This window comes from Halalkalibacter flavus (assembly GCF_036663575.1).
Taxonomy (GTDB): domain Bacteria; phylum Bacillota; class Bacilli; order Bacillales; family Bacillaceae_D; genus Halalkalibacter; species Halalkalibacter flavus.
The window spans coordinates 1-115343 of record NZ_JAWRVK010000006.1 but is presented as its reverse complement, the minus strand read 5'-3'; the positions used below and the strand labels follow the sequence as shown (position 1 = coordinate 115343).

118 protein-coding genes, 1 pseudogene and 1 riboswitch (1 of these 120 running past the window's edge) are annotated in these 115343 nt (G+C 38.5%); of the genes and pseudogenes, 17 read left to right on the top strand and 102 right to left on the bottom strand.

All coding sequences use genetic code 11. The annotated features are described in order from the left end of the window. From SAY88_RS06135 to SAY88_RS06125, 3 genes are all read right to left on the bottom strand, one after another. Positions 1–723, bottom strand: partial view of a glutamate synthase subunit beta gene (locus SAY88_RS06135; RefSeq protein WP_332630221.1) — the beginning only. Its footprint begins 765 nt before the window's first position; only the first 723 of its 1488 coding nucleotides appear in the window; its start codon is at positions 721–723; its stop codon lies off the left edge, out of view. Positions 724–852: 129 nt separating this feature from the next. Then, positions 853–5448 carry a glutamate synthase large subunit gene (gltB, locus tag SAY88_RS06130; RefSeq protein ID WP_332630313.1) on the bottom strand — a complete coding sequence of 1532 codons (4596 nt, stop codon included), beginning with the start codon at positions 5446–5448 and terminating at the stop codon, positions 853–855. Between the two features lie 271 nt (positions 5449–5719). Beyond that, positions 5720–6484: an NRDE family protein gene (locus SAY88_RS06125; protein ID WP_332630219.1), complete on the bottom strand. Its 765-nt coding sequence runs from the start codon at positions 6482–6484 to the stop codon at positions 5720–5722. A 294-nt stretch (positions 6485–6778) separates the two neighbouring features. Here SAY88_RS06125 and SAY88_RS06120 point away from each other — a divergent pair, with 294 nt between their 5' ends. From SAY88_RS06120 to SAY88_RS06105, 4 genes are all read left to right on the top strand, one after another. Further along, complete coding sequence (locus SAY88_RS06120) at positions 6779–7783, top strand: toxic anion resistance protein (protein ID WP_250094911.1); 1005 nt, start codon at positions 6779–6781, stop codon at positions 7781–7783. Positions 7784–7813: 30 nt separating this feature from the next. Then, a complete protein-coding gene (locus SAY88_RS06115) occupies positions 7814–8713 on the top strand; it encodes a hypothetical protein (protein ID WP_332630217.1) in 900 nt (299 codons plus the stop codon). Positions 8714–8819: 106 nt separating this feature from the next. After that, the gene (locus tag SAY88_RS06110; protein WP_332630216.1) at positions 8820–9764 is read left to right on the top strand and encodes an MBL fold metallo-hydrolase; all 945 of its coding nucleotides are present in this window, start codon (positions 8820–8822) and stop codon (positions 9762–9764) included. Positions 9765–9880: 116 nt separating this feature from the next. Beyond that, positions 9881–10867 carry a DUF2777 family protein gene (locus SAY88_RS06105; RefSeq protein WP_332630214.1) on the top strand — a complete coding sequence of 329 codons (987 nt, stop codon included), beginning with the start codon at positions 9881–9883 and terminating at the stop codon, positions 10865–10867. Positions 10868–10922: 55 nt separating this feature from the next. On the opposite strand, the gene SAY88_RS06100 is transcribed toward SAY88_RS06105, so the two are convergent. From SAY88_RS06100 to SAY88_RS06085, 4 genes are read right to left on the bottom strand one after another with little or no spacing between them, the layout of a single operon-like run. Beyond that, positions 10923–12365: a PH domain-containing protein gene (locus SAY88_RS06100; protein WP_332630213.1), complete on the bottom strand. Its 1443-nt coding sequence runs from the start codon at positions 12363–12365 to the stop codon at positions 10923–10925. Further along, a complete protein-coding gene (locus SAY88_RS06095) occupies positions 12358–12834 on the bottom strand; it encodes a PH domain-containing protein (RefSeq protein ID WP_332630211.1) in 477 nt (158 codons plus the stop codon). Before SAY88_RS06095 ends, SAY88_RS06100 begins: the two co-directional genes overlap by 8 nt. 27 nt (positions 12835–12861) lie before the next feature. Continuing rightward, positions 12862–13080 carry a hypothetical protein gene (locus SAY88_RS06090; RefSeq protein WP_332630208.1) on the bottom strand — a complete coding sequence of 73 codons (219 nt, stop codon included), beginning with the start codon at positions 13078–13080 and terminating at the stop codon, positions 12862–12864. A gap of 11 nt (positions 13081–13091) precedes the next feature. Next, positions 13092–14219: a conserved virulence factor C family protein gene (locus SAY88_RS06085; RefSeq protein WP_332630206.1), complete on the bottom strand. Its 1128-nt coding sequence runs from the start codon at positions 14217–14219 to the stop codon at positions 13092–13094. 175 nt (positions 14220–14394) lie between these two features. On the opposite strand from SAY88_RS06085, the gene SAY88_RS06080 reads away from it, so the two are divergent. Beyond that, a complete protein-coding gene (locus SAY88_RS06080; RefSeq protein ID WP_332630204.1) occupies positions 14395–15117 on the top strand; it encodes a metallophosphoesterase family protein in 723 nt (240 codons plus the stop codon). A 12-nt stretch (positions 15118–15129) separates the two neighbouring features. On the opposite strand, the gene SAY88_RS06075 is transcribed toward SAY88_RS06080, so the two are convergent. From SAY88_RS06075 to ilvA, 8 genes are all read right to left on the bottom strand, one after another. After that, positions 15130–15552 carry a TlpA disulfide reductase family protein gene (locus SAY88_RS06075; RefSeq protein WP_332630203.1) on the bottom strand — a complete coding sequence of 141 codons (423 nt, stop codon included), beginning with the start codon at positions 15550–15552 and terminating at the stop codon, positions 15130–15132. A gap of 121 nt (positions 15553–15673) precedes the next feature. Continuing rightward, complete coding sequence (locus SAY88_RS06070) at positions 15674–16111, bottom strand: BrxA/BrxB family bacilliredoxin (RefSeq protein ID WP_250094901.1); 438 nt, start codon at positions 16109–16111, stop codon at positions 15674–15676. Positions 16112–16126: 15 nt separating this feature from the next. Continuing rightward, positions 16127–16471 (bottom strand): thioredoxin family protein, encoded by a 345-nt coding sequence (locus tag SAY88_RS06065; RefSeq protein ID WP_332630200.1) that lies wholly within the window; start codon positions 16469–16471, stop codon positions 16127–16129. 142 nt (positions 16472–16613) lie between these two features. After that, entirely contained in the window at positions 16614–16874 is a 261-nt protein-coding gene (locus SAY88_RS06060; protein ID WP_332630198.1) for a DUF2524 family protein, read from the bottom strand. A gap of 52 nt (positions 16875–16926) precedes the next feature. Next, a complete protein-coding gene (gene rnz, locus SAY88_RS06055) occupies positions 16927–17850 on the bottom strand; it encodes a ribonuclease Z (RefSeq protein WP_332630196.1) in 924 nt (307 codons plus the stop codon). A gap of 22 nt (positions 17851–17872) precedes the next feature. After that, entirely contained in the window at positions 17873–18394 is a 522-nt protein-coding gene (locus SAY88_RS06050) for a type 1 glutamine amidotransferase domain-containing protein (RefSeq protein WP_332630194.1), read from the bottom strand. 137 nt (positions 18395–18531) lie between these two features. Beyond that, a complete protein-coding gene (locus SAY88_RS06045; RefSeq protein WP_332630192.1) occupies positions 18532–19164 on the bottom strand; it encodes a YitT family protein in 633 nt (210 codons plus the stop codon). A gap of 349 nt (positions 19165–19513) precedes the next feature. Beyond that, a complete protein-coding gene (gene ilvA / locus SAY88_RS06040) occupies positions 19514–20761 on the bottom strand; it encodes a threonine ammonia-lyase IlvA (RefSeq protein ID WP_250094895.1) in 1248 nt (415 codons plus the stop codon). Positions 20762–21014: 253 nt separating this feature from the next. Here ilvA and SAY88_RS06035 point away from each other — a divergent pair, with 253 nt between their 5' ends. Together SAY88_RS06035 and SAY88_RS06030 are read left to right on the top strand one after the other, a co-directional pair. Further along, positions 21015–21212, top strand: coding sequence for a hypothetical protein (locus SAY88_RS06035; protein ID WP_332630191.1), 198 nt, complete (start codon positions 21015–21017; stop codon positions 21210–21212). A gap of 222 nt (positions 21213–21434) precedes the next feature. Beyond that, positions 21435–22061 (top strand): trimeric intracellular cation channel family protein, encoded by a 627-nt coding sequence (locus SAY88_RS06030; protein ID WP_332630189.1) that lies wholly within the window; start codon positions 21435–21437, stop codon positions 22059–22061. Between the two features lie 49 nt (positions 22062–22110). Here SAY88_RS06030 and SAY88_RS06025 read toward each other — a convergent pair whose 3' ends face one another. Further along, positions 22111–22485, bottom strand: coding sequence for a YppE family protein (locus SAY88_RS06025; protein ID WP_332630188.1), 375 nt, complete (start codon positions 22483–22485; stop codon positions 22111–22113). Positions 22486–22554: 69 nt separating this feature from the next. Next, positions 22555–23100: a chromosome-anchoring protein RacA gene (gene racA / locus SAY88_RS06020; RefSeq protein WP_332630186.1), complete on the bottom strand. Its 546-nt coding sequence runs from the start codon at positions 23098–23100 to the stop codon at positions 22555–22557. Between the two features lie 228 nt (positions 23101–23328). Here racA and SAY88_RS06015 point away from each other — a divergent pair, with 228 nt between their 5' ends. Next, positions 23329–23448: a spore protein gene (locus tag SAY88_RS06015; protein WP_250094890.1), complete on the top strand. Its 120-nt coding sequence runs from the start codon at positions 23329–23331 to the stop codon at positions 23446–23448. 98 nt (positions 23449–23546) lie between these two features. On the opposite strand, the gene SAY88_RS06010 is transcribed toward SAY88_RS06015, so the two are convergent. Further along, the gene (locus SAY88_RS06010) at positions 23547–24488 is read right to left on the bottom strand and encodes a DUF2515 family protein (RefSeq protein WP_332630185.1); all 942 of its coding nucleotides are present in this window, start codon (positions 24486–24488) and stop codon (positions 23547–23549) included. 156 nt (positions 24489–24644) lie between these two features. Here SAY88_RS06010 and recU point away from each other — a divergent pair, with 156 nt between their 5' ends. Both recU and SAY88_RS06000 read left to right on the top strand, forming a co-directional pair. After that, positions 24645–25253, top strand: coding sequence for a Holliday junction resolvase RecU (recU, locus tag SAY88_RS06005; protein WP_332630183.1), 609 nt, complete (start codon positions 24645–24647; stop codon positions 25251–25253). A 26-nt stretch (positions 25254–25279) separates the two neighbouring features. Further along, on the top strand, positions 25280–27880 hold the full coding sequence (locus SAY88_RS06000) for a PBP1A family penicillin-binding protein (RefSeq protein WP_332630181.1): 2601 nt from the start codon (positions 25280–25282) through the stop codon (positions 27878–27880). A gap of 42 nt (positions 27881–27922) precedes the next feature. Here the strand turns inward: SAY88_RS06000 and SAY88_RS05995 are convergent, their stop codons facing one another. From SAY88_RS05995 to SAY88_RS05960, 8 genes are all read right to left on the bottom strand, one after another. Beyond that, complete coding sequence (locus SAY88_RS05995; protein WP_332630180.1) at positions 27923–31507, bottom strand: dynamin family protein; 3585 nt, start codon at positions 31505–31507, stop codon at positions 27923–27925. A gap of 99 nt (positions 31508–31606) precedes the next feature. Then, complete coding sequence (locus SAY88_RS05990) at positions 31607–32122, bottom strand: YpoC family protein (RefSeq protein WP_332630178.1); 516 nt, start codon at positions 32120–32122, stop codon at positions 31607–31609. Then, positions 32119–32775 (bottom strand): endonuclease III, encoded by a 657-nt coding sequence (gene nth / locus SAY88_RS05985; protein WP_332630176.1) that lies wholly within the window; start codon positions 32773–32775, stop codon positions 32119–32121. Before nth ends, SAY88_RS05990 begins: the two co-directional genes overlap by 4 nt. A 26-nt stretch (positions 32776–32801) precedes the next feature. Beyond that, positions 32802–33506 (bottom strand): DnaD domain-containing protein, encoded by a 705-nt coding sequence (locus tag SAY88_RS05980; protein WP_332630174.1) that lies wholly within the window; start codon positions 33504–33506, stop codon positions 32802–32804. 161 nt (positions 33507–33667) lie between these two features. After that, positions 33668–34960: an asparagine--tRNA ligase gene (gene asnS, locus SAY88_RS05975; RefSeq protein ID WP_332630172.1), complete on the bottom strand. Its 1293-nt coding sequence runs from the start codon at positions 34958–34960 to the stop codon at positions 33668–33670. A gap of 303 nt (positions 34961–35263) precedes the next feature. Then, positions 35264–36448, bottom strand: a complete 1185-nt coding sequence (locus tag SAY88_RS05970; protein ID WP_332630170.1) for a pyridoxal phosphate-dependent aminotransferase — start codon at positions 36446–36448, stop codon at positions 35264–35266. A 72-nt stretch (positions 36449–36520) separates the two neighbouring features. Further along, positions 36521–37003, bottom strand: a complete 483-nt coding sequence (locus tag SAY88_RS05965) for a cell wall elongation regulator TseB-like domain-containing protein (RefSeq protein ID WP_332630169.1) — start codon at positions 37001–37003, stop codon at positions 36521–36523. A 12-nt stretch (positions 37004–37015) separates the two neighbouring features. Next, on the bottom strand, positions 37016–37186 hold the full coding sequence (locus tag SAY88_RS05960; protein WP_332630167.1) for a YpmA family protein: 171 nt from the start codon (positions 37184–37186) through the stop codon (positions 37016–37018). Positions 37187–37300: 114 nt separating this feature from the next. On the opposite strand from SAY88_RS05960, the gene SAY88_RS05955 reads away from it, so the two are divergent. Then, positions 37301–37456, top strand: a complete 156-nt coding sequence (locus tag SAY88_RS05955) for a hypothetical protein (protein WP_332630166.1) — start codon at positions 37301–37303, stop codon at positions 37454–37456. Between the two features lie 151 nt (positions 37457–37607). On the opposite strand, the gene SAY88_RS05950 is transcribed toward SAY88_RS05955, so the two are convergent. The 6 genes from SAY88_RS05950 to panB form a co-directional block, all read right to left on the bottom strand. After that, a complete protein-coding gene (locus tag SAY88_RS05950; RefSeq protein WP_332630164.1) occupies positions 37608–38465 on the bottom strand; it encodes a ComEC/Rec2 family competence protein in 858 nt (285 codons plus the stop codon). 41 nt (positions 38466–38506) lie between these two features. Then, the gene (dinG, locus tag SAY88_RS05945) at positions 38507–41326 is read right to left on the bottom strand and encodes an ATP-dependent DNA helicase DinG (RefSeq protein ID WP_332630162.1); all 2820 of its coding nucleotides are present in this window, start codon (positions 41324–41326) and stop codon (positions 38507–38509) included. 23 nt (positions 41327–41349) lie between these two features. After that, positions 41350–42333 carry a tetratricopeptide repeat protein gene (locus tag SAY88_RS05940; RefSeq protein ID WP_332630160.1) on the bottom strand — a complete coding sequence of 328 codons (984 nt, stop codon included), beginning with the start codon at positions 42331–42333 and terminating at the stop codon, positions 41350–41352. A 64-nt stretch (positions 42334–42397) separates the two neighbouring features. Further along, positions 42398–42781: an aspartate 1-decarboxylase gene (gene panD / locus SAY88_RS05935; protein ID WP_332630158.1), complete on the bottom strand. Its 384-nt coding sequence runs from the start codon at positions 42779–42781 to the stop codon at positions 42398–42400. Further along, positions 42782–43639: a pantoate--beta-alanine ligase gene (panC, locus tag SAY88_RS05930; protein ID WP_332630156.1), complete on the bottom strand. Its 858-nt coding sequence runs from the start codon at positions 43637–43639 to the stop codon at positions 42782–42784. Beyond that, entirely contained in the window at positions 43636–44475 is an 840-nt protein-coding gene (panB, locus tag SAY88_RS05925; protein ID WP_332630155.1) for a 3-methyl-2-oxobutanoate hydroxymethyltransferase, read from the bottom strand. Before panB ends, panC begins: the two co-directional genes overlap by 4 nt. 33 nt (positions 44476–44508) lie before the next feature. On the opposite strand from panB, the gene SAY88_RS05920 reads away from it, so the two are divergent. Further along, on the top strand, positions 44509–44646 hold the full coding sequence (locus SAY88_RS05920; protein WP_332630153.1) for a hypothetical protein: 138 nt from the start codon (positions 44509–44511) through the stop codon (positions 44644–44646). A 108-nt stretch (positions 44647–44754) separates the two neighbouring features. Here SAY88_RS05920 and SAY88_RS05915 read toward each other — a convergent pair whose 3' ends face one another. From SAY88_RS05915 to SAY88_RS05885, 7 genes are read right to left on the bottom strand one after another with little or no spacing between them, the layout of a single operon-like run. Next, the gene (locus SAY88_RS05915) at positions 44755–45735 is read right to left on the bottom strand and encodes a biotin--[acetyl-CoA-carboxylase] ligase (RefSeq protein WP_332630152.1); all 981 of its coding nucleotides are present in this window, start codon (positions 45733–45735) and stop codon (positions 44755–44757) included. Next, the gene (locus SAY88_RS05910) at positions 45732–46871 is read right to left on the bottom strand and encodes a CCA tRNA nucleotidyltransferase (RefSeq protein WP_332630150.1); all 1140 of its coding nucleotides are present in this window, start codon (positions 46869–46871) and stop codon (positions 45732–45734) included. Before SAY88_RS05910 ends, SAY88_RS05915 begins: the two co-directional genes overlap by 4 nt. A gap of 21 nt (positions 46872–46892) precedes the next feature. Further along, positions 46893–48023, bottom strand: a complete 1131-nt coding sequence (bshA, locus tag SAY88_RS05905) for an N-acetyl-alpha-D-glucosaminyl L-malate synthase BshA (RefSeq protein WP_332630148.1) — start codon at positions 48021–48023, stop codon at positions 46893–46895. Then, positions 48013–48738: a bacillithiol biosynthesis deacetylase BshB1 gene (bshB1, locus tag SAY88_RS05900; protein ID WP_332630147.1), complete on the bottom strand. Its 726-nt coding sequence runs from the start codon at positions 48736–48738 to the stop codon at positions 48013–48015. The genes bshA and bshB1 overlap by 11 nt, the downstream gene beginning before the upstream one ends. Then, on the bottom strand, positions 48731–49141 hold the full coding sequence (locus SAY88_RS05895) for a methylglyoxal synthase (protein WP_332630145.1): 411 nt from the start codon (positions 49139–49141) through the stop codon (positions 48731–48733). The genes bshB1 and SAY88_RS05895 overlap by 8 nt, the downstream gene beginning before the upstream one ends. Positions 49142–49173: 32 nt before the next feature. Continuing rightward, entirely contained in the window at positions 49174–49974 is an 801-nt protein-coding gene (dapB, locus tag SAY88_RS05890; protein ID WP_332630143.1) for a 4-hydroxy-tetrahydrodipicolinate reductase, read from the bottom strand. Beyond that, entirely contained in the window at positions 49967–50299 is a 333-nt protein-coding gene (locus SAY88_RS05885; protein WP_431308843.1) for a nucleotide pyrophosphohydrolase, read from the bottom strand. The genes dapB and SAY88_RS05885 overlap by 8 nt, the downstream gene beginning before the upstream one ends. Positions 50300–50546: 247 nt before the next feature. On the opposite strand from SAY88_RS05885, the gene SAY88_RS05880 reads away from it, so the two are divergent. Further along, on the top strand, positions 50547–51419 hold the full coding sequence (locus SAY88_RS05880) for a YitT family protein (RefSeq protein WP_332630139.1): 873 nt from the start codon (positions 50547–50549) through the stop codon (positions 51417–51419). A 205-nt stretch (positions 51420–51624) separates the two neighbouring features. Here SAY88_RS05880 and SAY88_RS05875 read toward each other — a convergent pair whose 3' ends face one another. The 39 genes and pseudogenes from SAY88_RS05875 to SAY88_RS05685 form a co-directional block, all read right to left on the bottom strand. Continuing rightward, on the bottom strand, positions 51625–52302 hold the full coding sequence (locus tag SAY88_RS05875) for a zinc metallopeptidase (RefSeq protein ID WP_332630137.1): 678 nt from the start codon (positions 52300–52302) through the stop codon (positions 51625–51627). Between the two features lie 121 nt (positions 52303–52423). Beyond that, entirely contained in the window at positions 52424–53212 is a 789-nt protein-coding gene (gene ypjB, locus SAY88_RS05870; protein WP_332630135.1) for a sporulation protein YpjB, read from the bottom strand. A gap of 74 nt (positions 53213–53286) precedes the next feature. Beyond that, positions 53287–53886: a lipoprotein heptaprenylglyceryl N-acetyltransferase LhaT gene (gene lhaT / locus SAY88_RS05865; protein WP_332630133.1), complete on the bottom strand. Its 600-nt coding sequence runs from the start codon at positions 53884–53886 to the stop codon at positions 53287–53289. Positions 53887–53953: 67 nt separating this feature from the next. Next, on the bottom strand, positions 53954–54736 hold the full coding sequence (locus SAY88_RS05860) for a menaquinol-cytochrome c reductase cytochrome b/c subunit (RefSeq protein WP_332630131.1): 783 nt from the start codon (positions 54734–54736) through the stop codon (positions 53954–53956). A 57-nt stretch (positions 54737–54793) separates the two neighbouring features. Next, entirely contained in the window at positions 54794–55465 is a 672-nt protein-coding gene (gene qcrB, locus SAY88_RS05855) for a menaquinol-cytochrome c reductase cytochrome b subunit (protein WP_034628475.1), read from the bottom strand. Between the two features lie 15 nt (positions 55466–55480). After that, complete coding sequence (locus tag SAY88_RS05850) at positions 55481–55975, bottom strand: Rieske (2Fe-2S) protein (RefSeq protein WP_332630128.1); 495 nt, start codon at positions 55973–55975, stop codon at positions 55481–55483. Between the two features lie 301 nt (positions 55976–56276). Then, positions 56277–56738: a YpiF family protein gene (locus SAY88_RS05845; protein WP_332630126.1), complete on the bottom strand. Its 462-nt coding sequence runs from the start codon at positions 56736–56738 to the stop codon at positions 56277–56279. 284 nt (positions 56739–57022) lie between these two features. After that, positions 57023–57568 carry a ReoY family proteolytic degradation factor gene (locus tag SAY88_RS05840; protein WP_332630125.1) on the bottom strand — a complete coding sequence of 182 codons (546 nt, stop codon included), beginning with the start codon at positions 57566–57568 and terminating at the stop codon, positions 57023–57025. 107 nt (positions 57569–57675) lie between these two features. Further along, the gene (locus tag SAY88_RS05835; protein WP_332630124.1) at positions 57676–58926 is read right to left on the bottom strand and encodes a tetratricopeptide repeat protein; all 1251 of its coding nucleotides are present in this window, start codon (positions 58924–58926) and stop codon (positions 57676–57678) included. A gap of 125 nt (positions 58927–59051) precedes the next feature. Beyond that, positions 59052–60005 carry a hypothetical protein gene (locus SAY88_RS05830; RefSeq protein WP_332630122.1) on the bottom strand — a complete coding sequence of 318 codons (954 nt, stop codon included), beginning with the start codon at positions 60003–60005 and terminating at the stop codon, positions 59052–59054. A 466-nt stretch (positions 60006–60471) separates the two neighbouring features. Next, the gene (gene aroA, locus SAY88_RS05825) at positions 60472–61767 is read right to left on the bottom strand and encodes a 3-phosphoshikimate 1-carboxyvinyltransferase (protein ID WP_332630120.1); all 1296 of its coding nucleotides are present in this window, start codon (positions 61765–61767) and stop codon (positions 60472–60474) included. Positions 61768–61803: 36 nt separating this feature from the next. Further along, on the bottom strand, positions 61804–62901 hold the full coding sequence (locus SAY88_RS05820) for a prephenate dehydrogenase (RefSeq protein WP_332630118.1): 1098 nt from the start codon (positions 62899–62901) through the stop codon (positions 61804–61806). A gap of 259 nt (positions 62902–63160) precedes the next feature. Next, on the bottom strand, positions 63161–64261 hold the full coding sequence (gene hisC / locus SAY88_RS05815; RefSeq protein ID WP_332630116.1) for a histidinol-phosphate transaminase: 1101 nt from the start codon (positions 64259–64261) through the stop codon (positions 63161–63163). Between the two features lie 42 nt (positions 64262–64303). Continuing rightward, positions 64304–65107: a tryptophan synthase subunit alpha gene (gene trpA / locus SAY88_RS05810; RefSeq protein ID WP_332630114.1), complete on the bottom strand. Its 804-nt coding sequence runs from the start codon at positions 65105–65107 to the stop codon at positions 64304–64306. Further along, the gene (gene trpB / locus SAY88_RS05805; protein WP_332630112.1) at positions 65097–66299 is read right to left on the bottom strand and encodes a tryptophan synthase subunit beta; all 1203 of its coding nucleotides are present in this window, start codon (positions 66297–66299) and stop codon (positions 65097–65099) included. Before trpB ends, trpA begins: the two co-directional genes overlap by 11 nt. Then, the gene (locus tag SAY88_RS05800) at positions 66277–66936 is read right to left on the bottom strand and encodes a phosphoribosylanthranilate isomerase (protein ID WP_332630110.1); all 660 of its coding nucleotides are present in this window, start codon (positions 66934–66936) and stop codon (positions 66277–66279) included. The genes trpB and SAY88_RS05800 overlap by 23 nt, the downstream gene beginning before the upstream one ends. After that, positions 66920–67693: an indole-3-glycerol phosphate synthase TrpC gene (gene trpC, locus SAY88_RS05795; protein WP_332630109.1), complete on the bottom strand. Its 774-nt coding sequence runs from the start codon at positions 67691–67693 to the stop codon at positions 66920–66922. The genes SAY88_RS05800 and trpC overlap by 17 nt, the downstream gene beginning before the upstream one ends. Then, positions 67686–68705 (bottom strand): anthranilate phosphoribosyltransferase, encoded by a 1020-nt coding sequence (trpD, locus tag SAY88_RS05790; protein WP_332630107.1) that lies wholly within the window; start codon positions 68703–68705, stop codon positions 67686–67688. Before trpD ends, trpC begins: the two co-directional genes overlap by 8 nt. Next, entirely contained in the window at positions 68698–70209 is a 1512-nt protein-coding gene (gene trpE, locus SAY88_RS05785; protein WP_332630105.1) for an anthranilate synthase component I, read from the bottom strand. The genes trpD and trpE overlap by 8 nt, the downstream gene beginning before the upstream one ends. A gap of 296 nt (positions 70210–70505) precedes the next feature. After that, positions 70506–70877, bottom strand: a complete 372-nt coding sequence (gene aroH, locus SAY88_RS05780) for a chorismate mutase (protein WP_332630104.1) — start codon at positions 70875–70877, stop codon at positions 70506–70508. Further along, a complete protein-coding gene (aroB, locus tag SAY88_RS05775; RefSeq protein ID WP_332630102.1) occupies positions 70870–71967 on the bottom strand; it encodes a 3-dehydroquinate synthase in 1098 nt (365 codons plus the stop codon). The genes aroH and aroB overlap by 8 nt, the downstream gene beginning before the upstream one ends. After that, positions 71967–73139 (bottom strand): chorismate synthase, encoded by a 1173-nt coding sequence (gene aroC, locus SAY88_RS05770; RefSeq protein ID WP_332630100.1) that lies wholly within the window; start codon positions 73137–73139, stop codon positions 71967–71969. Before aroC ends, aroB begins: the two co-directional genes overlap by 1 nt. Before the next feature lie 174 nt (positions 73140–73313). Further along, positions 73314–73818: pseudogene (locus tag SAY88_RS05765) on the bottom strand (CheR family methyltransferase). 204 nt (positions 73819–74022) lie between these two features. Next, on the bottom strand, positions 74023–74466 hold the full coding sequence (ndk, locus tag SAY88_RS05760) for a nucleoside-diphosphate kinase (protein WP_332630098.1): 444 nt from the start codon (positions 74464–74466) through the stop codon (positions 74023–74025). A gap of 384 nt (positions 74467–74850) precedes the next feature. Continuing rightward, positions 74851–75822 carry a heptaprenyl diphosphate synthase component II gene (gene hepT / locus SAY88_RS05755; protein WP_332630096.1) on the bottom strand — a complete coding sequence of 324 codons (972 nt, stop codon included), beginning with the start codon at positions 75820–75822 and terminating at the stop codon, positions 74851–74853. 56 nt (positions 75823–75878) lie between these two features. Continuing rightward, positions 75879–76727, bottom strand: coding sequence for a menaquinone biosynthesis protein (locus tag SAY88_RS05750; RefSeq protein ID WP_332630094.1), 849 nt, complete (start codon positions 76725–76727; stop codon positions 75879–75881). Next, positions 76724–77332, bottom strand: coding sequence for a UbiX family flavin prenyltransferase (locus tag SAY88_RS05745; protein ID WP_332630093.1), 609 nt, complete (start codon positions 77330–77332; stop codon positions 76724–76726). The genes SAY88_RS05750 and SAY88_RS05745 overlap by 4 nt, the downstream gene beginning before the upstream one ends. Further along, positions 77329–78192 carry a UbiA-like polyprenyltransferase gene (locus tag SAY88_RS05740; protein WP_332630091.1) on the bottom strand — a complete coding sequence of 288 codons (864 nt, stop codon included), beginning with the start codon at positions 78190–78192 and terminating at the stop codon, positions 77329–77331. Before SAY88_RS05740 ends, SAY88_RS05745 begins: the two co-directional genes overlap by 4 nt. Before the next feature lie 21 nt (positions 78193–78213). Continuing rightward, complete coding sequence (menG, locus tag SAY88_RS05735; protein ID WP_332630312.1) at positions 78214–78927, bottom strand: demethylmenaquinone methyltransferase; 714 nt, start codon at positions 78925–78927, stop codon at positions 78214–78216. A gap of 5 nt (positions 78928–78932) precedes the next feature. Next, a complete protein-coding gene (locus SAY88_RS05730; RefSeq protein ID WP_332630090.1) occupies positions 78933–79718 on the bottom strand; it encodes a heptaprenyl diphosphate synthase component 1 in 786 nt (261 codons plus the stop codon). Between the two features lie 101 nt (positions 79719–79819). Next, on the bottom strand, positions 79820–80038 hold the full coding sequence (mtrB, locus tag SAY88_RS05725) for a trp RNA-binding attenuation protein MtrB (protein WP_034628532.1): 219 nt from the start codon (positions 80036–80038) through the stop codon (positions 79820–79822). A 315-nt stretch (positions 80039–80353) separates the two neighbouring features. Then, a complete protein-coding gene (gene spoIVA / locus SAY88_RS05720) occupies positions 80354–81832 on the bottom strand; it encodes a stage IV sporulation protein A (RefSeq protein ID WP_250094835.1) in 1479 nt (492 codons plus the stop codon). Positions 81833–82109: 277 nt separating this feature from the next. Further along, entirely contained in the window at positions 82110–82829 is a 720-nt protein-coding gene (locus tag SAY88_RS05715) for a hypothetical protein (protein WP_332630088.1), read from the bottom strand. 21 nt (positions 82830–82850) lie between these two features. Beyond that, the gene (locus tag SAY88_RS05710; RefSeq protein WP_250094833.1) at positions 82851–83054 is read right to left on the bottom strand and encodes a DUF2768 domain-containing protein; all 204 of its coding nucleotides are present in this window, start codon (positions 83052–83054) and stop codon (positions 82851–82853) included. Between the two features lie 252 nt (positions 83055–83306). Continuing rightward, entirely contained in the window at positions 83307–83573 is a 267-nt protein-coding gene (locus SAY88_RS05705) for a stage VI sporulation protein F (RefSeq protein WP_332630085.1), read from the bottom strand. 178 nt (positions 83574–83751) lie between these two features. Then, the gene (locus tag SAY88_RS05700) at positions 83752–84777 is read right to left on the bottom strand and encodes an NAD(P)H-dependent glycerol-3-phosphate dehydrogenase (RefSeq protein ID WP_332630084.1); all 1026 of its coding nucleotides are present in this window, start codon (positions 84775–84777) and stop codon (positions 83752–83754) included. Between the two features lie 16 nt (positions 84778–84793). After that, positions 84794–85411, bottom strand: a complete 618-nt coding sequence (gene plsY, locus SAY88_RS05695) for a glycerol-3-phosphate 1-O-acyltransferase PlsY (protein ID WP_332630082.1) — start codon at positions 85409–85411, stop codon at positions 84794–84796. A 136-nt stretch (positions 85412–85547) separates the two neighbouring features. Then, complete coding sequence (gene der / locus SAY88_RS05690) at positions 85548–86861, bottom strand: ribosome biogenesis GTPase Der (RefSeq protein ID WP_250094829.1); 1314 nt, start codon at positions 86859–86861, stop codon at positions 85548–85550. 98 nt (positions 86862–86959) lie between these two features. Continuing rightward, positions 86960–87574 (bottom strand): YphA family membrane protein, encoded by a 615-nt coding sequence (locus SAY88_RS05685; RefSeq protein ID WP_332630080.1) that lies wholly within the window; start codon positions 87572–87574, stop codon positions 86960–86962. A 125-nt stretch (positions 87575–87699) separates the two neighbouring features. Here SAY88_RS05685 and SAY88_RS05680 point away from each other — a divergent pair, with 125 nt between their 5' ends. Next, positions 87700–87834 carry a YpzI family protein gene (locus tag SAY88_RS05680; RefSeq protein WP_250094827.1) on the top strand — a complete coding sequence of 45 codons (135 nt, stop codon included), beginning with the start codon at positions 87700–87702 and terminating at the stop codon, positions 87832–87834. A gap of 97 nt (positions 87835–87931) precedes the next feature. Here the strand turns inward: SAY88_RS05680 and rpsA are convergent, their stop codons facing one another. The 12 genes from rpsA to prsW form a co-directional block, all read right to left on the bottom strand. Then, positions 87932–89089 (bottom strand): 30S ribosomal protein S1, encoded by a 1158-nt coding sequence (gene rpsA / locus SAY88_RS05675; RefSeq protein ID WP_332630078.1) that lies wholly within the window; start codon positions 89087–89089, stop codon positions 87932–87934. 91 nt (positions 89090–89180) lie between these two features. Further along, the gene (locus SAY88_RS05670) at positions 89181–89771 is read right to left on the bottom strand and encodes a lysophospholipid acyltransferase family protein (protein WP_332630077.1); all 591 of its coding nucleotides are present in this window, start codon (positions 89769–89771) and stop codon (positions 89181–89183) included. A gap of 1 nt (position 89772) precedes the next feature. Beyond that, positions 89773–90447 carry a (d)CMP kinase gene (gene cmk / locus SAY88_RS05665; RefSeq protein ID WP_332630075.1) on the bottom strand — a complete coding sequence of 225 codons (675 nt, stop codon included), beginning with the start codon at positions 90445–90447 and terminating at the stop codon, positions 89773–89775. A 187-nt stretch (positions 90448–90634) separates the two neighbouring features. Next, positions 90635–91102, bottom strand: coding sequence for a flagellar brake protein (locus SAY88_RS05660; RefSeq protein WP_332630073.1), 468 nt, complete (start codon positions 91100–91102; stop codon positions 90635–90637). After that, positions 91089–91313 (bottom strand): flagellar brake domain-containing protein, encoded by a 225-nt coding sequence (locus SAY88_RS05655; protein ID WP_332630072.1) that lies wholly within the window; start codon positions 91311–91313, stop codon positions 91089–91091. Before SAY88_RS05655 ends, SAY88_RS05660 begins: the two co-directional genes overlap by 14 nt. A gap of 101 nt (positions 91314–91414) precedes the next feature. After that, positions 91415–92764, bottom strand: a complete 1350-nt coding sequence (ypeB, locus tag SAY88_RS05650; protein ID WP_332630070.1) for a germination protein YpeB — start codon at positions 92762–92764, stop codon at positions 91415–91417. A 19-nt stretch (positions 92765–92783) separates the two neighbouring features. Then, entirely contained in the window at positions 92784–93821 is a 1038-nt protein-coding gene (gene sleB / locus SAY88_RS05645; RefSeq protein ID WP_431308842.1) for a spore cortex-lytic enzyme, read from the bottom strand. Between the two features lie 228 nt (positions 93822–94049). Continuing rightward, positions 94050–97502: a methionine synthase gene (metH, locus tag SAY88_RS05640; protein WP_332630068.1), complete on the bottom strand. Its 3453-nt coding sequence runs from the start codon at positions 97500–97502 to the stop codon at positions 94050–94052. A 34-nt stretch (positions 97503–97536) separates the two neighbouring features. Further along, positions 97537–99375 (bottom strand): bifunctional homocysteine S-methyltransferase/methylenetetrahydrofolate reductase, encoded by a 1839-nt coding sequence (locus tag SAY88_RS05635; protein ID WP_332630066.1) that lies wholly within the window; start codon positions 99373–99375, stop codon positions 97537–97539. Further along, on the bottom strand, positions 99372–100490 hold the full coding sequence (locus tag SAY88_RS05630) for a methionine biosynthesis PLP-dependent protein (RefSeq protein ID WP_332630065.1): 1119 nt from the start codon (positions 100488–100490) through the stop codon (positions 99372–99374). Before SAY88_RS05630 ends, SAY88_RS05635 begins: the two co-directional genes overlap by 4 nt. Positions 100491–100584: 94 nt before the next feature. Continuing rightward, positions 100585–100688, bottom strand: a riboswitch (SAM riboswitch). Positions 100689–100829: 141 nt separating this feature from the next. Beyond that, a complete protein-coding gene (locus SAY88_RS05625) occupies positions 100830–100991 on the bottom strand; it encodes a hypothetical protein (RefSeq protein WP_250094818.1) in 162 nt (53 codons plus the stop codon). Positions 100992–101025: 34 nt separating this feature from the next. Further along, complete coding sequence (gene prsW / locus SAY88_RS05620; protein ID WP_332630062.1) at positions 101026–101673, bottom strand: glutamic-type intramembrane protease PrsW; 648 nt, start codon at positions 101671–101673, stop codon at positions 101026–101028. Positions 101674–101777: 104 nt separating this feature from the next. Between prsW and SAY88_RS05615 the strand changes: the two genes are divergently transcribed. After that, positions 101778–102746, top strand: coding sequence for an asparaginase (locus tag SAY88_RS05615; RefSeq protein ID WP_332630061.1), 969 nt, complete (start codon positions 101778–101780; stop codon positions 102744–102746). A gap of 127 nt (positions 102747–102873) precedes the next feature. On the opposite strand, the gene SAY88_RS05610 is transcribed toward SAY88_RS05615, so the two are convergent. The 7 genes from SAY88_RS05610 to SAY88_RS05580 form a co-directional block, all read right to left on the bottom strand. Continuing rightward, positions 102874–103842: a YpdA family putative bacillithiol disulfide reductase gene (locus tag SAY88_RS05610; protein WP_332630060.1), complete on the bottom strand. Its 969-nt coding sequence runs from the start codon at positions 103840–103842 to the stop codon at positions 102874–102876. A 111-nt stretch (positions 103843–103953) separates the two neighbouring features. Beyond that, a complete protein-coding gene (locus tag SAY88_RS05605) occupies positions 103954–105216 on the bottom strand; it encodes a Glu/Leu/Phe/Val family dehydrogenase (RefSeq protein ID WP_332630059.1) in 1263 nt (420 codons plus the stop codon). A 168-nt stretch (positions 105217–105384) separates the two neighbouring features. Then, entirely contained in the window at positions 105385–105984 is a 600-nt protein-coding gene (locus SAY88_RS05600) for a genetic competence negative regulator (protein ID WP_332630057.1), read from the bottom strand. 119 nt (positions 105985–106103) lie between these two features. Continuing rightward, positions 106104–107006, bottom strand: coding sequence for a MerR family transcriptional regulator (locus SAY88_RS05595; protein WP_332630055.1), 903 nt, complete (start codon positions 107004–107006; stop codon positions 106104–106106). A gap of 170 nt (positions 107007–107176) precedes the next feature. Then, positions 107177–107944, bottom strand: coding sequence for a metallophosphoesterase (locus tag SAY88_RS05590; RefSeq protein WP_332630308.1), 768 nt, complete (start codon positions 107942–107944; stop codon positions 107177–107179). 35 nt (positions 107945–107979) lie between these two features. Next, a complete protein-coding gene (locus SAY88_RS05585) occupies positions 107980–108363 on the bottom strand; it encodes a hypothetical protein (protein WP_332630054.1) in 384 nt (127 codons plus the stop codon). A gap of 275 nt (positions 108364–108638) precedes the next feature. Beyond that, complete coding sequence (locus tag SAY88_RS05580; protein WP_332630053.1) at positions 108639–109850, bottom strand: M20 family metallopeptidase; 1212 nt, start codon at positions 109848–109850, stop codon at positions 108639–108641. 602 nt (positions 109851–110452) lie between these two features. Here SAY88_RS05580 and SAY88_RS05575 point away from each other — a divergent pair. After that, entirely contained in the window at positions 110453–110683 is a 231-nt protein-coding gene (locus SAY88_RS05575) for a hypothetical protein (protein WP_250094810.1), read from the top strand. Between the two features lie 128 nt (positions 110684–110811). On the opposite strand, the gene SAY88_RS05570 is transcribed toward SAY88_RS05575, so the two are convergent. The 5 genes from SAY88_RS05570 to SAY88_RS05550 all read right to left on the bottom strand — a co-directional run bounded on the left by SAY88_RS05570 (position 110812) and on the right by SAY88_RS05550 (position 114748). After that, positions 110812–111270, bottom strand: coding sequence for a DUF2663 family protein (locus SAY88_RS05570; RefSeq protein ID WP_332630051.1), 459 nt, complete (start codon positions 111268–111270; stop codon positions 110812–110814). 91 nt (positions 111271–111361) lie between these two features. Continuing rightward, entirely contained in the window at positions 111362–111598 is a 237-nt protein-coding gene (locus tag SAY88_RS05565; RefSeq protein ID WP_332630050.1) for a hypothetical protein, read from the bottom strand. After that, positions 111591–112190 (bottom strand): CPBP family intramembrane glutamic endopeptidase, encoded by a 600-nt coding sequence (locus SAY88_RS05560; protein ID WP_332630049.1) that lies wholly within the window; start codon positions 112188–112190, stop codon positions 111591–111593. The genes SAY88_RS05565 and SAY88_RS05560 overlap by 8 nt, the downstream gene beginning before the upstream one ends. Then, positions 112174–113697 (bottom strand): RecQ family ATP-dependent DNA helicase, encoded by a 1524-nt coding sequence (locus tag SAY88_RS05555; RefSeq protein ID WP_332630048.1) that lies wholly within the window; start codon positions 113695–113697, stop codon positions 112174–112176. Before SAY88_RS05555 ends, SAY88_RS05560 begins: the two co-directional genes overlap by 17 nt. Then, positions 113687–114748 (bottom strand): YpbB family protein, encoded by a 1062-nt coding sequence (locus SAY88_RS05550; RefSeq protein ID WP_332630046.1) that lies wholly within the window; start codon positions 114746–114748, stop codon positions 113687–113689. The genes SAY88_RS05555 and SAY88_RS05550 overlap by 11 nt, the downstream gene beginning before the upstream one ends. A gap of 235 nt (positions 114749–114983) precedes the next feature. Between SAY88_RS05550 and SAY88_RS05545 the strand changes: the two genes are divergently transcribed. Then, entirely contained in the window at positions 114984–115232 is a 249-nt protein-coding gene (locus SAY88_RS05545; RefSeq protein ID WP_250094804.1) for a ferredoxin, read from the top strand. Positions 115233–115343 lie beyond the last annotated feature (111 nt).

Here is a 115343-nt window from a genome sequence, read left to right as displayed (position 1 = left end):
AGAATCGAAGTCCTTTTTTAATTGTGCTGCTGAGATATCTTTTCCGATCTCTACATTTGTCTTAAATGTGATTCCTTCTTCTTCAAGAATTTTCACACGGCGTTCAACGATATGGTTGGCAAGTTTCACATCAGGAATTCCGTATGTTAAAAGCCCACCGATACGGTCTTCACGCTCAAACACCGTCACAGAATGACCTGCTTTGTTCAACTGAGCTGCAGCTGAAAGACCAGCAGGACCAGATCCTACAACAGCAACTTTCTTGCCCGTTCTTTTTGAAGGGGGCTGTGGTACGATCCAGCCTTCTTGAAATCCACGCTCAACAATATGATACTCAATGCTCTTAATAGAAACAGCATCATCACTAATGGCTACTGTACAAGACCCTTCACAAGGGGCAGGACATACTCGACCTGTAAATTCAGGGAAGTTATTTGTTTTGTGCAGTCTTTCAAGTGCTTCCTTCCATTTACCACGATATACTAAATCATTCCATTCTGGAATTAAATTGTATACAGGACACCCAATTTCTCCAGACCCGTCCATAGTTGTTCCAGTTTGACAAAAAGGAACGCCACAATCCATACAGCGAGCTCCTTGTTGGCGTAAAGCTGGTTCAGGCATTAAAATTTGAAATTCTTTCCAACTTTTTGTCCGTTCAAATGGATCTCGTTTCGTTGGATTCTCTCTTCTATATTCAATAAATCCAGTTGGCTTCCCCATCGCATTCACTCCAATCTCTTCTATCTCTACAAAAATTAGAAGGAAAGATGAACTCAGAAGGACGGCCTGATCTTAAGTTAACGATCCGTCAACTTAAGATCGATAATGCCGCCCATTGAGACACCTTAACTATTTTCCACTTACACGAGACTTATCACTCTTATTTTCATCAAAAGCAACCATCACAGCATCACTATCTGTAAGCCCTTCTTGCTTCACTCGATTAATAGCTTCAAGCATTCTCTTATAATCTTTCGGAATCACTTTGACAAACTTCGCTAATGATTCGTTCCAGTTTGCAAGAACAGCAGCTGCTTTTGTACTCTTCGTATAAGCAGAATGTTTTTCAAGTAGTGTACGTAATAGATCCATATCTTCTTGTACTGTTATATCTTCTAAATGCACCATTTCTTTGTTGCATTTAGAAGAGAATGTTCCATCTTCATCAAGTACAAACGCTATACCGCCAGACATACCAGCAGCAAAGTTTTTCCCAACTGAGCCAAGGTTCACTACAACTCCGCCAGTCATGTACTCAAGACCATGGTCACCAACACCTTCAACAACAACACTCACACCGGAGTTACGAACAGCGAAACGCTCCCCAGCAATACCATTAATATATGCCTCTCCGCTTGTTGCACCATAGAAAGAAGTATTCCCGATTAGGATATTTTCTTCAGCTTTAAATGAAGACCCTACCGGAGGATGAACGATAATTTTTCCACCTGATAATCCTTTACCAGTATAATCATTCGCGTCACCTTCAAGGCGTAAGGTCATTCCTTTTGGAATAAAGGCACCAAAGCTTTGACCAGCTGAACCTTTAAAGTCAAACGTAATCGTATCTTCAGGTAATCCTTCAGCCCCGTAACGTTTACTAATTTCGCTTCCGACAATCGTACCAACAACACGGTCAATGTTTTTAATAGTAAATGTACCTTGAACTTTATCACCATTTTCTAGAGCTGGCTTACTAGCTGCTAAAAGTTCTCTTGCATCTAGTGACAACTCAAGCTGATGATCCTGGCTCTTTGTACAGTAGTTACTCTCATGATCTTCTGGATTCGGTTGGTAAAGCAAGTTTGATAAATCAATGTGCTCAGCCTTCCAGTTATCTACCTCTTTATTTGGTTCAAGAAGATCTGTACGACCGATTAATTCATCCAACTTCTTAAATCCTAGTTCAGCCATAAGCTCACGGATCTCTTGTGCCACAAAGTGCATGAAGTTTTCAACGTGTTCAGCTTGACCCATATACTTTTTGCGAAGTTCAGGGTTTTGCGTAGCAATACCGACAGGACAAGTATCTAAGTGACATACACGCATGATGATACAGCCTAAAACAACAAGTGGTGCTGTTGAGAAAGCAAACTCTTCAGCTCCAAGTAATGCAGCAACAACGACATCACGGCCCGTCATTAACTTACCATCTGTCTCAAGTGTTACACGGTTACGTAAGTTGTTTAGTAGAAGTGTTTGGTGAGTTTCTGCTAGACCAATTTCCCACGGTAAACCAGTGTGTTTGATACTTGTTCTAGCTGCAGCTCCAGTACCACCATCATAACCACTAATGATAATTCCGTCTGCACGGCCTTTTGCAACCCCAGCTGCAATTGTACCAACACCTGTTCCAGCAACAAGCTTCACGCTCACTTTTGCTGTCGGATTCGCATTCTTCAGGTCATGAATAAGCTCAGCTAAATCTTCAATTGAATAAATATCATGGTGTGGCGGTGGTGAGATAAGACCTACACCTGGTGTAGAACCACGAACTTCTGCAACCCAAGGATAAACCTTGTTTCCAGGTAATTGACCACCTTCACCTGGTTTTGCCCCTTGTGCTACTTTAATTTGGATCTCATCCGCATTTACAAGGTAATGACTTGTAACCCCAAACCTACCTGAAGCTACTTGTTTAATAGCACTTCTACGTAAATCTCCATTTTCATCAGGAGTAAAACGAGCTGGATCTTCTCCACCTTCTCCTGTATTACTCTTTCCACCAATACGGTTCATAGCAATCGCAAGTGTTTCATGTGCTTCTTTTGAGATCGAACCAAATGACATAGCACCAGTACGGAAACGTTTGAAGATTTCTTCTACCGGTTCAACTTCCTCTAGCGGAATAGATTTACGGCCATTCTTAAACGCAAGCAATCCACGTAACGTTGTTTGCTCTTTTGTCTGTTCATTGATTGCATTGGAATACTTCTTAAATAAGTCATAATTGTTATTCCGACATGCATTTTGCAACATGTGAATCGTATGAGGATTGTATTGATGCGGATCCCCATTACGACGCCATTGAAGGTCATCACCTGGATCTAACGCCTTATCTACACCTTCTTGTTTTGAATAAGCACGATTATGACGTGTACGTACTTCTTTTTCAATTATTTCTAGATTCACTCCACCAATTCTAGTTGTTGTCCACGTAAAGTAGCGATCTACGACCGATTCATGTACACCCACAGCTTCAAAAATTTGTGCACCTCGATAACTTTGAATTGTTGAAATACCCATTTTTGATAAAACTTTCATAATTCCTTTTGCCGCAGCTTTAACATATTTGTTTACTGCTTCAAGATAAGAAATCTCTTCAAGTAATCCATCTTGAATGAGTCCATCAATCGAATCAAATACAAGATAAGGATTAATTGCTTCAGCACCGTAGCCTAACAAACATGCAAAGTGATGAACTTCTCTAGGCTCACCAGATTCAACTAGCAAGCTTACTTTTGTTCTCGTCCCTTGACGGATTAAGTGATGATGTAAGCCTGAAACTGCTAGCAGTGCAGGAATCGCTGCTTGTGTCTCGTTCATTCCACGGTCACTTAAAATGATTAGCGTGTGGCCGCATTTAATCGCAGCGTCAGCACGAGCAAATAGCGAATTTAGTGCATCTTCTATTTGACTATCTTCCTTTGAAACATCAAACAAGATTGGTAACGTAATAGATTTGAAACCTTCCATTTTATTATGGCGAAGCTTCGCTAACTCTTCATTGTCCAAAATTGGATAAGGAAGATGAATGTGACGACAGCTTAATGGTTCTGGATTCAGCAAGTTACGTTCTGCTCCAATAGTCGTACCAGTAGCCGTAACCACTTCTTCGCGAATCGCATCAATAGCTGGATTCGTTACTTGAGCGAATAGCTGTTTGAAATAGTTGTACAAAAGTTGAGGTCTCTTAGATAAGACAGCGAGTGGTGAATCATACCCCATTGAACCAACAGGATCGACTCCATCTTTTACCATTGGCTGGATGACCTTTGACAACTCTTCATACGTATAGCCAAAAGCAAGTTGGCGTGTACCAAGGTTTTTAAAGTCCGTATTTTCAACATGAGCAGTCTCAAGGACGTCTTCAAGGTTGATTAAGTGCTCGTTTACCCAATCTTCGTATGGATGTTCACTAGCAATCTGGTGCTTAATTTCTTCATCAGGAATAATACGGCCTTCTTCCGTATCAACTAAAAGCATATGTCCTGGGTGAAGACGTTCCTTATAAAGGACGTTTTCAGGATCAATATCAAGAACCCCAACTTCAGATGACATAACGATATAATCATCTTTTGTTACATAATAGCGAGACGGACGTAATCCATTTCGATCTAAACATGCTCCAATTTGCTTTCCATCTGTAAATACAATTGCTGTAGGGCCATCCCAAGGCTCCATTAACGTGCTATGGAACTGATAGAATGCTTTCTTTTCAGCACTCATTTGCTCATCATTTTGCCATGGTTCTGGGATCATCATCATTGCTGAATGAGCCATCGATCGGCCTGCTAATGATAAGAATTCAATCGTATTATCAAACATCGATGAGTCCGATCCACTACTATCAACAATTGGAGAGATTTTCTCAATGTCCTCACCAAACGCATCTGTTTTAAACATAGCTTCACGCGCATGCATCCAGTTAACATTTCCTTTTACTGTGTTAATCTCACCGTTATGGATCATATAACGGTTTGGATGTGCCCGCTCCCAGCTCGGGAATGTATTTGTACTAAATCTTGAGTGAACAAGTGCAATCGCTGTTTCAAAATCAGCATCAGGAATATCTAAGAAAAACTGATCAACTTGTTCTGTTGTTAACATCCCTTTGTAGACAATTGTACGACTGGAAAAACTTGCAAAATAAAATGATTCATCTGGTGGAACAAGATCAGCAAGTTCGTGTTCAGCACGTTTGCGAATCACGTAAAGCTTACGTTCAAAATCTAATTCCGTTTTAAGTTCTGAGTTGCGCTTAATAAATAATTGACGAATAAATGGCATTGCTGCTTTTGCCGCATTACCAAGCATGGAATCATCAACAGGAACATCGCGCCAGCCTAGAAGTTCCAAGTTTTCTGTTTCTATAATGGATTCTAGCCCTTTTTCGCAGTTTTCCCGTGCTTCTTCATCCTGTGGCAAAAATAGCATCCCTACTCCGTAGTCGCCTGCTTCAGGAAGAGCTATACTATCTGCTAAACAGACTTTTTCAAAGAAACGATGAGGAATTTGTAACAGGATCCCTGCACCATCTCCTGTATTTACTTCGTCACCTTGCCCACCACGATGTTCTAAATTTCGTAGAATTTGAAGTGCATCTTCAACTACTTGATGCGACTTCTTCCCTTTCATATGGGCTAAAAAGCCGATACCGCAATTATCATGCTCAAATTGTGGATCATATAGGCCTTGTTTTTTCGGTAATTGTGCGTACCGCATTGGCATCAACCCTTTCTCCAAAAAAGTAAAAATCAATCAACTCTCCCCAAAAAGCTATGAGCTAATATACAGGATCATATCATTTTTCTGACATTTCGGCAAATTGAAATTTGCTGAAATGTGTAATGAAAGCGCTTTATGTATGGTATTTCCTCAAAAAATTTTTATTAATTGTTCAAATCGACTAATTATTATTCCGTATAAAAATTCCATTTCATTGTATAAAAATTCATCACTTTTGTTCATTTAATTATTTTTTATAAAAATTATTTTAGGTTTCAAACAACATGTCAACTTTGTCTAAGCTCTCTCCATTAGGCCCATATCCTTGCTCAATCAAACGAATGGTTCCTTTTTTAGAAAACAGAATGACCGTAGAAGCGCGAGTACCGTAATAAGAACCCTTAATAAAAATCGGCGAAAGCATACGTTCAATCTCAATAGGAACACCTGTACTAGGGAGCTGGTCATCGCGAAATAATGTTTCATCCTTTAGAATATCCATGCATCGTTCAATCAGACACTCTTCATTCATAGACTCTAAGAAAACGTCTGAAAGTTTTTCTTTCAGTTTTCTAGCCTTTGGCCAGTCTGTATTTAACTGGGCATTGCTAACTACATGTAACCCACTTTCTAATCTTTCACTATTTGCCCTGTTAGAACTATAAAGCCATTGATCACCTTCACCTGTAATCAGGTTAAAGCCTTGATATAGATCTTTTTCTTGCAACACTTTCCTTACATATGCTTCTGGTTCATCGTTATGAAGTAAGAAGTCGGTAACTAATGCTCCTCGTGATTTCATGTCTTCAACGCTTCGCTGTTCCCTCACATTCGTCACTGCTGCAAGCCTTCCACTCTTGGTCACCCCTAACCAGGTGCCACCCTTATCAAGATCTCTTCCTGCTACTACAGCGGTATCACCCGTCCATAAATGTGCTCGTTCTGTTGCACGATTAAAAAACTCGTCTCTATTGCTGACTAATACTACGTCATATTCTGAATGTACATGTAACCCTATAGCAAGCAGACACATATAATCACACCTTTCACACAAGCTTTATGTCAAAAATGATAAAAGAAAATTTTTCATCTTACCATTGATACAGCTTCCCTCTTCCATGTTTAACATACTTATTTAATTCACTACATCTATCTAGAGGATGATTGTATTAATCCCTAAAATCCATCATAATATTACATAGCTTGAAACTGGATGAGTATTCATTACGTAAGATAAAATAAGGAAAGAGATAAAAAATTGCTAAAAGATCGACCTTATCCTTTTAGCAGCAACCACACCATTGACAATAGAGGAGGAATGATTCCTATGAGTAAGGCTAGCAATCAAACAAATAATGTATTAGACCAATACAAGCAAGACGAAGACCTATCAAAACTCCTAAACTCATTAGATTCTTTAGGAGAAGACGAACAACGTGAAGCCGGAGAATCTTTAGAAGCATTAAAGCGCCCCGTAAAAGAAATGATGCAAGATCAATCAAATCAATTACCTACTCAGCTACATCAATTAAAGGAAACAGTCAGTCAGTTAGAACCAACTTATTTGAAGGAAAGTCAGACAAAAAAATGGATTAACAAACTTTTGCGACGTAACCCGATTGAACAATATGCTCGTAAATATCAAACGGTCGAAGCACAGGTCGATGATATTGTTGAGGGGCTTTTAAGTGGAAAAGATAAGTTACAAGAAGATACACTCATGCTTCATCAACTAAAAAGTGTCGCTAAGGAGCGGATTGCTAATTTAAATGAACAAATTGATTTAGGCAATCAACTAAATAAGATGCTTGAAGATGAAATGGTAAAAGAACAATGGGCTGATAACCCAAATGAATTAAAAAAAGGCCAGTTGAAAGTCATTTCTCGTGTGAAAAACATGTCTCAGGCAGTTATGGTATTACAGCAATCATTGGCTTCTGTTGATTTAATTGTTGAAAATAACGACAAGCTTGAAGAAGCGATCTTTAACGCAATTACAATGACGAAAAACGTGATTACGGTATCGGCTTCGATCCAATTAGCGTTGTCAAATCAGCAGAAGGTCATTAAAGCAGTCAAACATGTTAATGAGGCAACTGAATCGATGTTATTGTCTAACTCTGAACTGTTAAAACAAAACACAGAAGAAACATTAAAAACTCTTGAAGAGCCTGCTATTGCGATTGAATCGTTTCGCAAAGCATACAACAATGTTTTTGAAGCCATTGAATTAACAGAGAAATCAAATGAACGGATTGTGCAGACAGGTCAAGAATTTATTCAAGAGCTTGACTCATTAAATAAGGAAATGAGAACAAAATTATTAAAGTAATGGGCGAGTTATGTAGAAAGGCGGGGTTTGATGGAGTGGGTAGATAAAATGAAGTTGATGTTTACACCGGCTCATAAAAAGCCGGTCGAGGATCACATTATTAGAGATACCGCGACAAGAAGTATGCTAGAGGATGCAGAAGACTTGCTTGTTAGAATGGCCGAAAACGCCCCTTCTTCTAATCAAAAGAAATCCATCCGTCGCAAACAAAAAGAATGGCTGATTAAAGTAAAAATAAATCATAAATATATTTCTGTCGCAATGCTGGATCAAAAACACTCATCTTCCCCTATTAAAAAACGGATCGTCATCGTTTGTTTTCGTAAATATATGAAAGCTAAAAATGGAATTGGCATATGTAAAGAAGCTTCGATTCGCTACATTAAGGATGGACGAGCGCACATTCGCTCCGTTCGTGAACCATCCTTATTTCAAAGTCTTTTTTACCGTATTCACCATCTTGATTTAGCCTATTCAAATGATGCGGTGACGATTCAACAATCAGCTAAAGATTTATTAACAAATCAGCAACATTTGTTACAAGAAACAAAAACAAATGATTTATCGATGTTACTTGAAGAAGCGAAGCGTTATGTCCGAACAGTAAATCAGTTTTCCGTTGATCCACTCATTGAAATTAAAATGCAGAGACTTATACAACAAGGAGAGAAACTACAAACTGATTTTACATTGTTAGATTTCGAGGAACGTCATACAGTAAGGCGTATGTTTAAAGAAGACGTCCCCTCCATTATTCATACTTATTTATCGCTTTCATTAAAACATCAGTTAGATCATAAAGAAGAGCTTTATGTTGCTTTATCTAAAATGGAATTAACATTAATTCGTTTTGTCGAGCGTTTGGAACAACTTCGTGTGGAACGGATGAATCATTTATTAAAATTACAGTCTGTAAGGTATGATAAATAAAATCTCAAAAATAGACTATGCCATTTGTAATTATTTTCCTTGTCACCTTTCATTTCATTGCTTACACTTAATGTAAGTGTTTTCGATTGATTGGAGGCTATATTACATGTCTACTATTATAAAACTGTCACCGTCTATCTCCCTAATAGACGGCTATGACTCAAACCTTCCCTTCAGAACAGGTACATACGTTTTACATGAGGAAAAAACAACGTTAATAGAAAGCGGTCCGTCCCCTTCTGTCTCACATGTATTAAAGGGCCTTAAAGCACTTGATATTAATCCCTTAAATGTGGCTTATCTTATTGTAACTCACATCCACCTAGACCATGCAGGTGGAGCGGGGCTTTTACTTGAACACTGTCCAAATGCAAAACTCATCGTCCACCCTAGAGGGGCAAGACATATGATTAATCCCTCTCGCCTAATAGACGGTGCAAGAGCTGTGTATAGGGATAAATTTGAGAGTTTCTTTGATCCAATCGTACCTGTTTCAAAAGAGCGTGTTATTGAAAAAAATGATGGTGAATCATTGCAGATCGGGCAGGATTCGATACTTACTTTTTATGACACACCTGGTCACTCTGCCCATCACTTTAGTATTTATGACTCAAAATCGAAAGGAATCTTTACTGGGGATACATTAGGTGTACATTATGAACTCTTGCAAAAAGAAGGATATCACTTTGTCCTCCCTTCAACGTCCCCAAGCCAATTTGATCCAAAAGCTATGTTAGAGTCGTTGAAAAGGATTGAAGATCTTAACGTAGAAGTAATCTATTTTGGTCATTTTAGCGCATCGTATGAACCAAGTTTGGTTTCTAGTCAAATTAGAAAATGGCTCCCTCTTTTTGTTTCTGAAGGTCAATCTATTTACGACAAAAAAGAAAGTGAAGAGAAACTTGCTAAAACGTTACTTGCAATGATTCAAGAAGAACTTGACCTACAACAGATTCCGAGAAATCACCCTGTTTATGACCATATACAACTTGACTTACATATTTGTTCAATGGGGATTTTTCATTACCTTCAAAAAAAAGAGATACAGTAAGTACTTCGTCATGAGACTGGATAAATCGGCCTACTTGCGTAAAGTAGGCCCACCTTATTATAATGTGAATACCATTTTTATGATTAGATACAATCACCGATGAAGTGAGGGGTTTTATGGACCGGAAACAAGCACAATTAAACATTGGCAATGTCGTGAGAATAGATGAAGGTGATTCAGGTACGTATTACGGGATACTAGAGAAAGTAATTGCTGAACCTAGAAAACCATGGCGAGGAATAGTGGTTATCCAAGGCGTTTTTGACCTACCTAATTTAGTAGATGTAGATAAGGAAAATCACTCAGAAATCCCGCCACTTCTATATAAACAAGGAGAAACACGTGAATTTGAAGGAATAAAATTATCGGTAGTATTGGATGACGATCTTCCAGAAACATTTGAGATGAGTGTTAATAAAGCTGTAAGGATCCGACATTTTGAATGGCAAAGGGAAATTGAAAGTCTTAAAACAAAACAAGATATGTTATTGCACTATCTTTCTACTTCTAATGTAAATCTAGACAACTTCCAATCAAACAAACACTCTGACGTAATCACCTATACGTTTCATCATGACGGCGATCGTTTTATTTTAATTGACGAGAACGAAGAACGTCTTGATTTAGAAGACTGTCCTTTTACGATGAAGTGGGAAGCGCAAAATGAAAAAATGATTGGTACATATGATCGAAATGGTATATTTGTTTCAGAGCATGGATATCGATATAGCCCAAAAGAAGGCGATCTCTTTATGATCGATCGTGAGCAATTTGATCCTTATGTCATTCTACGGAATGAACTAGAACCAGCTGCTCTATCATCGCTTGAAAAAAACTTGGAACATTTCCAACTTTCTCACGAAGATTTGGTAGATTGTCATAACTCACTATTAACTCAACTACTAAATACAAAAGATCAAAGAACGTTTCGCGGTGCTAATTTTTTACTTTATAAAGGCCCTGAAGGTATGATCCTCGTGCAGCATCATTATGAACGAACCCTTCATCATGACAAAAATGATCGAATTTACGATCGGTTTGAATTTACGACTGATCAAGGCAAACGAGCAATCGCCACATATACAAATGAATATTCTATATAATGGCAAAGGGGGTGTCTCAAAAGGTCAAAAATAGACCTTTGAGACCCCCCCTTTTTTATTCGTCTATTTTGTTTGTTCGGCCTAAATACCATTCAAGCAACTGATCAGCTGTCTTTCTATCAAGATCTATGACGGTAAATGATTTTCCGATAACACTTGATAATATCGAAAAGCGAAAGCTAGCTAATTGTTTTCGCCTTTGAAAAAAGGATGTCTGAATTTCAGCTGCTTGTATTTTAGGCTTTTCTGAGACAACGAGCATTTGACTTATTTTCCGATAACGAATCCATACATGTGTTTGATTGATTCCTGCCCCAGCATCTCGGTATTGCCAAAATCCAAAAACAAGGCAAATGGCAACAACAATAAACCCATAATAACCCGCGGGATGGATGAACCAGCCAATAATGATTGTAGCTAGCAAAGGGACTGCAGTTGAACGGATGAAAAAACGAATGAGTGATCGTCTAGGAGCAGGCGTTATTTCAAATTGTTCGGCATACTTCGGTAAAATTTTTGATAACACCTTGATCATCTCTTCATCTTTAGTGATAGGAAAAAGGACGGTTGATAATTGTTCATCATTTGTCCCTCCACCAGCACTCTCAACATATACAGAGCCGAAACCAAAGGGCTGGCGAAATAAATTTCGAACAACACGTACAGCCGTCACTTTATGCGTGTGTATCGTTAGTTGCCTCCGCTCAAGCAACCCTCTAGAAATGACCAACTCATTGTCGAACTTCTCAATTTTGAACCGACCATATTTTAAAAGTGTCCCCAAAAACGAAATACACCAAGATATAAATACAACAAAAACGATAATCATGAGAATGGTGGCCACTCCTGAACCTGACAAAAAACCAAATACTTGTTCATAAATCGCTTCGGGTAGAAATTGTTCAACTTGAGTAAATAATGCAGCCACTGCAGAGATCGTTAATCCTAACCCACTAGATGTCAACCCGGCAATGACTAAACGATTTGAAGAAAGATGCCAAATAAAATCTGCTTGTTCTTTCTTTTGCTCCTCTTCATCGATAGAGGCTTCCACTTGTTTTTTTAGAAGTTCAGAACGAATTTCCTCCGCTTCTTCACGACTTATAGCAATTAAGCTCACCTCTGGCTCCGCTCCCCCTCCAGCAGTTTCGATTTTCACTTTTACTAAACCAAATAATCGTTGAAACACCCCTGCCGTTATATCAATACTTTGGACACGCTTCTGTTGAATATAGCGCTTTTTTTTGATAAGGAGTCCTTTTTGAATGTAAAGTTCTCCTTCCACAATTCGATATTTGAACGTAAACCAATGAGCAATACCGCTCAAAATGACAAAAATAAGTATCCCTAGCCAAATGTACTCAAACCGAAAAAAACCTACTTGCTCACTTGTACTACCTAAAAAGAAAGTTAAAATAAATGGAAGTAAAAAACTTCGTAAGGTAGTTAGGAAAGAAACAAAGATAGCAGCAACATGTAGTCGCTTAAGCTCACTCATCCTCAGCCACCGCCGCTAGCTCAGCGATTCTATCCCGTAATTCATCTGCAACTTCCATTGTTAAAGAAGGAATTTGATGAACGGTAGCAGCAGTAGATATTGACACCGCCGCTAATTTATACCTTCTTAATAGAGGGCCTTGCTCTGTGTCAACATGTTGGACACGAGTCATAGGAATTAACGTACGTTTGACGATAAATACACCGCGTTGTAAGTCAATTTCATCTGCCAATACTTCATACCGCCATTTCTTCCATTGTAACGGCGGAATAACAAAAACCGTAATAATAAAATAGATAATAAATCCACTTAGTAATATCCAAAAGATCCATAAGGGAATAGAAAAGAAATATACAAGAACACCATAACCAATTGGAATGAGCGCAACAAACAGACTCTCAAAACATGCGCGAAGCCTCCAAACTGGCAATGCTTTTTTAGATAAGAATTGGGATGGTTCGTGGCGCAAAGCACAACCTCCTAATATCAAAATAATCTACGAGCCTTCTTCTTCATCTGTTACATAAATAATTTGTACACCTAAATCTTTCAATACATTTAGTAAGGCGCTGTTTAGTTCCTTGTCATAAACTAAGCCAATGGATTCCACTAGCTCTAATTCCTCAAGATAACCTGCTTCTGCATCTTCAATCAGCTCTACCATATCATCCATCTCACGGCTTTTCAGCTCATTTAGCACCGCTTCTTTTGTCATCCTTGCCACCTCTATTCATTATTTTTTCGCGATTCGGTCATTTGCTTCCAAACAGACCCTTTCGCTTCCTCTCCACCTTCAATTCGCGCAAGCGCCATTTTCACTTGTAAGGCAACTTCAAACTCAGGATCTGATTCAGCTTTTCTTAATGCCTCAATTGCCTGATCGTCTCCAACTTCATATAAAAACATCGCAGCTCTCCAACGAACCAGTTTGTTTTTATCTTTTAATGCTTCGATCATAAATGGAATGGCTTCTTCCATACCTAAATCTGATAAACAGTCTCCAGCTGTACGACGAACAGTAACGGATGCATCCTTTAATGCTTGATATAAATAAGGCAATACTTCTTTTGTTTCAATCATCCCAAAATAGACAGTAGCTAAACGTCTAATTGATGCTTTCTCATCTTGTAATGCTTTAGCTAATACAGGAATATCTTTTTCCTTTGGATTCATTCTCTCGAGTACAGCATAACGATCACGCCAATCTTCTTGATCAAGCATTTCTAAAGTAACATCAATAAATCGTTCCCTCTTTGCAGCTTGGATATCCTCTTTCCCATTTGCCATCGCCACGAGTCCATTTAAGCGATCTTGAGAATATGCCGCTGATATTTCTTCAGCAACGTCTTTTGCAATTTCATCTAATTCACCATAGCGCACGCCTTTTTCAACCCATTTTCGTTCCATAACAACATTGTCGTCCTCTTTTTGAGCCTTAGCAATCGCAAGAGCAAAACGTTCTGGCAATCCTTCTCGTTTTTCCTGTTCCCCATCTGATAGTTTGATTTGCATCGGTATCCCTTTAAAAGTTTGGACAAATACATTCACTTCACCAAAATGCTCATTTACTTCGCTATTCTCTGATTGTGACTCAACATCCTCTCCAAATACAGCACGTACATGTGGGAGGATGTTTTTCCAATCTACCTTTGGATGTCGATCAATCGCAATGAAGTCTGCTACATGGTATACACCTTTTACCCCCTCAATGTTAAATAATGATTGTATGTATACTGGGGCTTCGTTCTTATTTTTCTCCGTGTAACTGTTTCTCGCACTTTCACCAAGACTCTCACTTAACGTCAATTTCATCGTATTAGGACTTGGTGTTGGTTCAATTGATGTTATTTTCATAATGAAAAACCTCCACAGCTTTAGATATCTTCTCCCTTTGATCTTATCATAGCACCAATTTTCGTGCCAATCAGATGAATCTCACCTTGGATCCAACAAGTTGTAAAAAATTTCATCAGAAACAGGAAAAATAGAGCTAGTCTGTTATAATAGAACAAAAGGGAGGGTTTTTTCAATGAGAATAGCTTTTTTATCTGATATTCACGGAAATGCTACTGCTTTAGAAGCGGTATTGCGCGATGTACAATCTCAACGTGTTGATAAGATTTGTTTCCTTGGTGACTTATGTTTCCGCGGCCCTGAGCCAAAGCGCGTTCTAGACATTGTTCGCAGTTTGGATGCGGATGTCATTAAAGGAAATGCCGATGAATGGCTTGTTCGTGGAATAAACGAAGGAGAAGTCCCTGAAAGCGCTCTTACTATTATGAAACAGGAACGAGAGTGGACATTACAGCGCCTTAGCGATGAAGACCTTACATATTTGAAGGGACTTCCAACTGAATTAGTATTGGAAGATGGGTTAGATTCAATTGTTCATGCGTTTCATGCGACACCTAACAGCTTGTTTGACGTCGTACTACCTGATCAAACCTCAGAAATTGAAAATACGCTTATGCAAAGAGACGACGCTGACCTTTATGTATATGGACATATTCACCATCCATATATCCGTTCGCTTCATGGAAAAAATGTTGTAAATACAGGAAGTGTTGGTATGCCATTTGACGGACACCCACTTGCTTCTTATTTAGTAGCTGAAATTGAGGAGGGACGCCATCGCCTCCATTTAAATCGCGTTCCATACAACAGAGAACATGTTGTTGAAATTTATAAGCAGGGTGGGTATCCTAACATTGAAACAATGGGACGAGTTATTTTCTATGGTGTTAGACCGTAATTGATACCGGAACTATGCCTCAAGTATTGATGCAACACCTTTCATAATTTCCATTATGGTTGCCTTATCATGATATATGAAGGCAACCTCTTTTTTTTCATTTAACAGAACAGTTGTTGGTACCCCCATACACTGGTATAAATCATACACTTTCGTTCCATTGTCTTTTAACACTGGGAACGTATAGCCATTCTTTTCAAGAAATACATTGACGTCCACTTTTGGGTCACGCCCTGTCACATGAATCATATACATATCAATTTGATCCGTTTCCATTGACTGGTAAAGCATCTGTTTTGCTTGTAAATCTCTTTGTGAATCTGGACACCATGAAGTCCAAAATGAAATCATCGTGACTTTTTTATTAGCTTCTTCAAGTGACCATTCCATATCTTTCCTTGCCATAGGCAATGTAAAGCCAGGTGCTTGTTTCATCTCACTTCATCCTTTTTTATAAATAATATGGTGAACTTAAGGAGGGCACTAAAAAAGGAGGGTTTTCCTTTTTCAGTGCCCTCGATCCAACCTTAGTTTGAGTCACTAATCTTCTCTATATTTATTTACTACAATGATCATTGTAAGCAAGTGCTAAGTTACGAATAATATCTTCAGGAGCCGCTCCCTCGATTTGTTCACGTGGAATAAAGTGAACAACCTCCTTCCCTTTTAAGATGGCCATTGATGGCGAAGAAGGTGGAATATCCGCAAAATAAGAACGCATTTGCGCAGTTGCTTCTTTATCTTGACCCGCAAATACAGTTACAAGATTTTCAGGCGTATTGTCATGTTGAAGAGAGGTTACAGCAGCTGGACGAGCTAATCCCGCAGCACAACCACATACGGAGTTAATGACAACTAATGTCGTACCTTCTGCTTGCTCCATATATTGATCAACTTCCTCAGCTGTTGTTAATTCTTTAAAGCCATTCTCTGTTAATTCTGCCCTCATCGGTAAAACTACTTGACGCATGTATTCTTCGTAAGCCATTGACATGTTTATTATCCCCTTTCAGTCTGTTCTTTTTTCTAGCAAAACCCGAGCCGCCGCATAAGGCTTCAGTACATCATGAATGAATCCAATCGATTGAAATGCATAAATGCGCTCTACTCCTAGTCCTTTTTGAAACAAAAGTAAACATGGTACGCTTTTGATCTTCCACTTTTGTGCAAATGCAGGCGAGTGGTTAATATTTAATGAATAAATAGGCAATGACTCTAAGGTGGAATCAACAACCGCTACCATTTTTTCTGCTAACTTACATGTTCCACATAATGGTGTATAAACGAAAACAACCGTTATTGGTTCTCGATTTGCCAGCATTTTTTCCAAGGTACTATGTGAAATTTCCTCCATCTCATTCCCTCATTTCTTCATTCCCTATTTTAGCAGAAAAAGAACAATTATGTATAGAAGAAAGCTGCAAACCATATCAGTGCCCTTTTCATAAGAAAGAGGTTGTCGTAAATACGACAACCCCAAAGACAATCGTTACTAACTAACGCTTCAGTATAAAATGATTTTGTAGTTGGTTTACTTGAATTTGCGTACGGTGCAATTGATCGCGTTGCTCAGGAGTGGCTGCATGCATAAGAGTTCCAAGCTCATCATTTAAATCTTGCAAATTCCTTTGTGCTTGGATATACTCCCCGTAGTCTCCTTCTTGTACACGCTGTGAGTCTTCAAAGGTCTTTTGTGCTGCTTCAAGTGTTGTTTCCGCTTTTTCTAGAAAATGTTCAAGATGAGTGCGCTCTGCCATGATCATTCCTCCTAATAATCTGTGATGCATGATCTTACTTTGCGCAACTAAATCAAACGTTATTCATCAACTTGTATACCATTAAATCATGAGCGACAATCGTCCCATCTAAAACCGAGCGAACTTCTTCTTCCAACTCATTCTCCGCACCAGCATACCTTGAACTAATATGGGTCAAAATTAACTGATCAACGTTCGCTCGTTTTGCAATTGATGCAACTTCAGTAATCGTCGAATGGCCAAATTGTTCAGCGTGACTTTTTTTATCTTCCCGAAATGTACCTTCGTGAATTAACAAATTAGCTGATTCACTAAAAGAAATCATTTGTTTTAACGGTCTTGTGTCACCTGCGATAACGACCTTTCTTCCCTTCTTTTTTTCATGGAGAAACTCATTCCCATCAATGATTCGACCATCAGGAAGCTCAATCGTTTCTCCTTGTTTGATCCGTTGATATATTGGGCCAGGTTTAATTCCTAGTTCTAGCAGTTTTTCAACTTTCAGCGCCCCTTGTTGGTCGGCTTCTGTTAGTTTAAAGGCAAAACTTGGCATAACATGATCTAACCCCATCACTTCTACCTTGATTGAATCGTCCTCATATATAATGCCCTCATCAATCGTAATGAAATGGATGTCATACGAAAGGTATGATTTAGAAATGGTTAGTGCTGTTTTCACGAATGTTTCTACACCGTCTGGTCCATAAATCGCTAACGGCGTTTTGGCACCTTGGGCCGATCTGGAACAAAGCAAGCCAGGCAGGCCAAACAAATGATCACCATGTAAATGACTTATAAAAATACGATCGATTTTTGTTAACGTAATTGGACTTTTCAAGATTTGGTGCTGTGTCGCCTCTCCACAATCAAATAACCATTGCGTGCTTTTCTTCTGCAAGAAGCGCACAACTAAGCCGCTCACATTTCGACTTGTCGAAGGAACTCCTGAACCTGTTCCTAAAAAATGAAACTCCATATACCTCACCTATTCTTTTCTATTACTGAGCTAATGCATCCGCAAACGCCTTTGCATAAGGAGGCAAATCTGGAGGTCTACGACTTGAAATAATATGGCCATCAACAACAACTGCCTCATCAAACCATTCTGCTCCCGCATTTTCCATGTCATCACGAATGCCAGGTGTGCTTGTTACTTTTCTTCCGTTCAAAATTTTCGCTGAAATCAAGACCCAGCCAGCATGACAAATCTGACCTATTGGTTTCTCGTCTTTATCCATTTCTTTGACAAAAGTTAATACTTCTGGATAGCGTCGTAATTTATCTGGTGCCCAACCACCCGGGACAAGAATTCCATCATAATCTTTAGATGATACTTCTTCATAACTATAATCAGAAGTAGCCGGCACTCCATATTTTCCGATATATGTCTTATCCTTTTCGCTTCCGACAAAATGAACAGTGGCCCCTTCTTCACGCAACCGCATAACAGGGTACCAGAGTTCCAAATCTTCAAACTCCTCATCTATAATAGCCATTACTTTTTTTCCTTCTAATCGCACTGCTATCACTCCTTTTCACTTATGTACATTGTAAGTATAGCATGACTAAATCTTTAGCAAAAATAATAACGTCTACAAAGAAGGGGTTATCCCTAAAAGGCTTTGACCTTTTGGGATAACCCCGAAGCATACTTACATTATGATTCATTAATTGTTTGAGAATGAGCCTTTTCATATACAGGTTGCTCAGCTGGCGCTTTAATCGGTGATTTTTTGTAACGACCTATGATCGTACTTGCTACAAAAATTACAAATACAGAAAGCAATGCATTACCCCATCCAACTAAAAGACCTGCAAAGATAATAATTAATAAATCACAAATAAAAATCGACAACCCGCGATTGACCTTCCACTTCTGATCCAGGTAAAGTGCCAAAATGTGGATTCCTCCAAGTGAGGATCCATTATTTAAAACTAATGTAACTCCAAACCCTATGCATAACCCAGCTAAGGTGGTTGAAAGCCACATCGGGACCGAAAAGAATGGCAAAAGATCTAACCCGTCACGAACGATCGAGATCCCAATGATCGACATAAAACTAGAAATGGTAAACCACTTACCTAACTTATTATATGACATCAAGAAAAACGGTAAGTTTACTAAGAAAAACAGCACACCCCACGACCATGGGCTCACAAACGTTAATACTGTCGCAAGTCCTGCTGTTCCTCCAAAGGTAAGCTCATGCAAAGCTAAAAACTTTAAGCCGATTGATGTAAGGAATAAACCTAAAATAACTAAAGACACCATTTTTAATCTTGCTATCACTAGTTCTCACCTCCACTTCCTCTACTATACTATCTACCTTACGAGAAAAAAGTAGATCGGTCAATGTATACATCTGAATTTTTATTCATCAGAATTATCAGACAATTACTATTACCAAGAGATTCCGAAAGTGCACAACAAAAAATATGCAACTTTTTATACATTTTAAACATAAAAAAACGAGAACAATCATAGGTGTAACGTTATATACTTTGTTCATTTCAAACAACAAAATATATAAAAGATACCTATCGTTCTCGTTTTTTTTCTTAATAAAAACCAACTGATCAATCGTTTCAATTAAATTTCTAGCTTACTGTCCGACCCAGAGTTTTCACGTGATTTAACCTCAAATCAGTAAGTGAAATAAACTCTCATCTTTATTAATTTCCTGGTAATCAAAGCCTTTTTTCAAAAGTCGATCTATGAGGCCTGGATAGTCATCACGGCATTTCAACTCAATCCCAAGTAAGACAGGTCCATTTGATTTATTGTTTTTCTTTGTATATTCAAACCGTGTAATATCATCATCAGGTCCTAGAACCTCTTGAATAAATTCTCGTAGTGCTCCGGCACGCTGAGGAAATTGAACGATAAAATAATATTGAAGTCCTTCATAAATTAAAGATCGCTCTCTCATTTCCTGCATTCTCCCAATATCGTTGTTTCCTCCGCTTACAACACATACAACTGTTTTGCCTTTAATTTCTTCTTTATAAAAGTCAAGAGCCGTAATTGACATTGCTCCAGCTGGCTCAGCGACAATCGCATTTTGATTATATAATTCTAGAATTGTTGTGCAAATTTTCCCTTCAGGAACTAATACAATATCATCTAAAACATTTTGGCAAATTTCAAATGGAATTTGTCCGACTTTCTTCACAGCTGCCCCATCTACAAATTTATCGATTTTTTCAAGTTCGAGTACTTGACCCTTCTTAAGCGATTCTTTCATAGCAGGAGCGCCTGCAGGCTCACAGCCAATGATTTTCGTGTGTGGACTAATGCTTTTAATATAAGTTCCAACTCCACTTATTAATCCCCCTCCACCAATCGAGGAGAATAAGTAATCAATATTTTCGTCAATATCGTTCATGATCTCCATACCCACCGTACCTTGACCAGCAACAATTTTTTCTTGATCAAATGGGTGTATAAATGCCATTTCATGTTCATTACAATATTCCATTGCTTCATTAAATGAGTCATCAAAAGTATCCCCAGACAACACAACGTCAACATATTCTTTACCAAAAAATTTCACTTGATCAACTTTTTGACGTGGTGTCGTTGAAGGCATAAAGATTCTTCCTTTAATTTTCAGCGTTCGACAAGAGTAAGCGACTCCTTGAGCATGGTTTCCTGCACTTGCACAAACAACACCATTATTTAACTCTTCTCTCGAAAGACTAGAAATTTGATGAAACGCACCTCTAATCTTAAATGACCGAACTACTTGCAGGTCTTCTCGTTTTAAATACACGTTACATTGATAACGCTCTGATAATACTTCATTCTTTTGTAACGGAGTATGTGTCACTACATCCTTTAAGCGTTGGTTTGCAATGATAATATCTTCAATATGTACGGTTCCCATAATCGTAATCCTTTCACTTTAAAAACTGTCTCTACTTTTACAATACGTTTATCTTATCATACCGGCTATCATTGCGTAACCCCTCTGTATCGTAATACGTGAAAAGAGCAAATGATGACGCTTACACCCAATTCGCTTTTTGATGATTGATTATTTAATCATTCGTAACTATAATAAAGAGGGTACATTGTAATTTATAACAAATACATATGTCATTTGAAACATTGTTTGTTTTATTCAAGGAGGGTTGACCATGGGAAAGAAGATTTCAGTATTAACAGCAATTATGTTTGTGTTGTTTCTTTTGCCAGCACAAGTACTAGGTGCAGGTGGCGGAACTGAAGAAGCAGCAAGCAGTGAACCTTCAGGTATGCTTGTCTTGGCTCTTACAATTATGTCAATATTAACACTTGTTACTATGATTTTTTATTCATTTCGCGATAATGGTTAATGACACTGTTTAACCAAGAAAAAGAGGAGGCAATGGCTCCGCACGTTGCACGCCTTCTATGAGGAAACCACTCATAGAAGGCTTTTTAAGTGAGAGACACTTCTCTCTCCTAAGGCAACGGCACCGCACATTGCTTCGAGGGTACTGAAAAAACCTTTTTTAGTACCCTCGTTAAGGACACCTCCTTTTTCATGCTTACGATATTAATAGGAGGTGACCAACATGTGGGAAGTACTAACTATTATCGGAACGATTGCTTTTGCTTTAAGTGGAGCCATTGTTGCGATGGAAGAAAAATATGATTTAATGGGTGTGTATATTCTAGGTCTTGTTACTGCATTCGGGGGAGGAGCTGTACGAAACCTTTTAATTGGAGTTCCGGTTTCAGCTCTATGGGAACAAGGTTCTTTATTTATTTTTGCTATCGTTGTTATGACGATCGCCTTCCTGTTTCCTGTTATATTGCATCAACAATGGATTAAATTTGGTCTTTTGTTTGATGCGATTGGCCTCTCCGCTTTTGCCATTCAAGGTGCGATGTATGCAACGGACATGGGACACCCATTGTCTGCTGTTATTGTAGCTGCTGCCTTAACCGGAACAGGTGGTGGGATGATACGAGATGTTCTTGCTGGAAGGAAGCCATTATTCTTGCAACAAGAAATTTACATTGTTTGGACAATGGTAGCTGGTGCACTTATTGGTCTGCATGTTGTCACGACTCCTATGGGCTATATCGTCTTATTTGTTTCTGTCATTATTCTTAGGATGTTATCGGTTCATTACAAATGGCAGCTTCCAAGACGTGAGTTAAAGAGCTTTCCCGAAAAAACAAATACGAGCCTCTAATAAAAATAGCTGACACATCTAATATGAGTTGTGTCAGCTATTTTTATTTTTATTGTTGTAATGCATCGATCAGTTGTTTCAAAACGTATTCAACAGACTTATATGTTTCCATTTGCCGTTTTCTCCCTGTTTCTTTATAAAAAGTCTTAATCGCGACAATTTCTAGGTTTTCTTCAGTTTGTTGTAATTGACTAGGATGTAAATGCATTGGCTTCTCATTTTGAACGAAATTTTTTGCCAATGGCAACCATTCACTCCTCACACGATCTACACTTTCGGCAAAAGGTTTAACGACTCCGTAAAAATCAGGTTTATAATCTTCATCTGCTCTTACGGTCTCAACATACATTTTTTCAGCTTCTTTATTTAAACGACGTAACTCTTCAGTTAATGTAATTAATTGGGAACGGTTTACTTCATTCATTTCAGCTCAGCACCTCCGCTCCCAATCTTAGCAGAAAGGCCCTTCTAATTAAAAGAAAGTCATCAAATCTTATAATGAAAATAGCTGCATAAAAGAGCGCCATTTTTTCGGTTTAACGTTTCCTCCAACAACCATTGGCAAGTCATCATTGTCTGATAATGCCCTTACTGGCTGATGAACTTTACTTTCCATCTCGCTCAGGCGTTCTTCAAGACTTTTAATCATTTTCATCATATCCTCTAATTCCGTACGATGCTTTAACAACTGATAGCTAACAACATCATCTGCTTTTTGAGAGATTTTTTCATCTAATTCATTCACCCGACTCATAACAGCTTCCAGTTTTACTTCGTACGCCGAAGTTTCTACAAAATGCTTTTTCACTTCAACAGCCTTCACATTGTTACCCTCTATTTGAATGTCTCTCATCCGTTTTCCTTCTTTAAGTTGATCTTGCACGTTTCGCATAATCGCCACATGTTCATCTGTAAATAAATAATGTCCATGTTCATTTGTTTCACACACTAAACCAAAATATTTCGCCCACCGTTGTACGGTTGTTGGATTCACACCTAACTGCTCAGATACCTCTTTTGTTTTCATAGTCATTTCCATTAGACGTACCTCCCTAATTTTTGGTCTTGTACAACGAATTCTCCCTAGCGTATGAAATCCCTCCAAGCCTGACAAAACTAGAACTGATTCGGCAAAGAAAGTGAGAATAACCCTTTCTCAAACAAACACATTCGGATTTTGACAAAACTTGTTATTTTTTTGTTCGCACTCGTTATGAATGTCGAAGACTGTGGATTCACATACTAAAAATGAAAGGAGGCGTCCGATATGAATAAAGAGCGTAAACGTAATAGCGAAATGAATACTGCCGATAAAACAAAAGAACAAAGAAAAGAAGGGTACACAGGCGACAAGAAGCTAGGTGGGCCAAACCGTCCGGCTGAATAATGTATGAAAAGGGTACTGAAGCAATCAAAGCTACTGATTCAGTACCCTCAAATTATATCTTTTCGTGTGTTTAATTTAGAGTTCACTCCTTCTCCAATTCAAAGAGATCCTTTTACCTTTTGCATTAAATAAATTTCAATCCATTTTTTTTGTAACCATTTCGTTCGATCAACAGGCCGTATTTTTCTTAGATTTAAGAAATAGCACTCTGTTTTCTTTACCGATTGTGACCAATCAATCTTCTCCTTCCAATGATGAGCGAATATAGGATATGTTTCTCTAAGCTTTGGGCTCGTATTACCAGTGGACCACATGAAGTATTGTTCATAGTCATTTCTTGAACCTGTTGGAACTGTAGCTAAGCAAAATTGGAAAATAGAATCGTGGATCTCCGGGTGAAATAAAAGAGATTGTAACTGCCTCCCTAACCAAATCCTCGACTTAACCTTTTTAAAATTACGGACGTACAGACCATATATTTTTTTCTCCATGCTCGGAAAAATGACATAGCTCATATGTGCATGTTCTTCTAAGAAATAAAAGAGAGATGAAAAAACTTTCTTTCGATAAAGAGGGTGTTTCATAACGGGTTCCTCAATTGTAAATTGTTCATTGATAATTAATGATGTACAAAGTCTTTCTTCATCTCCAAAATCCCAAAACCACTTCCATTCCTTTTGCATAAATTCCGACACTTCTAGTTGTTTTAGTATTGAAAAATCCGCATGCTTTTGTTTTTTAGAAAATTCATACCATAGTAGTTGTGGGTATGCATCAGCGAAAATCGTCCAATTTGCCCTTTCAAATGTTTGGAACAACAAGTCACTAAAAGGACCCGTAATTAATTGTTGAAACCATTTACTTTTTAAATCCGTCATATTCCAGCCAGCATTCCTTGATACCAATCCTGCTAATAAAGCCCATTTTATTTCAGGATTTTTTTTATAGAAGTCTTCATACATTACGGTACGTGAAATATTATCAATGTTTCCGTTCTCGGTTTTTCTTTTGATTTCATTAATAATTTTTGATTGCTTCATATTTTGACTTCTCCTCGGTAGTTTTACAAGAAAATCTATACCAGTTACTTGACTTATTATGGTAAGATTACTTGATGGAGTCTACTTTTACTGTTTCTAGTTTTCAGTAGTTCCATTCATATAAACGATTTCGTTTTTGAAAGGTTTGTGAAAAGAATGGCGATACGTTATCCAAATGGACGGCGTTTTAACGAGCAAAAGTCCCCTACAAAAAAAGTTCAAAAAAAAGAGTTGACGTATAGCAATCGTGGAATGACGTTAGAAGATGATTTAAACGAAACGAATCAATATTACCTAGAAAAATCAATTGCTGTTATTCATAAAAAGCCGACACCTGTACAAATAGTCCAAGTTGACTATCCAAAACGTAGTGCAGCAGTGATTAAAGAAGCCTATTTTAAACAAGCATCAACAACCGATTATAATGGAGTTTACAAGGGACATTATCTAGATTTTGAAGCAAAGGAAACAAAAAACAAGACTTCTTTCCCATTGCAAAATTTTCACAAGCATCAGATTGAGCATATGAAACAAGTACAACAACAAAATGGAATTGCTTTTGTCATTTTGCGCTTTTCACTTACTGATGAAATTTACTTGCTTGATGCGGAACATTTAATACAATTTTATGAACAAAAAGAAACTTCTAGAAAATCAATTCGTAAGTTAGATATTGAAAAATTGGGTTTTTTGATTAAAATAGGATATCATCCACGTATTGATTACTTACAAGTAATCGACACAGTTTATTTACAAGATAAATGAACTTAGAGAGAAAGGGAGAAATTACGATGTCGAATGAAAATAATACAAGGCAAGGGCGTCGTCAAGCCCGTGAGCAGTCGAAAAAGAAAACAAAGACAAGTAAAAAAGGAATTTGGAAAAAAATACTGGTAGCGATTGTCGCATTATCTGCTATTGCTGTTATTGCTGGAGGGATTACCGTCTTTGCAATGATTCAAGGCGCTCCTCCTCTTGACGAAGAGAAGCTTATGCTGACACAAGGCTCACAGTTTTATGATCAAGATGACGTGTTTGTCTCACAATTAGAATCATCTGAACGCAGACAAAATGTCAGTATTCATGATGTGCCACAAGTTGTGGAAGATGCATTTATCTCCGTTGAAGATATTCGATTCAGAGATCACTTTGGAATTGATATTAGACGACTTTTCGGTGCTGTTCGAGCAAATATTAGAGAAGGATTTGGAGCTGAAGGAGCCAGTACAATTACGCAACAGCTCGTTAAAAACTTATTTTTAAATGAACAAAAGCAATTAACGAGAAAAGTTCAAGAGCAATATTTAGCTATTAAATTAGAACAACAATATTCTAAAGACCAAATTCTTGAAATGTATTTAAATCAAATTTATCTTGGTTCTGGTGTATACGGTGTGGAATTAGCATCACGTACGTACTTTAACAAATCTGTTGAAGAACTTAGTTTAGCAGATGCTGCATTACTTGCAGGAATCCCTCGTCGTCCGAGCTTCTATGACCCAACGAAAAACCCTGAAGCCGCGGAAAGTAGACGGAATCTTGTTCTATCGTTAATGGAGCACCACGGTAAAATTACAAGTGAGCAAGCTCAAGAAGCAATGGCTATCCCTCTTGCGGATCAACTAGTGTTAACTGAACGTGAATCCTATCCGTATGAAGCTTTTTATAATCAAGTTCTAGCTGAGCTTGAAGCAATGGAAGGAATCACAATTAACGATATTTATAATGCAGGTCTGAAAATTTATACAACGCTTGATGTTAGTGCACAGGAGCACGTCGAGAGAGTACTTCAAACTGATGAATTTGTGAACGTCTATCCTGACAATGAAGATTTCACGGCAGCTGTTACCCTACTCGATACGAAAACAGGACAAATTAAGGCGCTCGGAAGCGGTCGTGAAGATACAGGCTACCAACGAGGGTATAACCTTGCAACTGATGACCGCAGACAGCCAGGATCAACGATTAAGCCGATTCTAGATTACGGTCCAGCGATTGAATATTTACAATGGTCAACCGCTCATCGAATCGTTGATGAAGCCCATTCTTATTCTGACGGAACACCGATTAATAACTTTGACCGTCAATTCCAAGGGCCAATGTCCATGCGTACAGCTTTAGCACGTTCTAGGAATGTCCCAGCCGTAAAAGCATTACAAGAAGTTGGCCTAAGTCGTGCCCAATCATTTGGTGAAGGTTTAGGGCTTACATTTGAATTACCAGAAGGCCAAACGCAGATAGATGAAGCATATTCATTAGGAGGCTTTCACACTGGTGTGACAACAAAAGAACTTGCTGGAGCGTATGCTGCATTTGGAAACAATGGGATGTTTACAGAACCATACACGGTTCGTAAAGTCGAATTTCCTGATGGTCGTATTATTAATATGCAGCCTGAATCAAGCCAGGCGATGAGTGATTACACAGCTTATATGATTACAGATATGCTAAAAACGGCAGTTACAAATGGAACTGGTGGCGTAGCCAATATACCTAACCTTCCAATGGCTGGAAAAACAGGTACGACAAACTTTGCTCGTGAAACTCGTGAAGCCCGGGGTTATCCTGAAGGCGCTGTTCCCGACATTTGGTTTTCTGGCTATACAACCAACTACACACTATCTGTTTGGACAGGGTTCTCACGTCAACCAGAGGATATAAGTAATAACTACTTCCCTAGTGGTGCAAATTCACGTCAAGCCGCTCAGCAAATCTTTAAAGCCATTATGCAAAATATCTCTGCTGATATTGAAACAGAGGATTTCACGATGCCAAACTCCGTTGTACGTGTTGGAGTTGAACGCTCTACCGGCTTACTTCCTAGTGATTTCACACCACAAAGTGAAATCATTTATGAGTTATTCGTTCGTGGGAATGAGCCAACTCGAGTATCTGAACAATTTAAACGTCTTGATGCTCCTACAAATTTAATGGCAAACTACGAAGAAAGCGCAAATCAAATTATTGTCACTTGGGATTACCCAGAAGAGCATGCCGATAATGTAACATTTGAAATACAAGTAGCTATTGATGGTGGCAGTGCTCAAACGCTTGAGCGTAAGAAAGAGATGCAATATATTTTCGGAGACCCGCAACCAGGTTCAAGTTATGTCTTTCGTGTCATAGCTATTTCAGATGAAGATAGTAGTCTACGCAGTGACCCAGCTTCTGTTGAAGTAAAAATTGAAGAAGAAGAAGTTGAAGAGGAAGTTGAAGAGGAAATCGAGGAAGAAGTTGAAGAAGAAGAAGAAGAGGAAGAAGTTGAAGAGGAAGTGACGATTCCTAATCCTCTTGATGAACTCGAAGATGATGAGCCAGAAGAAGATGATGATCGAGATGATGATGGTGACACAGCAACAAATGAAGAAGAAGAAGAAGCTGCTACTGAATAATAACAAATAAGCCCCGCATTGCGGGGCTTATTGTATATTCAACTATTCTTTAATTGCCTGTAATAGTTCTAGCTCTTCTCTTAATGACTGCGCGTGCTTCGGATCAGAGAGTGAATCAAATCGATCTAATTCACGCTTCAAGGCTGCTTGCATTGATTGTTTAGCTGCATGAACTAATTTTTCAAAATTTCGTTGTAATTTTTCTTTTGTATCACCTTCAAGATCTCTTAACAGATCACTTGTTTTTTTCGCGCCTTCTTGAACTAGATCTTCTTTAAGCTGTTTCACCTTTCCTTGTTCAAAGAACGCCTTTAATGATTGGAAATAGTTTCTGTATGGCTCTACCTCAACCGGGATATACCTCTTGATTTCTGATGGGCTGAAGTCAGCCTTTTCTATTTCATGAGTCATAGAAAACGCATGAAAGTCTTTACGTATTTCCTGAATGGTCTCTTCTATCCATTCTTCTAAGGCTTGGTAAAGTGCTAATTCGATCCGTATAAACGTTGCCTCGAGCTCTTGCTTGATAAAATGTTCCCCTTCACTTCTCCATTCCTTCAATGACGAAAGCAACGCCTGTTGTTGAGCTCGTTTGCTATTCCCAACAACAGTAGAAACATTAATAGACTCAGCAAATTGATCACCTAATACGTACCGAACCCTGTCACGTAAATACAAGAATAGCTGGCTTACTTCACGTGTACTCAGTTGCTCTGCAGTTAGAGGCTTATACGATTCAATTTTCTCATTCCAAACTGAAATGGTATCCTCAATTTCCTGTCTTCTTGAGGTTTTTGTTGCCTCTTCCCCATTTGCATATTCGAGCCCTTTTTCTAAAATAGCTTTATATCTTCTAGACTCTTCTTTCACTAACTCAAAGCTTAACCGTTTTAATTCAGTAATGGTATTTTGATAAAAAGATTTCTCAAATATAGCGAACATATCATCAGAAGACCGACCATCCCGTTTAGCTGCAAGCCCCTGCTTACTAGAAAGTGGATAAAGCCTAGGTTGGTGCACCCCATTTTGAATGAGTTGATCGTATACATGTTTTTTTACACCATTTAATTCATACGGACTACTAGCTAAATCTGCTGCATTTAAAATAAAATAAAGTTTATCTGCTCGGAATCCTTCGTTCACTTTTGCCATTTGTTGTAAAAATTGCTGATCAGCCTTCGAAAAGGCATGATTATAATATGTTAAATAAAAGATAGCATCTGAATCTCGTAATTGTTTAAAAGCAACATTCGTATGTCTGCCATGTATCGAATTTACTCCCGGTGTATCTACTAGTACAATCCCCTTTTCTGTTAATGGACAGTCAAAGTACAAGATCACTTTTTCAATAAGACAGGCATCATGTTCATTTGCAACAAACGGTTGTAGTTCTTCTAACGTCACTTCAAAAGAACTCCCTAACTCCCACTTCCCATCTGCGATACTATTTTTTAAGGTTGTTAAGTAGGACTGGTATGTTTTTTGCCAACTTGTTGTTGCGTTCGTGTCTTCTTTCCACGTATGAATCGTTTCTAAACGTACATTTCTATCTAATTGAGACGCAACAGATTCGATTTCTTTGTTTAATTGTTCCTTTGACTTTACTTTCACAACGGCCGTTCTAGAACGGTGTCCTTCTTCTGATCGTTTTACAACATTAACTGTTGCTGTCGTTGGATGTGGCGATACTGGCAATACCGTTTCGCCGAGTAATGCATTGGCAAAACTTGACTTCCCAGCACTAAACGCTCCAAATAGTGAAATTGTAAACGATTGGTCTCGGTATCGTTCTAATCTATTGATCAATACCGATCGTTCATAGTTCATTCGTTCATCTTCCCGATAATCATCTAGGACGGATTCCACTTGCTTCGTCCACATTCCCGCTTTTTCTTCATCAAAGTCAATCTGTTCGTTCGCTTGCTCTGGCTCCCAGTCTGTATCAATGACTGTCTCCTCAGGCAAAGTAATTGATTCAAAGGACGAGATTTTAGGGAAATCTGGTACCGGTTTATCCATCGTCGCAACAAGCATGTTTTCATAAGCACCAGCATCTTGATATTGATTTACTTTTTCTTTTTGTACGCTTATACACTCTGTAAAACGATCATTAATATTTGTTAGCTGCATTACATAAGCATCTAATTCATGTAATCCCTCTAGCTCTTTCTCTAACTCAATTCGTTCTTCATCCCAATGCCTTTCCATCCCTTTAGACATAAGGTCAAGAACTGTTGCTGCTTTTTGGCGAAGTTGCTTAATGACAGCTGCAGTCCGTTCCTTTGTAAAAGTGTAGACATATTCCCTATTTTTAGGACCGACTTGAACGGCCTGTTGGAAAAAGTTACGGTCAACCGTTGCATGTAATTGTTTGAGCTCTTGTTCAACAATTTCTCGATTCGATAGCTTCGTAAAATCATACGATTGAAAGATCTGATGAAGATGAAACTCTAATTGACTCTTTACTTTATCTTGTGTTTCTTCAATAAGCTCCTTTAACCTTGCCTCTTGTTCTTCTTCTGTTTTCTTCTTTGAAAATAAGAATCCTACTTTAAAGCCAGGTTGGATGCTCTCTAGCCAATTACGAACTAATTCAGTTGTTGTATATGGAAAAATCGTAACATCCTTTACAAGCTCTTGCCATTTTTTTTCAAAATCTTGTTCAAATCGTTTCTTAGCATGAAAGGTTTCATCGTACTTGGCAGCGACTTCATGCCTTCTTTCTAATTGTTCAACCGAGTAACCTTCCTCCTTCATCCTCTCTTTTACTTGTTCCAATTCATCTTCTTTCTCCTCTTCAAGCCGATGAATGATGCTTAAATAAAAGCCTTGTTGCAGACGCTGCTTCGCATAAGGGAAGAGCTTCCCACCATGAAATAAAATCGCTTTCATGTCATGCTCAAATTGAGTAAGTTGATTCAGTGGATGACTGCGAGCTTTCATACTCATATAAGAAAGTTTAATCATATTAATTCCCCACACTGCAAATGTGTCGCGTACGGACTTATCAAACTGTTCAAATGACAGCTCAGATTCATCGTGCTTATCGATTTGGTTAACAATTAAATAGAGAGGCTTCTTCTCATCTGATAACTGCTTTAAGAACGTTAAATTCGTTTCAGATTGAACATGATTATAATCCATAACATACACAATAAAATCGGTTGTATATAACGCCTCTAATGTCACAGCTTGATGAGTTGGATCAGTTGAATCCACTCCTGGTGTATCATATATTACACTGTTCTCGCCTAAAAACGGTAAAGGTGCCTCAATCGTTAATGAAGAAATCTCTCCGCCATTCATCCCCCATTCTCTTACTCTTTGCCAAGGGATTTCCCCTGTCCATTCCTTTTTCTCGCCATTTAATGAATGAACCGTAAGCCCTAATTCTCCATTTTTTATTCCAATAATATTGGCACTCGTTGGAATTGGACTTGTTGGCAGCATTTCTGCTCCAAGTAAATAATTTAAGATCGTTGATTTTCCGGCAGAAAAATGTCCACAAAATGATACTTGAAACTTACCGCTGTCTTTTTTTTCATCTACTAATCGTTGACGTTCACGTTCTTTCTCTGTTACGTCAATAACCTTAATTGGTGTTTCTATACCTAGTGCTTTGCTCATCTGATCACCTGCTCCTACAAAATCTATCTATGTATTCTGAAAATAAATAAGAAAAAATAATTAATTTTGAAAACGAAGAAAGGGAATAGTCTCCCTTTTTTAGTTTTCTAGCTTGCTTTTATTTGTCTCTATCACTTTTGATTTTGCATAAATTTTTCTAAGCTCCATAAACAATGCTTTAAGCTGAACGTACGTATGATAACGAATGGGCCCATTAAGAATAAATTCAAGCCTCTCTTCACAATTTACTGGCTTATATTCTAGTGACTTTACCTCTTTAGTTACCGTTTTTATTCCTTGAACTTTCCTTTCATTCATCCAAAACAATGCATCGATAAAAACGGCTGTCATGATAATCATTTTTCTTTTTGCTGCATTTGGATTTCGATTAGCATAGAAATACTCAAGTCCAGGCTCTTCATCTTTCCACCACTCGAGGAGCAGAGGAACATACACATGCTTTTTTTCCCAAGGCTTTTTTTCCATCGTTATATCATAATAGAATGGAGCAGCTTGACATATGTCTTTTAAGGACGAAAGTGTATCGTCCTTACTAACATATGATTCGTTATAAAAAGGTGGAACCTGAAAAGTTAGCGGGATGTCTATGTTCATATTCTCTCTCTTGCTTTCATTCGTTTTTGTCCTTCACGACACATTTGCAGCAATGGGCATATGTCACATTGAGGAGATTGCGCTTTGCAGTGATATCGACCAAAAAAGATCAGTTGATGATGGGAATCTGACCAGCGTTCGATCGGGATTTTCTTCATTAACGTGTCTTCAACTTGGCGAACATTATCCTTCCAACGGCAGATGGCAAGTCGTTTTGAAACGCGTTCAACATGGGTATCGACAGCGATTGCTGGTACTCCAAAAGCTACTGAGGCAACAACATTGGCCGTTTTTCTTCCAACACCCGCCAACTTAACAAGTTCATCTCGTTCTTTTGGTACTTCCCCATTGTAATCTTCAAGTAATGCTTGTGTGAGTTTTTTTATATTTTTAGCTTTACTACGAAATAATCCAATTGAACGTATATCCTGCTCAAGCTCTTCTAATGGAACCTTAAGGTAATCCTCAGGCTTTTTATATTTAGCAAAAAGGTGAGGAGTCACTTTATTTACTAGTGCATCTGTACATTGAGCAGATAGTAAAACAGCGATCACTAATTCAAAAGGATTAGAATGAGTTAATTCACACTCAGCATCGGGATACATATCCGCAATTACATCAAGTGCTTCGATTGTTTGTTTCTTTGATAACATGAACCTCATCCTCTCCTTAAAACGACTTACGATTGATCGAGCCAGCTAAAACCAGGATATGATTCAGCGTTTGCTCTTTTTTGTTCTTGTTTAGGCGAATGCTGATATTTGCGAAATTTTTCCCCATGTGCGCGAGCCTGTTCAATGGTTTTCACACCATTTCGCTTCCATTCAAAAAGAATTCGGTCAATATAACGAAAATTTAATTTGCCGGACACTACCGCTTCTCGTAATGCTGCAGTAATTAGCTCCGTTGTATGTCTATCTTGATCTAACCACATCCCAAGTGTTTCTGCTTCAATTGGTGACAGTGGTCTGCAAAATTCTTCTTCAAAACGTTTATATAAAAGGCCTTCTTCACTTTCTTTTTGTTGTTCTTCGGAATTTACTTGTACTCCTTTTAACAACTGGATTAAGCGAACCCATAACGGTTCAAGTGTATAATATTCAAATAGGATTCCTTGCTCATCCCATTTTTTATCTAACGTTAAAAAACCTTTTCGTATTAATTGACCTAACATATCTGCACAATCATTCATCGACAACGTCATACGCTCACTAAGAAGCTCGGGCGTCGGGAAGCCATCTCCATCCTCAATAAAAGATTGGACATGTAACAAAGCCACTAGTTCACTTTCTTTTAGACCTAATTCGGAATAATGCTTAAGCAGCAAAGTGGGAATGGATAGCTGTCTTTGGGTTGTCCATTTCAAAAGTAAATTATGATCCATTTCAAAACACCTCATCCATTATTATAACATGATAGTATCAGCTAGTCGTTTCCTTTTCCTTACACAATAAAAACCGCGATTAGGCAAATCAGGGGTTATCCCAAAAGGTATAATATTGACCTTTTGGGATAACCCCCTACATACATTTACTCCATTAAGGATTACGGATACAAACGATTTAACAATCTAGGGAAAGGAATGGTTTCACGCACATGTTCTACTCCTGAAATCCATGCAACCGTTCTCTCAAGTCCTAATCCAAACCCTGAATGTGGTACGGAACCATATTTACGTAAATCAAGGTACCATTGATACGCATCCAGTGAAAGATTATGAGCTTCCAGATTACGTTTTAATAAGTCATAATCATGAATACGCTCAGAACCCCCAATAATTTCACCATACCCTTCTGGTGCAATTAAGTCAGCACATAACACAACATCATCTCTATTTGGATCAGGCTGCATATAGAATGGTTTTAACGATGTTGGGTAATGAGTAATGAAAACTGGTTTCTCGTAATGCTCTGCAATCGCTGTTTCATGTGGTGAACCGAAATCATCTCCCCACTTTATATCATCGAAGCCTTTCTCTTGCAAAAACGTAATCGCTTCATCATAAGTAATACGTGGAAACGGAGCTTTAATCGCTTCAAGTTTAGATATATCGCGACCGAGGGTTTTCAGTTCCAACAGACACGACTTTAAAACAGATTGAACAACGTACGCTACGTATTGTTCCTGAATTTCTAGGTTTTCATGAAATTCAACAAATGCCATCTCAGGCTCAATCATCCAAAATTCAATTAGATGACGACGTGTTTTTGATTTTTCGGCACGGAATGTTGGTCCAAATGAAAATACACGTCCCATTGCCATTGCAGCAGCTTCCATATAAAGCTGTCCACTTTGAGAAAGATAAGCATCTTCATCGAAATACTTTGTTGCAAACAACTCAGATGTTCCCTCAGGAGCACTTCCAGTCAAAATTGGAGGATCTATTTTTACAAAATCATTCTCATTGAAGAATTCATATGTTGAACGAATGATTTCGTTTCTAATTTTCATTACGGCATGCTGACGCTTAGAGCGTAACCATAGATGACGATGATTCATCAAAAACTCAGTTCCATGTTCTTTTGGTGTAATTGGATAATCTGTCGCTTCATGCAATACTTCTATTTTTGTTACAGTTAATTCATATCCGGATGGAGCTCGATCGTCTGCACGCACAACTCCAGTAACATATAATGAACTTTCTTGCGTTAGGTTCTTTGCTTTTTGGAATATTTCTTCCTCTACGTCCGCTTTTACAACGACTCCTTGAATGAAGCCAGTCCCATCACGCAACTGTAAAAAAGCAATTTTACCACTTGAACGCTTGCTAGCAAGCCAAGCGCCAATTGTAACTTCTTGCTCGACAAATTGACCGACTTTTGCAATTGTTGTTTTCACATTCATACCTCCTACTATGTATACCAATCTTCATTATACCCTTGTCTAAAATTTCAAGTCAACGATCCATGAATGAAACGTGCGAAAAACAAAAATTCAAATTATTCGCTGAAAACATAAGAAAACTGCCTTTTATAAAAGCTATTTACCTCCCCGCGGGAAAGCGAGTGGCTGGAGCGCAATGGAACGAACATGTGGAGAACACGTACCCCATAAAAACAACAAAGTATACGAAAACAGCCTTTATTAAATAAGACAGAAAGCATAATCAAAATAAGAAAAAGCCGCATGCGCGGCTTTTTCTTATTTTGTATGATTACGTACAAATCGCTCGATACGTGCCAATGCTTCTTCTAATAAATCAAAAGATGTTGCATAAGATAAACGAACATTTTCTGGTGCACCAAAACCTGAACCAGGTACTAGTGCTACTTTTTCTTCCTCTAAGATCGCCTCAACCCACGAATCAACATCAGCAAAACCATTCAATTTAACAGCTTCACTTACGTTAGGAAAAAGATAAAATGCTCCTTTTGGTTTAACGCAAGACACACCTGGGATTGCGACTAGCTTTTCAAACACTCCATTTAAACGTTCTTCAAACGCTTGTCTCATGGTCTCAACTGAACCGTCATCCTCTGTGTACGCAGCAATCGTACCATACTGTGCATTTGTTGTTGGATTTGACGTACTATGGCTAGCTAGGTTGGTCATTGCTTTAATAACTTCAGCGTTTCCTGCAGCATAACCAATTCTCCAACCAGTCATTGAGTGAGACTTAGATACTCCATTAACTACAATCGTCTGTTCTTTTAATTCATTTGAAAGCTGAGCAATAGATGTATGTGTTGCCTCATCATATACAAGTTTCTCATAAATTTCATCAGAAACAATTAATACATTATGTTTTACACAAACGTCTCCAAGCTCACGAAGCTCATCCTCTGAATACATAGAACCCGTTGGATTACTTGGTGAATTTAAAATGAATGCCTTTGTTTTCTCTGTAATTGCTTGATCTAGTTGTTCTGCCGTGACTTTAAATTCATTACTTTCAAGTCCTTCAATATATACCGGGCTTCCTCCAGCAAGCTTTACTTGTTCAGGGTAGCTCACCCAATAAGGTGTGGGGATAATAACTTCATCCCCATCATCTAAAATCGCTTGAAATAATGTGTAAAGTACATGTTTTGCACCAGAACCAACGAGGATTTCTGCTGGCTTATACGAGATTTGTTGATCCTGCTCAAATTTACCAATGATTGCTTCTTTTAGCTTTGGTAGCCCTGCAGAAGGAGTATACTTAGTATGGCCCTCCTCCATAGAACGAACAGCAGCATCAATTATGTATTGAGGTGTATTAAAATCTGGTTCGCCTGCTCCTAGCCCAATGACGTCATGCCCTTGTTCTTTTAATTCCTTTGCTTTTGCTGTAATCGCTAACGTTGATGAAGGTGTTAATGTCGAAACTCTTTTCGCTAATCTCATATGTATGTCCCTCCCAAGTAATATACTATACACTATAAATTGTCCAGAGCCATCATTCAAGTACGAAATTGTTTATTCTGTTCGTAATAAATATCTTTTTATGAACGTTCCATTTTCAAACGTCACATAATAATAGCCTTTTCGGTTCTCATCATTGATGTACGTAATTTCGTATACAGGTAACCCTCTTTCATATCCTAACTTAGCCGTTTGGATACGTGACACTTCTTCATTTCGATCTACAATGGCAACAGCCTCTTCTCTTGTTATGCCGTCACTTGCTTTTTCTACATGATGAAAGTCATATTCAGCAGACACCCATACAATTGTTTCTTCATCCTCTTCATCTAATCCGGTAAAGACATAAAAGGCATCCGTTCCATGGTAGTAAGTGACAGTCAATACAGTTTTGAGTAACGATTGTCCCACGACATAATTTTCTGCTTGTGCATAATTATGACGAAGAGGTTCGCGAATCGTTTGATATGCGTAAACACTTAGTCCAGTTAATGTTAAGACAATAATAATAGCAAGAAAAATCATCCATTTTTTCATATATATCTCCTGTTACGTACGATAAATCGAAAATACCATTGTGTCGTTATCTTTATCATCAAGTGCTAAGCCGAATAATAAGTCCTGTTCTTTTAATGTACGATTTAACGCATTAACAATTTTATACGTATCTTGTGCTTTTTTTACTCGGGTCGTTGATAAAACAACCATTTTCTGTTTCATGTTTTCTCCTCCAAAAAAATATTAGTTCCTTCCTTGATGCACAAGTTTTGCTAAACATAGTAATAAGGGTTAAGGTGATACTAAAAGTACGCCAAGCAAAGGGGGGCGTAACTATTGTCTAACCATGAGCAATCGATGGCATCACGTTTTCAAAAAGAAAAGGAAGAAGTAGCTCTGCTTAGTCGAAAAGGCTTGAAATGGCATCAAGTTTTTCCGATTTCAATCAGACAAACGTTATTTCCTTCAATATTTCAGAAGGATCATAATTAAAATGTAATACAACCAAATAACTGCCTGCTCACACCTCAAAATGTTCTGCACAAATGCCTCGTGCAGAACATTTCACTTTTCCCTTAACAAATAATTCCTCTGACGAAATCATTATACCATTAGCAATAAGCCTCGAAAACCATTGCTTCAGTCACCCTTTAAAATGAACGGTTACAAGCTCATAATCATCCTGATTTACCTTTATAATAACAGCTCCATTTTGTATCACTCGATACGTATCGATCCACGTTTCCTGCAAACGTTCTAACAACTGTGCACTTACTTCTCGATTTTCTCTCGTAAACAAAACAGCTACTTGTGGGTCTATTTCATTTAGAAACCGCTGGCTCGTTCCATCATTCATTCCAAATTCGGCAACTTTTAATACTGAAACAGGAGACAACTCATCATTCATCCATACTCTTTCTATGTCTTCGTTTGCTTCAGATGAAAAGAAAAATTGATGTTTTTCATGAATAGTAACAATAAACGAAAGCGTAGGCATGATTGTAGAGGGGCTCGGTAAAACCTTAACGGTAACATGTTCGGCAAGTTCCTTTGATGTATCGTCGGACCAACCGACAATCCGAACATCGAGTTTCTCATATTGCGTATTTGCTTGGTCCAAACCTTCTTCAGGTACGACTAACGTTTTCGTCCCCAAACGTGTTACTATTTCTTCTACATTCCCACTATATTCTTTTTCAAACCTCGGCAAGATAATGGTGTCAATGGAAGTTACATTTAACTTCTTCAGCCGGAAAAATAATGATTCTGCAGAGTCTTGTTCACCTGTGCCAATGAGAACTGATTCCTCATTTGGTAATTCTAAATATGTTGACTCCCCATTTGGAAGATCCAAAAATACAAAGCCAACATCCTTTTCTTCTAGCTGTAGATCTAGCTCCATTTCTTCTTGTCCATCTGAATTACTAACCATCCGAACTTCCAATCCTAATAAACCAGCTAATATGCCCATACAAAGAAGCCCGATAAGAATTTTACGCATCTCGCCTTAAACCCTCCATTAATTTTTAATCGATGGCAGCCTTACATATAATCTTGAAATTGTTCAAGTAAATCTTCTAGCTTCCCTTCGTGTACGGGTACATTTGGCAAGGATCGAATAAATTGTTTTCCATATCGTGTCGTAGAAATGCGCCGATCTAATATAAACACACAACCACGATCTTGTGTCGTTCTTATTAATCTGCCAAACCCTTGTTTAAACCGAATAATTGCTTGAGGCAAAGAAATTTCCATGAAAGGATTTCTTCCTTCTTCTTTTGCTTTTTCATATTGGGCCTGAAGCAATGGCTGGTCAGGGGGGGAAAATGGCAATCGAACAATGACTAAATTTCGAAGCTCATCTCCTGGTAAATCAATCCCTTCCCAGAAGCTACTTGTGCCAAAGAGAATAGCTTGATTTGTTTGCTTGAACATCTTCATCAGCTTTGCTCTACTCCCACTTGTCACTCCTTGACCTATTAACTGAAATGTAGAAAACTCATTAAACTTCTTCACATGATAATATACTTGTTTTAGCATCTCATAGGACGTAAAAAGGACTAACATTTTTCCACTTGATGCTTCCATCATTCTCCATAATTTAATGGACACTTCTATGGCGAAATCTTCATCCGATACTTCTTTAATTGCAGGTATATCACTAGGTAAAAGCACTCTAACTTGATCCATATAAGAAAAAGGAGACGGGATGACACATTGTGCTACACCAAAATCCGTTAACCCTAATCTCTTTTCTTGGTAGTCAAATGAACCATTTATAGAAAGTGTCGCTGAAGTCATAACTACACTTTTTTTCTTAGCAAAGAAACGATCCGCTAAAATTTCTGACACATCAATAGGTTTGCTATATAAAAAAGTCGCATTTTTAGCCCCTCTTGGCTCTACCTCAAGCCAGTACACCATGTTCGGATCGTATTCGAGCAGTAATTCGTATAGCGTTTGTTCTTCCTCATACACCTGATCTATTAATCCTTCGACATCAGCAATAAGACTGCGGTCTTTGTAAGTCATATCATCCTTTTTATCAGAGAATGGTTTAACCCAATTTTGAAATGCAGCTATGCAATCCTTTGTCTGCATATGAACACGCATTGCACACTCAAGAATCGCTTGCCATGTTGAACTAGATTCCAAATAGCTCGCGTAACGATAACGTAGTCGACCTACATCTGTTGCACTTGCTTGGTTTTTTGATAAGACATAGCCATGCAACATACGAAATAATTCATCTACTTCATCCTTTAATTTTTGGACTAATTCTAAACTTGTATCAGATGTACCGACAACCTGAATTTGGTATTCATGGATAAGGCGATGTAGCTGTTCTAGCATGCCATCTTCTTGACTTAACCCTAATCGCTGAAATAGGTAAGAAAACGACACAAAGTCTGCTTTTGCGCCTAAATGGTCACTTGCTGTTTCTTCTAAGTGATGCGCCTCATCTAAAATCGCATATGAATATGTTGGCAGCAATCGTTGTTCATGGACCAGATCTGTACATAAAAGGGCATGATTCGTTATCACGATGTCTGAAGATTGAGCACGTTTTCTCGCTCGATGATAAAAGCAACGCGAGAACCACGGGCTATAGCGGCCAAGGTCTGAAGCTGCATCACTTTGTACTTCATACCAGAAGCCTTTCCCTCCTGAAGGAAGGTTTAATTCTTCCATATCGCCATGCGCTGTCTCTGTTAACCAAATTAAAAGCAACGCCTTTGTCAAAAGCACATCATAACTGTCTTCATGAGTATGCAATAACGATTGCTCAAATTTACGCAAGCATAAATAATGACTTCTTCCTTTCAGCAATGAAACACGTACTGAAAACGGAAGAAGATGATTAAGTAAAGGTAAGTCTCTTGATAGTAACTGCTCTTGTAGTGGGATCGTTTGAGTACTTACAATAACAGGCTCATTTTTTGTATAGGAAAAAAAAGCTGCTGGAAGTAAGTACCCTAATGACTTACCTGTCCCCGTTCCCGCTTCGATCATTTTATGTTCATTATGTTGAAATGCCTCATCTACTTCCATCATCATTTGTTTTTGTCCAGGTCTTAACTCGTAATTTGTAAAAGCCGTTTGCATCTTTCCATCTTCATCATATAACGTTTGCAAATAATCATTGAATGAAGGCTGAATCCCTTTTTCTTTCAATTCAGGTTCGTCCTTAATTTTCTTTAAAGCGATTTGACGATAACAATCATATTGCTCATCATCCGTTACCCCTTGAGCCAACTTCTGGTGAATGATTGATTGTAGCATCGGTTCTAAATCACTTTTAAATCTTCTCGAAAGTGGTGCCAATTGTTGTAGTGTTAACACTGGCAGTCGGTTTAATTTATGTAATAATGACAAAAAAAGAGTCGATGTTACTTCTGCATCACTATCTGCTTGATGTGGCCTGTCATGAGAGAAACCAAGGTGCTCAGCTAGTTGACCTAATTTGTAGCTTTCCTGCTTTGGTAGTAATACTCTCGCTAATTCAACTGTATCGAAAACAGGCATATCTGGGAGTTGATAGCCTTCTAATTCCATTTGATTCTTAAGAAAAGCTTGGTCAAAATCAACATTGTGGGCAACAAAGCTGCTTTTTGTAAATAACGGAAGTAACTCAGGAATAATTTCTCGAAAAGAAGGGGCATTTTCTACTAAATCATCAGAAATGCCCGTTAATTCTTCAATAAATGGGGGGATAGTTTGCCCTGGGTTAACAAAAGAGGCAAATGTTTCAACAATTTCACCCTCTTCTATAACTACCGCCCCAATTTGAATAATCCGGTCCCCTTTTCCTACAGAGTGGCCCGTCGTTTCAACATCAACCACAACATAACGTTCGTTCATAGTACACCTCGTTCTATAAAACCCTAATCAACAAGTTGCAGTTCCGAAATTTCGGGCCAACTTTTTTGCAGCCAATTAAGCGAGTAAGTAATGTTTTTATTATTTGGGTCTACACGCATTGCTTCGTGGAATGTTCTTATTGCATTGGTTTTATCGTCTAATAATGCATAATTCCATGCTAGACCATGTAAAACGTTTACTGAACCTAAATGCTTTTCTTGCACCCGTTTGTAGCAATGGATAGCAGCTTGATGATAGCCATGCCATTCACAAACGTATGCAAGAGCAAGTAAGGACTCTTCAGAATCCAAAAGTGAAATGCTCGTTGTCCAAGACGTCCAGGCTTCATCTAGGCTCCCATCTTGCCACTGACAACACCCTAAAAAAAAGAATGCTTCTCCATCATCAGGAACTTGTTTAATATAGGATAAGAAATATTGTTTTGCTATATGAAATACTTCATTATAAAAGTAACAGATACCTAAATTATACACGACATCAAGAGATGAAGTAAGGTCATTTGCTTTCTCAAATGATACGATGGCATCATCTAGACGTTCTTCCCTCGTTTGAACGCAACCTAATCCTACATGTGCAAAGTGCTTAAGAGCAGGGTAAATACTCACTTGTATTATATATATAAATGCTTCTTTTGCTTCTTCTAGTTGCTCTGAAAATAAGTATGCAAACCCTAAATAAAGCCGTCGCAACTCATCATTTGGTCCATTTACTGACTCTTTTTTTAACGTACGGGCTGCTTGCTCAAACATCTCCAGTTCATAAAATGTTGTGCCTTTTGAAGTATAAGAAAAGGACGGCTCTCTTTCCTTTTTAGGATCTTTTAACTCATTTATCTTTTCATCAAGTTCTGTCCATTTATCTAAAAGCGTTCCTGCTGCTTCTTCTAAATATTTTAATTGATTTTCTTGTTCTGCTTCAGACATGAATGTCCATTTTTTTTCTATGTTTTCATATATGGCATTCCAGGATGTAATCCAATCATTCAAAAAAAACCCCTCCTCTCGATGGTTATACTTAAAGTGTTTATCGAAGAGGAGGGGAATATTCGAATTATAAGACGGTAGAAGCTGGCTCCTTGTCTAACATTTGAACAATTTGATTGTTCTCATTCATAATTGCTACTTTTGGCTCGTGGTCTTTTACTTTCTCTTCTGCCACTTGTGCATAAGAAATGACAATAATGACATCTCCTTCATGAACAAGTCTTGCAGCAGCACCATTTAAACAAAACACATTGCTGCCTCGTGGACCTTTGATCACATACGTTTCAAATCTTTGCCCATTGTTATTATTTACAATTTGCACTTTTTCATTTTCTAAAATATCAACTGCATCCATGATGTCTTCATCAATCGTAATACTGCCTACATAATTTAAGTTTGATTCCGTTACACGTGCACGGTGAATTTTTGACTTCATCATCGTACGATACATTTACTTTTCCCCCTCCTGTATATCTACTATATAATTATCAATTAACCGCGCGTTCTTATAGAAGTAAGCAACGGCAAGGATTACTTTGCCACTAAGTTGTTCCGATTGTTCTAGACTTGGGTAATGAAGGATATCTACATAATCAATCCTGCCAGATCCTGTTTCAAGGCGCTTCTCTAGCTCAGCTCGAATGAAAGAATGACTTGTTTCACCAGAGCGGACCAAATTGGCTCCTGCCTTTAAAGCTTCATAAAGAAACGGCGCTTCAGCTCTTTCCTCTTTCGTTAAATAAACATTTCTTGAACTCTTTGCTAAACCATCCTCTTCACGAACCGTTGGACATCCACGGATGTTTACAGGTACATTAAATGCTTCAACCATGTTCATAATAATAGCTAGTTGCTGCGCATCTTTTTGTCCAAAATAAGCCTCGTTCGGTTGTACAATTTGTAGTAACTTCATAACAACCGTTGCGACACCGTCAAAATGACCAGGTCGACTCGCGCCACAAAGAACATCTACACCACTTGTAACATGAATCGACATTGGCATATTTGTAGGATACATTTCGTGAACAGAAGGATAAAAAATAACATCTACGTCGGCTTTTTGGGCGATTTTCTCATCCCTTTGAAAATCCCTTGGATACCGATCCAAATCTTCATTTGGTCCAAACTGAAGTGGGTTTACAAAAATACTCAAAACAACAAAATCATGGTCTTTCCTTGCTGCTTCAATTAAACTCACATGACCTTCATGTAAGTAACCCATAGTTGGAACAAATCCGATTGATAAGCCAGTTTGTTTTGCAGCTATTACTTCATCTCGTACAGCATCAATTGTCTGAACTACTTTCACTTGCTCACGCCTCCGTACAAACCTGATAGCGCCTCTTCACTCATTGTGAATGAATGTTCTTTAGCAGGAAATTTCTGTTCTTTAACTTCTTGCACATATGACCTTAATGCCTGCTCAATTATTGGTGATACATTCGCATAGTTCTTAACAAACTTAGGTACGTGAACATCCCCATACCCAAGAATATCATGGTAAACAAGAACTTGGCCATCCGTATCAACACCGGCCCCGATCCCAATAATTGGAATATTGCACTTTTCCGACAACATCTCACCTACTTGCTCAGGGACACATTCAACGACAATAGCAAAAGCACCAGCCTCTTCTAACGCTTTAGCATCTGCTAGCAGTTTTCTTGCTGATTCAGGGTCTTTCCCTTGCACTCGATATCCACCTAATACACCTACCGATTGGGGAGTCAATCCTAAATGGCCCATTACAGGAACGCCTGCTTCTGTCAGTTTCGCAACTGTTTCAATGACTGGCCCTGCACCCTCAAGTTTAACGGCACTCGCACCACCTTCTTGGAGTAACCGTTTCGCATGGGTAAATGTATCCTGTAAACTAGCGTGATACGTCAAAAATGGCATATCTGTAACGATGAATGTATTTTGTGCTCCTCGTCTTGCTGCCTTCGTGTGAAGGACCATGTCGTCAATTGTTACTGGTACAGTTGAATCATAACCAAGAACGACCATTCCAAGAGAATCCCCAACAAGGATCATATCCATTCCTGATTGTTCTACAAGACGTGCAGCTGGTGCATCATAGGCAGTCATCATCGTAATTTTTTCTTTCATTTGTTTCATCTTCATAAAACTAGCTGTTGTTTTCATATTGTTTTCCTCCTTTTTTACGAGGAGGGCTTCATGACGTCAAATAAAAAAAGAGCTGATCCTCCAATCAAATACACAGTTATGTGTCAATCGACAGGAGGGCAGACCCTTTTTACACGCATTCTAAAACAATTTGCATGGCACAAACTGTTTGCTGACGTTATGTTATGAACCCCTCTGTCCTAGTCCTTATGGATCAAGGCAGACCCGCTATCATTGTACTTTATCGGTGCAGTTCCTATTGGATACCGCCCATTCCTAAAAAAGTATAACAGATTTTTATTCTTGTTGGGAAGCAATTTCAATATCAGCTGAATAAATTTTATGTTCTTGACCTTGTTCGTCTTCTAGAAGAAGAACACCGTCATTCGTTATTCCTTTGGCATAACCATAAATAACCTCACGCATCGTCCGGGCGTAAATATAGGTGCCTATACTGAGCGAATAAGCTTCCCACAGCGATCTTATTGTTGTAAATCCCTCTTTCAGATACAAATCATAAAGTTGCTCAAATTCATTTAGAACCGCTGAAATAACTAGAGCGCGATCGACTGATTCGTCTTTCTCAATCGCTAAAGATGTCGCAAGCTCTCGTACCGCTGGATCGAAGTCAGCTGACCGTTGATTAACATTCATGCCAATGCCAATAATGACCGAATGTACCCGATCAGGGTCTGCTTGCATTTCAGTTAATATCCCAACGAGCTTTCTCCCTTTTAAAAGGATATCGTTAGGCCACTTTATATCACACTGAATCCCCGTTATGTTTTTAATCGCTCGAACAACGGCAACAGCTGTTAACAAAGTAAGCTGCGGAGTTTTTTGCGGAGGTAAATCCGGACGCAGGATTATACTCATAGATACACTCGTGCCCTTTCTCGAATACCAATCACGACCAAGTCTCCCTTTTCCAGCTGTTTGTTCATTAGCAATAACAACATGGCCTTCGGGAGCACCTTCCTGTGCTAATTTATGGGCTGTATATTGAGTTGAGTTTGTCGTATCAAAATAGGTTAGTTCTTGCCCTAATCGTGTTGTGGATAACCCCACTTTAATTTCATGAGGATGGATTCCATCGCCTTTACTAACTAATCGATATCCTTTTCTAGGAGCTGATTCAAGTTGATAACCGTTCTTTCTAAGTTCATCAATATGTTTCCATATCGCCGTTCGTGAACAGCCTAATTGCTGACTAATCATTTCGCCAGAAACAAACTCTCCTTGATGCTCGGCAAATATTTTAAGAAGTTTTTCCTTCAAAGCTTATCCCTCCTCTCGAGTAAAGTGTTCAAAAGATCTTCCTTGTTATTACGATATTGACCAGTAACAACTAACTGTTCTGCTAGCGTAAGAGCTTCTTTCACCCAAGGTCCTTGTGGCTTTTCTAATGAATGGATAACATCTATTCCAGATATCGCAAGCTCTGATTTATGGCGAATCGGTAGTGCTTCCCACAGTTCTTGCAATTGATCAATAGACTGACTCTCTTTGTTTCCTAAAAGCCGTAACGTTTCAACATCACATGCTACTTGGATTGAAGCATAATAAAGATCAAGCCGACCCCATTGCTGATGGTTTCGTTTTTCATAATAAGTTAGTCGTTCACGTATCTTTTTTGATTGTTCGTTTGACAATGCAAGGTTTCTCAAAAATGGTTCATCAACCTTATCTAAACAAAGACAGAATGCCGTTAGACAAAGTGTGTCTGAGGAATGTGTTAACGATCGAAAATGAGCTAATTGCTCTAATGCATGTTCTGTAAGCATTAGTCCTGGAATTGACTTGAACAACTGTGTCGTCTTTATCATTCGTAGAGCTTGATTACGATGTTTCCCTTTTAATAACTTAATCCATTCCTTCATAACTCGTTCAACAGCAACCTTTTTCAACAAGTCATGTTGAGCCGTAATGACAGTCATTAGTTCAAGATCTACATCAAACCCTAGCTCACTTACAAAACGAAAGACACGCAGCATTCTAAGTGGGTCTTCGGTCATGCGATCATATGGTTCAATTGACCTTAGAACATTATGTACTAAATCATTCTGTCCACTGACGAAATCAATCAGTTTGCCTTCATAGTCCATAGCCAAGCTATTTATCGTAAGGTCTCGGCACTTTACATCTTCGACTAATTTCTTTCCTCTAATCGTAGTCACTTCATAATGTTCGCCTCTATATTTGACGATCACTGTTTCGTGCAGATTGTTCATTCTATAGGTTTTCAAAAAACACTTAGACACCTCATAAGGAGTGGCTGTCGTAACAATATCAATATCAGCTAATTTACGATCTAATAGTAAATCACGGACCGCACCGCCGACAATATAGGAGTCAAACCCTTTACCTTTTAATATATGTAGAACTTCTCGTGCTTTCTTCCATTCACTTGCCAAAGCGAATTCCTCATTTCCGAATTACTCATTTAGCAATAATTGTTGATAAAGCTTCTCATACCTTGAGACAATGATTCGAGAATGAAAAATGGTTTTCACTCTTTCTATCCCACGTAAAGAAAATGCTTCATAGCTTGCAGCATCTTGTAAAAGCGAAATAGCTTTCTCAGCTACACAATCTGTATCAGCAATCTCGCAAAGATATCCTGTTTCACCATCAACTACTACTTCCGGGATTCCTCCTGTTCTTGTCCCTATAACAGGGACGCCACAAGCCATTGCTTCTAATGCAACCAGTCCAAAACTCTCCTTCTCACTTAACAGAAGCATAAGGTCACTCATCGAAAGAAGCTCGGCAATATGCTTTTGATTTCCTAAAAACAACACTTTCTCTTCTATTTGTAATTGTTTTGTTAACTGTCTAGCAACGGCAAGTTCAGGGCCGTTCCCTATTAACAACAGCTTTGATTTTACTTTAGCAGATATTTTTGCAAAACTTTTAATCACATCTGACACTCGTTTAACTGGTCGAAAATTAGAAATATGAATTAAGATCTTTTCATCCTCTTGCAGTCGGTAATGCTCCTTTAAGTCAGCAACCTCTTGTTTCATATAGACACGTTCATCGATAAAATTATAAACGGTCTCAATCGGTTTATCCGTTGAAACAAGTTCACGGGTCTGCTGCACTAAATCATCAGACACAGCTGTAACTAGATCTGATTTTTCAATCCCTAACTTTATAATGTCTTTTAAAGATGGATCGTACCCAAGTACAGTTATATCCGTGCCATGTAGAGTTGTCATAATCTTCACATCATGATCAACCATTTGCTTTGCTAAAATCGCACAGATCGCATGCGGTACTGCATAATGGACGTGGATAATATCTAGTTTTTGTCGTTTTACTACTTCGGCCATTTTGCTAGCAAGTGTTAAATCATACGGTGGATATTGGAAAACAGAGTATTGATTCACTTCGACTTCATGATAGTAAATGTTTGGATAAACACGATCTAAGCGAAACGGAACACTAGAAGTAATGAAATGAACTTCATGACCTCGTTCTGCGAGTAGTTTTCCGAGTTCAGTTGCAATAACCCCAGACCCACCAACCGTTGGGTAACAACTGATTCCTATTTTAAGACTCATAAATGCCGTTCCTTCCTTCAAGTAAGTTCGATATGACTATTGGTTTAGTTGTTTTAAACCCTTCTGCATAAGTAACCCCAGCTTCTTTTCCGAATAAACGGTCTCTTGCTTCAACAACAGGTATGTATCCATTCGTTAACGGAGTTTCTACAGAATCTGACATTTTGATAAATTGACTTTTATATGCTTGTAGCGCTTGCATTTTTGTTTCGAAAAATTGAGAGACATCTACGACAAAATCAGGATGCTCATATCCATTAATAAAATAAAAATACACATCATCAGGACGAAAGGCTTCTAATTTATCCTTACACTTATATCGCTTTATTCCAGCATTAAAGACAGCCTCTTTTACAATCTCCGTACAGGCACCATGGTCTGGATGGCGATCCACATGATAAGGTGTAAACACAATTGACGGCCTATACTTACGGATGACAGAAACAATATCGGAAAGTTGGTCTTCGCTAACGTTTCTCAAACCTCGATCGCTAAGAGTAAGTTGTATGCGGCTAGTAAGGTTTAAAATTTTCGCTGCAGCCTTTGCCTCTTCTTGCCTTTGTTCAACCGTCCCATTTGATGAATACTCGGCCTTTGTTAAGTCACAAATACCTACTTTATAGCCCTCTCTTGCATATTTAGCTAAAGTTGCACCCATCCCGATTTCAACATCATCGGGATGGGCACCAAAGGCAAGAATGTCTAGCCTATCCATTATATTCATCCTTATCAGCTTCACGCCAAGCAAAGTCACCACGGTCTAAACCTTTAATAAGTACTTCAGCTGTACCGATATTGGTTGCAAGCGGAACATTTCGAACATCACATAAGCGAATTAATGCCGTTACATCAGGCTCATGGGGCTGTGCTGTTAATGGATCGCGGAAAAACAAAATCAAATCAAACTTATTCTCTGCTACGAGAGCTCCTATTTGCTGGTCTCCTCCAAGAGGCCCTGATTTAAAACGTGTGACAAATAATTCAGTTGCTTCCATAATACGAGTCCCCGTTGTACCTGTTCCAAACAATTCATGTTTAGCTAAAATGTGCTCATATGCAGTTGCAAATTGAACCATTTCTTCTTTTTTCTTGTCATGGGCTATAAGTGCAATTCTCATCCGTATTTCTCCCCTTTTACGTAATTAGATTGTTATTCAACAATATGTTCTAATCCATAGACTAACGTATCAATTTGAAGGACAGCATCAACAGCTAATTTTACTCCAGGCATAAATGATGCACGGTCAATGGAGTCATGACGAATGGTTAACGTTTGACCGACACCCCCAAAGATCACTTCTTGATGAGCGACAAGCCCAGGCAAACGGACACTATGAATTCTCATTCCCTCAAAATCTGCCCCGCGTGCACCAGCCAATTCTTCTGTTTCATCTGGATGACCTTGAGCTTTTTGCTCCCTCGCTTCTGAAATAAGTTGAGCTGTTTTGACAGCAGTTCCTGAAGGAGCATCTAATTTACGGTCATGATGACGTTCTATGATTTCTACATCTGGCAAATATTTTGCTGCCATTTGTGAAAATTTCATCATTAAAATCGCGCCAATTGCAAAATTAGGTGCAATGATAGCACCGATTCCCTTTTCTTCAGCAGTCGTTCTAAGCTCAGTTATGTCCTCTTCTGTAAAACCTGTTGTTCCTACTACAGGGCGGACACCATTTTCAAAAGCAATTTGCATATGTTTTTTCCCAAACGTAGGCGCAGTTAAATCAATGAGGACATCTATGTCATTTTCCTCAAAGCATTGCTGCATATCTGTGTAGATAGGTACGTCAATCCCGTGAAACCCATCTAATTCACTTAGCTTCATTCCATCGTGTTTTGAATCTACAGCAGCAATAAGTGTAAATGCTTCTGTATTTGTAACCATTTTGACTGCTTCTTTTCCCATGTTTCCCCGCGGCCCCGCGACGACAATCTTAACTTCACTCATCTGAAACACCTTCTTCTTCTATTCTTGTCCAACGATCTTTATCACGTGATTCAAATTTATTCATCACGATATCAAAAGCTTCTTCTAAATCAATATGTAATGAATTAGCAAAACAGATTAAGACAAACAGAATATCACCCATTTCTTGTTCCATAGTTCGGTCTTCTTCCGTTGCCTTTTTCGGTTTTTCTCCGTAGTAATGATTCACTTCTCTTGCTAATTCCCCTACTTCTTCACTCATTCTAGCTAGCATAGCTAAAGGACTAAAATATCCTTCTTTAAATTGCCCTATGTACTGATCAACTTCGTCTTGCATTTGCTTCATTGACTTTTCATTCAACTAGACTTCACCTCACATCCTATCAATCCATGTTAGCGAATTGTTCCCAATTTGACAAATAAAAAACAATGATTTGCCGATAAATGCCAATTTTTATATAATATTCGTATTGTTCGGAGACGGCTGCCTTCAGCAAAATGTCGATTATGTAAAACAGTACCCTCTTTTTTGGGCAACCTAAACAGAAGAAGACCTTACTCCAACAATTGTATTTTATCATAAGGAGGACAAAATGGCTTATAAGGTTCATATCAAAAATATACTTTTTATTTTATTAGGTTCAGCTATCCTGTCTTTTGGTCTCGTTTATTTTAATATGGAAAACAATTTAGCTGATGGTGGGTTTACCGGGATTACACTAATCCTCTACTTTATGTTTCTCGTTAATCCAGCCATATCAAACCTTGTTCTGAACATTCCTCTCTTTTTCATAGGTTGGAAAATCCTTGGAAAGGTAACCTTTGTTTATACGATTATCGGAACTGTAGGTGTTTCAATCTTTCTTGAAATCTTCCAACGTTACACTTTGATCAATATCCCATTGCATGATGATATGACACTTGCCGCTTTATTTGCCGGTGTCTTTATCGGTGTTGGCCTTGGTATTGTTTTTAAGTATGGAGGTACGACGGGTGGAGTTGATATTATTGCAAAATTAGGATTCAAATATGTGGGCTGGAGTATGGGAAAAACGATGTTTATGTTTGACGCACTCGTTATTGCTACGTCTTTGATTTATTTAAATTATCGTGAAGCTATGTATACACTGTTAGCTGTTTTCGTTGCAGCAAAAGTGATCGATTTTATCCAACAGGGTGCTTACTCTGCAAAAGCTTCCCATATTATATCTGATAAGGTTCCAGACATTGCTCAAGCGATAATGAATGAGATGGACCGTGGGGCGACGATCCTGAAAGGGAAAGGAAGTTTCACGGGAACAGACAAAGAGATTCTCTATTGTGTTGTTGGTAGGAACGAGTTAATTCGCCTGAAAACCTTAGTCGAACGAATTGACCCACATGCATTTGTTACAGTTAATGATGTTCAAGACGTCATTGGAGAAGGGTTTACACTTGATGAAAATAAGAAACCACTACATCTATAGAAAAAGGGACTGTCCCAAAAGTCCGGAACAGAGGAGGCAATGGCTCCGTTCGCTACGTGCCGTGAGTGTGTAACCCACTCCTCTCAAGGCTTTTAAAAGATGTAGCGACTTCGCTCATTGCTTCGGGGGTGTCTCAAAAGGTCAAAAACAGATCTTTTGAGACACCCCCTATAGAAAAAAGCTTGGAGCACATGCTCCAAGCTTTTTAATCATCATTATTCATACCAATGTACATTAAGATGAATCGAACAAGTTCAAGTAATGCTACTAGAGCTCCGGCAACATATGTTAATGCTGCAGCATTTAATACTTTGCGTGTATCACGCTCTTCGTCATTACGAATTACTCCGGTTGAGACAATCTGATCCATCGCGCGGCTTGAAGCATTGAATTCAACTGGCAATGTAACTAATTGGAATAACACAGCCGCAGCCATTGCAAAGATACCTAGCAGAATAAAGTTAGAAGCACCTAACAAGATCCCTGCCAAAATTAAAAAGAACGATGCATTTGAACCAAAACTAGCTACAGGAACGAGGGCGTGACGAAAACGTAAAAACGCATAGTTTTCTGCATCTTGAATTGCGTGGCCGACTTCGTGAGCCGCTACTGCCGCACCTGCAACAGATGTTCCAAAATAGTTGTCAGTAGATAAGCGCACTACTTTTGAACGAGGGTCGTAATGATCCGTTAACATCCCTTTTGTTTCTTCTACACGAACGTCATACAAACCGTTATCATCCAAAATTTTTCTTGCGACTTGCGCTCCTGTCATACCAGAAGAAGCATGAACTTGTGAGTACTTTTTGTACGCACCCTTCACTCTCATTTGTGCCCAAATTGGGATAATGAGAAGAAGAATAAAATAAACGATAAAACCCATCGAATGTACCACCTCTGTTGTAAGATCTTATCTAATATTTTAAATTGAACATCAAACAAAGTCAAACAAAAACCCTATCATTACAGTGTTTTCAAGCAGTTCTCACAATTTTGTCACAACCTTATTCTTTCACACGAACTTTTTGTTTCTCTGCTTTGTATTTTTTATAACCTACATATGATAGGGACATTGTAATCATCCCGCCAATGGTGAACATAACCCACCATAGGGACGGGTCTGCACTATCTTCTTTCACTCTATTATACAGATTCGTCCACTCCGCTTCCATTACTTCAATATGAGAGACCACTTTATCTTTATCCAGACTTTCCGATCTCATACGTTCGAGAAACGTTACTTGAGAATCAATTTTTTGCAACTCTTGCGGTTCAATACTTATGAATAAAGCTGGGCGAATCATATCGTAATGACGTAAAAATTCATTGAAACGGTGTTGATATGCTTGGTTATCTCCGTCTTTAGCCGTTTCTTTCATAGTAGCTAACGATTGCATAACCGACTTTTCAGTGTGCAGCCAAAGTGGATGGTGCTCACTTGACAAAGCATCAACAGCTAGACGAAAGGCTGTTACTCTATAGATTCGTTGATCTATAGACATATTTGTAGCTGTAACAGCTTCAACTGCTCCCTCAAACGAGCCTGTAACTGTTCGTAACGCAGTCATCGTTATTCCTTCCTGTTGAAAGTCAACGTCTAAGAAAGTGACTGAAAAATAATCCAACAATTGCTTAGCTTCTTCAAATTGTTCTCGTTTGACTAACTGAAGGATTTGGTCTGATGTGTGATTTAGCTCTTTCCATGTATGTAGCGATGTCGATTCATCTGCTTCAATACTCATCGGAAAACTTAAAACGAGTGCGGCAACCATTGCCATGATTACTTGACGCATGTTTGTCCCTCCTTCTTCTCATAACATCCTATGAAAGAATGGACAAGAGTAGACCAAGAAAGAGAGACAAACCCTCATTGAATTTCTAATTTTAATCGATTATTTCTGACGCTTAGTAAGTAAACAACCGCAATTGAAAAGATACTAAGCCAAAAGGTAAAGTACCCAATCAAGTCGATGTCAGGCATGAGCCGAGCTGACACCCATGGGTGCATCATAAAGACATAATCGATGATATCGTTATGTAGTGTCCATAAAGCTGCGATAACAAGGTGAAGTGGCTTGATCCTAAAATAAGGAGCATATAATACTGCTTGTAACGCCATCCCCGCATGAGAAAATATCAACATATAATTTTTCCAATCAAGCGTATCCCCTGCCCATCCTGCGGCAACATTCATAACAACCGCCCAAATGCCATATTTAATAAGTGTTACCGCAGCTAACGCTTCAATAACCGGCCAATTTCTTCCCATTAAAAACGCCATTAAAACAAATACAAAAAATAAACTTGCCGTTGGACTATCAGGAACAAACAACAAAAAATGTGATGGCGTCATTGCTAGTTGACCTTGATACCATATATAACCGTAAATCGTTCCAGGAACATTAATAAGCAACAACAATATGATCACCCATTTTTGACCAAATCGTTCAAGCAATTGTTTTCCCATAGCGTTCCTACCTTTTTATGTAAATTTTGATATAAGAAAAGCTGACTGTTACAGTCAGCTTTTTCTTTTATTCATCTTCAGGTTGACCGTGAGCTGCAATGTATTCAGCAAGAATTTCAAGCTCTTCGTCTGTTCCTTCGAATAATCCAGCAGGCATCGCGCCAATACCGTTAGTAATAACTTCCATTACTTCTTCAGGAGATTTTTCTGTATCTAGAAGTGATGGGCCACCAGCTCCACCAGTCATCGTATCGCCGTGACAGCCAATACAAGAAGCATGTGCAGAGTAAATAGCATAACCTTCTGCGTCTGTATTGATGTCCGCTTCTTCTACGATTGCACCTTGCTCAGCAGCAGCTTCCCAGTCATGCTGGTCAACTGACTCCCAAGTTAAGTAAAATACAGAAATAAAACCAAGTATCATCATACTTGATGCAATCGGGCGTCTAAACGGGCGACGCTCTTTCCCTGTATCTAACCAAGGAGCAAGTAAAAGTGCACCGAATGCAAGTCCTGGAAATACGATTGTACCAATGACATTAAAGTCACCTGATGCATATTGATATTTAAGTAACTGATACAAGAATAAGAAGTACCAGTCAGGTAATGGAATATATCCAGCGTCAGTAGGGTCAGCCATACGCTCAAGCGGTGCTGGGTGAGCAACCGTAATGAGAAGGTAACCCATTAAAAATACCGCACCAACCATCCACTCTTTCAGTAGGAAGTTCGGCCAGAACGCTTCTGTCTTACCTGGATATTCCGAGTAATCCTTTGGAATATTGGGTTTGCGATTGTTTGCCTTGACACGAGAGTCACCGACAAACTTCATCCCTTTACCACGTTCCATCTCGTTCCCTCCTTTTCAATTGTCAGCTTTTTAAGCATAGTAGTAAGTTAGTAAATCTTACAAAGGTCCAGAAATACCTTGTTTACGGATCATATAGAAGTGAGCCGCAAGTAAACCAAGCAATGCTGCTGGTAAGAAGAAGACATGGATTGCAAAGAAACGAGCAAGTGTAGCAGCACCAATAATTTCACCGCCGGCAAGCAACGTTTTTGTAAATCCACCAACAATCGGTACACTTTCAGCAATTTGAAGTACAACCGCTGTTGCGAAGTATGCCTTCATATCCCAAGGTAATAAGTAACCCGTTACTCCTAATGCAAGCATAACAAAGAAAATAAGGACACCAACTACCCAGTTTAATTCACGAGGCTTCTTGTACGATCCCGTAAAGAAGACACGCAATGTGTGTAGAAACATCATAACAATAACTAAACTTGCGCCCCAGTGGTGCATACCACGAACAATCACACCGAAAGCGACTTCATTTTGTAAGTATGCTACTGATTGATAAGCGTTGACAATATCTGGTACGTAATACATTGTTAAGAACATTCCAGACAAAATCTGAATGACTGTAATAAAGAATGTTAATCCTCCGAAACAGTACACGAACGCAGAGAAGTGGTGAGCCGGGTTAACATGCTCTGGTACTTCATGATCGGCAATATCGCGCCACATTGGCGTAATATCGAGACGCTCATCAACGTAGTCGTAAATTTTTTGAAGCATCGATTACGCCCCTCCTTATGTTCGCTGATTAATTTGACCTAAGTATACTTTTCCATCTTCCACTACGACATCATAAGCGTCTAGCGGACGTTGTGGAGGTGTACCTGGAAGGTTAATCCCATCTGAGTCAAATCTTCCGAAATGACATGGACAATAGAATTCATCCGGCTCTTGCGTTCCATACGCTACCGTACAACCTAAATGCGTACATGTCGGTGATAAAGCTGTTACTGTGTTATCACGAATGTAGATGTACGCTTCACGAGTTACTTCAGATTCATACCATGCATCAACTTGCTCAAATGAGAATCTGAATTTTTGTGGCTCTTCAGTTAGTTCGTCCACATCACATACATAAATCAGATCTGACTCCGCACCAGCCTTTAGCGCAGGATCAAGCGCAAATCGAGCCATTGGCATTAACATTCCTGCTGCCATGAAGCCACCAACACCTGTAAGTGTGTATGTTAAAAATTGTCTTCGTGAAACTCTGTGGTCTTTTTCACTCACTCGTTTTCCCCCCTTACACAATAAGGTAAACCCAAAAATGGGCACAAATTAAGCACATATTATACTAGGACATACCCATGATAATACAACATGAATGAATACGCAACATTTTCCGCATTCTGGCACAAATTCGGCATAATTTTATGGGTATATGTGTGAAAAGCATCATTGACTATCATAGCAGATTATGATTTTTTATCAAAACTTGTCTATAAAAAAATCAAAAAAAGGTTATCCAAAGGTAGATTTAACCTTTTGGATAACCCCGAACCATTGTTACATAAAGACGAAAGAAATTAGCTTACTTATTTTGCCACTGATTCGTTAAAATCGGAATAAGTTGCTTCATTTGATCACTAATAACATCTTTCTTATAAGTCACATCCATATGTTCAAGAGGAATCGTTGGCATCCACAATAACATCCCATCTAATTCTCCTTCGACCGTTTTCCACTCACCGTCGGAAGTCAAGTATACAATATGGTTGATCCCTCCCGCTCGCAATTCTTCTTGCCACTCAAATAGTCTCTCAAGACGTTTGTCAAACTTCTCTGATTTCAAATAAGTAAATGATGGGAATTGAACAACTCTGCCATGAAATTGCTTTTCTACTTCACCTGTGATAATGGAAATAAACTCGCCCATCGCTACCGTTTGTTTTACTTCTTTTTGCCAGGATAACGGTATAAGCGGAATAATCGCTGTATCAACGTATTCTTTTGCTTGTAAATATGTATCCATTTCAGTTGCTTGCCATTTCATATGTACACACCTTCCACGCTCAACACACAATTTGTTAAGTTTACTTTTTTACATTCTACAGTATATAGTACCTTACTGTATGCGAAAATTAAAGTTATTAAAAGGCACGGATTTTGGTCGTTTTAAACCTTTTTAGTGCCCTCTAGGCAACGTGTGGAACCGATCCCTTTAATGCGAGAAGTGTCTCTCACCTAAAAAGTCTTCTATGAGAGGGTTTCTCATAGAAGACACGTAACGTGCGGAGTCAGTTCTACTAAAACGTAGCCACTAAAAAAGATCTTTGTTTAGCTTTCTTCTAATTGCTTAAGTTCCAGCACTAAATGTTTAAATCGTTCCTGATCCTGTTCATCGAGTGCACGGTCAATGTCTGATAATAATCGTTCCTTTTTAAAAGACTTTAATGCACGGTCTAATATCCATTCCGTCTCTTTCTGAAAAGCGACTGCAAGTTCTAAATTTTCGGGAATATGCGGGTTGTCTTCTAAAACAACTAGGTACGGTGGGTATTGTCTAGCTCCAGTAAAGTGAAGTTCGATATAAATGTCCTCCGTTTGATTTAAACGAATATCATGGAACGCTTTTTCTGCATCAGTTGTAACGTGCTTTTCTTTATGAAAAGAGAACGGGATACTGTCTACTCCTTTTGCTGAGATTATCAACGCTTTTGGAGTATGCGCAGCCTGTTCAACAAAATGCACTCTTTCCATTAACTCATCATCACTCATTAAATAATTCAGCAGCCATGCACATTCACGCCTTTTTAATTCAAACTGTTGCAAAAAGGTCTTTAGAAATTCCTTCTTATCTACAACTGGAATGATGTTGCCCACGCTTCACCCCTCCTTACATCCTTCTCACTCATCACTATTCATTTGATGGATTGTATGATGTTAGTATTCGCTAAATTCTTTGAATTTCCTTTCAGAAATCGAAATTCCTATAAATTTTCAAGTAATTCACTAATATCTTCTCTTTCGGGTTGATATTCAATTACCTTTTTGAAATTTGAAATCGCTTGATCTCTCATTCCAAATTCAAGTAAGAAATACCCGTATTCCTCTAAGAAGTCTACATCGTCTTTGTATACTTCCTCAATTTCTCGGTACCTTTCATTTGCCTTCTCATAATCATCTTGTTCTTTTAAAGCTGTTGCTTCATACCAAGTGTAGAGTGAGTCTTCTTCACCATATTCGCGCATATGCTCCATGAGTTCAAGTAATTCCTCATATGATTCTGTATGCTTAAGATAGGCAGCGAGTGTTTGGACGGCTTCTACATTTGATGGATTAAGAGCAATCACTTTTCGTAAGAGAGTTTCACCTTCAACAGGGTTCTGTTTCTTGAAGCTCAATTTTCCTGCATGGATATAAAGTGATTCATTAAATTCATCAATCTTCATACCACGCTCTAATGTTTCAAATGCATCATCAAGCCTCCCTTCGGCTTCATACGCTTTTGCCAAGTACGGATATAGGCTTGAGTAATCAGGATCAAGAGCCATCAGTGCTTCCAATTGTTCGATAGCTAAAATCATATCCCCTACCTGAAAAGCCGTAAATCCGTAGCCAAAAAGAGCATTAGGATCAAGATGATTTTTCAACCCTCTTTCGTAATATTTTAACGCATCCTCAAATTGACCGCTAGCACTGTATGCATCTGCTAATAGTAGTTCAACATGGACATTCGGTAATCGTTCGCTTCCGTGCACTGCTTTCTTTAAATAAGGAATGCTTTTTATGTAGTCCCCACGTTCTAAATAAAATTCCCCAAGCCCATAAGAAATAATCGTCTCATTAGGAGCGGCCTGTGCTGCTAAAAGTAACTTCTGTTCTGCCACTTCATCAAGAGATTGCATTTGATATAAATCAGCTAATAATAGCTGTGCTTGCAAAAAAGCCGGATCCTCTTGTTTAATTTCTAACAACATTTCAATGGCTTCGTCTTCCTCGTCCATATCAATTAATAGTTCCGCTGCAAATGCATAAAGACTTCCTTCATCAGGATATAACATTAACAACTCATCAATTATTTTTTTCGCTTTCTCCACGTGTCCTAATTCGTGATACAATTCAGCAATATCATGCTTTAATTGATGATCAGCATTTTTCTCAAGTTTTGCTAATTGCTCTAAACCGAGCTCTACACTTCCACTTTCAATCGCACTTATTGCCTTTTCAAATACATTCATTTTATATCCCCCATTATAATTACCAGCTTACGTACATACTTTCGACATTTATAATTTATACCCTTTTAAAAAAGAAGAAACCATCATCCAAAGAATGACGGTAATGTAAATCACTAAAGAATTTTTCATGAATAATTTTCTTGTTGATATACATCAGCTGATACATCTTGCAATGACATGAACCTTCCTGGCCGAATCACTTCAATGAGACGCCCGTAGCCTGGTTTTAGTGAAATTGTTTCATACGTTTTAACAATTTCACCTTTTAAAACAACTACAACAGGTTCTTTTTTATAATAAACAATCCCGTCTCCTTGCGCAACTTTTTGGTCGATGGAATGAACCTGACCTTCTCTTTCATCAATAAATAATAGATAATCAGCATCACTGCCTTGAAGCATTGTACCTTTGTTTGGATACAGCCCAACTTTTTGCAACAACGGCTTCTTCCAACATGCAAGCACTTCTAATGGATCTGTTGTGTGAATTTGAAAGTCCGAACAATAAACCATCCATTCCTTTAACAATGCGGCTTCTAATCGATCTGATGAAGGAGCTATAACCGGAATAAGCACAGTTGGATAGGTTAACAATGTCTGGGATATATGTGTCCAAGGTATGGTTGTTAACTGTTGAAATGACTGAAATTCCACTCTTACAAATGGAATTCGGAACTGTTGAAACACTCGAAGGACTGCTGGACGCAATAATGAAATGGGAATAGTCATGCCAACAACATAGTCTAATGTGCTACTTGCCATTGCGTGTTTGGCTCGTTTAAAAACCGCTTCAATCTCTCGTTCATATTGTACACTAGGAGCAACAGCCACTCCCGTGCATCCTTTTTTAATAAGATAGCTCTGTCTATCTTGAAACCCTTGGAAATCTTTGGAGGCAAGAAGTTCGTCATCATACATAATACGACCATTTGTCATCAAAATCCCTGACATGGATACCCTTTTTTTGTTCCATTTATCAAAAGAAGATGTGACATAATTAATTTGGCCGTCTTCTATTAAATAAGACCGTATTTGATTTCGTTCTTCATCAATTTTTGTAACCTTGTCTAATAAATACATCACCATACCTCCTACAACGACTAGTTATAGACAAGCTATGACGGAAAATGAAAAAAGAGAACTGCAACAGTTCTTTTTTCTTTTATATTTGAATGTCAGAATTTTTTAATTTTGTATTGACATTGATTTATTTCTGTATATAATAAATAGTAAGCGTATGGTTTCTCTCCACTCCTATCCATACAATTTTTAGCATCTTGCTAAGACCTCATTTTGAAAACGCTTACGTTTTCGGATGAGGATTTTTTTTGCTTTTTTGAAGCCTTGTACTTCGATATATTTTAATGATGCACTTTTCCTTGCTCTTCTCATGCTGTTTTGTCTTTCACCTCTCTTTTGACTCACTTTTCCTCGCTCTTCTCCTGTCTTTCTACAACCTCTTCTAAACCAGAAAACATGAATCAACATAAAATGGCGTATGGTGGGACCATACGCCATTCGATCGTTATACTAAATTAAGGCCTAACTACTTACCTTGCTGAAGATGTTTAATATGATCAAAAAAGTTCGGGTACGAAACGGCGATTGAATCACTACGATTTATTTCAACATCTCCATCGGTGATAAGACCTGCAACAGCTAAAGCCATTCCAATTCGGTGATCACCGAAACTACTTACGGATGCACCGTTCAATGAGCTTGGACCTTCGATAATCATTCCATCATCAGTCGCCTGAATCTTTGCGCCTAACTTTGTTAGTTCACTAACGACCGTGTCGATTCGATTGGTTTCTTTTACTTTTAACTCTTCCGCATCACGGATCACTGTTTTCCCTTCTGCTTGGGTTGCTAATACAGCAATAACAGGAATTTCATCAATTAATCTTGGGATAAGGTCTCCCCCAATTTCGATTCCTTTTAATGATGATGTAGAAATTGTGATATCAGCAATTGGTTCACCACCAACAACTCTTTCGTTCTGAACCGTCATGCTTGCTCCCATTTGCTCTAACACATCAATAATACCCGAGCGTGTCGGATTCATCCCCACACCTTCAATCGTAATATTACTGTTTGGAACAATCGCAGCAGCAACTAAGAAAAATGCTGCAGATGAAATATCACCAGGTACAACGATGTGTTGAGCTTTTAACGTTTGACCTCCTTCAACTGAGACCGTTAATCCATCGCGCTTCACATGAACTCCATAAGCCTCAAGCATTCTTTCCGTATGATCTCGAGATAAGGCAGGTTCAGTTACGGATGTAACACCTTCACTTTGTAATCCAGCCAATAATATAGCTGATTTCACCTGAGCACTTGCAACTTTTGATTGATACTGGATTCCTTTTGTAACCCCTCCTCGAATAGAAAGCGGTGTGAAGTTCCCCTTTTGACGTCCATCAATAACAGAACCCATTTCACGTAATGGGTCGGTAACACGGGCCATTGGACGTTTTGCTATAGAATCGTCTCCAATAATAACTGAATGGAATGGACGAGTTGCTAAAATACCTAGCATGAGCCGCGTTGTTGTTCCAGAATTACCTACATCAAGTATTTCACTTGGTTCTATAAGTCCATCCCAGCCTTTCCCTTCAATCGTAACTTTTTCTCCTTGCTGCTTAATAGAAACTCCTAACTTACGAAAGCAAGAGATCGTACTTAAACAATCTTCTCCTGGCAAAAAACCTTCTACTGTTGTTGTTCCTTCAGCAATCGCCCCAAACATAACAGCACGATGGGAGATCGACTTATCCCCAGGGACTTGAATGGTTCCATTTAACCCTACATGTGAATGTTTCACAATAGCAGTACTCATCATATTCCTCCTAAAAAATCTTCAAATTTTCACCATTTATAAAATGTACGTTTCATACATCTCTTGTTGAAGATGTATTTGAGCTCGCTCACGATCTTCTTCAGATCGAAAACTTAGCCTTAGAACCCCCATAATATCTTCACGCGTTTCTAAAATACGAATATTCGTTAAACTTATTTGATGCTGCGCTAGTATCCCTGTAACATCAGAAATAACACCAGGGTGGTCAGGTACATCAACAAATAAATCATAAAATGATGGGATCGCACCTTTTTTTCGAACTGGTAGTCCATCTCTAAAATCTTTTGCTTCTTGAAAATATGTAAATATAGCTTCTCCACTTTCTTCTTCAATCAATGCCTTCACACATTCCATTTCACGAGTCCAACCTTCAAGCAACTGCAATAAACTATCCTTATTATGTAATAGGATATCTCTCCACATCGTAGGATTGGATGAAGCAATACGTGTAATATCCCTAAAACCTCCGGCAGCTAACCGCGAAACAAGCGGATCTTCCCCTTCAATCTTGGCAATTTGATGGACGAGACTCGCAGCGATAACGTGAGGGAAATGACTAATAGCTCCAGCTAAACGATCATGCTGCTCAGCTGATAATTCTATAAAAGTTGCTTTCGTTCCTTTCAACCAATTTTGTAATTGAATGACGGCACGAACATCGGTTCCTTCTGCTGGCGTTAAAATATAAAAGGCGTTCTCAAATAAATGGGATCTAGCTGCCTCTACACCACTTTTATGGGAACCGGCCATTGGGTGACCACCGATAAACGTCACGTTTTTATCCTGAAGATGTTTAGCTTTTCCGACAATACGTACTTTCGTGCTTCCAACATCGGTAACAATCGCTCCCGTTTTTAATGAAAAATGTGCAATCTCTTCTACTAACTGCTCTGTTTTTAAAACCGGTGTAGCGAAAATAATTAAGTCCGCTCCCTCAACCCCTTCTCTTAATGAAGTGGCCGCTTCATCAATAACTTTTAATGATAACGCTACTTTTAACTGTTCTCCTGAAATATCGTAGCCCCGAATATGAACATCGTGTTCCTTTCTTATTGCAAGCGCGATAGAACCACCAATGAGTCCAAGTCCTACGACAAATACCGTTCGCTTCATGCTGTGCTCCCTTCCCTGTGTTAAGAAAACACGCCCTTCATTACAAAGTCACTCAAAAAAGGTACAACCCATCCTTTTTCAATTCCTCGAATAAGCCGCGACGGCCCGCTTTGAGAAAGCCGCTTATAGCATTTTAGGTATGAGACACTTCTCAAAACTAATAGCAACGGCTCGCCACATTGCTTCGAGGGCACTGAAAAAGAAAAACGCCTTTTTCAGTGCCCTCATAAATCATGAAAGACGATTTTCCTTCAACTTCTTATTGTCCGACTGGTTTTGAAGCTAACATTTCTTCTAAAACAGCGAACAATTCTTTATTCTCTTCTTCGGTTCCAATAGTAATCCGGACGCAAGTTGGGAAACCAAGTGCCTGTCCTGATCGAACGATGAACCCTTTCTTTAGTAAGAAGTCAAAGATCTCATCACCCGGTCGATTAAAATCAATTAAGATAAAATTCGTTTGCGATGGGTAATATTTTAAAGCGTACTGTTTGCAAAACTGCTCAAACTGCTTCAGAGCCTCTGTATTCTTTTCAACACATGTTGAGATAAATGCATCATCTTCAAGCGCGGCAACAGCTGCTGCATGAGCAAAAGTCGTATTGTTAAATGGCGGTCTTACAGGGTCAATGAGAGAGATAAGCGCTGGATTAGCGACTCCATAACCTATTCGTAATGCGGCTAAACCGTATGCCTTTGAAAACGTACGTAACACCATTAAATTATCGTACTTTTTCAATAACGGTAAAGTTTCTGGGTAGTCACTAGCCGTAACATATTCATAATAAGCTTCGTCTGAAACAACAAGAACATGTGAAGGGACACGCTCTAAAAAGCTTACAAATGCTTTTTCATCAACATATGTACCTGAAGGATTATTAGGGTTACACACCCAAACAATTCGAGTATTTTCATCTATCGCATCTAACATTGCATCCAAATCATGAACACCATCAACAGACGGCACTTCTCGAACTTCAGCACCTTCGATCGTTGCGTTTAGCTTGTACTGCGAAAACGTAGGATCCGCTGTGACGGTATTTGTTTCAGGGGATAAAAATGCACGACATAAAAATTGAATAACTTCGTCCGAACCGTTCCCAAACACAAGTTGATTCCTATCAACACCAATTTTAGCTGCAACCTTTTCTCTAATCACTGCTGCATATCCGTCTGGATAAATCGCTGTTTGTGATGCTGCTTCTTGAATCGCTATTGCAGCTTTCGGTGAAGCTCCATATGGATTTTCATTTGAAGCAAGCTTCACAACTTTCGTTAACCCTAATTCTCTTTTTACTTCCTCTATAGGTTTGCCTGGCTTATACGAAGGTAAACCGTGTAATTGTGGTTTTGCTTTCATGGTAGCACCTCATCTTATCAAAATATGCATCTCTCTATTATGTTACGACGAAATGAGCGAAGTGACAAACTTTTTTATTTCCTGAAGTGCTGCTGGTCTTGTTTCTTTATTTCGCAATGCTTCCTCCTGTTCTCCAATAACAGAGACTAGGGCACTTCCAACTACAACGCCACCAGCATGTTGTTTCATCGCTTTCACTTGTTCATTCGAAGAAATTCCGAACCCAACTGCCGTTGGAATCTTGCTAGCTTCACGTACAGTTTTTAAAAAGTCATATACTCGTGGATCTAGTTCATTCCGAACACCTGTTACTCCTAATGAAGACACGCAATATAAAAACCCTTTTGCACGTTCTGCAATCTTTATCATTCGTTGCTTAGAAGTTGGAGCAACGAGCGAGATGAGCGATAAATGATTCTCTTCACAAAGCTTATCTAAATATTCACTTTCTTCAAAAGGAAGATCTGGTACTAACAATCCATCAATACCTAGCTCCGCTGCTTCATTTACAAACCGTTCTTCCCCGTACTGCAACAATGGATTAAAATAAGTAAAAATAATTACAGGGATCGTTAACCCACGCTTTCTCATTTCAGGGACAAGTTTTAAGGCCGCTTCTAAAGACATGCCACCTTTTAAGGAACGCTTTGATGCAGCTTGAATCGTTGGTCCATCAGCGAGAGGGTCTGAATACGGAATTCCTAACTCTAAAATACTAGCTCCAGCTTCTTCTAATGTTAGAGCTATTTCGATTGTTGCATCAGCCGATGGATCACCAGCTGTAATAAACGGAATAAACAATGATTGCTCGGTACTTGTAGTTACTTCCATTCGCTTATTCGCCATTTGAATCACCTCTAAAATGCTTCATTAATGTATGAACATCTTTGTCTCCTCTACCTGATAAGCAAACGAGAATAGAGTCATCTGGTGTCAACTCTTTTGCACGTTCAAATGCTTTTGCTAAAGCATGCGCTGATTCAATTGCTGGTATGATACCTTCTGTTTCAGATAACAACTTTAATGCATCTAACGCTTGTTGATCAGTAACTGCTTCATAGGACACACGTCCACTACTCGCTAAGTAAGCATGTTCTGGACCTACACCAGGATAATCAAGGCCAGCAGAAATGGAATACGGTTCTGTAATTTGCCCTGCTTCATCCTGTAATAAATAAGTAAGTGACCCGTGTATAACTCCCTTTCTTCCATGAGTCATTGTTGCAGCATGTTTATCCGATTCCACCCCTAAGCCTGCAGCTTCAACTCCAATTAATTTAACTGCATCTTCAAGAAACGGATAAAACATCCCAATCGCGTTACTTCCACCACCAACACATGCAATAATTTCTGTCGGCAGCTGACCAACTCTTTCTACAAACTGCTTTTTCGCCTCATCTCCAATAATACGTTGAAAATCACGAACCATCTTCGGATAAGGATGAGGTCCGACAACGGAACCAATTAAATAAAATGTGTCCTCTGCGTTTGCTACCCAATAACGAATGGCTTCATTTGTTGCGTCTTTTAAAGTTTGGCTACCTGAAGTTGCAGGCACGACTTCTGCGCCTAGTAATTCCATCCGGAAAACATTTAGAGCCTGTCTCTCCATATCTTCTGCACCCATAAACACTTTACAATCAAGACCAAATTTTGCTGCAATGGTCGCAGAGGCAACCCCATGCTGCCCTGCGCCTGTCTCTGCAACGATTTTCGTCTTCCCCATTTTTTTCGCAAGCAACGCCTGACCCATCGCATTATTAAGCTTATGTGCCCCCGTATGTAAGAGGTCTTCGCGTTTCAAATAAATTTTGGCTCCTCCTAATGATTGAGTCAAATTTTCCGCATACGATAAAGCCGTCGGTCTACCTGCATATTCTTGTAAATGAGTAAGGTACTCTTTGGCAAAAAATTCATCTGCACTTGCTTCATCTAAAGCCTGCTCTAGTTCTTCAATGACACTCATCAAGGTTTCCGGAACATACTTTCCACCGAATTCACCGAAGCGTCCTCGTTTATCTGGATACATTGTTGCCATTTCGCTTCATCCTTTCTTCTAGCTGCCTAATAAGTTCCCTAGATTTCTTACCACTTTCTTCAATACCACTTGAAACATCGATTCCATCTGGACGGTATTGTAAAACTTTCTCGACATTTCCTGGGCGAATTCCCCCAGCAATGAAAACCGGAACTCCTTGTCTTTTCCCTTCTTCTAAATAAAAAGGGATGTAGTCCCAATCAAATGATACGCCCGTTCCTCCCCACTGGTCCCCCACCTTACAGTCAACGATATAACCTGAGACGATCCCTTCATAACTTTGCATGAGTTTGATCGCATCTTGATGATGATGAATGGCTTTCCAAATTGGAATATCAATTTGTTCTTTAAGTTCTTTTACTTCTTCTGCTGATTCATTCCCATGGCATTGAATCACATCAAGCGGGAGATCGTGAATTGATTCTAAAATTGACTTTACAGATTCATTCACAAAAAGGGCGACGAGTTTTTTATTATTCTTGCATTCACACTCACGTAGCCACTCTAGTACTTGTTCGCGGACAACCTGCCTTTTGCTCTTCGCAAACACAAATCCAATATAATCTGCACTACTAGCCAGTGTTACTGTCGTATCGTGAACGGAGTGATTTCCACATAATTTAAGAAGAGGCTGCAATGGCTTCTCCTCCAAACAACGTTTCAATTCCTTTTTCAGGCGATTTAGCTCTCATTAATGATTCTCCAACTAGTACGCCAGCTGCTCCTGCTTTTTTAACTCGCTTAATATCATCACTTGTGTGAATGCCACTTTCGCTAACAAATAAACTACCTTCAGGAATAAGTGTAGCCATATCTTCCGTTTGGGTTAAGGATGTTTCAAACGTTTTTAAATTACGATTGTTAACGCCAATGATCTTCGGAGCAAAGCAAGAAAGAAGTTCTTCTAATTCTCCTTTTGCGTGAACTTCGACTAAACATTCTAACCCAATGCTATAGGCATAATCATATAAGACTTTTAACTCTTTAATTGGAACTGTACCTACAATAAGTAGCATCGCATCTGCACCGATATTCCGAGTTTCTTCTACTTGATTTTTATCAATAATAAAGTCTTTTCTCATCACAGGTAGATGTACTTCTTTTTTTATAGCAGAAAGATAATCACGGTGTCCTTTGAAATAGGTAACATCCGTTAACACAGAAATTGCATCTGCTCCGCCTTTTTCATACCCTTTAGCAATCTCTACGGGATTAAAATCCTCACAAATAATTCCTTTTGAAGGAGACGCCTTCTTCACTTCTGCAATTAGACCCGTGGAGCGCTTCGAATTGTTTAAAGCTTTATATAATGAGAAGTGTGGTACTTCCTCATATTCCGGCATGATTAATTGTTCAATTTCTTCACGTTTCGTTTCTAATATTTTCTCAAGCATATTGCTGTTTCTCCTTTTGCAGTGATTGATAGTGACGATACACCTTGCCTGATTCAATGGCGTTTTGTACTTCTTTCACACCTTCTTGAATGGAATTCACCCGATTGGTCGTATATAGCGCAGCAGCGGCATTAAACGCAACAATTCCGTAAGCCGAAGTGTTTGCTTCCCCCTTTAAGATCTCTTTAATCAGCAAGGCACTTTCCTGAGGTGTTCGTACTTGAATATCCTCCAAATTTCCTCTTTTCAAGCCGACATCTTCAGGTGAAATTGTATAAATTTTTTGTTCGTCTCCATTTACCTCAATAACAGTTGACTCCGTTGTGATTGATAATTCGTCCAAGCCTTCTCCACCGGTTACAAGTAATGTCTTAGTTGTCCCCAACCTTACTAGTGTGTCGGCTAATTTCTTTGCAAATTCATGGTCGTACACACCAATTAGCTGATGCTTTGCTCCAGCTGGATTAGTTATAGGTCCCAACAAATTAAAAATCGTTCGAAACCCAATTTCCTTTCTAGGTGTAACGGCATGCTTCATTGATTGATGATATAGCGGTGCAAATAAAAAGCAAAGATTGGAATTTAACAGAGCACTTCTCGCTTCTTCCTTATTATGTTGGGTTGGAATAGAAAGCTCCTCTAATACATCTGCACTTCCACTCTTAGAAGAAACCGCACGATTGCCATGCTTAGCTACTGGTACGCCCATAGCCGATAAAACAATCGCAGAAGCAGTTGAGATATTAAATGTACTTAGATCGTCTCCACCTGTTCCACATGTATCAACTACTGGAATATCATCTGTTTCCAAACGAAGAGAGTGTGCACGCATCGCACGAGCAAATCCTGTCATTTCATCAACTGTTTCCCCGCGAAAGCGCATGAGCGTTAATAGGCTCGCAATTTGACTAGGAGTTGCAGATCCTTGCATAATTTCATTCATTGCTTTCTCTGCTTCTGCTTCTGTCATTGTGTGTCCATCCATGCATGAACGTAGAATATCTTTAAGCATGAGTGGTTACCCCCTTTTCCCCGAACATTTTTTCAGCTAATTGTACAGCTCGAATTAGTGCTTTCGCCTTATTTTGCGTTTCCTCATATTCTTTCTCTGGTACGGAATCAGCAACAATTCCCGCTCCTGCTTGTATATACGCCTTTTTATTTTTAATAACCATCGTTCGAATCGCAATACATGAATCGATGTTGCCATCGTAACCAAGATAACCAATCGCCCCTGCATATACGCCTCTTTTCGTTGGCTCTAGCTCCTGTAATATTTCCATTGCGCGAATTTTGGGGGCTCCTGAAACAGTGCCTGCTGGAAAAGATGCCATTAATGCTTCTAACGGTTTTGTCCCTTGTCGAAGTCTTCCAGTTACTTTTGAAACAATATGCATAACATGTGAGAATCGTTCGATCGAAAGCATTGTAGGTGTTTTAACAGATCCATATTCAGCGATTCGCCCGACATCATTTCTAGCTAAGTCAACAAGCATATAATGTTCAGCACGTTCTTTTTCATCTGCTAATAAATCCTCCGCAAGTTGTTGATCCTCTTTTTCATTTTGACCTCTTTTTCTCGTTCCAGCGATAGGATGAATTTCTACATGACCATCCTGCACTTGAACGAGCCTTTCTGGAGAACTTCCTACCACTTCCATCTCATCAAACTTTAAATAGAACAAGTAAGGGGACGGATTCACCATTCTTAGTACGCGATATACTTCAAGTGCAGAAGCCGACACACTCATCTCAAATCGCTGTGAAAGTACTGTTTGAAAAACATCTCCAGCTAAAATGTAATCCTTTATTTTCTTTACATCTGACAAAAACGCATCCTTTTCATAGTTCGAAGTAACGTTCTCAAAAGACACTTCTTCATCCGTTTTGGGGACGTTTTTTAACATTAATGCATTAACTGGTTGTTCTAATAGCGAAGAAATTCGCTTTATTTCTGCTCTTGCAGAATGATACGTAGTAACTAATGATTCTTCTTCGTTAGGTCTAGCATGAACTAATACGGATAATTCTTTATTTTGATGATCATAGGCGATTAATGTTTGACAAAATAAAAATTGATAATGAGCTAACCTTTCTTCGCTACTTGTAGCAAGTGTTGGTTCAATCGTCTCAATTGCATCATAGCTCATATAACCTACCGCGCCGCCGCGAAAAGGAATTGGTATATTTAACGGTTGAACATTAAGAAAGTTCATCGTTTCATCAAACGCTTCTTGAAATGACTGTTTCTCAAGAACAATTTCACGATGCTTTGAATACGTACGATAAACGCCTTTCTCCTCAATTAATTCCAACATAGGGTTTAACCCTATAAAGGAGTATCTAGACCACGAAGACTGCTCATCCTTACTTTCTAGTAAAAATGACACTTGATCACCTAATTGATGGACAATCTGTACCGGAGTTAAACCATCAGCAAAAAAACGTTCAAAAACAGGGATGGTATTAAATGCTTCAGCTGCTTTTTCAAATTCTAAAAAAGTTGGGGTTATCATTTGCAATCACTCCTTAATGGGAATGAATGAAATGAGTGGGAGGGGTGTGGGGTATATCCAGCCAACTCATCTAAACGTATACTTTAGATTCGGCTCTTTTATAAAATTAAAACCTCCTAAACAAAGCGTTTAGGAGGATTATAGATAAACGTATCCCTCAACTAAACTCAGCTCTCCTCAACTCAATCTCATTCTCTACTAAACTAAATATTCATTCTTTTTAACGTAAATCATTACTAAACTAGGCTTGAAGAAATACATTTCTTCATCTCATCTGCCCCTAGTCTAACGTTTTCTTAATCATTCGTCAAGGTTAAATCCGGTCGTAACTTCGTTGCTTCACGCAAATAAGCATGTGCGATCTCTTCTTGAGCAACGTCTGTATTGACCGTCATTAATACTCGAATACAAAGCGGCAGGCTACCAGGAACAGGAATTTCCTGTGCACAAACAACTGGTACGTATGACCAGCCGTCAAATTCCCTTAATACTTTAGCCGGAAAAGTAGCTGTAACATCCTCGGTGACTGTAAAAAGTACTTGTGCTACACTTTTAGGATCAATGTTATTCGTCGAAATTAAGACTTGTACAAGTTCTTTTGATGCTTCAACAATCTCGCTCTCCGTATTTGATTCAATTGTAATAGCTCCACGTATTCCTCTAACCATTTATCTCCACCTCCATCTGTTCAACTAGTAACTGTTCAATAGTATTAGGTGGAACTTCGATTAATACCGCCTCTTCGATCTTTCGCAAAAGAACCATCCGAATCGTTCCAGCTTCTGCCTTCTTATCATTTTGCATTTTCGTGACGAGCTTAGAAATTTGCAGTTGGTTTGATATTTTCGTTTTATAACCTAGTTGTTTAAACCATTCTTCATATCTTTTTACGTCTAAGTCTACTTCAAAAACTTGTTCACTTAGTTTCAAAGCAAAAATCATCCCAATAGCTACAGCTTCTCCATGTGTTACAACTCCATAGCCTGATTCTGACTCGATCGCATGAGCTAGAGTATGCCCGAAATTTAGATAGGCTCGAACACCAGATTCCAACTCATCCTCAGCAACAATATTCGCTTTAACAGCTAGGGATTTCTCTAGCATTTGATTAACTAACTCTACAGGAAGTTCCTCAAACGAAGTAACTTCTTCTTGTAACCAATTCAAAAATGTATGATTACGAATAAATCCATGTTTAATTACTTCAGCAAACCCAGAACGCCATTCTTTTTCAGGTAACGAATAAAGAGCTTCTGTATCATAAAAGACTGCTTCAGGTTGATGGAAGCTCCCTACCATATTTTTTCCTAGCGGATGATTAATTGCCACTTTGCCTCCAACACTGCTATCATGTGCTAACAACGTAGTCGGCACTTGAACAAAGCGGATGCCACGCATATATGTAGAAGCTACAAACCCTGCTAAATCGCCAACAACTCCACCACCTAGTGCGACGATGACAGATTTCCTGTCTAATCCACTTTTTAAGGCCTTAGTCATAACCTCTTCATAAACTTCAAATGACTTGGATGCTTCTCCGCTTTTTATAACCGTTGTGTAAATAGGAAGCTTCTCATGAAAGCTTCCTACTACATCATCTAAATAAAGCGGTGCGACAGATGAATCCGTAATAATAAGTACAGATGACACGTGACTTTCCATAATCAAATCCATCATTTCGCCTATCTTTGAACGTAATCCAGTTTCAATAAAAACTTTATACGTTTTTGACTTCGCTTCAATTAGAACGTGATTCATTAAAACTCCCTCGCTTTAGCCTGATGACGTTCAACATTTTCTTGAATCGTACCAATTTGATCGTGACCGAAAGTTTCAAGTAACGCATTGGCAATTTCCCAAGCGATTACTGACTCAGCGACAACAGAAGCAGCTGGAACTGCGCAACTATCAGAGCGTTCAATACTTGCTTCAAATGGCTCTTTCGTTTCAATATCTACACTTTGAAGTGGTTTATATAATGTAGGAATTGGTTTCATAACACCTCGTACAACAATTGGCATACCTGTTGTCATTCCACCTTCTAGCCCACCTAAGCGATTCGTTTTTCGACTATAACCATGTTCTTCGTCCCAAATGATTTCATCATGCACTTGACTTCCTGGTAAATGTGCAGCTTCAAAGCCAATTCCAATTTCGACTCCTTTAAAAGCATTAATACTCATAATCGCTGCAGCTAATTTTCCATCAAGCTTACGATCATAATGAACGTGACTGCCTAACCCAACTGGAACGTTTTCAACTACAACTTCCACAATACCCCCAATTGAGTCACCGTCTTTTTTGGCTACATCAATTGCTTCCATCATTTTCACGCTAGCTTCTTCATCTAAACAACGAACTTGTGACGCTTCTGAACGTTTCTGAAGATCTTCTACAGAATCATAGTGAACATTTTCCGCTTTTACCCCACCGATTTCAAGAACATGTCCTCCTACTTTAATTCCAAAAGCTGCAAGGATCTTCTTCGCAACAGCACCTGCAGCCACACGCACGGTTGTTTCACGCGCAGATGAGCGTTCTAATACATTACGCATGTCACGGTGTCCATATTTTATCGCCCCATTTAAATCAGCATGTCCAGGACGGGGGCGGGTTAATTTACGTTTCACTTCTTTTTCTTCTTCTTCACCAATCGGTTCTGCACCCATAATTTTTGTCCAATGAGTCCAGTCTTTATTTTCTACAACAAGAGCAATTGGTGCACCTGTTGTTTTACCGTGGCGAACTCCGCTTAAAATTTGGACTTGGTCCTTTTCAATCTGCATCCTTCTGCCGCGTCCGTACCCTCCTTGTCTACGGGCTAAATCATTATTAATATCACTCGCTACTAACTCAAGTTGAGCAGGTACCCCTTCAATTATCGTCGTTAGTTGCGGGCCATGTGACTCACCAGCTGTTAAATATCTCATCTCGACTCCTCCAATTCCAACAACACTTTTCTCTTTATCGCTTTTATGCGTTAAATTATAACATAGTTTATAATGTGCTGTCTCAAAAAATTTAGACAATTTCGTTATTATTTAGACATTTTATCAAACTAAGACCAATTCGTCTAAGGAAACTTTTATAACCTATTCTAAAAGCTATATTTTTTTATAAAAAAACGTATCTTCCGGCTCAAATTGATATATAGCCGGATTAAAGATTTGTTCTGTACTTCCAACAAATAATACTCCACCAAGCTTTAGTGCTCGGCTAAATTTATGGTAAAGCTCATTCTTTGCCTCTTCAGTAAAATCGATCATAACATAACGGCAAATAATTAAATCTTATTGACTTTCGAAGCGGTTGGCAAGTAAATTTTGCCACTTGAATCCAACAGTCTTTTGAATTTCCTCTTTTCGAGCACTTCCCACCTCTTTGCATTACGATAGAATTCAGATACGTTAATTGTCATTCTATCAAGAAATTCGTTAAACAGGTCCTCATTACAAGACAATGCTCGGTAAAATGATTAAAAATCTGGATAGCCTTTTTTGCTGCGCAAATTCTAGACGATGCTTCATTTGTGCCTCTTTGTACAAAGACAGATCAATCGCTGTTTTCTTTTTTCACATTCAATACAAAATGCTCATAGTCTTGACTCATGTATGCAACCTCTCGTTCAGTAATGGATTAATCATACGACGAATAATTGAAAATTGCTATGATAATTTGCAAGCTAAACTAAGGCTAGTAACATGTATTCACATTCTAACCAATAAACTTTCATAATATAATAGGACTACAATCTTCTTTTGCTTCCACAAAAAAAGCTCATCCAATTGGACGAGCTTTTTAGAATCGCTTACATTATACCCACTTACTAACTTCTTTTTCATAGTTATTTAGTTCTTGTTCATGAAAGAAAAGAGAAATTTCTCTTTCTGCACTAGCCTGTGAATCTGATCCATGAATTACATTCATTGATACTTGTACACCATAATCTCCTCGAATAGTCCCTGGAGCCGCTTCAGCAGGATTCGTTGAACCCATCATCGTACGAGCTGTAGAAATAACATTCTCACCTTCCCAGACCATTGCAAAAACAGGACCTGATGTAATAAAGTTAACTAACTCTCCAAAGAAAGGACGCTCCTTATGTTCACCGTAGTGCGTTTCAGCTAATTCCTTTGAAACTGTCATTAATTTCGCTCCTACTAAAGTGAAACCTTTTTTCTCAAAACGCGATACAATCTCACCAATTAAATTACGTTGCACACCATCTGGCTTAACCATTAAATATGTACGTTCCATTTGTTGATCGCTCCTATCAGAGTATGTAGTAAACCACTATTAGTATAGCAAACATCTAGAACAGTCACAATATGATTGTGAAATATTTCAAAGAAAACACTATCATTTCCATATTAAATAAAAAAATAAAATTATATATTTATTGTAGTGTCATTATTACTAAGAGGGTACTGAAAAGGTAAAACCGAAGGCCCTGAAAAAGTCTCTTTTAGCAAATTCGAGGAAGTAACAATGGCTCCACCCGTTGCGCGCCTGCTATGAGAAACCCACTCATAACAGGCTTAAGACAAAGCAACGGTTCCGCTCATTGTTTAAAGACCACTGAAAAAGGTAAAACCGTACCTTTTTCAGTCGCCTTGTAAAACCGACCTTTTCAGTGCCCTCTTAAAATTTGCGCTTGCCAATATATGCTGCAATTTCTCGTAAGTATGTTTTTTCTTTTGTATCAGGTAACCTTTCTAGTGCTTCATAGGCTTTTTCTAAGTATTGATCACTTATCGAAATAGAATATTCAATTCCTCCTGAATTTTTAATAGCTTCTAAAATCGGAGAAACATCTATATCTTCAGGATAATTTGTTGCGAGCATTTCTTTAATCAGCTGTTTAATGTCTGTATTATAATGCATCGCATATAGCGCAGGCAACGTTACATTCCCTTGTCGTAAATCACCACCTGCTGGCTTACCTAACTGTTCTTCTGTTCCAACAAAGTCCAATACATCATCGGTAATCTGGAAAGACATCCCAACATTGTAACCAAATTGATAAAGGTTTCTTTGTATATCTCTATCGGCATTTGCTGCGAGCGCACCTAACTCACAACTTACAGCGATTAACAAGGCTGTCTTTCGTTTAATGCGCCGTAAATAAACCCTGAAGTTTTGCCCCCAATTGTATTGATCTTTAATTTGTTCAATTTCGCCAAGACACATTTCTACCATCGCATTCGATAAAATTTGATGAATTTGTGGATTAGCAAAGAAAGTTGACGTTTCTAAAGCTTTTCCAAAAATAAAGTCACCGGTATACATCGCGACACGATTATCCCACTGCGACTTTATTGTTTTTTTCCCACGTCTAAGTTCAGCATCGTCAATCACATCATCATGAACAAGTGAGCCCATATGAATTAATTCAAGCGGAACAGCAATGTGCTTTAACTTGTTAATATCGTATTGGCCAAACCTCGCTGCCAACAAAACAAAAACAGGCCGAATTCTTTTTCCACCCGCTCTTAGCAGTTGAGTTGCTGCCTCTTGCAAGACATCATTTTTCGCTTGAACTGTTTCTTCAAGTTCTTTCTCAATTATATTAATATCTGATTGAAATTGCATATAAATTTCAGCTAGTTTCATATTGTCCACCTTATATCATCACGACGATGTCAAATCGTCAATTAGTATTCTTTCTACTATTTACTTACAACCTCATCCCAAATACGTAGCACTTTCACTGGTTGAGATAAATAATTCATTTGATATAAAAGATCAAAATAATAGGATAATCCCTTTTGCTCCTCTGGACCAAAGTCATTGCAGAGCTTTTGAAAGTAATGATCCCAAAATGCCTTCTCGCCACCATGCGTTTTTAAAATATTAGCAATCATCGGCTGATAGTTTTTCGATTCACTTTCTAATTTACTTTGTAGAAATGAACGATAAATAAGACCAACTAAGCTTGGATGATTTCGTAATGTTTCGTTTCTAACCGCAAAAACAGCAAAAGTCATTGGCAACCCCGTTTTCTCATACCACAGTTCACCCAAATCATAATGATAAAGAGACGTTGCATACTTACGCCGTGCCACAATGGCGTCATCGCCAATTAGCAGACATGCATCATGATCCTTTAACATGCTTTTCACATTGGGATTCATCGTCGTATATGAGATTTGCAACAAGTGGAAGTGCTCCAATATTATTTTTAAAAGGTGAACAGAAGAAGCAGAGCTCCATGTTAAAGCAACTTTCTTCCCATTCAATTCTTGTAACGGCACTTTTGAGAAAAGAAAAATCGAATTTACAGCTCCATATGAAGTTACTGATAAATTAGGAAGCAACGTATATCTCGATGCATTTTCAGCATAGGCATATGAAGAGATCCCGCCAATATCAATCCGTCCTTTTGACATTTCATTATTTAACTGAGCAGGAACTTGGGGAACAAATTGACAGTTATACTCAGTAAGCATTTTTTTATCTAAATGATAAAAAAACGGTAAAATATTTGTGTAGGAGATCTCACCAATTACAACACTCATCTTTCTTCCCCCCATCGTGTAAATAACTCGTGCTCTACACCTAAGCTATCTAGCGCTTTGCCCACAAGGAAATTCACTAGGTCATCCATTGTCTTAGGCAGATGATAGAAACCAGGCATAGCAGGCAAAATTTTTGCTCCCACTTTTGAAACTCGTAACATATTTTCTAAATGAAGCTGATTTAAAGGGGTCTCCCTTGGGACTAATACAAGTTTACGACCTTCTTTTAACATAACATCAGCCGTACGTTCTAGCAGATTACCTGAAGCACCATGAGCAATTCCTGAAAGTGTACCCATTGAACACGGAATAATAATCATTCCATCGTTTTGGTAAGAACCACTAGCAATTGGCGCCCCATAATCATGCAAATGATGTGTATGAAGTTCGCCGCCATAGTTACCGAACAAATCTTGAATGACACTGTCTCGCTCTTCAGTATTCAAAAGGAGTTCTTCTTGAAATACACGCCATGCAGCTTCTGTCAAAATTAAGTGTACTTTGTAAGATTCAGATAGGAGCTGTTGAACTAAACGAACACCATAAATTGCTCCACTTGCTCCTGTAATCCCAACCGTATAAATCCCTCTCAAGCTTTCATTCATAGTAGTACATCTCCCATCGCGAAAATGAACATGACAATACTTAAAATCCCGTTCATCGTGAAAAAGGCTACGTTTAATTTGGAAAGGTCATCTTCTGAAACAAGGGAATGCTCATAAATCATTATCGCACCAGCAATAATTACGCCAATAAAGTATAACCAACCAAGTTCAGTAAAGAAAAACAAGCCAAGAAAGCTTAGAAAACTAATGACATGCAGAAAACGAGCAATCTTAAGTGCTCGTCCAATCCCAAAACGGCTAGGAATAGAAAATAAACCATGTTCTCTGTCATAATCTGCATCCTGTGTCGCGTAAATAACATCAAATCCAGCCGTCCATAATGCAACAGCTAAAAACAAAAGAAGTGCTTCCCATGTCAATGTTCCTGTTGCACCAACCCATCCACCAAGAGGAGCAATTCCAATCGTTACCCCTAGAATGATATGGCACATCCATGTAAATCGTTTCGTGTATGAATAAATAACTAGAAAAAAGACAGCTACCGGCAATAAATAAACTGCTAGCATGTTTAACTTAAAGGCTGCATAAAATAGCAAAGCGAATGAAATAATGATAAATAATAACACTTCTATTTTTGAAACTAAACCTGCAGGGATCGCTCTTGTTGCCGTCCTCGGGTTATGTTTATCTATCTGCTCATCAATCACTCTGTTTAATGACATAGCTGCACTTCTCGCTCCAACCATTGCTACGGTAATCCAAATCCATTGAGAGAACGTGGGCATTGTCCCATTAACGATATATCCACCCAACATTGCACCAAAATAAGCAAATGGTAAGGCAAAAACTGTGTGCTCAAACTTAATCATTTCTAAGATGATCTTCAACTTTCTAATCACGAAATATCTGCTCCAATTCTGCTAGTTTCCAATTGTTTTTTTCCCTAAATGCATTGCTGCTACTCCACCCGAATAAGGTTTCACTTCCACATCTACAAATCCTGCCTCACGAAACATTTCTGCCAACTTTTCGCGATCAGGAAATGACATCGTTGATTCTTGAAGCCATGAATATTCCTCATAACTCTTAGCAAATAGCTTCCCAAACACCGGCATAACTTGGCGAAAATAAAAAAAGTATAACTGCTTAAAAACTGGAATAGTTGGTTGAGACGTTTCTAAACATACGACGGTTCCACCTGGCTTTACGACACGATGCATTTCTCGTAGCACCTTCATATAATCTGGAACATTTCTTAAACCAAATCCAATTGTAACAAAGTCAAAGCGATTATCTTCATACGGAAGCTCCATGGCATTGCCATGACGCAAATTAACTTGAGTAAGTTTTTTTTCTTCTACTTTCTCTTGGCCAATCTTCAACATATTTTTGCTGAAATCTAGGCCTTCCACGTGACCATTAGGACCAACCGCTTCTCCTAAAGCTATCGCCCAATCTGCTGTCCCACAGCAAACATCTAACGCTTCATTTCCTTTTTGAACATTCATCCTTCTCATCGTATCCTTTCGCCAAGCTTTATGGCGTTGGAAACTAATAACCGAGTTCATGATATCGTATTTTTTATATATTGATTCAAAAACTTGATGAACTCGCTCTTCTTTCGTTTGTGTCATCATGCTCACCCTTCTTCTGCTGCTATCTCTTGATAAGGCGAATGCCCTAATAATTCATCAACGTGTTCAATGATAAAGCTCTCATAAGAGTTAAGTTCTTTGCTGCTTGTAAGTAGTCGATCTTTCACGTCTTCTATCTTTCTTTCAATACTTTGCAGCTTATCTTCCCCTTGTAATCGATCACGAAGAATGGAATCAATGAGCACACTCCCCTCTCCATTTAACCAATTTGCCTTTTCTCGAACAAGCTTTTTTAAATAGAAGAAATCTCTTATGACAGATTTCCATGTTAATTGCTCGAAATAGTGTGCCATATTTTGCATTAAAGCTGACTCAATTTGTGCACTTGTATGTTGCAGAGCATCATAACGAACATTTTCTAAATCGTATAAATTCATTTTTGATTCACTAATTTCTTGAATCGATTGTCCAAAAATCCGGATCATAGGAACATGCTTTTTTTCCGCCAGCAAAAAATAGAAAAGGCTGACATAATGGTCACCTGCAAGGACGGTCAGCTGTCGTTTTTTTCGCAACTCGTCTGAAGTAACTGGATGAAGGGAGACCTCATCATGCATATCGAATGCAGCTTGAAGTAATAATGCTGAAATCGTAAACATTTTTGCTTCTGTAATTGGCAATCTATTGTACATCATAGCTATTAGGAAGCGAACCTTATCGTCATCTATTTCAGGTTCTGGAACATACGATTGCAAATATAGATGCTCAGTTAAGCTATAAAAGCTCCTTTTGATTTCTGTTACTTGCTCATTAAACTTACTTTTGTTCATAAAAAATCCCCCAAATTCCGTCCTTCATTGTTGTAGTTGCCTATTTAAAAACCCCATCAATTATATCATAGGTTCTACAGTAACCTACTATGTAAAAGGTATTATTCTTCCGTATCCATCGTCCCGTGACTCGTTTGTATAATCGCTTTCCCTCTGACTTTTACAGCTGATGTGTGTTCTGTGAATTGTGCAATCATCACTTCACCTTTATCAAGTTTTTCAGAATGGTGAAATCGAGTATCAGACCCTCTTGTTAAGCCAATAACATTGACACCATTTTCTTTTGCTTTTATAACAAAAAATTCATTTTGATTACTCATCTCAACTCTCCTATTCTCACGTAATTCAATACTACCTATTCTAACATGATCTATCTTATCATGGATTAGAAATTTTCGCTTCTTGTCCAGCTAAAAAACTCAATCCTCGATTTTAATTATTCTTCATTTTGGTGAAATTGTTACATGATTAACTAGTGCTCGTTTGCAATTTCAAGAAAAGGCACTCCTATAAATCTTAGCATAGACATGAAGGATAAAGCAAAAAGAACCCCCTTAGGAGAGGGCACTGAAAAAGTCGGTTATACCCTTTCAGTGACTTCCTTAGGGAGTTCTTCTTGACGTGACATATCATGTTTATAGGATAATGGCAATCAAACCACCAGAACCTTCATTAATAATACGCTCTAACGTTTCTTTCAGCTTATAGCGAGCATTTTCAGGCATAAGGGATAATTTCGCTGAAATCCCTTCTCGTACAATTGAATTTAAAGAACGTCCAAAGATATCTGAATTCCAAATAGAGAGTGGATTCTCTTCAAAGTCCTGCATTAAGTAACGAACGAGCTCCTCACTTTGCTTTTCTGTACCAATAATTGGAGCAAACTCCGACTCGACATCTACTTTAATCATATGAATCGATGGAGCAACAGCCTTTAATCTAACTCCAAATCTTGATCCTTGACGAATGATTTCTGGTTCATCAAGACTCATATCAGATAGAGCAGGAGCAGCGATTCCGTAACCCGTTTGTTTCACCATTCTAAGAGCATCGGCCACTTGATCGTACTCTTCCTTCGCATGAGCAAAGTCTTGCATTAATTGTAAGAGATGATCCTTCCCTCTAATCTCCACACCGACCACTTCTTTTAACACTTGGTCATATAAGTCGTCTGGAGCATACAAGTCAATTTCTGCAATCCCTTGCCCCATTTCAATACCTGCTAAACGTGCATCGTCAATAAATTCATACTCAGTAAATTGGCCGACAACCCGATCAACATCGCGAAGTCTCTTAATATCTTTAACCGTCTCACGGACTGATTCTTCATAGCTTTGACGTAACCAATGATCTTCTCTTAACACCATAACCCAGCTTGGAAGATTAACATTAACCTCATGTACTGGGAACTCATATAGTACTTCACGAAGCACATTGTTAATATCTTGATCTGTCATGCTTTCAATGCTCATTGCAAGACAAGGAATGTCATATTCTTCAGCGAGCTGAGCTCGAAGTTGTTCCGTATCTGGATGGTGTGGTCTAACACTATTTACAACCATAATAAACGGCTTGCCAACTTCTTTTAATTCCTCTACAACACGCGCCTCTGATTCTAAATAATCTTGACGTGGAATCTCACCTATTGAACCATCAGTTGTAACGACAACACCTAATGTTGAGTGCTCTTGAATAACTTTTCTCGTTCCAATTTCCGCTGCTTCTTGAAATGGGATAGGTTCCTCATACCAAGGAGTATTAATCATCCTTGGTCCATGTTCATCCTCGTAGCCTTTTGCTCCTGGAACAGCATAACCAACGCAATCAACGAGACGAACATTCACATCCAAGCCGTCGTCAACATGAATGGAAATGGCTTGATTTGGAACAAATTTTGGTTCTGTTGTCATGATGGTTTTTCCTGCTGCACTTTGCGGAAGCTCATCTTGAGCTCTCGCTTTTTCTGATTCATTTTCAATATTCGGGAGAACGACTAGTTCCATAAATTTCTTAATGAATGTCGACTTCCCTGTTCGAACCGCACCTACAACTCCTAGATAAATATCGCCGCCAGTGCGTTCAGCAATATCCTTGAAAATATCAACCTTTTCCACGTGATCCCCTCCCGATCGAGTAAAAATTTGAGTCTCAACTACTTTCCGAAAACCTTGGACACTATCATATCTATGATGTTGTACAAGGTTTATGACAATCTTTACTAGAAAGTTAGAAGATTCTCGTTTTTGGGCTACCGAGAAGGGGAAAACAAAAATGCCCCTTCCTCTGATATGTATATCAGCATGGAAGGAGCATTATACCAAAAATATTTATAAACCTTGGGACCGAAAAAATTGGCTTCCTTTTTCAGTGCCCTTCATAAAATCTATTGTTTTATCTAAGCTCCATTGCATAGGTCGGTTCCCCATTTTCATCTAATATGTATGGGACACTTCGTAAAGGTACAAATGGTGTGTGCTCGTATAATAATGACCTAATATCATCGCCTTCTTCGAATGAATGATCATACTCGTTTAGCATCATGTTTAAATCAATTTGATAATCAATGATGATCTCACCATCGTTTGTTAATAATAATGGTAAATACGTATCATGATAAGGGCTTCTAACATGTGGAGCTTCTTTGTAATTTAGAGCTTCGTGATCAAGCTTAAAAAGCCCAACATCCAGCATTTCTTCAATGGGAGCAAAACGATGCTGCCTCATATAATCATTTAACCGTTGTTGCAGTTGCTGGATTTCTCGCTGTGACGTTAAATCTATTACTTTTATTTCCGGTTGCTCCTCAACATTTACAAGGACATATTGAAATACGCCACCATTCTCAAATGCAGTACCAGGTGGTTGTTGTAAGTACCTTGGAACTAATTGATTAAAATCTATAATATATCTTTGATAAAGAGAGGTGGTTTCATCGAATGTTCGAATAGGCAAAACACCCGTATCTGTTTGAAATTGCTCTACAGCATGCTGAACCGATTGAAGCTGATCGGGATAAGCAATCCGATTCTCAGCTCGTTGATCATCTGGAAATAAGCAACCACTTAACAGTAATAAACTTATTGATAACAAGACAAAACTACATCTTTTCATTCTTCTCCAACTCCTTTCTTATTATAAAGTAGCAGTAGGTCCAACAATTACAATAAGAAAGACAATCCACCCAGAAACGAGCAAACATATAAAAGAAAAGGCTAATACGAGCTTTTGAAGCCATCCTTTTAATTTTGCTCGACTAAAAATAGCTGTCCCTGCGGATACAAACATAAGCGCAAGCGCAAAAAATGATATCCACATATTCATCATCGCTTGTGACACGATCTATCATCCTCCATATTTCCTATTTGCCCATCACATTATAGCACAGCTTGTCCAACTTGTCGGTGACAGACTAAAGGCAAAGAGATTTTTCTTTTATAACTGAATTAAAAAAAGTTGAAGAAGTGGGGGCACACTTCTCCAACTTGACGAAACCCTTCGTCTAAAACACAGCCCTATAGTAATGTTCGTTCCCTACAAGTATATGCAAGAACCACTAATTTGCTTGTGGCTTTTGCCTACACAGGATAATTATTTTTTATTGAACATTTTTGCAAGTGAAGCAAAGTCCATTGGCATATTATTAGTTGTAATAGCTTTGACAATTTGATCTTCTTTTTCTTTTGATACAGGTTTGTTTGCAAGCTTTGCGACTTGTGCAATTAACTGTCTTACTGCTGCTTCATCTTTAAGATTTGTACTACTAACAGAATTAGCAAGCTTTAATAATTCATCTGGTCTTACATTAGTCTTCTTTTGAATTTGGTCCATGAAAGACGAGTCATTATTTTGAAACATGTTGCGCCCTCCCTCTTTCGTAATATCACGATATCATATGCGATAATAAGAAGAAGGTGCATAAGAAGCTTCTTCAAAAGAAAATTGGAGGGCACTGAATAGGTACAAATCAACCATTTTTCAGTGCCCTCGGACTAATAAGGATTTTTTTCCGGACCTTCTAGTCACCTCTTGCAAACTATATATCAATATTTAATTGTTCCACTTCATGTTTTTTCACTCGTCCCATAAGACGTTCTGTTGCCTGTTCTGGTTTGAGCCCCTCAAACAAAACTGCATAAAGTGCGGATGTAATTGGCATTTCAACTTGTAACTTTTTTGACAATTCGTAAGCAGCCTTTGTAGTTCTAATGCCTTCGACAACCATCCCCATCGAATTTAATACTTCATCTAACGTCTTCCCTTGTCCTATCATAAACCCAGCTCGAAAATTTCTTGAGTGTATACTCGTACACGTAACAATAAGATCACCCAAACCTGAAAGTCCAGCAAATGTTAATGGGCTTGCACCTAGTTTCACTCCTACTCGTGCAATCTCTGCTAATCCGCGAGTCATAATAGCCGCTTTTGTGTTATCACCCATACCAAGGCCATTTGTTAAACCACACACAAGTGCAATCGTATTCTTAAGTGCACCACCAATCTCAACACCTACAAGGTCTGGATTTGTATATACACGAAAATGTTGATTTATAAACAAATCTTGAGCTAATTCTGAAGCTGTTGAACTTTTTGAAGATACCGTAACCGTAGTAGGTTGTCTCTGACTTACTTCTTCAGCATGACTTGGCCCTGACAAGACAACAACATCTTTTAATAAATCTGAATCTCCAAACTCTTCTTCAATCATTTCAGAAATTCGTTTATGAGTGCCAGGTTCAATTCCTTTGCTAGCATGAATAATTGTAACAGGCGCTTGCAACTCTTTTTTTATCTCAGTTACCGTCTCACGAATGGCCTTTGTCGGTACGACTAGAAGGACTATTTTGACACCTTCTAATGTTTCTTTCAGCTTTTCATGTCCAGTAATCCGATCAGATAAGACAACATTAGGCAAATATTTAGAATTAGTATGGTGCTGATTTATTTCCTCAATTTGCTCCTTACGTCTTGCCCAAATCTTCACTTCCAATTCATTATCAGCTAATACCATAGCTAAGGCTGTTCCCCAACTACCTGCACCAATAACAGCAACCTTAGTCAATTGACTCACTCCTTTTTTATGATTTCTGTCCGATTTTGCTTTCTGTTCCAGCAAGCAATCGTTTAATATTGGTTCGATGCCTCCAAATAGAAAGAAGGGCCACAACAAAGGCTAAATAACCATATATAACAGGATAACCATAATAATCAAGGAGAAATAATGCAAAGATTGGTGTTAATATAGCAAATAATATCGAACCTAGTGAAACATACCTTGTTATCACAATACTTCCAATTGCAACAATACCAGCAAACAAAGCTGGGAAGAAAACAACGGTTGCTAATACGCCAATTGTTGTCGCAACCCCTTTTCCACCTCTAAATCCGTAATAAATAGGCCAATTATGACCTAGGATGGCAGCGAGACCGGCCAATGCTGGGTATAAACCTGATTGATCAGGTGCAACTGCGACACCAATCCACACTGCTACAATCCCTTTTAGCACGTCAAGAGCTAAAACAAGTAATGCAGGACCGAGGCCTAACACTCGTAATGTATTTGTAGCCCCTGCATTTCCACTCCCATGTTGCCTTATATCTACTTTTTTAATCTTTTTTGCAATAATATAGCTAAAACTTAAAGAGCCTAAAAGATAGCCAATTAAAATAATTATGATAAGTCCAATAAAATACATAAACCATCCCCCATTTCTAACGCTCCTTCGCTACTTAGATACAAATTTAGCAAAAGCAGTGTAATGTGACTATCACCATGTATCACATTAGTAACGTTAGGCTTCAAAAAGGGAAGCATCCCTTTTTGAAGTCCTGTTAAACATTTTTCTTTCTAGCAAAAATTTTAATTGGGGTTCCCTCAAAATTAAATGTAGCCCTTAGGCGATTCTCTAGAAACCTTTCATATGAAAAGTGCATTAATTCAGGCTCGTTTACGAAGAAAACAAAAGTCGGCGGTTCTACAGCCACTTGAGTCACATAATTAATCTTGAGTCGTTTCCCTTTGTCTGTTGGTGTTGGATTCATCGCTACTGCATCCATAATCATATCATTTAGAACATTTGTAGGAACTCGTAGATGATGATTCTCCGAAACTTTCTTAACCATAGGCAAAACAGTATGTAGGCGTTGTTTTGTCTTGGCAGAAACAAACAAGATCGGTGCATACGTTAAAAACAAAAGCTCTTCTCTAAGTTTTGTTTCAAAATTCTTCATCGTTTTGTCATCTTTAGCTACGGCATCCCATTTGTTGACAACAATGATGACTGCACGTCCAGCTTCATGAGCATAACCTGCGATTTTTTTGTCTTGCTCAATTAAGCCTTCTTCTGCATTAATAACTACAAGAACCACATTTGATCGTTCAATCGCCTTAAGAGAACGCAGTACACTGTATTTCTCAGTTGCCTCATAGACTTTTCCACGTTTCCGCATCCCAGCTGTATCAATAAGGACATAATCTTGATCATCCTGTGTGAAAGGAGTATCAATTGCATCTCTCGTTGTACCTGGAATATTGCTTACGATAACTCGTTCCTCTCCAAGCATCGCATTAACAATAGAAGACTTCCCTACATTAGGGCGTCCTATTAATGAAATACGAATCGTATCTTCATCATACGGATCTTCTTCTTCATCTGGAAAATGCTTAATAACTTGGTCCAGTAAATCACCTAGTCCTAATCCGTGAGATCCTGAAATTGGATATGGGGTGTCCATTCCTAATGAATAAAACTCATATAATTCTTCCTGCATATCAGGATTATCAATTTTATTCACCCCAAGAACAACAGGCTTGTCTGATCTGAATAAAAGTTTCGCTACTTCTTGATCGGCACCTGTGATCCCTTCTCGGCCATTAACGATAAAAATAATTACATCAGCTTCCTTTATCGCAAGTTCTGCTTGGGCACGCATTTGGACCAATAAGGGCTCATCTCCTAATTCAATTCCACCTGTATCAATTAAATTAAATTCTCGATTTAACCATTCCCCCTTACTATAAATACGATCACGTGTAACTCCTGGCATATCTTCTACAATCGCTACCCGTTCTCCTACTATTCGATTAAAAATCGTTGACTTCCCAACATTAGGACGTCCGACTATCGCTACAACTGGCTTGGTCATAACGTCACAACCTTTCTATTTTACTATGTAAAATCATCCATTTTTTTCTTGCAACTTATTTATTTTACTTGATTTCTACATTGTTGTCGACTTCTACTTTATGAACTTTGCTTTAACACACTCGTTTTCGGTTCTTTCACGACAAGATTACCAAGCACAACAGAAACCTGTTTGAATCCCCAAACGACACTATATAGACACCCTACTACAGCAACAATATCAAAGAAATAAAGACTACCTATGCTATAATCCATATAAAGATGATGTTGCATAACAAGCCCCGCTAAAAGCTCGCCTTGTATTAGACCCGAAAATGCAAACAATAATCGAAGCTTTAATGTAGCAGCTAAGAAAAAGGAGATAATGCCTGTCATTAATCCGATCATCCAACGACTATCAATGTACACTACAACCGGATCAAATATCATCATCATTTGAAAGCCAGCATATGCTGCTGCAATAGTAATCGAAGCAATAAAGGCATGAACCAAATTACATTCTTTCGCCTTATTTAACTGCCAAAATAAATAGCTGGAAAATAAAACATAAACCAGATGAACAGTCGTATTGGCAAACACTAACGTTTTTGGAAGTAAAATGAAAAATAGTAGTAATGAGAACGCATTCCAAAACCTTGCTTTTGATTTTGACCAAAAAAAGGTGATCACTACCCAAAGTAACCAGCCAAACCAATAAATAAAAACACCTTCCATTATTCCACCTCCTTCCTTTTAAGTATCGACGAAGTGAAGTCGTTCTAACCATAAAATACATAGAAATACGATTTTGCGGGACAATAAAAACGATTCTTTGATACTACATAAAGGAGGGGGATAACATGGGGAGAGATCGCCAAGAAAAAAAGCTTAAAAAATCCGGTCGAGTTGAATCTGATCGAGACCAAAGTTTAGATTACGCAGGTTCTACCAAAATGCAAAGCCCTGATCAAGCTAGGCAGCAACAACGTCCCTAAACCGTTATTCGATAAAGGTTAAAGTCACACTCCCTTTTTAACCAATTAAAAATCGGCAACCTATTAAGGATGCCGATTTTTATTACATGGTATAAAATTAGTTCTTATATTTCTTTAATTGATCTCCAATCATATCTCCAAGAGAAAATCCTGCTGACTCCTCTTCTTTTGAAGCTTCATAAGCTTGGTAATCTGCATCCCCAGACTCCTCTTCCTCTAGTAAATCGCGAATACTTAAGGAAATACGCTTTTCTTCTATATTCACATCTAATACTTTCACTTCAACCTTCTCACCTTCAGTTAATACTTCAGATGGAGTGCCGATGTGACGGTTCGCAATTTGTGAAATGTGAACTAAGCCCTCTACTCCAGGAGCAAGTTCGATAAATGCTCCAAATGAAACAAGACGTCTTACGACACCTTCAACTACATCACCAGCAGCCACTTTTCCTGAATAGCTTTCCCACGGACCAGGCAATGTATCTTTGATAGACAATGAAACTCGTTCACTATCTTCATCAACAGATAAAATCTTTACCTTAACAACATCACCTTCATTAACGACATCAGATGGTTTTTCAACTCGATGGTGTGCAAGCTGAGAAATATGTACTAAACCATCAACACCACCTACATCTACAAATGCGCCAAAATCTGTTAAACGTTGTACTTTTCCTTCAACAACATCGCCTGTTTTCAAAGTTTGGAGAACATTTCGCTTCTTCTGTTCTACTTCTTCATCCAAAACGGCACGTTGAGATAGAATAAGCTTATTGTTTTCTTTATCAATTTCAGCTACTTTTAAACGTAATGTACGCCCTTTGTAATCTGAAAAATCCTCAACGAAATGACGTTCTACTAAAGAAGCAGGGATGAATCCGCGCACGCCAACATCGACAACGAGTCCTCCCTTTACGACATCCGCCACTTCCACTTCAAGAATTTGGCCAGACTCGTAAGCTTGTTGAAGCTCGTCCCATGCTTTCTCAGCTTGTACCGCCCGCTTTGAAAGGATTAGCTCATCATCCTCTAATTTTAGAACTTTTAAATCGAGCTCATCGTCAACTGAAAGAACATCACTTACTTTTTCTACATGTAGACTTGATAACTCACTAATTGGCACAATGCCATCTACTTTAAAACCTACATCGACAAACGCTTGTTTATCTTCGACTTTTGTCACTTTCCCTGTTACAACATCCCCTACAGAAAAAGACTTCATTTCCGTTACTTCATTGTTCATTTCTTCGACCATTGACTTTTGCCTCCTTCAATCCCCGCAGTCTAGTAGCGGTATCTAACTATTATTTTAACTATCTTTCACGCTAGCGAAAGAAAAGTGATTACTATGATTTCAATTCATGTTCTTCTATTAACTTTTTGATTTCAGTCATGATAACTTCCGTTGCTTCTTCAGCAGATGCCTTACGCTCCCGCAATTCACTAAAATCAATAGGTGTTCCATATACTAACTTTAACGATTTGAACGTTCGATATGGGCCAATAATGGCACATGGAATAACAACTGCATCTGTTCTAAGAGCAAAAAATCCAGCTCCTGTTAAACCTTTTCCTAATTTGCCATTCTTGCTTCTCGTTCCTTCTGGAAATAAGCCTATCATCTTGCCTTCTTTTAATAATTTCATGGCTGTACGTATCGCTTGCTTATCGCTCATTCCTCTTCGTACAGGAAACGCACCTAATTTAGGTAGCAACCCTTTTAATATAGGCTTTTCGAATAATTCTTGTTTTGCCATGTAATGCAACTGTCTCTGAATATAGGCTCCTAGAAGAGGTGGATCAAAATTATGGATATGATTGCAACAAAGAATCGTTGCCCCAGTATCAGGGATGTTTTCTTTTCCGATTATCTCAACTTTATAAGAAGTTGAGAGAAATATTCTGCTTACACTTTGACCAAATTGATAAATTCCCATCTTATTTTGCCCTTTCTTTTGCTAGCTCAATTATTGACTTTGCAACTTCTGGAATTGAAAGTGAAGTTGAATCAATCTCAACTGCATCATCTGCCTTTTTTAATGGAGCAAATTCTCGTGTTGAATCCAATTGATCCCGACGGGCAATTTCTTCTTTTAATTGATCAAAATCAGCAGGTATTCCTTTTTCTTTTTGTTCTTCATAACGTCTTCTAGCTCGCTCATCCACAGAAGCAGTTAAAAACACTTTAACTTTGGCATCAGGAAGAACATACGTACCAATATCCCTGCCATCTAGCACGGCTCCGCCTTTTTCCGCAAGTTTCCTCTGACGTTCAACCATCTCTAATCGAACACCTTCATGACTTGAAACTAATGACACATTTGAAGTTACATCTTTCATTCTAATCGCTTCTGTCACATCTTCATTATTTAATAATACACGAACACCACTTTGTTCATGTTGAAGGTGAATGGTTGTCTTACTTAAAATTTCAGTTAAGGCAGGACCATGTTGAAGATCTATCCCTTCTCGTAATGCTGCTAATGTAAGAGCGCGATACATTGCACCAGTATCAATATAGAGATAACTCAGCTGTTCTGCGACTAATTTCGCAACAGTACTTTTTCCTGCGCCAGCAGGACCATCAATAGCAATATTCATCTTTTTGTTCATTACTAATACACCTCATATACAATCAAACAATTGAAAGTGTTTACATCTCTGTATTTTTCCAATTGTTCTCTCCATAATCTTATCATATTCTTACATCACGGTCTAACTAAAGGTTGCGAATTATCAGTTATAAACTAGAAAAAATCGGTTACTTGTAGCTTAATTACACTAGTTTTTAAGATAACCGTTATAAATCTTCAGATTTTCTTCGTAGTGTAAGTTGCCTTTCAAAACAATAACGAACCACCTTTTGTTGATCTCGTTCATCTATATTAAGAAATTGTAAGGATGCACGTCTTTTTGCTTCTGCTTTTGGCCTATGTACGCGCACGATCTTACATAACACTTTTACATAAACACTATCACCTGATTGCATATGCAAAATAAGATAAAGATTAACCTCTCCTTTTTCAGGAAACGTTTGCCCTTCAGGAATGATCATTGCACAGCCTCCACCACTCAAATCAAGGGTAACCGTTGTGAACGGATGAAATTCACTTTTGACAGGATGTACAGCCGTATCGACGGATGTTTCTACGCGCACATAATTTCGTCTTTGTATCCTCATGTACTTTTCGTTTCCAAGGTCTTTAATAGAAAGGACCGGGATGTTCCCTTTCATCCCTCCAACAATTTCAGTATCAAATGCAAACATCCCGGGAATCATCAGTAGCAATAAAAAACGCTCGAAATTCCGTACCATCAAAAAAGAAACTAGGTTTACCTGTCTCTTCATTTATCGGGTAGTCAATGACATATATCCCATCTTTTTTATCTACTAAGCGACATTTATACCTCAACAATCTTTTTTTAAAGTCTTTTACTTCTTGTAACTCTATGAAGCTGGTAGAACCAACTTTAATCAATCTCCTGACTTCCTCCTACTTATATAAACTCTATCCATTATCTCATGAATAATCAAAAAGAAGAAGCGTGAGATGCTTCTTCTTTCCTTCTTTTTCTATTTTTAAGAAAAATCGTATACAGGTTCAGATTGATTTAGTCGATCAACTTTTTCTTCTTCCCCATCCTCTGCATTAATAAACAAGCGATACGTTTGGTCTTCAATGACCCCATAATATTCATAGCAAAGCACTTCTTGCCCTAGATCATTCTCAACGACAGCTAAATGATCTTCCATTACATCTAAACGAGGATTCAAGCGGTCTCTTGCCTCTTCGTTTGTCAGCTTTGGATCTGGTATATCACGGTCTTTATGATGGATTAAATAACTTTTTGCTTCATACCCAACTACATCTCCATCATCAAGGGCAATTTCAATGCGAATCAAATCCGTATAAACACGAACGTTATCCTCTAGATGAACAAACTCAAGCATAGCAATAGAATCATATTGTCTACTATCGACAAGTTGCATGCTCTCTTTACCATGTTCTTCTAGATATTCTTCTGCAATTTCCACCGCCTCATTTAAGCTAATATTTTGCTCTTCAATTTGGCGGTCTTGTAAGAACCAAATTGGTTCTCCTCCATTTACACTCATATCCATATAATAATTTGTCTCATGATCAGGGTCGTCAGCAACAATTGTATACGCTGGGTACTCTAAGCCGTTCCCTGTATCAGCCACATGAACTGGTGTATTCTCATTTATTTGCAGGTATTTGCGTGCAATTTCTTCTGCCTCTTCTTTTGTTACAGGATCACCATCTAATGCTTCTTTTAATTCTCCATTTAGATCATCAATGGAAGCTAATCCTGCTCCCCATTCAGTTTCACTATAACTTTGGATTGATTTGTTCATAACTTCTAGATTTTTCACAACCATGTTACTTAATGGTTCTTGAGTCGCACGCATTTCTTCTTCAATATCTAACCATTGATCACCATTAGCAAGCATCATTGCTTGTGATTTACGAACTTCTTCACGAATCTCCTTCGAATAGTCATACAACTTCTCTAAAGTTTCATATTCTTTATCCGTTAAAGGTTCTTTTTCCAAATCACGGATCGATGTTCGATAGCTAAATCTTCCGAGCTTATACAAAAACTCTTCCGTTTTTCCCAGATCTACTGAACTTAATGGTAGTTGACCAATATTCTCTTGTGCTAAACTTACAATTCTCCAAACGTCTGCTAACGCTGGAGTTAGCTGACGCCGTGAGTTCATCGCAAGTGTCGCACCTAATTGATCTTCAATTTGGTCAATATGAAAAGCAAGTTCATGGAATGCCCTTTGGTAATTGTTCTCTGCAGTTACTTTTAAAATTTGCTTATCTTCACGTTCTTGAAAGCCCCAAATCCCTGTTGCAACAACGGCAACAGCTAATAGACCTATAATAATATTACGTACCATAAATAATCACCTCCAAAAATTAATGACAGAATATATGCTTGCCGATTCGTTTAATTTGTGGTCTCGTCCAAATCCAACCAGATGTCGCTGTATCTGGATTAAAATAATACAGTGCATTTCCTGATGGGTCCTGTCCATTAATTGCATCAATAACAGCACGACGAGCTGTCTCATTTGGCTCCAAATAGATCTGTCCATCCGCTACAGCTGTAAATGCACGAGGTTCAAAAATAACACCGGATGCTGTATTTGGGAAGGTCGGACTATTAATACGGTTAATAATTACTGCAGCTACAGCTACTTGGCCTACATATGGTTCACCACGCGCTTCACCATAAACTGCTTGGGCCATAATACGAATATCGTTTTCTGAATACCCTGCTGGTACATTCGTTGCTTTTTGTATATTTGCTTCATTATCCTGTACTTCTGGCTCTTCAGCATATGGCACTGGCTCTTCTGGTGCAGCTGGTTCAGGATCCGGTTGAGGTGCTGGTGCTGGGTCCGCTCCTGGCTGTGGTTGCTGCGGCTGTGCTTCACCTGCTCCTGGCTGCGGTTGCTGCGGCTGTGCTTCACCTGCTCCTGGCTGCGGTTGCTGCGGCTGTGCTTCACCTGCTTCTGGCTGCGGTTGTTGTGGCTGTGCACCATCTCTGCTACCTTTAGGACCTTTTTGTATCTCCTTCGGTGTACCGCCGTAGTGAGTAAATTTACGCCCCTCATTTAATGCTTTTTTCACAAACTCTTCGTTGTAATTTGTTGCACGTTCTAACATATCTTTCATTTGTGGTCCTACTAATCCATCCACATCTAGACCAAATTCACTCTGAAAGTTACGAACGGCCCAATAAGTTCCCCAATCGTACACACCATTAATGGTTCCAGTATAAAAACCGTTGTACTGAAGTCTTGCTTGCAATTCAACAACATCATCACCCGTTGCCCCTCTTTGAATTACTTGGTCAGTAAATGCATAAGTGGGTGATGTATTCACAATTAACCCAATACAAATGAATGTCATGATAAGTGGAATCTTGAATGAAAACAGATTACGTTTCATGTTGTAGACCTCCTTGTGTTCGTGGTATCTGTTTCATGACTTGGTCATGATTGATATGGATAGTGTTTGTTTTCGACCTAGTTTTATACAATTTCTTATCAAATTCTTACCAATCTTCTTCCTAAACATCTCCTTTAAAGCCTTGAAGAGACAAGATTTATAACAAAAAGAGGTTATCCAAAAGGTCTATTTTTGACCTCTGGGATAACCTCTACTTTTTTATTTGTTTTATCCTAATACATTAAAATAACGACCTTCAGGATGGGCAAATACCATTGCTGTAACTGAAGCTTCCGGCTCCATCATGTGACCTTCCGTTAATTGAATTCCGATTTTTTCTGGTTGCAATAACTTAAATAATTTCTCTTGATCTTCAAGATTCGGACAAGCAGGATAGCCAAATGAAACACGAACCCCTTGATACTTGGCGGCAAAACGTTCATCCATCGTCATATCGGCTGAGTCCGGAAAGCCCATTCTATCACGCATTTGTTGATGAAGTCTTTCAGCAAATCCTTCCGCTATTTCTAATGCAGCAGCCTGAATTAAATGACTGTAAAGGTAATCGCCATCTCGCTTAGCTTGGTCGGCTAATTCACGTACGCCATGCCCTGCTGTAACCGCAAGAAACCCAACATAATCCATTTCCCCACTTGATACTGGACGCAAGTAGTCAGCTAGACAAAGGAATGGCTTATGGTTTTGGCGAGGGAATGTGAATCGTTCAATTTCAGTCTTCTGATCTTTTGGATCATAAATAATAATATCATTTCCATCAGCTTGTGCAGGGAAAAATTGATACATTCCATGCGCCTTGATGACTTGATTTTTCTTTGCTTGATTTAAAAATTCATCCACCCGTTCCTTCAATTCAACAGCTCTCTCATCTTTTTCCGCAAGTAGTCTACTTACTTTTCCTTGAAGACCAAGATGACGGCCAAGTAGCATTTGCATATTAATATACGGTTCTAAATGAGAGAGCTTGTAGTCACGTAAAATGTGTGGATCCAAATCAGTAGGTGTAAAAATAGGTCCGTTCTTTTTAACATCAGATTGAACAAACTCATCTACTGGGCGATCTTGTACCGATTTTCTTTCAGCCGGGCGCACTGCATCTTTTTTTGCTCTTGCTTCCGCTAACTCAGCAGCAAGTCGTTCACGTTCGTCTGGTTTTGCCAGTCGATTAGCAATTTCTAATCCATTCATCGCATCTTTTGCATATAGGACGAGACCATCATATTCAGCTGCAATTTTTGTATCCGTGAACTTTCTTGTAAGCGCCGCTCCCCCGACAAGGATCGGAATCGAAATATCTTGCTGACGTAAATCTTGTGCGGTTAAGACCATTTGCTGAGCTGATTTTACAAGCAGACCAGATAAACCAACAGCATCCGGATTTTCCTTTTTTATAGCCTCAATTAATTCATTTGACGTTACTTTAATACCTAAGTTAACGATTTTAAACCCATTATTTCCTAAAATAATTTCAACTAAATTCTTACCAATGTCATGAACATCACCTTTTACGGTTGCTAGAAGAATCTTTCCTTTTCCATTGTCGTTTTCTTTCTGTTCCATATATGGCTCAAGATGAGCAACTGATGCTTTCATTACTTCCGCACTTTGTAGGACTTCTGCTACAATCAGTTCATTATTGTTAAACAATCTACCGACTTCGTCCATTCCCGTCATTAGCGGCCCATTTATAATATCTAATGGATCAGGGTAAGCCTCCAGTGCTTGATTCAAATCTTCTATGAGCCCTTCCTTTGTTCCTTCAACAATGTAAGAAGCTAACCGTTCTTCAAGTGTTAAGTTTGATGTATCAACCTTTTTCTCTACTTTCTTTCCACGATAAAAAGCGGTAAATTCAGCAAGAGTTTCATCTGTTGTTTCAAACAATAACTTACTAGCCATTTCTTTCTCTTCATCGGAAATGGAAGCATACCTTTCTAACTTTTCAGTATTTACAATTGCGTAATCAAGTCCCGCGTGCGTACAATGATACAAATATACCGCGTTTAACACTTCACGACCTACTGGTGGTAATCCAAAAGAAACATTACTCACACCTAAAATTGTTAAACACTTAGGAAGAGCTTCTTTAATTAGCCTAATTCCTTCAACTGTAGCATTTGCTGAGCCAATGTACTGTTCATCCCCTGTACCAACAGGGAAAACGAGTGGATCAAAGATGATATCCTCTGGCTTAAGCCCATATTTATGAACAAGTAAATCATGAGAACGCTTTGCCACTTCTAATTTCTTCTCAGCTGTAACAGCCATTCCATCCTCATCAATTGTTCCGACTACAACTGCTGCACCGTATTTTTTAACAATCGGAATAACAGCCTCGAATCGTTCTTCGCCATCTTCTAAGTTAATTGAATTAATAATCGCCTTCCCTTGCGAATAGGTTAACGCCTTTTCGATAACTTTTTCATCTGTAGAATCAATCATTAAAGGAACTTTTACTTTATTGACAAGATATTGAAGGAAGTTTTCCATATCTTCTAATTCATCGCGGTCTGGGTCTGCTAAACAAGCATCAATAACGTGAGCACCTTTTTTCACTTGCGCCCTTGCAATCTCTGAAGCTTCTTCAAACTTCCCTTCAGCAATTAAACGCTTGAACTTTCTAGATCCAATTACGTTGGTACGTTCTCCGACAAATAATGGACGCATACTCTCATCATAAATGAGGGGTTCAATCCCTGAAACGGCATGTGGATGTGATTCATGAAACGTTCGTGGCTCAAAGTCTTTTGTTGCCTCTACCATTGCACGGATATGATCTGGTGTCGTACCACAACAGCCCCCAACGACATTAAGCCAGCCCTTTTCTGCAAATCCACGTAATTTCGTCGCCAGCGATTCAGGAGACTCATGGTAATGTCCTTCTTCATCAGGTAAACCGGCATTTGGATAACAACTTACATACGTAGTTGCAAGTTCAGATAATGAACGAATATGATCTCGCATAAATTCCGGCCCTGTCGCACAATTCAAGCCTACAACAGCTGGATTCATATGTTCTAATGACAAATAAAATGCTTCAATGTTTTGACCGGCTAAAGTTGTCCCCATTGGTTCAATCGTACCTGAAATAAAGATCGGCAGAACTACATTGAGTTCTTCAAATGCTCGTTCAATCCCTAAATAACCCGCCTTGACATTTCGCATATCTTGACTAGTTTCTAACAGCATAATATCGGCTCCACCACGGATAATTCCGCGTGCTTGCTCATGATAAGATTCAACTAGTTTGTCAAACGTTACACCGCCTGTTACAGAAAGTGACTTCGTTGTCGGCCCCATCGCACCAGCAACGAAACGTGGCCACTCAGGTGTTGAGAATTCATCCGCTACTTTTTTTGCAATGGCTGTTGCCAAGCGACTTAATTCTTCTGCTTTATAGCCAAGATCATAATCGTCTAATACAATATCTGTCGAGCCGAATGTATTCGTTTCGATGATGTCGGCCCCTGCTTTTAAATAAGCTCGATGTATGTTTTCAATGACATGAGGAGCTGTTTCATTTAAATATTCATTACATCCTTCATATTCTTCTCCACCAAAATCCTCTGCTGTTAGTTCAGCTTGTTGCAACATTGTCCCCATTGCACCGTCTAGGATTAGAATTTTCTTTTCTAGCTGTTGTTCAAACAAAGACTTAACCATATGTCCGTCCTTTCTATTCCCGCATGCTTCTAAATTACTTACTTCCTTGAATAATTGGTTTCCTTGCTTCAATATATTTTGTTAACTCGACTGTCATTTCATAACGCATAAACGGAGTAATTAAATAAATTCCATTGAAATATTGCAAAGCTGCGTCAATCAGTGATCGCGCAATTTGTATCCCTTCAGCCGCAGCGGCTTCTTTGTCATCTCCACATGCAGCCATCGCAGCTCGAATTTCATCTGTTAATTTAATACCTGGCACCTCATTATGAAGAAATTCAGCATTTCTCGTACCTGTTAATGGCATAATCCCGATATAGATAGGTTCTTTTATATGTTTCGTCTCATTCGCCAAGGATTCCATTTGTTCAATGCTGTAAATTGGTTGGGTCATAAAGTAATCTGCTCCACTTTCAATCTTTTTCTCCATTCTCTTTACAGCTTTATCTAAATGTCTCACATTTGGATTAAACGCTGCACCGACAGAGAAATTCGCTTTCTGCCCCAATTCCTTTCCAGAAAAAGAAATTCCTTCATTCAGCTGCTTCAAAAATGAAATAAGTTGAAAGGAACTTACATCATAAACGGATGTCGCTCCAGGAAAATCGCCAATTTTCGTCGGATCTCCTGTAATCGCCAAGACATCATCAATGCCTAATGCATGTAGACCCATTAAATGAGACTGTAATCCAATCAAATTTCTATCCCGGCAAGTAACATGGACAAGCGGTCTTGCACCTACCTGTTCTTTAATCATTGCACCAAGAGCTAAATTATCGACTCGTGGGGAGGCAAGCGAATTATCAGCCATCGTAACAGCATCTACTCCCGCTTCCTTAAGTGCTTTAGCGCCTTCCATAAACCGCTTTGTACTTAACTTTTTAGGGGGATCTAACTCAACAATTACAGACTTTCGTTCTTTCACAATTTCTGGAAGCGGCTTTTCTTTTCGTGGGATTTCAATCGATTCCCGCATAATCCTAGCTAAAGGCCTGATCGTTTTACTAGTAATCGGTTCTGTCGTTTCTCTCACCTTAGCAAATGCTTCAATATGCTCAGGCGTCGTACCACAACACCCTCCTAATAAACGAACCCCCTGCTTAATAAACTTCTCTCCCATATCTTGAAAATAATCTGCATTCGATTGATAGAAAACACGCCCATCACGATAATCAGGTAAGCTTGCATTTGGGTACGCAGATAAAAACCCCTTTTTCGGTAACGCAATCGTTTCAAATGAACGAAGCATATGAAACGGACCTGTCCGACAATTTAATCCAACCACATCAGCACCTATAGCTGTCAGTTGTTCAAACGCATCAGAAACGGCAATCCCGCCATTCATCACACCTACTTCTCCGAGTGACAGATTTACCACTATAGGCGAATCTGTTAATTTTCGTGCAAGGTTTGCAGCCATCTTTGCTTCTTCCAAATCGTAAAACGTTTCTAATAAAAGGCCGTCAACGCCTTCTGTTAATAGTTCATTTAATTGCTCTTTGAAGGCTTCCTCTATCTCGTCAAGGTTCCATTCTTCTAATTGAAACCGTCTAATCCCCCCAACAGTTCCTAGAACAAATGTATTTTCACTAGAAGCTTCTTTCGCAAGACGAACACCTGAACGATTGATAGAGCGAACCTCTTTTTCTAGCCCATATTTTTCTAGTTTCAGTTTGTTCGCAGCGTACGTATTAGACTGAATTACATCAGCTCCAGCCAAGACGTATCTCTTATGTGCATTTAGAATGATCTCTGGATTTTTTACGTTCACTTCTTCAAAACATTGGTCGACGCCTTGCTCGTATAGCAACGTTCCCATTGCTCCATCTCCTATTAAGACTTTTGATGCTAGTTGTTCTAGAAAACTCATTCATTCTCCCTCTCTTTCACGTGACGGAATGCTTGATCAAGATCAGCAATTAAATCCTCAGCTCGCTCAATACCAACAGAAAAACGTAACAAGCGATTGCAAACACCATTTGCTATCCGAATATCTTCAGGAATGTCCATATGCGTTTGCGTAGCAGGATACGTCATCAAACTCTCAACCCCACCTAAACTCTCTGCAAACGAGACGAGTTTCAACTGCTGTAAAAATGGGTTAACCCAGTCTTCTTTTAATATACGAAAAGATATCATTCCACCTTTTCCAGGATATAGGACGTCTATTACACCTTCTTGCGCCTCTAAATATTTTACGATGGCTTTCGCATTTTCTTGATGTTTATCCATTCGAAGGGCTAGAGTTTTCATCCCTCTAATTAATTGATATGAATCGAAAGCTGACAAGATTGCTCCAATCCCGTTATGGTAATAACCAATTCGCTCACAAAGCTCTTCTCCTTTTGCAGCAATTAACCCAGCGATAACATCATTGTGGCCACCTAAATATTTAGACGCGCTATGTATAACAATATCTGCACCGTCCACTAGCGGTTGTTGCAGAAGCGGGGTATAAAACGTATTATCAACAATTAATAAAATTCCGTATTTTTTGGCTATTTTAGCTAGATCAACTACCGATGCTTCTTGCATTAATGGGTTCGTCGGTGTTTCTATAAATAATGCCTTTGTTTTATCTGTAATACAGCTTTCAAACTGTTCAAGGTTACGAGGGTCGGCAAAAGAGAAAGTTAAGCCCCAACGATTCCATCCTTGTTCAAATAAACGATAGGTTCCTCCATACAAGTCTTGTGATGCTAAAATTTCATCTCCTTGTTCAAAAAGAGACAGAACCGTTTGAATGGCTGCCATTCCCGAGCTGCAAGCAAAACCTCGGTCCCCCTCTTCTAACTCCGCTATCGCTTTTTCTACGACCTCTCTAGTTGGATTGCCTGTCCTTGCGTAATCATATCCTGTCGACTCCCCAATTCCGGTGTGCCTGTAAGCAGTTGAAAAATACACAGGTGTATTAATGGTCCCTGTTGGATTATCGGAACGATTTCCAATTTGTACTAATATTGTCTCAAGTTTCTCACGGTTCATTTATAAGCCCTCCACAATTTTTTTCATTCAATAAATATTAAAAACCACCTTCTATTTTAAATAAGAAGAAGGTGGTTGTGTTATCAATCGCCTCTCCTTATCTTTCAAGCCGTCGACTTGATGGATTTAGCACCTGACCGAAATCGGCTGGTTGCTGAGACATCTTTGGGCCAGTCCCTCCGTCTCTCTTGATAAGAAAATCAATTATTCATATTTTTCATTTAATCAAAATTACAACAAATTTCGAACTTTTGCAAGAGAAATTTTCCCTGCAAGTAGATTAAATTATTAGAAAAAAGCACAACAGCAACGATCGCTACATATTAAGTATTAATTTTTTTATTCTAAGGAAGCATCAATATTTAAGTTTTCTTCATTTCCACAGACACAACGCTTGAAGCCTGTTTCATATTCACCTTTTTCATTTCTACTCCCACGTAGAATATATTTTTCACTACAAACTGGACAACGAATCACAACACGATAACGTCCTTCAGCCATATTGATCACCCTTTACTTATTAAATTCAACGATCTTATACGTCTAATTGGTTAGCTCGTTTCACCTTTTTTAACGCTACCCACCACAGAAAAAACATAAACGGAATTAATGCAACTAAGAAATACATGCCGAAAAAAAGCAATATAAAATCATAGACGCCGTGTAAAATAATAGGCAAACTTAACGAAAACGTCAAATGTTTCACCCTTTTATCTTCTTCTACTTTTGCTCTTCCAAGATAATACCCCATGATAACACCGTACAAAGCGTGACTAGACACGGGCAATAAAGCTCGGATAAAGGCTGTTTCTAAGCCGTTAGCTATTAAATAAAAAACATTTTCTAATGTTGCAAATCCTAATGAGAGAGAGGCGCCATAGACGATTCCATCATAGCGTCTCGCAAAGGTCGCATGTTGATACACAAAAACCCAAAGTAAAAACCATTTGAAGAATTCTTCCACGAACCCATACAAAAAGAAGGCTCTTGTAAATGGATGGGTAAAATACCCTTCCGTCGTGAATGCATATTGTAAAACCATAACAGGAAATACAAGTAACACTCCAATTAAAAACGTTCGAAAAACAAGCGAAACCGTATTTGAACTATAATGATTTCGCAAATAAAAATATGATAATAATGCCATTCCTGGAGCTATTGCTGCTGTAATAAGTGCAAACAATTCGCCAATCCTTTCCCCTTGCGTTACAATTCATTACTCAAACGAAAACTTATATGATAAAATAATATAATTATGCAAAACATTGCGATATTGGGGTGACCTTTTTGAAGAAAATTCTTGTTTTACATACTGGTGGCACCATTGCCATGCAAGAAAATGAACATGGTGCCGTTCAACCAAACTTAATAAACCCATTATATTCCACTATTGAATCGCTATCAACCATTGCCTCCGTGATTGTGGATGATTACTTAAATCTACCTTCTCCTCACATGACACCTAGTTTAATGGTTGATTTAGCAAAAAGGTTAAAAGAGCGTGTGAAAGAAGATCAATTAGATGGCATAGTTGTGACGCATGGGACGGACACCCTAGAAGAAACAGCCTATTTACTAGACCTTATTCTTGACTGGGATACTCCTGTGATTATTACTGGAGCGATGCGCTCTAGTAATGAGCTTGGTGCGGATGGTCCACATAATCTAATTGCATCAGTAAGAGTGGCAGCAAGTGACGAGGCCCGAGGAAAAGGAGTTCTCGTTGTCTTGAATGACGAAATTCACACAGCAAAAAATGTAACGAAAACTCATTCAAGTAATATTGCGACATTCCAAAGCCCTCAATACGGCCCAATCGGAATTGTTACGAAACGAGGGGTGTTTTTTCACCATACATTAACGAAACGTGATTGCCATCCTGTTACACAAATGACGAAAAAAGTAGCTTTGTTAAAGACCTTTGCTGGCATGGACGAAACAATTATCGAAGCCGTTGCAAACACTCACATTGATGGGTTAGTTATTGAAGCATTCGGTCAAGGGAATGTCCCTCCAACCATTATGCCTGCACTAAAGTCATTGATCGCTCGAAACATTCCGGTAGTCCTTGTATCTCGTTGTTTCAACGGCGTCGTCCAAGATACTTATGCTTACGAAGGCGGTGGTCGTACATTAAAAGAAATCGGCGTTATTTTTACAAATGGCTTAAACGGTCAAAAGGCAAGACTGAAACTTATGGCTGTTTTAGAACAATCGACGGATCACTCAACGATTCAGGAGCTTTTTTATAAATAATCCATAGCACTCATTTTTAATGTATGATTTGTCAATCTATGATACAAAGTCTCAAATAGGTCAGGTAACGACCTTCGAAAAGGCAGTCATAAAAGGGCAAAGAATGACCTATGTGACTGCCTCTTTTCTATTTTTTCTTACTTTGAATAGAGTTAGCAATCTGCGCACCGTGAAAACGTCCATTTTCAATGAAGATTTCATTCGCATTATTTCCAGCAGCAATGACACCTGCAATATATAATCCTTCTACGTTTGTTTCCATCGAATCAGGATTAAAATGTGGTCGTCCACTTGCTCGGTCAACAAGAACCCCCATTTCTCTTAAAAACGAATGGTCTGGATGATAACCGGTCATCGCAAAGACAAATTGCGCAGGCACCCTTTCTACCTTTTCTCCTACTTGATAGACAACTTCATTATCTGTAATTTCTACGACCTCTGCGTTAAACACCATGTTTATTTTTTCATGACGAACAAGCGACTCAAATTCTGGTAGGATCCAAGGCTTAACACTAGTAGAATATTCACTACCACGGTACAAATTCGTCACTCGAGCCCCTGCCTTTTCTAGCTCTAATGCTGCATCTACAGCAGAATTCTTACCTCCAATCACAACAACATCCATATCAAAATAAGGATGAGCTTCCTTGAAATAATGGAGGACGTGGCTTTGGTCTTCCCCTGGTATGTTCATCATATTTGGAGAATCATAGTAGCCTGTAGCAATAATTACATGATCAGCTATGTATTCTTCCTTTGACGTTTTTATGTAAAAATGACCTTCTTTTTGCTTTTGAACATTTTCAACGTGTTCATATGCTCTTACGCGTATATTTTTCCTTTTAACCACTTCTCTGTAATAGACAAGCGCTTGGTTTCTTCTAGGTTTTCGTTCTTCAATGACAAATGGCACACCACCTATCTCCAACTTTTCACTCGTACTAAAAAACGTTTGGTGTGTTGGATACCGATGAATGGCACTAACGACATTATCCTTCTCAATAACAATTGGACTGAATCCTTGTTCCATACAAGCAATAGCTGCTGCAAGCCCACAAGGTCCACCACCTACTATAACGATCTCTTCCCTTATCATATGTTTCACCTTCTCTTCATAAATCAAATAGGGAAACTCACAAAATGCCCAAACTATTAATATGTAGGCACATTTGATCTTTCTGAGTCTCCCTTTTTATCCTTTATTTAATTACACCCATCCACGGAACCTTGATGCTTCAGCCATCTTACGTACTCCGATCATGTAAGCGGCAAGACGCATATCTACTTTCCGAACTCTAGCTAAATTATATATATTCTCAAAAGAACCAACCATAACGGCTTCTAACTTTCCTTCTACTTCATCTTCTGTCCAATAGTATCCTTGATTGTTTTGAACCCATTCAAAATACGAAACTGTTACTCCACCGGCGCTTGCAAGAACATCTGGCACGAGTAGAACATCACGCTCGGTTAAAATACGTGTTGCTTCCATTGTTGTCGGTCCATTGGCAGCTTCTACGACAATCGATGCTTTAATTCGGTCCGCATTTGCTTCCGTAATTTGATTTTCAATTGCCGCCGGCACTAATATATCACAATCCAATTCAAGCAATTCTTGATTGGAGATCGTATCTCTAAAAAGCTTTGTAACCGTACCAAAACTATCACGACGATCTAATAGGTAATCAATATCTAAGCCATCGGGATCATATAGGCCACCATAAGCATCAGAGATCCCAACAACTAATGCACCTGCATCATGCATAAATTTCGCTAAGAAACTCCCCGCATTTCCGAAACCTTGTATAACAACGCGAGCTCCATCTAAATCAATTCCTTTTTTCTTAGCCGCTTCACGAATGCAAATTGTCACTCCTTTAGCCGTTGCCGATTCCCTGCCGTGGGACCCCCCAAGAACAAGTGGCTTCCCTGTTATAAAACCAGGAGAGTCAAATTCACGAATGCGACTATATTCATCAAGCATCCAAGCCATAATTTGAGAATTTGTAAAAACATCAGGTGCGGGAATATCCTTCGTAGGACCTACGATTTGACTAATTGCACGAACATATCCACGACTGATACGCTCAAGTTCACGGAAAGACATTTCTCGTGGGTCACAAATAATTCCTCCCTTCCCACCACCATAAGGAAGATCGACGATGCCGGCTTTTAGACTCATCCAAATAGAAAGAGCTTTCACCTCTTTTTCTGTTACACTCGGGTGAAATCTGACACCACCTTTTGTTGGACCAACCGAATCATTATGCTGTGCTCTGTACCCAGTGAAAATATTAGTTGAACCGTCATCCATTTTAACAGGAATTCGAACGGTTAACATACGAATCGGTTCTTTCATCAATTCATACATTTCATCTGGATAACCAAGCTTGTCCAACGCCTTTTTAATGACACTTTGTGTCGCTGCAAGCACGTCTAATTGTTCTGCTTGCTGTTTATTTTCTGCCATTCCTTTTTCACCTCAATAATGGAATTAAAGCTTTTTATCACTTCTTACTATAATGAAACAGCCCTAACTTTTCCAGCTAAAATATAACTTTTCTTTAAAGAATTCCAAAAAAAACTTGCCATTATTTCCTATTCACAAAAAAAGAACTGACAACGAAATTATCAGTTCTTATTTATTAATAAATGTTCCGTAAAGCTCTCGAATAGAATCGTATTTAATGAGTCGTTTTCCATATTCCTCAACGACATAAGAAGAAACGGTTGATGGGTTTCCGAACTCAGCAAGCAACGCAACAAATGTTTCCTCATCGACAAAATCGACATCAAACTCTTCAAATTTGATGAAATATTGGTCCTTATATGAATAAAGTGATCCACCCTGTATTCCGAAAGGGAAAAGCCTAGAAGATAGAGCAATCACATCCTCAATATCAGCAAATTCATAGAAGATATCTTCCGTTTCATCAAGGGTTACTTGCATTTCAATATATCCTTCTTCAAATCCTTCTTCATCAAAATCTTCATCTGATGTACTTTTCGAAACGATAATGACCATTCCTTGCGCAGGCATTGCGTAGACTTCTACGGCAATAGGTCCATCTACTTTAAAACCAAGTTCATCATCTGCCTCTAGAATCATATCACGAAATAAATCATGAACTTTCGGCAAGTCTTGCCATAAGTCTTCTTTCGTTAATCCTCTTTCACGCATATCATCAAAGGTTAGGAATGCTTTGAATTTGTTTGTATTTAAACGCTCAAGACGCATTTGAAACCCTCCTTTTTACGAACACCTATTCCCACTGCTCGTTCCGTCAAAATCGTCTTACTACACAATATGAGAAAACAGAAAAGAAGGTTCGATACACATGACCATTATTTACGATTTTACAAGTTATTTTTCAACCAAATTTCCCAATCCTCTCGTGTATTCCCTAAAATATTATTTTGATATGTAGACTTTTGTTCAACTCCAATACTGTCAAAGGCAGAACCACCTGCTCCGATAATTAAATGAGAGAAACGTGTTTGCAACTCATCAATAACTTTTAATGTGGAATCAAGGTTTTGCTCCATTGTACACGATGTAAAAAATAATTCGGCTTCTACCTCACGAATAACTACTTCAAGATCTGATTCTGGAATCCCTGCACCTAGATATACTACTTCAAAACCTTTACGTCTTAAAAATAACGTAAAAATTAGTAGCCCTAACTCGTGGGTCTCATTGGGCCCACATACACACACGACGTTTGGTTTAAACGCATCTATTGGCATCCCATGAAAGACCATGCCAATTCTTGTACGTAAATAGGAAGTTACAAAATGTTCATGCGCTACAGTAATTTCATTGTTTTCCCACTTACTCCCTACTTTAACAAGTAATGCACCAAGTATATCAATTGTTACTTTATCGATACTAAACAAACTAAATGCTTGATTCAACAGTTGATTCGCCTTGTTCTCCTGAAAAGATAATAGGGCTCCTAAAATATCATCAGCAAGCCGAATAGAGTAATCATTCTCGTACATCGATTCAGTAGGCTCCACCGTAACATAACTTTTTTCAAAAAGATCAACAGCTTGTCCAATTGTAAAACCTTTATTGACCTTGTCAATTAGCCATTTTAAAATAGCGACATGTTCATCTGAATAGAGTCTATGCCCCGCTGTATTTCGAACAGGCTCAATTATGTGATAGCGCCGTTCCCACGCTCGTAACGTTCCCGCTTGGATTCCAAGCATTTTTGAGATCGCCTTGATGTTATACTTCCCTTCTTTTGAAGCCATATTCTTTCCTCCTAGATCCACAAACACTTTCCATAGTTGAATGAACACAACATCGAACTAATTATCCATTTAGTATAGCGAAAACATACTTTCGTGTAAAACAAAAGGAGGATGCACTTAGGAAATTACTCCCAATTTGTACATCCTTATAATTATATTATTTAAAAGTTTCAGCTAACTTCTTCTCTCGTTAACGTAATCAAATGAGTTTCACAAGGTGCACCTAGTCTTAACGGTAGACCTGTGGTCCCATAACCATTACTAATTAGCTGTTTGTAAGAATCAGTTTTAATCCATTGGCCCTTTTTAGCTATCCCCCACCCAAATAACCTAATCTGACCACCATGGGTATGGCCACTTAATATTAATGAAAACGGATGATTCGGCTTAAGAATCTCTGTCACTTCAGGAAAATGACAAACCAAGATTGAAAATGGCTCCCTTGGAATAAAGTAGTGCTCTAATGGTATATCATGTTCAACATCATTGACACTAGCAATAATTAGTTTATCATCACCCTTTTGAATAAACTCCATACCATTACTTAACTCGATAATACCATGTTTCTTAAACATCCTGCGTAAATTATGAACACCGACTTCTTCATCATTATTTCCCCAAATAAATAAACACGGTGCAATCTTTGATAAATGTTTTAAATTCGTTTCTATTCGTGCTAACGGGACTCTTTTTTCACACAAGTCCCCACCAATAATAATGATATCGGTTTCTTTAGCTATTTTTTGCAGAAGAGATTGTGAAATGACTCTTCTATGTATATCACTAATAAAAAAGAGCCGATAACCATCGAATGCCTTTGGAAGCGAACTAAAAGTGATAGTTTGCTTTCTGATTCGATTTCTCTTTGCTTCAAATGCCATATAAAATAATAGGATCAGTAATGCTACTACAACTAAAAATAATGTGATTCCTCTCATTTCCAAGAACGAAACACCTTCATTTCTCCTTTTCATTATCTAATTAATCCAACATCCATAATACCATACCACAAAGCCAAGCCTAAGACGATAAAGGCTGCAATGCCATTATAAAAGAATAAATGAATCCAAGTTAGAAAGGCAGCAACTACAAAGAACATTCGGGGAATGTGGAAAGGAACGGAATAACTTGTCTTCCATATGATGATGACATCCCTGACAAATAATGAATATGCAAGAAAACCTACTATAAACAGAAACACAGCAAATAATAATTTTAATGGAGAAAATAACACTTCTCCTAGAAATGATGACAGCGACCAAACAGGCACTCTTGGGAACAAACTTAATGCTACCAACACTCCACCATATGCCGCAATAAGCAACAAAAATCTCTTATAAATCCATATTGCAAGCATAAAGCCACCTCCTTTTACATTATATGCAAAACATTTCTAAAGAGACGACTTGTTTGACGATTATCCCCTATATAGTAGACGATTTCAAAAAAATAAGGAGTATCTCAAAAGGTCTGCTTTTGACCTTTTAAGACACTCCCGAAGCAATGAGCGAAGTCGCTATATTTATTAGAAGTCTTGAGACGAGTGGATTACACACTTGACTGCATGTAGTGAACAGAGCCATTGTATCTCTGTTCAGTACTTTTGAGACACCCTTTTACATGTTTTAATGTTTAGGAAGGTAGTTCTTCTTTTCCTTTTACTTGTACAGTACGACTTAAAAAGTCAAGTGCTACTTTCCCTAAACATTTAGCTGCAATAAGCATCGCTTTCTCATCAAAATCAAATTTCGGGTGATGATGAGGATAAATAATTCCGTTTTCTTCATTTCCTGCTCCTGTAAAAAAGAACGTGCCTGGTACATGTTGAAGATAATATGCAAAATCCTCTCCACCCATAACAGGGTCCATTTCATGAACAACAAAGTCTTGTTCTATTTGGTTTGCTACATGAACAAAATGATTTGTCTCTTGTTCATCATTAACGACGGCAGGATACCCTTTTTTATAGTCTAACGTATAATCCGCCCCCATCGCCTGACAAATTCCTTTCGTTATTTGTTCGATACGTTCAATAATAAGTTCTTGTACCGTTTCATCAAATGTTCGAACTGTACCAACAATTGTCGCTGAATCAGCAATCACATTGAACGCTCCACCTGCATGAAACGATCCGATGCTAACAACGGCTGATTTTAAAGGATTAATATTTCTACTTACGATGTGCTGTAATTGACTAACAATGCTAGCGGCTACAGCAATTGAATCAACCGTCTCATGAGGGCTAGCTCCATGACCTCCTCGACCACGGATAACAAGATCAAATCGATCTGCAGCAGCCATGATAGGCCCTTGACGATATCCAATTTGGCCAAGCGGCATCGTTGACCAAAGGTGTGTACCAAATATCGCATCCACACCATTCAAACAACCATCCTTAATCATTTCAATTGCTCCACCCGGGGCAAGTTCCTCTGCGAATTGATGAATTAAAACAATCGTGCCTTCTATTTGTTCATGCTGTTCCATTAATACTTTTGCAAGCACAAGTAAAGTAGCGGTATGACCATCGTGTCCACATGCATGCATGACACCTGGGCGTTTCGATGCAAATGGTAATCCTGTTTCCTCATGGATCGGCAATGCATCAAAATCTGCTCGTAACGCAACGGTTTTTCCTGGCTTTCCTCCATGTATGTAGCCTAATACCCCTCGACCACCAACGTTTCTTTTCACAACCACACCTAAACGTTCAAGGTAATCGGCAATCATTTCAGGTGTTTTCTCCTCTTGAAACGATAATTCAGGTTCTGCGTGCAGCATTCGTCGTAAATCAACCATTTCTGGGTATAATTCTTCTAATCTAGTTAACAACTTATCTATCAACGAACACCCCTCCTTATCATTCTATTGTACTCTTCGCACCCTGAAAAGAAAACCAGAATGTTGGCACTTTCCCCAAATTACTATATGAAAATATAAAAATGGTTACCCTAAAAGGTCTGTTTTTGACATTTTGGGGTAACCCCATAAAAAAAGAGAGACTCATTGTCTCTCCTTCTTGACCAACTTATTCAGAATGCTCGGATACTTTCATCATATAAATTGCCATTGCAACAGCCGAAGCCATAGCCAAAAGACCAATGCTAAGAATTGCAACAAGTTGTACTGCTGTCATTTTTCGCTTCACTCCCCTGCTTAAGTAACTCATTTTCTTTTTTCGCATTTACACTATATAAATAGTAGCATAAATAAGAAAACCTTTAGAAATAACTTTGTGACAAATTGAAGAAATTTCCGTTTTGTCACAAAATAAGGTTGACAACTCACTAAGGGAGTATTAGTGTCCATTCAACGTTTGAATTAATTGTTAGAAAAACCAACAAATAAATTGAAAATTTAGTAAACTTATTCTATACTAAAGGTAAGAGTAAAAAGGAAACGCTTTCATCGTGTGATAAAATTTCTCTCACCAAGGAGTGATAGGCTTGATATTAACAAAACTAACAAATAAATCGCTCGTAACAAACCAAGACCTTGAATTAAATCACCGTTTAGGGCTTCCTGTTGAAGTTTTCTGCTCTAAACAAGGAAAAACGCTAGCTTTTGGCCCTATAAAAGGATTCGATGACCAAAAAATTCTCATACGTGATCATGATTTTTGTCGTTCTACCTACCTTTTTTTTGGTAAGCCTGCTTTAAAAAAATCAAAAGTGTGAATGCTCTTGATTTATAAGGAGAAAGGGGCTGTCTAAAATAGCCACAAACATTATTTCAATGACTTCCACTCATTATTTAGGGGTTATCCGAAAAAGGTCCAAATTTACCTTTTTCGGATAACCCCTTCTTATTTATGATAAAGATTGATATTATGTTCTTTTTTTATATAGGAATAAAGCGCTTCTCGCGATTTCCAATCTGAATCCTTTTCCCAAAGTTCCGAACTTCGATCAATAATTTCTTCACGTAATTCATCAAATTCTTTTTCTGCCTTTTTTGCCTTTTTTACAAATAAACGCAATTGAATGAAACCAACTGAAAGAAGAAGCATTAATAATAATATAAGAGGATGACCTACCATTGCGCTTAATATATTTGTATTCAACGACATCTGTTGTCTACTCAATGATGCAGACCCGAACAAAAGGAATAATGCTGCACACCCCATAGCAAATATAGACCAATACATTTTCGCTTTCTCAAACTTCTCAAGCTTTTCTTTCCTCGCAACAAGCTCTTCTAACATCACTTTAACAATTTCTGGCCCATAGTATTTTCTAACATTCCATTCTTTAAATAGCTTCATTCATCCCCACCTCCCCTATACCATTAGTATGAAAGATGGACATGTTTTAGAATAAAAAGAACGCACGAAAGAAGCGATAAATTCTTTTCCTCTATAAGAGCCAGTAAGGAGAAGTGACTGCTGCAATGATTAGCATAAAAAACAAAACTAATAACACCCTGATAAGAGGAAACGAAAGTGTTGTTGTTTTTTTCTTTTTTCTAGACCTTTTTCGATGTATTTCACTTCTTGATGGAAGCGGCTCCTCCCTTTCGGACTTCAGTTGAAACGATTCCTTTTGTTCACGTAATGGATCTGCATGATCATGCTCTTTCCAATTTTCAGCCATTTCCCTCACTCCCCTTCTTTACACGGTATTGGTATCGTATAAATAACCCTAATAAAAAATCAATCAAAAAATGCGCAAAGATCGTTACCATTATATTACCTGTCCAATAAAACAACGCTCCTAATAAAAAGCTTACTAACCAAACATTTAAAAAAAGGACTGGTTTATACAAATAACGAAAATGTATTAAAGCAAAAAGGGTACTAGCAATAACTAAACCAAAAGCTGATTGCAAAACAGCTCGGAATAATAACTCTTCAGCTACTGCTATAACGAGACAAAGAATTGTTAATTCTAGGAGAGATAAATGCCGAAAAACTCGTTCATTAATTCCACCATCATCAAGCCATGATTTAGGTAACAAACGTTCAAGAATAATATCTAGTAAAACGATGAAAACGGCAACTGCCCCGCCTACTCCTATAATAAGCCCAATATTGACTTGAAACAAGCCAATAAACTCGTGCCAGTTATCAAATACAAACCAACCTAAAATCCCAGCTAGAATAAGCAAAATCACTTGTGTGGCATAAACATTTAACTTGAGTTCCCGATCAGTTAATTCAGCTACAACATCACTTTGTTTTTTCATTCACCTTTACACTACTCCCAAATAAATCGCCTAATAACACTCTCCACGATTCAATTTTTTCTACCTTATCTTCCTTTTCATTTTTAAACATTGGTAAGGTTGCCCCGCAATTATCACAGCAATTCTTTGGCCTGCTCTCTAGTTGTTCTGAGAAATAAAACAGAAGTTTCTCTCTTCGACAGGCGGTCGTACGTATCCACCTTAAAAAAGTTTCAAGCCTCTTTCTTTTACTCTTCAACCTCTCTTCTTCATGTTCACGTATGCGAGAACGGACGGAATCAACAGAAAAAGGTCGTACTTGGTCACCTTGTATGATTCCTCTAGTCTCTAATTGATATCGAACAATACGCCAAACGATTTCATTTCCATTAAGCCTCTCCAATATCATTCTCTCTTGTTCCTTTGTCCATGTACGTACATTTTTCACGTGGTTTAGCATCTCATTTAGCTGATCATCCGTCGCTCTCTCTCCCTCAAGTAAAAGCGTATTTAAGCCACGATCTTCTTCACAAAAGAGTAAAATCGCTACACTTGGCTTTCCATCCCTAGCTGCCCGACCAATTTCTTGAACGTATGATTCCATATCAACAGGATAATGAAAGTGTAGAACGTAGCGAATATCTTTTTTATTTATTCCCATACCGAATGCACTAGTGCAGCAAATGACATCAAGCTGGCCATTCATAAATTGCTGTTGAATTAAAAGTCTATCTTCCGTTGACAATCCACCATGATAATGAGCAACCCTCCCGAACCCTTTGCGTTTTAATGTTGCTGCTACATTTTCTGCCCACATTCTGCTAGAAAAGTAAATCATTCCTGGTCCTTGCAAATATTCCACAAGTTGCTCAACCCGTTTCATTTTTTGTTGATTTGTTTCACATGTTTCAACCTGGTACGTGATAGATGGACGGTCGACAGAATTAATTAAATAGCGAGGATCGTTCATCTGAAGTCTAACACTAATATCTTGTTGAACCTCTTTTGTTGCTGTCGCCGTAATTGCAAGACATGGAGGATTTCCAAGAGCTTTTTTCACTTGACCTAAGCGTAAATAATCAGGCCGAAAATCATGCCCCCATTGAGAAATACAATGGGCCTCATCAACAACAAAAAATGAAATATGAATTTTCGATAATTGGTTTTGAACGTATGGAATTTGAAGCATTTCTGGAGATACATAGATCATCTTGTACATATGTAATGTAGAAAACACATTATGTCGTTCTTCTTTTGACAAAAAGCTATTTATGGCAGCTACAGATTTAATTCCATTACTGCGCAGTTGTTGTACTTGATCTTCCATAAGTGATAATAATGGGGAAACAATTAATGTAACTCCTGATGAAAGCAAGGATGGAAGCTGGTAACAAATTGATTTACCAGTTCCTGTTGGGAGCATTGCAACAATATCCTTTCCAGAAAGTAACGCTTCAATTACTTCCTTTTGTCCAGTTCGAAAGCTTGTATACCCAAAATAATGTCGTAATGATTTCTCAAGATCCATGCTTCACCTTCTTCCTAACTAACGCTAATCGAATAACAAAATAATCTACTTCAAATGGGATGCTTTCTTTTAGATCACGCAAGCGAGTTGTTTGGAGATTTCTTGATACTTTCACAATCGATTCCTCCACTTCCATAGGAACGTATGGTCGGATCGAAAAACTAGGGTTTTGAATGGCAATCTCGACAATGTGATCTTCAATCGTATTTCGTTTTAACTTTCGTATATGACTTATTTCCTCAATTGTTTTTCCTTCCTCTAGCAGATCATACGTCTCTCTTGCCGATTCAGTTAACACAAACGAGCTTTTTAACCCTTGAATGAATAGAGGTAAATGTACAAAGTGTTCATCACGTTCAACCTTGCTAATCAAACGATGCAACGTAGATAAGTGGATTATATTAATTTTTTCAATACTTAGTTTCAACTGGTCTGCTATTTGCTGTTTCGTCATGCCAACTTTTTGCCTCCCGCTAAGCTGTAAAACCATAACCAAAGCTTGTACTTCGGAACAATCTTCAAGAAATCTCTCTAGGTCAATATGTAACTGACGAGCTAATTCTTCTCTTTCCCGTTGCTCTTTTGGAAGGTGACTTTTCACCCAATCTTGAACTTCAATTTGATGAGTAACTGGAAAGAAACGGTGGTGACCAATTGTAACATTTGTAATTACTTGAACATATAATGATAATCGTAACCATACTTGCTCAGAAAAACGGTGATAGTCCCAACCTTGTAAATCGTTAATATAAGGATGTTCTGTTTGAAATTTATGTATTTTCTTATGACCTGCTTCGGTTAAACAAACTCGATCACTTTCGACCTTTACGACATAACCATTGTAAATGAGACTGGAAATATCACTTTCAATCTTTTCACGAGTTAACGTCGGAAACAATCCAAAATAAGTTAGCACATCAAAAAAAGCTCCATCTTGAATAGTTTGTGCTGATTTTTTTCCCTTAAGTAAATGAAAAATACCATAGATCGATCTCTCAGATCCAATAGCTTGAATGGTAGAGGCAATGATCGCCTGCCTGATTGTCTCCAAACGTGTTCACCACCTTAAATAACTATATTTTTATTGTAACAAATTCCAGTGAACAAAGTGGCTGAAAAGTACACAATGAGTAAATAAATAAGACGAACACGTTTAAATTTCTCTCTATATGAAACAAATTGGTTGAAAAGTTTGGCAATCCGTTTTACAATAGGTCAGTAGAAATCATATGGTTTTGTCAAACTAGTAATAAATGGAACAGGATGTTAAATGGAGGGTTTTGAATATGGCAAAGTACACAATCGTTGATAAAGATACCTGTATTGCATGCGGAGCTTGTGGCGCAGCAGCACCAGATATTTATGATTATGATGATGAAGGAATTGCATTTGTAATTCTTGACGATAACCAAGGAACAGCAGTAATTCCTGAAGAGTTAGAAGAAGATATGATTGACGCACAAGAAGGTTGTCCAACTGATTCCATCAAAGTAGCAGATGAATCGTTTGATGGGGATGCGCTTAAGTTTGAATAAGCAACGAAAGATAGCTCAAAATTGAGCTATCTTTTCAGGCTGTTGAGAAAGTCTTATCAATAGCCTTTTTTTGTAGCTATTAATCCGATTATTCAGGTGAATATAGTATAA

Bases quoted from the DNA above. Each gene is read 5' to 3' on its own strand.
- gltB (WP_332630313.1), bottom strand. From the start codon at position 5,448: ATGCGGTACGCACAATTACCGAAAAAACAAGGCCTATATGATCCACAA.
- SAY88_RS06125 (WP_332630219.1), bottom strand. From the start codon at position 6,484: ATGTGTCTGCTTGCTATAGGGTTACATGTACATTCAGAATATGACGTA.
- SAY88_RS06120 (WP_250094911.1), top strand. From the start codon at position 6,779: ATGAGTAAGGCTAGCAATCAAACAAATAATGTATTAGACCAATACAAG.
- SAY88_RS06115 (WP_332630217.1), top strand. From the start codon at position 7,814: ATGGAGTGGGTAGATAAAATGAAGTTGATGTTTACACCGGCTCATAAA.
- SAY88_RS06110 (WP_332630216.1), top strand. From the start codon at position 8,820: ATGTCTACTATTATAAAACTGTCACCGTCTATCTCCCTAATAGACGGC.
- SAY88_RS06105 (WP_332630214.1), top strand. From the start codon at position 9,881: ATGGACCGGAAACAAGCACAATTAAACATTGGCAATGTCGTGAGAATA.
- SAY88_RS06100 (WP_332630213.1), bottom strand. From the start codon at position 12,365: ATGAGTGAGCTTAAGCGACTACATGTTGCTGCTATCTTTGTTTCTTTC.
- SAY88_RS06090 (WP_332630208.1), bottom strand. From the start codon at position 13,080: ATGACAAAAGAAGCGGTGCTAAATGAGCTGAAAAGCCGTGAGATGGAT.
- SAY88_RS06085 (WP_332630206.1), bottom strand. From the start codon at position 14,219: ATGAAAATAACATCAATTGAACCAACACCAAGTCCTAATACGATGAAA.
- SAY88_RS06080 (WP_332630204.1), top strand. From the start codon at position 14,395: ATGAGAATAGCTTTTTTATCTGATATTCACGGAAATGCTACTGCTTTA.
- SAY88_RS06075 (WP_332630203.1), bottom strand. From the start codon at position 15,552: ATGAAACAAGCACCTGGCTTTACATTGCCTATGGCAAGGAAAGATATG.
- SAY88_RS06070 (WP_250094901.1), bottom strand. From the start codon at position 16,111: ATGTCAATGGCTTACGAAGAATACATGCGTCAAGTAGTTTTACCGATG.
- SAY88_RS06065 (WP_332630200.1), bottom strand. From the start codon at position 16,471: ATGGAGGAAATTTCACATAGTACCTTGGAAAAAATGCTGGCAAATCGA.
- SAY88_RS06060 (WP_332630198.1), bottom strand. From the start codon at position 16,874: ATGGCAGAGCGCACTCATCTTGAACATTTTCTAGAAAAAGCGGAAACA.
- rnz (WP_332630196.1), bottom strand. From the start codon at position 17,850: ATGGAGTTTCATTTTTTAGGAACAGGTTCAGGAGTTCCTTCGACAAGT.
- ilvA (WP_250094895.1), bottom strand. From the start codon at position 20,761: ATGGGAACCGTACATATTGAAGATATTATCATTGCAAACCAACGCTTA.
- SAY88_RS06035 (WP_332630191.1), top strand. From the start codon at position 21,015: ATGGGAAAGAAGATTTCAGTATTAACAGCAATTATGTTTGTGTTGTTT.
- SAY88_RS06030 (WP_332630189.1), top strand. From the start codon at position 21,435: ATGTGGGAAGTACTAACTATTATCGGAACGATTGCTTTTGCTTTAAGT.
- SAY88_RS06025 (WP_332630188.1), bottom strand. From the start codon at position 22,485: ATGAATGAAGTAAACCGTTCCCAATTAATTACATTAACTGAAGAGTTA.
- racA (WP_332630186.1), bottom strand. From the start codon at position 23,100: ATGGAAATGACTATGAAAACAAAAGAGGTATCTGAGCAGTTAGGTGTG.
- SAY88_RS06015 (WP_250094890.1), top strand. From the start codon at position 23,329: ATGAATAAAGAGCGTAAACGTAATAGCGAAATGAATACTGCCGATAAA.
- SAY88_RS06010 (WP_332630185.1), bottom strand. From the start codon at position 24,488: ATGAAGCAATCAAAAATTATTAATGAAATCAAAAGAAAAACCGAGAAC.
- recU (WP_332630183.1), top strand. From the start codon at position 24,645: ATGGCGATACGTTATCCAAATGGACGGCGTTTTAACGAGCAAAAGTCC.
- SAY88_RS06000 (WP_332630181.1), top strand. From the start codon at position 25,280: ATGTCGAATGAAAATAATACAAGGCAAGGGCGTCGTCAAGCCCGTGAG.
- SAY88_RS05995 (WP_332630180.1), bottom strand. From the start codon at position 31,507: ATGAGCAAAGCACTAGGTATAGAAACACCAATTAAGGTTATTGACGTA.
- SAY88_RS05990 (WP_332630178.1), bottom strand. From the start codon at position 32,122: ATGAACATAGACATCCCGCTAACTTTTCAGGTTCCACCTTTTTATAAC.
- nth (WP_332630176.1), bottom strand. From the start codon at position 32,775: ATGTTATCAAAGAAACAAACAATCGAAGCACTTGATGTAATTGCGGAT.
- SAY88_RS05980 (WP_332630174.1), bottom strand. From the start codon at position 33,506: ATGGATCATAATTTACTTTTGAAATGGACAACCCAAAGACAGCTATCC.
- SAY88_RS05970 (WP_332630170.1), bottom strand. From the start codon at position 36,448: ATGAGATTAGCGAAAAGAGTTTCGACATTAACACCTTCATCAACGTTA.
- SAY88_RS05965 (WP_332630169.1), bottom strand. From the start codon at position 37,003: ATGAAAAAATGGATGATTTTTCTTGCTATTATTATTGTCTTAACATTA.
- SAY88_RS05960 (WP_332630167.1), bottom strand. From the start codon at position 37,186: ATGAAACAGAAAATGGTTGTTTTATCAACGACCCGAGTAAAAAAAGCA.
- SAY88_RS05950 (WP_332630164.1), bottom strand. From the start codon at position 38,465: ATGCGTAAAATTCTTATCGGGCTTCTTTGTATGGGCATATTAGCTGGT.
- dinG (WP_332630162.1), bottom strand. From the start codon at position 41,326: ATGAACGAACGTTATGTTGTGGTTGATGTTGAAACGACGGGCCACTCT.
- panD (WP_332630158.1), bottom strand. From the start codon at position 42,781: ATGTATCGTACGATGATGAAGTCAAAAATTCACCGTGCACGTGTAACG.
- panB (WP_332630155.1), bottom strand. From the start codon at position 44,475: ATGAAAACAACAGCTAGTTTTATGAAGATGAAACAAATGAAAGAAAAA.
- SAY88_RS05920 (WP_332630153.1), top strand. From the start codon at position 44,509: ATGACGTCAAATAAAAAAAGAGCTGATCCTCCAATCAAATACACAGTT.
- bshA (WP_332630148.1), bottom strand. From the start codon at position 48,023: ATGAGTCTTAAAATAGGAATCAGTTGTTACCCAACGGTTGGTGGGTCT.
- bshB1 (WP_332630147.1), bottom strand. From the start codon at position 48,738: ATGGATAGGCTAGACATTCTTGCCTTTGGTGCCCATCCCGATGATGTT.
- SAY88_RS05895 (WP_332630145.1), bottom strand. From the start codon at position 49,141: ATGAGAATTGCACTTATAGCCCATGACAAGAAAAAAGAAGAAATGGTT.
- dapB (WP_332630143.1), bottom strand. From the start codon at position 49,974: ATGAGTGAAGTTAAGATTGTCGTCGCGGGGCCGCGGGGAAACATGGGA.
- SAY88_RS05885 (WP_431308843.1), bottom strand. From the start codon at position 50,299: ATGAAGCAAATGCAAGACGAAGTTGATCAGTACATAGGGCAATTTAAA.
- SAY88_RS05880 (WP_332630139.1), top strand. From the start codon at position 50,547: ATGGCTTATAAGGTTCATATCAAAAATATACTTTTTATTTTATTAGGT.
- SAY88_RS05875 (WP_332630137.1), bottom strand. From the start codon at position 52,302: ATGGGTTTTATCGTTTATTTTATTCTTCTTCTCATTATCCCAATTTGG.
- ypjB (WP_332630135.1), bottom strand. From the start codon at position 53,212: ATGCGTCAAGTAATCATGGCAATGGTTGCCGCACTCGTTTTAAGTTTT.
- lhaT (WP_332630133.1), bottom strand. From the start codon at position 53,886: ATGGGAAAACAATTGCTTGAACGATTTGGTCAAAAATGGGTGATCATA.
- SAY88_RS05860 (WP_332630131.1), bottom strand. From the start codon at position 54,736: ATGGAACGTGGTAAAGGGATGAAGTTTGTCGGTGACTCTCGTGTCAAG.
- qcrB (WP_034628475.1), bottom strand. From the start codon at position 55,465: ATGCTTCAAAAAATTTACGACTACGTTGATGAGCGTCTCGATATTACG.
- SAY88_RS05845 (WP_332630126.1), bottom strand. From the start codon at position 56,738: ATGAAATGGCAAGCAACTGAAATGGATACATATTTACAAGCAAAAGAA.
- SAY88_RS05835 (WP_332630124.1), bottom strand. From the start codon at position 58,926: ATGAATGTATTTGAAAAGGCAATAAGTGCGATTGAAAGTGGAAGTGTA.
- SAY88_RS05830 (WP_332630122.1), bottom strand. From the start codon at position 60,005: ATGTATTTATTAGACAAGGTTACAAAAATTGATGAAGAACGAAATCAA.
- aroA (WP_332630120.1), bottom strand. From the start codon at position 61,767: ATGAGTACTGCTATTGTGAAACATTCACATGTAGGGTTAAATGGAACC.
- SAY88_RS05820 (WP_332630118.1), bottom strand. From the start codon at position 62,901: ATGAAGCGAACGGTATTTGTCGTAGGACTTGGACTCATTGGTGGTTCT.
- hisC (WP_332630116.1), bottom strand. From the start codon at position 64,261: ATGAAAGCAAAACCACAATTACACGGTTTACCTTCGTATAAGCCAGGC.
- trpA (WP_332630114.1), bottom strand. From the start codon at position 65,107: ATGGCGAATAAGCGAATGGAAGTAACTACAAGTACCGAGCAATCATTG.
- trpB (WP_332630112.1), bottom strand. From the start codon at position 66,299: ATGGCAACAATGTATCCAGATAAACGAGGACGCTTCGGTGAATTCGGT.
- trpC (WP_332630109.1), bottom strand. From the start codon at position 67,693: ATGCTTGAGAAAATATTAGAAACGAAACGTGAAGAAATTGAACAATTA.
- trpD (WP_332630107.1), bottom strand. From the start codon at position 68,705: ATGCTTAAAGATATTCTACGTTCATGCATGGATGGACACACAATGACA.
- trpE (WP_332630105.1), bottom strand. From the start codon at position 70,209: ATGATAACCCCAACTTTTTTAGAATTTGAAAAAGCAGCTGAAGCATTT.
- aroH (WP_332630104.1), bottom strand. From the start codon at position 70,877: ATGGTTAGAGGAATACGTGGAGCTATTACAATTGAATCAAATACGGAG.
- aroB (WP_332630102.1), bottom strand. From the start codon at position 71,967: ATGAATCACGTTCTAATTGAAGCGAAGTCAAAAACGTATAAAGTTTTT.
- aroC (WP_332630100.1), bottom strand. From the start codon at position 73,139: ATGAGATATTTAACAGCTGGTGAGTCACATGGCCCGCAACTAACGACG.
- ndk (WP_332630098.1), bottom strand. From the start codon at position 74,466: ATGGAACGTACATATTTAATGGTTAAGCCAGATGGTGTGCAACGTAAT.
- hepT (WP_332630096.1), bottom strand. From the start codon at position 75,822: ATGAAACTAGCTGAAATTTATATGCAATTTCAATCAGATATTAATATA.
- SAY88_RS05750 (WP_332630094.1), bottom strand. From the start codon at position 76,727: ATGAGTGTTGTAATTGGTGAGATCTCCTACACAAATATTTTACCGTTT.
- SAY88_RS05745 (WP_332630093.1), bottom strand. From the start codon at position 77,332: ATGAATGAAAGCTTGAGAGGGATTTATACGGTTGGGATTACAGGAGCA.
- menG (WP_332630312.1), bottom strand. From the start codon at position 78,927: ATGACACAAACGAAAGAAGAGCGAGTTCATCAAGTTTTTGAATCAATA.
- SAY88_RS05730 (WP_332630090.1), bottom strand. From the start codon at position 79,718: ATGAACAAAAGTAAGTTTAATGAGCAAGTAACAGAAATCAAAAGGAGC.
- mtrB (WP_034628532.1), bottom strand. From the start codon at position 80,038: ATGAGTAATCAAAATGAATTTTTTGTTATAAAAGCAAAAGAAAATGGT.
- SAY88_RS05715 (WP_332630088.1), bottom strand. From the start codon at position 82,829: ATGAAAAGATGTAGTTTTGTCTTGTTATCAATAAGTTTATTACTGTTA.
- SAY88_RS05705 (WP_332630085.1), bottom strand. From the start codon at position 83,573: ATGTTTCAAAATAATGACTCGTCTTTCATGGACCAAATTCAAAAGAAG.
- plsY (WP_332630082.1), bottom strand. From the start codon at position 85,411: ATGTATTTTATTGGACTTATCATAATTATTTTAATTGGCTATCTTTTA.
- der (WP_250094829.1), bottom strand. From the start codon at position 86,861: ATGACCAAGCCAGTTGTAGCGATAGTCGGACGTCCTAATGTTGGGAAG.
- SAY88_RS05685 (WP_332630080.1), bottom strand. From the start codon at position 87,574: ATGGAAGGTGTTTTTATTTATTGGTTTGGCTGGTTACTTTGGGTAGTG.
- SAY88_RS05680 (WP_250094827.1), top strand. From the start codon at position 87,700: ATGGGGAGAGATCGCCAAGAAAAAAAGCTTAAAAAATCCGGTCGAGTT.
- rpsA (WP_332630078.1), bottom strand. From the start codon at position 89,089: ATGGTCGAAGAAATGAACAATGAAGTAACGGAAATGAAGTCTTTTTCT.
- SAY88_RS05670 (WP_332630077.1), bottom strand. From the start codon at position 89,771: ATGGGAATTTATCAATTTGGTCAAAGTGTAAGCAGAATATTTCTCTCA.
- cmk (WP_332630075.1), bottom strand. From the start codon at position 90,447: ATGAACAAAAAGATGAATATTGCTATTGATGGTCCTGCTGGCGCAGGA.
- SAY88_RS05660 (WP_332630073.1), bottom strand. From the start codon at position 91,102: ATGTTTGCATTTGATACTGAAATTGTTGGAGGGATGAAAGGGAACATC.
- ypeB (WP_332630070.1), bottom strand. From the start codon at position 92,764: ATGGTACGTAATATTATTATAGGTCTATTAGCTGTTGCCGTTGTTGCA.
- sleB (WP_431308842.1), bottom strand. From the start codon at position 93,821: ATGAAACGTAATCTGTTTTCATTCAAGATTCCACTTATCATGACATTC.
- metH (WP_332630068.1), bottom strand. From the start codon at position 97,502: ATGGTTAAGTCTTTGTTTGAACAACAGCTAGAAAAGAAAATTCTAATC.
- SAY88_RS05635 (WP_332630066.1), bottom strand. From the start codon at position 99,375: ATGAGTTTTCTAGAACAACTAGCATCAAAAGTCTTAATAGGAGATGGA.
- SAY88_RS05630 (WP_332630065.1), bottom strand. From the start codon at position 100,490: ATGAACCGTGAGAAACTTGAGACAATATTAGTACAAATTGGAAATCGT.
- SAY88_RS05625 (WP_250094818.1), bottom strand. From the start codon at position 100,991: ATGGCTGAAGGACGTTATCGTGTTGTGATTCGTTGTCCAGTTTGTAGT.
- SAY88_RS05610 (WP_332630060.1), bottom strand. From the start codon at position 103,842: ATGATAAGGGAAGAGATCGTTATAGTAGGTGGTGGACCTTGTGGGCTT.
- SAY88_RS05605 (WP_332630059.1), bottom strand. From the start codon at position 105,216: ATGGCAGAAAATAAACAGCAAGCAGAACAATTAGACGTGCTTGCAGCG.
- SAY88_RS05600 (WP_332630057.1), bottom strand. From the start codon at position 105,984: ATGCGTCTTGAGCGTTTAAATACAAACAAATTCAAAGCATTCCTAACC.
- SAY88_RS05595 (WP_332630055.1), bottom strand. From the start codon at position 107,006: ATGGCTTCAAAAGAAGGGAAGTATAACATCAAGGCGATCTCAAAAATG.
- SAY88_RS05590 (WP_332630308.1), bottom strand. From the start codon at position 107,944: ATGAGAGGAATCACATTATTTTTAGTTGTAGTAGCATTACTGATCCTA.
- SAY88_RS05585 (WP_332630054.1), bottom strand. From the start codon at position 108,363: ATGCTTGCAATATGGATTTATAAGAGATTTTTGTTGCTTATTGCGGCA.
- SAY88_RS05570 (WP_332630051.1), bottom strand. From the start codon at position 111,270: ATGAAGCTATTTAAAGAATGGAATGTTAGAAAATACTATGGGCCAGAA.
- SAY88_RS05565 (WP_332630050.1), bottom strand. From the start codon at position 111,598: ATGGCTGAAAATTGGAAAGAGCATGATCATGCAGATCCATTACGTGAA.
- SAY88_RS05560 (WP_332630049.1), bottom strand. From the start codon at position 112,190: ATGAAAAAACAAAGTGATGTTGTAGCTGAATTAACTGATCGGGAACTC.
- SAY88_RS05555 (WP_332630048.1), bottom strand. From the start codon at position 113,697: ATGGATCTTGAGAAATCATTACGACATTATTTTGGGTATACAAGCTTT.
- SAY88_RS05545 (WP_250094804.1), top strand. From the start codon at position 114,984: ATGGCAAAGTACACAATCGTTGATAAAGATACCTGTATTGCATGCGGA.